The organism is Streptomyces sp. cg35, assembly GCF_050410835.1.
Taxonomy (GTDB): Bacteria; Actinomycetota; Actinomycetes; order Streptomycetales; family Streptomycetaceae; genus Streptomyces.
Genome location: NZ_CP191268.1, coordinates 8,841,856 through 8,957,198, shown reverse-complemented (window position 1 = coordinate 8,957,198; position 115,343 = coordinate 8,841,856). Strand labels below are relative to the sequence as shown.

The 115,343-nt window shown below is 69.4% G+C and carries 77 protein-coding genes and 2 pseudogenes (1 of these 79 running past the window's edge); 42 read left to right on the top strand and 37 right to left on the bottom strand.

Translation table 11 applies throughout. From position 1 onward, the window contains the following. The 3 genes from ACQUQD_RS41060 to ACQUQD_RS41050 form a co-directional block, all read left to right on the top strand. On the top strand, window positions 1-1,829 hold the 3' portion of the coding sequence (locus tag ACQUQD_RS41060; RefSeq protein WP_428957339.1) for a glycoside hydrolase family 15 protein. It extends 85 nt beyond the left edge of the window; the window shows 1,829 of its 1,914 coding nt (coding positions 86-1,914); the start codon falls outside the window, past its left edge; it ends in the stop codon at window positions 1,827-1,829. A 303-nt stretch (window positions 1,830-2,132) separates the two neighbouring features. After that, a complete protein-coding gene (locus tag ACQUQD_RS41055) occupies window positions 2,133-2,522 on the top strand; it encodes a hypothetical protein (protein ID WP_428957338.1) in 390 nt (129 codons plus the stop codon). Window positions 2,523-3,041: 519 nt separating this feature from the next. Next, window positions 3,042-3,140: a hypothetical protein gene (locus tag ACQUQD_RS41050; protein ID WP_428957337.1), complete on the top strand. Its 99-nt coding sequence runs from the start codon at window positions 3,042-3,044 to the stop codon at window positions 3,138-3,140. A gap of 26 nt (window positions 3,141-3,166) precedes the next feature. On the opposite strand, the gene ACQUQD_RS41045 is transcribed toward ACQUQD_RS41050, so the two are convergent. Beyond that, on the bottom strand, window positions 3,167-4,657 hold the full coding sequence (locus tag ACQUQD_RS41045; RefSeq protein WP_428957336.1) for a hypothetical protein: 1,491 nt from the start codon (window positions 4,655-4,657) through the stop codon (window positions 3,167-3,169). Window positions 4,658-5,078: 421 nt separating this feature from the next. Here ACQUQD_RS41045 and ACQUQD_RS41040 point away from each other — a divergent pair, with 421 nt between their 5' ends. Next, window positions 5,079-9,293: a GH92 family glycosyl hydrolase gene (locus ACQUQD_RS41040; protein WP_428957335.1), complete on the top strand. Its 4,215-nt coding sequence runs from the start codon at window positions 5,079-5,081 to the stop codon at window positions 9,291-9,293. Between the two features lie 108 nt (window positions 9,294-9,401). Beyond that, window positions 9,402-13,091, top strand: a complete 3,690-nt coding sequence (locus ACQUQD_RS41035; protein ID WP_428957334.1) for a discoidin domain-containing protein — start codon at window positions 9,402-9,404, stop codon at window positions 13,089-13,091. A gap of 1,365 nt (window positions 13,092-14,456) precedes the next feature. Here ACQUQD_RS41035 and ACQUQD_RS41030 read toward each other — a convergent pair. Next, the gene (locus ACQUQD_RS41030; protein WP_428957333.1) at window positions 14,457-14,819 is read right to left on the bottom strand and encodes a hypothetical protein; all 363 of its coding nucleotides are present in this window, start codon (window positions 14,817-14,819) and stop codon (window positions 14,457-14,459) included. A gap of 323 nt (window positions 14,820-15,142) precedes the next feature. Here ACQUQD_RS41030 and ACQUQD_RS41025 point away from each other — a divergent pair, with 323 nt between their 5' ends. Beyond that, the gene (locus ACQUQD_RS41025; protein WP_428957332.1) at window positions 15,143-16,777 is read left to right on the top strand and encodes a CocE/NonD family hydrolase; all 1,635 of its coding nucleotides are present in this window, start codon (window positions 15,143-15,145) and stop codon (window positions 16,775-16,777) included. Between the two features lie 290 nt (window positions 16,778-17,067). On the opposite strand, the gene ACQUQD_RS41020 is transcribed toward ACQUQD_RS41025, so the two are convergent. Further along, window positions 17,068-18,435, bottom strand: a complete 1,368-nt coding sequence (locus tag ACQUQD_RS41020) for a hypothetical protein (RefSeq protein ID WP_428957331.1) — start codon at window positions 18,433-18,435, stop codon at window positions 17,068-17,070. A 659-nt stretch (window positions 18,436-19,094) separates the two neighbouring features. Here ACQUQD_RS41020 and ACQUQD_RS41015 point away from each other — a divergent pair. The 9 genes and pseudogenes from ACQUQD_RS41015 to ACQUQD_RS40975 form a co-directional block, all read left to right on the top strand. Further along, window positions 19,095-20,249 (top strand): acyltransferase domain-containing protein, encoded by a 1,155-nt coding sequence (locus ACQUQD_RS41015; protein WP_428957330.1) that lies wholly within the window; start codon window positions 19,095-19,097, stop codon window positions 20,247-20,249. A 37-nt stretch (window positions 20,250-20,286) separates the two neighbouring features. After that, the gene (locus ACQUQD_RS41010; protein ID WP_428957329.1) at window positions 20,287-21,507 is read left to right on the top strand and encodes an SDR family oxidoreductase; all 1,221 of its coding nucleotides are present in this window, start codon (window positions 20,287-20,289) and stop codon (window positions 21,505-21,507) included. After that, window positions 21,477-25,085 (top strand): SDR family NAD(P)-dependent oxidoreductase, encoded by a 3,609-nt coding sequence (locus tag ACQUQD_RS41005; RefSeq protein ID WP_428957328.1) that lies wholly within the window; start codon window positions 21,477-21,479, stop codon window positions 25,083-25,085. The genes ACQUQD_RS41010 and ACQUQD_RS41005 overlap by 31 nt, the downstream gene beginning before the upstream one ends. A gap of 2 nt (window positions 25,086-25,087) precedes the next feature. Next, window positions 25,088-28,009, top strand: coding sequence for an acyl-CoA dehydrogenase (locus tag ACQUQD_RS41000; RefSeq protein WP_428957327.1), 2,922 nt, complete (start codon window positions 25,088-25,090; stop codon window positions 28,007-28,009). A gap of 1,030 nt (window positions 28,010-29,039) precedes the next feature. Next, window positions 29,040-30,446 (top strand): sulfatase family protein, encoded by a 1,407-nt coding sequence (locus tag ACQUQD_RS40995; protein ID WP_428957326.1) that lies wholly within the window; start codon window positions 29,040-29,042, stop codon window positions 30,444-30,446. Between the two features lie 101 nt (window positions 30,447-30,547). Continuing rightward, window positions 30,548-31,654, top strand: a complete 1,107-nt coding sequence (locus ACQUQD_RS40990; RefSeq protein ID WP_428957325.1) for a formylglycine-generating enzyme family protein — start codon at window positions 30,548-30,550, stop codon at window positions 31,652-31,654. Window positions 31,655-33,468: 1,814 nt separating this feature from the next. Then, window positions 33,469-33,909 (top strand): hypothetical protein, encoded by a 441-nt coding sequence (locus ACQUQD_RS40985; RefSeq protein ID WP_428957324.1) that lies wholly within the window; start codon window positions 33,469-33,471, stop codon window positions 33,907-33,909. A gap of 497 nt (window positions 33,910-34,406) precedes the next feature. After that, window positions 34,407-34,988: a hypothetical protein gene (locus ACQUQD_RS40980; RefSeq protein ID WP_428957323.1), complete on the top strand. Its 582-nt coding sequence runs from the start codon at window positions 34,407-34,409 to the stop codon at window positions 34,986-34,988. Window positions 34,989-35,069: 81 nt separating this feature from the next. Next, a pseudogene (locus ACQUQD_RS40975) lies at window positions 35,070-35,785 on the top strand (IS5 family transposase); the annotation flags it as partial. Window positions 35,786-35,804: 19 nt separating this feature from the next. On the opposite strand, the gene ACQUQD_RS40970 reads toward ACQUQD_RS40975, so the two are convergent. After that, entirely contained in the window at window positions 35,805-37,466 is a 1,662-nt protein-coding gene (locus ACQUQD_RS40970) for an alpha-L-fucosidase (RefSeq protein ID WP_428957322.1), read from the bottom strand. A 374-nt stretch (window positions 37,467-37,840) separates the two neighbouring features. Between ACQUQD_RS40970 and ACQUQD_RS40965 the strand changes: the two genes are divergently transcribed. The 4 genes from ACQUQD_RS40965 (at window position 37,841) to ACQUQD_RS40950 (ending at window position 42,395) form a co-directional block, all read left to right on the top strand. Next, on the top strand, window positions 37,841-39,337 hold the full coding sequence (locus ACQUQD_RS40965) for an MFS transporter (protein ID WP_428957321.1): 1,497 nt from the start codon (window positions 37,841-37,843) through the stop codon (window positions 39,335-39,337). Window positions 39,338-39,414: 77 nt separating this feature from the next. Next, a complete protein-coding gene (locus ACQUQD_RS40960) occupies window positions 39,415-40,623 on the top strand; it encodes an FAD-dependent monooxygenase (RefSeq protein WP_428957320.1) in 1,209 nt (402 codons plus the stop codon). A gap of 57 nt (window positions 40,624-40,680) precedes the next feature. Next, the gene (locus ACQUQD_RS40955) at window positions 40,681-41,151 is read left to right on the top strand and encodes a MarR family winged helix-turn-helix transcriptional regulator (protein ID WP_428957319.1); all 471 of its coding nucleotides are present in this window, start codon (window positions 40,681-40,683) and stop codon (window positions 41,149-41,151) included. 341 nt (window positions 41,152-41,492) lie between these two features. Then, complete coding sequence (locus ACQUQD_RS40950; RefSeq protein WP_428957318.1) at window positions 41,493-42,395, top strand: NAD(P)H-binding protein; 903 nt, start codon at window positions 41,493-41,495, stop codon at window positions 42,393-42,395. 160 nt (window positions 42,396-42,555) lie between these two features. On the opposite strand, the gene ACQUQD_RS40945 is transcribed toward ACQUQD_RS40950, so the two are convergent. From ACQUQD_RS40945 to ACQUQD_RS40925, 5 genes are all read right to left on the bottom strand, one after another. Beyond that, the gene (locus ACQUQD_RS40945; RefSeq protein ID WP_428957317.1) at window positions 42,556-43,284 is read right to left on the bottom strand and encodes a DUF2625 family protein; all 729 of its coding nucleotides are present in this window, start codon (window positions 43,282-43,284) and stop codon (window positions 42,556-42,558) included. Between the two features lie 278 nt (window positions 43,285-43,562). Then, window positions 43,563-44,810 carry a hypothetical protein gene (locus tag ACQUQD_RS40940; protein ID WP_428957316.1) on the bottom strand — a complete coding sequence of 416 codons (1,248 nt, stop codon included), beginning with the start codon at window positions 44,808-44,810 and terminating at the stop codon, window positions 43,563-43,565. 302 nt (window positions 44,811-45,112) lie between these two features. Next, window positions 45,113-45,991 carry a PLAT/LH2 domain-containing protein gene (locus tag ACQUQD_RS40935; protein ID WP_428957315.1) on the bottom strand — a complete coding sequence of 293 codons (879 nt, stop codon included), beginning with the start codon at window positions 45,989-45,991 and terminating at the stop codon, window positions 45,113-45,115. 719 nt (window positions 45,992-46,710) lie between these two features. Then, entirely contained in the window at window positions 46,711-47,583 is an 873-nt protein-coding gene (locus ACQUQD_RS40930; RefSeq protein WP_428957314.1) for a SigB/SigF/SigG family RNA polymerase sigma factor, read from the bottom strand. A gap of 136 nt (window positions 47,584-47,719) precedes the next feature. Further along, on the bottom strand, window positions 47,720-48,109 hold the full coding sequence (locus tag ACQUQD_RS40925; protein ID WP_428957313.1) for an ATP-binding protein: 390 nt from the start codon (window positions 48,107-48,109) through the stop codon (window positions 47,720-47,722). Window positions 48,110-48,349: 240 nt separating this feature from the next. On the opposite strand from ACQUQD_RS40925, the gene ACQUQD_RS40920 reads away from it, so the two are divergent. Continuing rightward, window positions 48,350-48,730: an STAS domain-containing protein gene (locus tag ACQUQD_RS40920; RefSeq protein WP_428957312.1), complete on the top strand. Its 381-nt coding sequence runs from the start codon at window positions 48,350-48,352 to the stop codon at window positions 48,728-48,730. 313 nt (window positions 48,731-49,043) lie between these two features. Here ACQUQD_RS40920 and ACQUQD_RS40915 read toward each other — a convergent pair whose 3' ends face one another. The 3 genes from ACQUQD_RS40915 to ACQUQD_RS40905 all read right to left on the bottom strand — a co-directional run bounded on the left by ACQUQD_RS40915 (window position 49,044) and on the right by ACQUQD_RS40905 (window position 52,197). Further along, window positions 49,044-50,510 (bottom strand): WGR domain-containing protein, encoded by a 1,467-nt coding sequence (locus tag ACQUQD_RS40915; protein WP_428957311.1) that lies wholly within the window; start codon window positions 50,508-50,510, stop codon window positions 49,044-49,046. 170 nt (window positions 50,511-50,680) lie between these two features. Continuing rightward, window positions 50,681-51,439, bottom strand: a complete 759-nt coding sequence (locus tag ACQUQD_RS40910; protein ID WP_428957310.1) for a DUF1838 family protein — start codon at window positions 51,437-51,439, stop codon at window positions 50,681-50,683. Between the two features lie 131 nt (window positions 51,440-51,570). Continuing rightward, a complete protein-coding gene (locus ACQUQD_RS40905) occupies window positions 51,571-52,197 on the bottom strand; it encodes a maleylpyruvate isomerase family mycothiol-dependent enzyme (protein WP_428957309.1) in 627 nt (208 codons plus the stop codon). 334 nt (window positions 52,198-52,531) lie between these two features. Between ACQUQD_RS40905 and ACQUQD_RS40900 the strand changes: the two genes are divergently transcribed. Both ACQUQD_RS40900 and ACQUQD_RS40895 read left to right on the top strand, forming a co-directional pair. Then, window positions 52,532-52,951, top strand: a complete 420-nt coding sequence (locus tag ACQUQD_RS40900; protein ID WP_428957308.1) for a hypothetical protein — start codon at window positions 52,532-52,534, stop codon at window positions 52,949-52,951. Then, window positions 52,948-55,161 carry a tetratricopeptide repeat protein gene (locus tag ACQUQD_RS40895; protein WP_428957307.1) on the top strand — a complete coding sequence of 738 codons (2,214 nt, stop codon included), beginning with the start codon at window positions 52,948-52,950 and terminating at the stop codon, window positions 55,159-55,161. The genes ACQUQD_RS40900 and ACQUQD_RS40895 overlap by 4 nt, the downstream gene beginning before the upstream one ends. Window positions 55,162-55,237: 76 nt before the next feature. Here the strand turns inward: ACQUQD_RS40895 and ACQUQD_RS40890 are convergent, their stop codons facing one another. From ACQUQD_RS40890 to ACQUQD_RS40880, 3 genes are all read right to left on the bottom strand, one after another. Beyond that, window positions 55,238-58,225: a family 78 glycoside hydrolase catalytic domain gene (locus ACQUQD_RS40890; protein ID WP_428957306.1), complete on the bottom strand. Its 2,988-nt coding sequence runs from the start codon at window positions 58,223-58,225 to the stop codon at window positions 55,238-55,240. Window positions 58,226-59,077: 852 nt separating this feature from the next. Further along, window positions 59,078-60,688, bottom strand: a complete 1,611-nt coding sequence (locus tag ACQUQD_RS40885) for a DUF885 domain-containing protein (RefSeq protein WP_428957305.1) — start codon at window positions 60,686-60,688, stop codon at window positions 59,078-59,080. Between the two features lie 243 nt (window positions 60,689-60,931). Next, window positions 60,932-61,576 (bottom strand): dihydrofolate reductase family protein, encoded by a 645-nt coding sequence (locus tag ACQUQD_RS40880; RefSeq protein WP_428957304.1) that lies wholly within the window; start codon window positions 61,574-61,576, stop codon window positions 60,932-60,934. Between the two features lie 231 nt (window positions 61,577-61,807). On the opposite strand from ACQUQD_RS40880, the gene ACQUQD_RS40875 reads away from it, so the two are divergent. Further along, window positions 61,808-62,539, top strand: a complete 732-nt coding sequence (locus ACQUQD_RS40875) for a class I SAM-dependent methyltransferase (protein WP_428957303.1) — start codon at window positions 61,808-61,810, stop codon at window positions 62,537-62,539. A gap of 91 nt (window positions 62,540-62,630) precedes the next feature. Here the strand turns inward: ACQUQD_RS40875 and ACQUQD_RS40870 are convergent, their stop codons facing one another. After that, window positions 62,631-64,025, bottom strand: a complete 1,395-nt coding sequence (locus ACQUQD_RS40870; RefSeq protein WP_428957782.1) for an arabinose isomerase — start codon at window positions 64,023-64,025, stop codon at window positions 62,631-62,633. 247 nt (window positions 64,026-64,272) lie between these two features. Here ACQUQD_RS40870 and ACQUQD_RS40865 point away from each other — a divergent pair, with 247 nt between their 5' ends. After that, a complete protein-coding gene (locus ACQUQD_RS40865; protein ID WP_428957302.1) occupies window positions 64,273-64,410 on the top strand; it encodes a hypothetical protein in 138 nt (45 codons plus the stop codon). Between the two features lie 112 nt (window positions 64,411-64,522). On the opposite strand, the gene ACQUQD_RS40860 is transcribed toward ACQUQD_RS40865, so the two are convergent. The 4 genes from ACQUQD_RS40860 to ACQUQD_RS40845 form a co-directional block, all read right to left on the bottom strand. Further along, window positions 64,523-65,248 (bottom strand): dienelactone hydrolase family protein, encoded by a 726-nt coding sequence (locus ACQUQD_RS40860; RefSeq protein ID WP_428957301.1) that lies wholly within the window; start codon window positions 65,246-65,248, stop codon window positions 64,523-64,525. A 340-nt stretch (window positions 65,249-65,588) separates the two neighbouring features. Continuing rightward, a complete protein-coding gene (locus ACQUQD_RS40855; protein ID WP_428957300.1) occupies window positions 65,589-66,617 on the bottom strand; it encodes a LacI family DNA-binding transcriptional regulator in 1,029 nt (342 codons plus the stop codon). A gap of 54 nt (window positions 66,618-66,671) precedes the next feature. Beyond that, a complete protein-coding gene (locus ACQUQD_RS40850) occupies window positions 66,672-68,006 on the bottom strand; it encodes an MFS transporter (protein WP_428957299.1) in 1,335 nt (444 codons plus the stop codon). 445 nt (window positions 68,007-68,451) lie between these two features. Next, window positions 68,452-69,483, bottom strand: a complete 1,032-nt coding sequence (locus ACQUQD_RS40845) for a LacI family DNA-binding transcriptional regulator (protein WP_428957298.1) — start codon at window positions 69,481-69,483, stop codon at window positions 68,452-68,454. A 354-nt stretch (window positions 69,484-69,837) separates the two neighbouring features. Between ACQUQD_RS40845 and ACQUQD_RS40840 the strand changes: the two genes are divergently transcribed. The 5 genes from ACQUQD_RS40840 (at window position 69,838) to ACQUQD_RS40820 (ending at window position 79,701) form a co-directional block, all read left to right on the top strand. Beyond that, window positions 69,838-73,227 carry a glycosylhydrolase-like jelly roll fold domain-containing protein gene (locus ACQUQD_RS40840; protein ID WP_428957297.1) on the top strand — a complete coding sequence of 1,130 codons (3,390 nt, stop codon included), beginning with the start codon at window positions 69,838-69,840 and terminating at the stop codon, window positions 73,225-73,227. A gap of 147 nt (window positions 73,228-73,374) precedes the next feature. Next, entirely contained in the window at window positions 73,375-76,086 is a 2,712-nt protein-coding gene (locus ACQUQD_RS40835; RefSeq protein ID WP_428957296.1) for a family 78 glycoside hydrolase catalytic domain, read from the top strand. Window positions 76,087-76,266: 180 nt separating this feature from the next. Then, a complete protein-coding gene (locus tag ACQUQD_RS40830) occupies window positions 76,267-76,962 on the top strand; it encodes an LmeA family phospholipid-binding protein (RefSeq protein WP_428957295.1) in 696 nt (231 codons plus the stop codon). A 127-nt stretch (window positions 76,963-77,089) separates the two neighbouring features. Further along, entirely contained in the window at window positions 77,090-77,890 is an 801-nt protein-coding gene (locus ACQUQD_RS40825; RefSeq protein WP_428957294.1) for an SAM-dependent methyltransferase, read from the top strand. 356 nt (window positions 77,891-78,246) lie between these two features. Next, the gene (locus tag ACQUQD_RS40820; protein ID WP_428957293.1) at window positions 78,247-79,701 is read left to right on the top strand and encodes an FG-GAP-like repeat-containing protein; all 1,455 of its coding nucleotides are present in this window, start codon (window positions 78,247-78,249) and stop codon (window positions 79,699-79,701) included. Between the two features lie 105 nt (window positions 79,702-79,806). On the opposite strand, the gene ACQUQD_RS40815 is transcribed toward ACQUQD_RS40820, so the two are convergent. Both ACQUQD_RS40815 and ACQUQD_RS40810 read right to left on the bottom strand, forming a co-directional pair. After that, on the bottom strand, window positions 79,807-80,805 hold the full coding sequence (locus ACQUQD_RS40815) for a D-alanyl-D-alanine carboxypeptidase family protein (RefSeq protein WP_428957781.1): 999 nt from the start codon (window positions 80,803-80,805) through the stop codon (window positions 79,807-79,809). A 312-nt stretch (window positions 80,806-81,117) separates the two neighbouring features. Beyond that, window positions 81,118-82,011 carry an NADP-dependent oxidoreductase gene (locus ACQUQD_RS40810; RefSeq protein ID WP_428957292.1) on the bottom strand — a complete coding sequence of 298 codons (894 nt, stop codon included), beginning with the start codon at window positions 82,009-82,011 and terminating at the stop codon, window positions 81,118-81,120. Between the two features lie 70 nt (window positions 82,012-82,081). On the opposite strand from ACQUQD_RS40810, the gene ACQUQD_RS40805 reads away from it, so the two are divergent. Further along, window positions 82,082-82,669 carry a TetR/AcrR family transcriptional regulator gene (locus ACQUQD_RS40805; protein ID WP_428957291.1) on the top strand — a complete coding sequence of 196 codons (588 nt, stop codon included), beginning with the start codon at window positions 82,082-82,084 and terminating at the stop codon, window positions 82,667-82,669. Between the two features lie 253 nt (window positions 82,670-82,922). Further along, the gene (locus tag ACQUQD_RS40800; protein ID WP_428957290.1) at window positions 82,923-83,204 is read left to right on the top strand and encodes a hypothetical protein; all 282 of its coding nucleotides are present in this window, start codon (window positions 82,923-82,925) and stop codon (window positions 83,202-83,204) included. Between the two features lie 144 nt (window positions 83,205-83,348). On the opposite strand, the gene ACQUQD_RS40795 is transcribed toward ACQUQD_RS40800, so the two are convergent. After that, on the bottom strand, window positions 83,349-83,984 hold the full coding sequence (locus ACQUQD_RS40795) for a class II aldolase/adducin family protein (RefSeq protein WP_428957289.1): 636 nt from the start codon (window positions 83,982-83,984) through the stop codon (window positions 83,349-83,351). Further along, window positions 83,981-85,267, bottom strand: coding sequence for a 3-oxo-tetronate kinase (gene otnK, locus ACQUQD_RS40790; RefSeq protein WP_428957288.1), 1,287 nt, complete (start codon window positions 85,265-85,267; stop codon window positions 83,981-83,983). The genes ACQUQD_RS40795 and otnK overlap by 4 nt, the downstream gene beginning before the upstream one ends. A gap of 204 nt (window positions 85,268-85,471) precedes the next feature. Between otnK and ACQUQD_RS40785 the strand changes: the two genes are divergently transcribed. From ACQUQD_RS40785 to ACQUQD_RS40775, 3 genes are all read left to right on the top strand, one after another. After that, window positions 85,472-86,872, top strand: a complete 1,401-nt coding sequence (locus ACQUQD_RS40785) for a homoserine dehydrogenase (protein ID WP_428957287.1) — start codon at window positions 85,472-85,474, stop codon at window positions 86,870-86,872. Then, complete coding sequence (locus ACQUQD_RS40780) at window positions 86,869-88,227, top strand: gluconate:H+ symporter (RefSeq protein WP_428957286.1); 1,359 nt, start codon at window positions 86,869-86,871, stop codon at window positions 88,225-88,227. The genes ACQUQD_RS40785 and ACQUQD_RS40780 overlap by 4 nt, the downstream gene beginning before the upstream one ends. Window positions 88,228-88,291: 64 nt before the next feature. Continuing rightward, window positions 88,292-89,083: a DeoR/GlpR family DNA-binding transcription regulator gene (locus tag ACQUQD_RS40775; RefSeq protein ID WP_428957285.1), complete on the top strand. Its 792-nt coding sequence runs from the start codon at window positions 88,292-88,294 to the stop codon at window positions 89,081-89,083. A 63-nt stretch (window positions 89,084-89,146) separates the two neighbouring features. Here ACQUQD_RS40775 and ACQUQD_RS40770 read toward each other — a convergent pair whose 3' ends face one another. Further along, window positions 89,147-89,488 (bottom strand): GNAT family N-acetyltransferase, encoded by a 342-nt coding sequence (locus ACQUQD_RS40770; RefSeq protein WP_428957284.1) that lies wholly within the window; start codon window positions 89,486-89,488, stop codon window positions 89,147-89,149. A gap of 10 nt (window positions 89,489-89,498) precedes the next feature. Beyond that, window positions 89,499-90,458 (bottom strand): pirin family protein, encoded by a 960-nt coding sequence (locus ACQUQD_RS40765; protein ID WP_428957283.1) that lies wholly within the window; start codon window positions 90,456-90,458, stop codon window positions 89,499-89,501. Window positions 90,459-90,567: 109 nt separating this feature from the next. Here ACQUQD_RS40765 and ACQUQD_RS40760 point away from each other — a divergent pair, with 109 nt between their 5' ends. The 6 genes from ACQUQD_RS40760 (at window position 90,568) to ACQUQD_RS40735 (ending at window position 95,868) form a co-directional block, all read left to right on the top strand. Next, the gene (locus ACQUQD_RS40760) at window positions 90,568-91,053 is read left to right on the top strand and encodes a carboxymuconolactone decarboxylase family protein (protein ID WP_428957282.1); all 486 of its coding nucleotides are present in this window, start codon (window positions 90,568-90,570) and stop codon (window positions 91,051-91,053) included. A gap of 162 nt (window positions 91,054-91,215) precedes the next feature. Beyond that, window positions 91,216-92,259, top strand: a complete 1,044-nt coding sequence (locus ACQUQD_RS40755; protein WP_428957281.1) for a LysR family transcriptional regulator — start codon at window positions 91,216-91,218, stop codon at window positions 92,257-92,259. After that, window positions 92,260-92,820, top strand: a complete 561-nt coding sequence (locus ACQUQD_RS40750) for a LysR substrate-binding domain-containing protein (RefSeq protein ID WP_428957780.1) — start codon at window positions 92,260-92,262, stop codon at window positions 92,818-92,820. 24 nt (window positions 92,821-92,844) lie between these two features. Next, window positions 92,845-93,540: a hypothetical protein gene (locus tag ACQUQD_RS40745; protein ID WP_428957280.1), complete on the top strand. Its 696-nt coding sequence runs from the start codon at window positions 92,845-92,847 to the stop codon at window positions 93,538-93,540. Beyond that, window positions 93,530-94,171 (top strand): Fic family protein, encoded by a 642-nt coding sequence (locus ACQUQD_RS40740; protein ID WP_428957279.1) that lies wholly within the window; start codon window positions 93,530-93,532, stop codon window positions 94,169-94,171. The genes ACQUQD_RS40745 and ACQUQD_RS40740 overlap by 11 nt, the downstream gene beginning before the upstream one ends. A gap of 221 nt (window positions 94,172-94,392) precedes the next feature. Further along, window positions 94,393-95,868: an FG-GAP and VCBS repeat-containing protein gene (locus ACQUQD_RS40735; RefSeq protein ID WP_428957278.1), complete on the top strand. Its 1,476-nt coding sequence runs from the start codon at window positions 94,393-94,395 to the stop codon at window positions 95,866-95,868. A gap of 71 nt (window positions 95,869-95,939) precedes the next feature. On the opposite strand, the gene ACQUQD_RS40730 is transcribed toward ACQUQD_RS40735, so the two are convergent. Together ACQUQD_RS40730 and gdhA are read right to left on the bottom strand one after the other, a co-directional pair. After that, window positions 95,940-99,533: an ABC transporter ATP-binding protein gene (locus ACQUQD_RS40730; RefSeq protein WP_428957779.1), complete on the bottom strand. Its 3,594-nt coding sequence runs from the start codon at window positions 99,531-99,533 to the stop codon at window positions 95,940-95,942. 705 nt (window positions 99,534-100,238) lie between these two features. Beyond that, a complete protein-coding gene (gene gdhA, locus ACQUQD_RS40725; RefSeq protein ID WP_428957277.1) occupies window positions 100,239-101,597 on the bottom strand; it encodes an NADP-specific glutamate dehydrogenase in 1,359 nt (452 codons plus the stop codon). A 256-nt stretch (window positions 101,598-101,853) separates the two neighbouring features. Here gdhA and ACQUQD_RS40720 point away from each other — a divergent pair. After that, a pseudogene (locus ACQUQD_RS40720) lies at window positions 101,854-102,954 on the top strand (pectate lyase family protein); the annotation flags it as partial. 75 nt (window positions 102,955-103,029) lie between these two features. Here the strand turns inward: ACQUQD_RS40720 and ACQUQD_RS40715 are convergent. Both ACQUQD_RS40715 and ACQUQD_RS40710 read right to left on the bottom strand, forming a co-directional pair. Continuing rightward, window positions 103,030-104,571 carry an N-acetylmuramoyl-L-alanine amidase gene (locus tag ACQUQD_RS40715; RefSeq protein ID WP_428957276.1) on the bottom strand — a complete coding sequence of 514 codons (1,542 nt, stop codon included), beginning with the start codon at window positions 104,569-104,571 and terminating at the stop codon, window positions 103,030-103,032. Between the two features lie 215 nt (window positions 104,572-104,786). Further along, complete coding sequence (locus tag ACQUQD_RS40710) at window positions 104,787-105,527, bottom strand: D-Ala-D-Ala carboxypeptidase family metallohydrolase (RefSeq protein ID WP_428957275.1); 741 nt, start codon at window positions 105,525-105,527, stop codon at window positions 104,787-104,789. Window positions 105,528-105,799: 272 nt separating this feature from the next. Between ACQUQD_RS40710 and ACQUQD_RS40705 the strand changes: the two genes are divergently transcribed. Next, window positions 105,800-106,816, top strand: a complete 1,017-nt coding sequence (locus tag ACQUQD_RS40705) for a helix-turn-helix domain-containing protein (protein ID WP_428957274.1) — start codon at window positions 105,800-105,802, stop codon at window positions 106,814-106,816. 47 nt (window positions 106,817-106,863) lie between these two features. Here the strand turns inward: ACQUQD_RS40705 and ACQUQD_RS40700 are convergent, their stop codons facing one another. The 7 genes from ACQUQD_RS40700 to ACQUQD_RS40670 all read right to left on the bottom strand — a co-directional run bounded on the left by ACQUQD_RS40700 (window position 106,864) and on the right by ACQUQD_RS40670 (window position 115,177). Continuing rightward, complete coding sequence (locus tag ACQUQD_RS40700) at window positions 106,864-107,526, bottom strand: spherulation-specific family 4 protein (RefSeq protein ID WP_428957273.1); 663 nt, start codon at window positions 107,524-107,526, stop codon at window positions 106,864-106,866. After that, on the bottom strand, window positions 107,523-108,434 hold the full coding sequence (locus ACQUQD_RS40695; protein ID WP_428957272.1) for an NAD-dependent epimerase/dehydratase family protein: 912 nt from the start codon (window positions 108,432-108,434) through the stop codon (window positions 107,523-107,525). The genes ACQUQD_RS40700 and ACQUQD_RS40695 overlap by 4 nt, the downstream gene beginning before the upstream one ends. A gap of 7 nt (window positions 108,435-108,441) precedes the next feature. Continuing rightward, window positions 108,442-109,155, bottom strand: coding sequence for a nucleotidyltransferase family protein (locus ACQUQD_RS40690; RefSeq protein ID WP_428957271.1), 714 nt, complete (start codon window positions 109,153-109,155; stop codon window positions 108,442-108,444). Between the two features lie 50 nt (window positions 109,156-109,205). Continuing rightward, the gene (locus tag ACQUQD_RS40685) at window positions 109,206-110,207 is read right to left on the bottom strand and encodes a GDP-mannose 4,6-dehydratase (RefSeq protein WP_428957270.1); all 1,002 of its coding nucleotides are present in this window, start codon (window positions 110,205-110,207) and stop codon (window positions 109,206-109,208) included. A gap of 63 nt (window positions 110,208-110,270) precedes the next feature. Next, window positions 110,271-111,632: a hypothetical protein gene (locus tag ACQUQD_RS40680; RefSeq protein WP_428957269.1), complete on the bottom strand. Its 1,362-nt coding sequence runs from the start codon at window positions 111,630-111,632 to the stop codon at window positions 110,271-110,273. Next, entirely contained in the window at window positions 111,629-113,074 is a 1,446-nt protein-coding gene (pelF, locus tag ACQUQD_RS40675; RefSeq protein WP_428957268.1) for a GT4 family glycosyltransferase PelF, read from the bottom strand. Before pelF ends, ACQUQD_RS40680 begins: the two co-directional genes overlap by 4 nt. Before the next feature lie 84 nt (window positions 113,075-113,158). Next, window positions 113,159-115,177: a hypothetical protein gene (locus ACQUQD_RS40670; protein WP_428957267.1), complete on the bottom strand. Its 2,019-nt coding sequence runs from the start codon at window positions 115,175-115,177 to the stop codon at window positions 113,159-113,161. Window positions 115,178-115,343: the final 166 nt, after the last annotated feature.

Genomic DNA, 115,343 nt, shown 5'->3' with positions numbered 1-115,343 from the left:
ACTGGTGGTGCACGCCCCGCTTCGACTCCCCCAGCATCTTCGCCTCACTCTTGGACAGCGAACGCGGAGGCCACTGCCGTCTCGCCGCGGATTTCCCGGACGAACAGGGAATGACAGTCCGGCAGCTGTATCTGTCCGACACAGCCATCCTGGTCACACGTTTCATGACACCCGGCGGAGTCGGTGAAGTGGCCGACTTCATGGCGCCTATCGACTCCTCCGCCCCGTCGGACGGACACACTTTGGTGAGGGTCGCACGTGTCGTCCGTGGCAGCCTGCCCTTCGCCCTCACGTGCCGGCCTCGCTTCGACTACGGTCGTGCCCCGCACACGCTTTCACAGATCGGTGATCACTCTGTGCGCTTCAACGGCCCTGGTAGGGACCTGCATCTGCAGTCCACGACCGGCGTCACGCTTGACCGTGACGGAAGCGACGTCACCGCGCGCTTCACCCTGTCCGCCGGGCAGGCGGCCGCAGTGGTGCTGACCAGCACTTCCGGCGGCGGTCCCGTCCCACCTCAGCCCACCCTCGAAGGGATCGTCGACGCACTCGAGACGTGTCGCGTCTTCTGGCAGTCGTGGCTGCGTTCCTGCACCTACCGAGGCCGCTGGCAGGACATGGTGAACCGCTCTGCGATCACGCTCAAGCTGCTCACGTACGCGCCCACCGGGGCTCCCATCGCCGCGGCCACCATGGGACTGCCCGAGCAGCCCGGCGGTGAGCGCAACTGGGACTACCGTTACACCTGGGTCCGTGACGCATCGTTGTCCGTCAGGGCATTGATCGATCTGGGTTTCAAGGAAGAGGCGCACGCCTTTCGCCGTTGGCTGCGTGAGCGCATCAACCCTGAAGGCTTCGCCTCGACAGGCCCCCTACAGATCATGTACCGCGTCGACGGCGATCCCCATCTGGTCGAAGAGCGCCTCGACCACCTGGAGGGCTACCTGGGGTCCCGCCCGGTGCGGGCGGGCAATGCGGCGGCCGACCAATTGCAACTCGACATCTACGGCGAGGCGTCGGACGCCCTGATCGTGGGCGGTGACATAGGTGCGATCCGCGGCTGGCAGGCACTGAGCGATGTTCTGGACTGGCTCGCCGACAACTGGGACCAGCCTGACGAAGGCATCTGGGAAACCCGTGGCGGCCGTCAGAACTTCACCTACAGCCGCCTGATGACGTGGGTGGCGTTCGACCGCGGCGTCCGCGCGGCCAGTGAGTTCTCCCGTCCCGCGGACGTCGCTCGGTGGACCGCTGTCCGGGACACGGTCTTCCGCCAGATCGTCGAACGGGGCTGGCACCACAAGCGGCAGGCATTCGTGCAGCACTACGACACCGACGTACTCGACGCCTCGCTGCTGCTCATGCCCAAGGTCGGCTTCGTCTCGCCTCATGATCCTGCCTGGATCAGCACCCTGGACGCCATGGAGGAGGAACTGGTCAGCGACAGCCTGGTCTATCGGTACGACCCGAAGGCATCCCCCGACGGCCTGCGCGGCTCGGAGGGGACCTTCAACCTGTGCAGCTTCTTCTACGTCGAGGCGCTCGCCCGCAGCGGCCGGCTCAACCAGGCCCGCCACGCCTTCGACAAGATGCTCACCTACGCCAATCACGTCGGACTCTTCGCCGAGGAGATCGGCCCCTCGGGCGAGCAACTCGGCAACTTTCCGCAGGCATTCACCCACCTCGCCCTGGTCACGGCGGCCATGGCGCTCGACGAAGAGATGCAGAAGGCGGAGACCGGCTCGCGGTACGTCGACTACGGGCGCCAGCCGACCCATGGCCTCACCGTGCCCGCGGAGAACTCGGGCAGTGACGACGCAGGCAGCTGAGGCATCCTGGCCCGCGCAGTCGAGAGGCCGGGACCCCGTCCTCTCGGATCGGAACGTCATCCACTCTGGGCGACCCGACATGGCGCCGCCCAGCCGTCCGCTTCTGCGGCCGGGAGCTTCGCATCGTCGCTGGTCTGGCGGTCTTGCCGGAAGGGATTGCAGGCGCAGGAACAACTCGACAGTGCGCTGCGGCAAGTGGCCTCGGCCGGCACCCGCGGGTGGGCGAATCGGAGGCGAGCCGAATGATCCGCGTGGCGTGATTCGATCTACTGAGCCGAGGCTTCCGCTCACATACTTCGAGCCATGACCCTCAAGATGCAGATCGCTGCCGTGGCAACTTCCGTCGCAGCGCTCACGGGCAGTGCGATCGCCTTGGCGCCCAGCGCCTCCGCGACTTCGTACAACGGCTGCACCTACCCTCAGGTCTGCTTCTACCAGACTGAAGCCAGATGGAACGCCGGGAACCCCAACGCCAGGTATCAGGACATCACGTCCGGCTACCAGAACCTCAGCAGTGCCGCTCGCGGTGCAAACCACGTGTACAACACCCGCAACGACGACATCGCGTGGCTGCGCTACATCGACTCTGATGGCGAGACGACGTACACGTGTCTGAACCCCAACTCGGGGGACTACTTCGACGGCTTGGAAACACTCACCGGCATCAAGATCACCACAGCATCGCACTGCTGATCGGCTGGATCTGGTGGGACGACGCGCTGTTCCCCCCCCCCCCGTTATCGCTGGATGAGGCACAGGATGTGATCGAGGCGCTGGCCGGGGTGGCGGATGGCGGCGAGGTCGAGGACCACCTGGCGTGGTGACTGCTGTCGAACGGGCTGCCCGGGTGCCGTCGCGGGAGTTGTAGCGCGTCAGGGTTCTCGGCGGTGAGTTCGATGTTGCTCGCGCCGAGTCCGAGTTGCGCGCCGGCGAACACGCGGTTGATGTCGTCGGAGTGCGAGCTGTTCGCTCTGTTGACTGCAGTTCCCGCCTCTTGGTGGACCTTACCGGCATGGACCAATTCCCCCACTGCGACGCCCCACGTCCTCGATCGGCCACCGGTGAACGCAGTGAGATCGCCTACAAGCGGGTCGGAGTGATGCTCAGTGTGCCGTTCGGCGCGGCGGCCGCTGTCGTCGTCCCGATGGCAAGAAGCGGCACGAGGACGACGCGCCCGATGCCCAGGTCGAGGCCCGTATTTGGCAGGAGATCGTGTTCACGGCCGCTCTACAGAGTGCCGTCGCCGCGGTGGTGCGGGCGGCCGTCGAACGCGGCAGCGCGCACACCACGAGTCGGCCGACCGGCAGCTGACCGGACTGAGCCGTCCGCCGGCCGCTCTACCTCTGCGCCGCCAGCCACAGCAGCCGCCCCACCTGGGGATGGAAGACGTGGTGATGTCCCCCCATGGGCACGTCATCGGACCGGATGACCTCGGAGCCGTCCACGCTCAGGTACGCCCCCGGCTGTGACTCCTGGGTCAGTGACTCCTGCTCCGTCGTGTCGCGCAAGGACATCGGCGCGGGACCGTCGACACCCTGGACGCCGTCGAAACCGAGCGCGCCCCATTTCCGCGAGGTGGTGACGAGTTCTGGCGAGTCGCCGATCATCTGGGCGGACAGCGGGTACATCACGCCCAGGTGAAAGTCGCGATGGGAGAACGTACAGATCAGTGGTCCCCGTACCAGCCGTTGCAGACCCCACAGCGCCCCATGACCCGCGACCTGCTGAGGCAGGCTGCCCGCGAACGAGAAATGGGACATCTCCCCTTGGAGCAGGGTGAGGGAATCCAGCAGCACCGGTTCCGAGCGGCTCGCCTCGAGACCGCGCAGAGCGAACCCCGCGAGGCGACCGCCCAGACCGTGACCGATCACGTGAAGGCGTACGTCGGAGCCCTCCACGAGCATCGGCAGGCAGGGGCCGAAGCCCTCCTGCCCCACCAACCCCGCCCGGCGGCGCAGCACATGACGCACCACCTGACGGAAGAGTTCGTAGGCCCCGTTCCACAGTTCGGCGTGGTCCTGCGCGGCGCGCCCGTACCCCGCCGTATGCGCGCCGTCGGTGGTTCCGACTTTACGCACTCGGTCACTGGGCGGTTGTGCCGGGTGCGGGCCGGTCACCTGGCTCTCCAGGAGCGTGCCCTCGTCCGATACGGCGGATTCGCCGATGCCGGACTCGTGCCGTGCGGGTTTCCCGGCCTCCTCCCCCAGTGAGCGGCGCACGTCGTGCAGCGCGCTCGCGAATTCGGCGCACATCGTCCGCGTGTCCTCGAACAGCATCAACGGATCGGTCTGGGGCACCACTTCGGCGTTGGTGTCCGACGCGAACCCGGTCAGCGGGTCCTGCAGCGGGATCTCCGCCAGACGCCGCAGGGCGGAGCCCAGGCTGTCGAACGCCGACTCGCGGGCCGGACGCTCGTCGAGCAGGGCAAGAATCTCGGTCAACTGGTCCTCGCTGTCGGGCAGTATGCGGAAGAGGTCGTCCCTCAACGCCGGCGTGACGCCCGCCCCCTCGGCACGAGACCCCGTCGCGCCTGCCTCGGCGACGGGCAGCCCTTCGTCCCTGAAGCACAACGACGGCCAGTGCACGCCGAGCACCCCCGCCTGGTCCGCGGACCGCCCCCACGCGTCCGCGAGCAGCCTCCCGAACGCCGCGTCGACGGAGCGCGTCACCGTTTCGTCGTTGTGTGCTCCGTGGATCACGACGTAGAGGTCGCGTACGTCGCTCCCGCGTAGGGCATCACGGACGCTTTCCATGGCGTCGCGCCGGATCTCGGCATGGTGTCCGAAGCGCAGGGCGCCGAAGTCATGCAATCCGTTGGTCTGCGGCATGGCCGGCCTCCGTAGGGCGCCGCGTGTGCCGCGGCTCGGGCGCGACAACGGGAGTCGTGCCGCAAGGGACTCCACGTTCCCGGTGCCGTGCGCCGCACTCGGGCAGCAGCGCGGATGTACGGCGTATCTACGTCACACCGAGGACCCACTGTCCGGGACGCTTCGCTCGGGATCCTGCGGACTTAACAGCGGGCCCGAGCGGACCCACCGCGTCGGCCCTCCGACTCGTCAGGGTTACGGGGCATGCGTCACCACACCCGTACAACTCCAACTCGGCGCTATCTGCACGCCCCTTGACTCCTCTCCTGCACCGCGTCAAGACTGATGCGTCCAAACATTGACAACGTTGTCAGGTGTGCTGTGAGGGCGCACCGGTGGGGGCCTCATGTCATCGCGAGTCCTGCGGCGAAACAGACGCCGCATGCGTTCCAGATTTATGGTCGGCCTTCTGGGGCTGGCCCTCGTCGCAGGTCCGGCCGCGGGCAGTGCGGCCGCCGCCTCGTTGCCCTCGGTGGCATCGGTGGCATCGGGGACGAAGACCACCGACTGGCGCACGTCCTTCGAGGCGGGTGACTCCGTAGTGGACGGTAGACCGGCCACCGGCCCCGACGGCGAACCCGACGTCTCCGGTGTCGTCCGTCCCGGGGCCGACTCGGACGATCCGGGCCTGCGCACCGTCGTGGACGACGGACCGGACCGGGCCTACGCGGCCAAGACCAACGTTGGATTCACCGGGCAGAAGGCCCTGCACTACACGGCCAGGCACACCGCCGACGGCGCCGCCCACGCGAGTGTCGTGGTGGCCGATGTGAACGTACGGCTCGGACCGCAGAGCCAGTTGTCGTACCTGTTGTTCCCTGACTTCGATGAGAAGAAGGTCGACTACGCGGGCACGTACGTTGCCGTGGACCTGGAGTTCACCGACGGCTGGCGCCTGAACAGGCTCGATGCCGTTGACCAGAACGGAGATCATCTGAGCGCGCGCGCCCAGGGCGACGCCAAGACCGTCTCGCCGCTGCAGTGGAACCGCCGTGCGGTAGACCTGGGCAAGGTCGCTGCCGGGCGGACGGTGGACCGGATTCTGCTCACGTACGACGGGCCGAAGGGGACGGCAGATGTCGGGGGTTGGGTCGACGACATCTCTCTTGACGGTCGTCCCGCAGCAGCGCACCGTTCCTCTCCCGCCGACCGGGTCGTGACGACGCGCGGCACTCAGTCCAGCGGTGACTACTCGCGCGGCAACAACTTCCCCGCCACTGCCGTTCCCAACGGTTTCAACTTCTGGACCCCGATGACCGATGCGGGGTCTCTGGGCACGTTGTACAGCTACCACCAGCAGAACAACGCGGAGAACCTGCCGGAGATCCAGGCATTTGCCGCCAGCCACGAGACCAGCATCTGGATGGGCGATCGCCAGACCTTCCAGGTGATGCCCTCGACGGCCGAGGGCACGCCGGACGCGGGGCGGAAGGCGCGGGCGCTGGCGTTCCGGCACGAGGACGAGACGGCGCTTCCGCACCACTACGGTGTCACGTTCACCAATGGCCTGCGTGCCGACATGGCGCCCACCGACCACGCGGCGATCCTGCGTTTCACGTTCCCGGACAAGGGTGGGCGGAAGCTGGTCCTGGACAACGTCGACGACCGCGCCGGGCTGACGATCGACGCCGAGGCGGGCACGGTCTCGGGCTGGTCGGAGACCCGTACGATCTCGGCGGGCATGAGTCGCATGTACATGTACGGCACGTTCGACCGTGCGGTGACCGGCAGCGGCATGCTGGCCGACGGCAACCGGCCCTCGACCGGCTACGTCGCCTTCGACGAGGGCAAGAGCCGCACCGTCACCCTGCGCATCGCCACTTCCCTCATCGGCGTCGAACAGGCCAAGAAGAATCTTGAGCTGGAGATCGGAAGCACGGACTCCCTGGAGAAGGTCGCCGCGCGCGCCAAGGCCGTCTGGAACGAGCGGCTGGGTGTCGTGGACGTCAGGGACGGTACCGAGGACCAGCTGACGACGCTGTACTCCAATCTGTACCGGATGAGCCTGTATCCCAATTCTGGGTACGAGAACACCGGCACGAGGGGCAAGCCTCGCTACCGGCATGCCGTGCAGTCCTCCGGTTCCTGGACACCGCCCGAGAGCAGCCCGACACAGACCGGCGCGAGGATCGCCGAGGGCAAGGTGTTCGTCAACACGGGCTTCTGGGACACGTTCCGGGCTGCCTGGCCCGCGTATTCCCTGCTGTGGCCGAAGGCGGCGGGCGAGCTGGTGGACGGCTTCGTCCAGCAGTACCGGGACGGCGGGTGGATCTCTCCCTGGTCTTCGCCCGGCTATGCGCGGGTGATGACCGGCACCAACTCCGATGCGGCGTTCGCCGACGCCTACAGCAAGGGTGTGCCGGGCATCGACGCCGAGGACACCTACTCTGCCGCTCTGAAGAACGCCACGGTCCGGCCGCCGGACAGCAGTGTCGGGCGCGACAGTCTGGACCGTTCCACGTTCCTGGGCTATGTCCCCAACGATGTCGGCGCCGGTTTCTCGTGGTCGCTGGACGGCTACGTGAACGACTTCGCGATCGCTGCGATGGCCGAGAAGATGGCGAAGGACCGCAAGATGTCGGCGAAGGAGCGAGAGCGTCTGCGCGAGGAGGCCGCCTACTTCCGCGCCCGCTCGGCCGGCTACGCCGACCTGTACGACCCGGCAACCGGCTTCTTCCAAGGCAAGTCGGCCGACGGTGAATGGACTTCGTCCAAGGCGGACTACGACCCCCTCACCTGGGGCAACGACCACGACTACACCGAGGCCGACGGCTGGAACGAGGCCTTCCCGGCGCCGGAGGACGGCCAGGGCCTGGCCGAGCTCTACGGCGGGCGCAAAGGCCTCGCCGACAAGCTGGACACGTTCTTCTCCACTCCGGAGAAGGCCGACCGTCCGGGTTCGTACGGCTCTGCCATCCACGAGATGCGCGAGACCCGGGACTTGCGTCTGGGGCAGTGGAGCATCCCCAATCAGGTGTCCCACCACATCCCGTGGATGTACACCTACACCCAACAGCCCTGGAAGGGGCAGAGGTTGGTGCGGCAGGCCCTTGACCGCGGCTGGCTCGGCTCCGACATCGGACAGGGCTATCCCGGTGACGAGGACAACGGCGCCACCTCGGCATGGTGGGTGTTCGGCGCGCTGGGCCTGTATCCGCTGCAGACGTCGAGCGGCGAGTACGTCCTTGGCTCCCCGCTGTTCGAGAGGGTGACCCTGCACCTGCCCGGCGGTGACCTCGCGATCGAAGCTCCGGGCACAGGCGAAGGCATCTACGTGCAGGATCTCACCGTCGACGGCAAGCGCCACACCTCGACGACGATCACGCACCAGGACATCGCCGACGGCGGCCGGCTGCGCTTCGCCATGGGCGCGAAGCCGTCCGCGTGGGGCACCGGCAAGAACGACGTACCGCGCTCGCCCACGGCGGCCGGCCAGACACCGCGTCCGCTGCACGATGTCACGGGCCAGGACCGCGGCACTGCTTCAGCGCCCGAGGGCGTGGATGTCGGCGCCCTGTTCGACGACACCTCGGCGACGTCCGCCGTCCTGACGGGCGCGGAGGCCGAGGTCGGCTATCGCGTCAACGGCGGCGGCGACACCCGCGTCACCTCCTACACGTTGACCTCGTCCGAGGGGAGCGCCGAGCAGGATCCGCGCGCATGGGTCGTGGAGGGCTCCGACGACGGGAAGCACTGGAAGGAACTGGACCATCGCAGCGGTGAGGAGTTCCGCTGGCGGAATCAGACCCGGCCCTTCCGCGTCGCGCACCCGGACTCGATGCGCGAGTACCGTGTCCGGGTCGTGCCCGGAGACGGGCAGGAGAAGGTGTCGCTCGCCGAGATGGAACTGCTCACGCCGGACTCCATCCCGAAGACTCCCGTCAAGGTGAGTGTCGGTGACGTCGCGCTGCGGCCCGGGGCGACGGCGTCCGTGGACGTGAAGCTCACCAACAGCGGTGACACACCGGCGTCCCCCGCCCTCGGCGTCACCGTGCCGGCCGGCTGGACGGCTGATCCCGAACGCGCCGATGTCGGCGACCTGGCCGCAGGCGACTCGGCCACCGTCACCGTGAAGATCACCGCGGCCGACGACGCCGCCCCGGGCACACAGAAGATCCGTGCCACCGCGCGCTGGGACGACTGGACCGTGACCGGGCAGGGCGTCGCCCGCGTCGTCGGTGACGTCACCGAGATCGAACCGGGGACCGAGTCCGAGAAGGACGTCCTGACCGGCGACGAAGGATCCCAGCTCACCGGGGACGGCGCCGACGGGCAGGCCCGCTACGCCGACGAGAAGCACACGTTCACGTACCGCCTCCCCGTTCCCGACGCAAGCCGGGGCACCGTCACGCTCGATCTCGCCAACCAGTTCCTCGTCGAGGTCTACGCCAACGGCGAGCAGTGGACGAGCGTGCTGCGCGAGCCGGACCCGGTGATCTTCCAGTCCAACCGCGCGCAGCGCAGCCTGGACCTGACCGATCTGCGCAAACAGGCGGGCGGCGACGGCAACGCCCTGTTCCTCCGGTTCTCCGACAGCCGTCCCGAGGACGGTTGGGGCGCCTGGCTGGCCGGTGTCCGGGTGGAGACCTCCAGCTGAACCGCACGGTGGCCGGCCCGTGCGCCGAGGCCGGCCACCCCGCTCCGCAAACGCTCCACCTCTGCCCCACTCAGCACCCGCAACTGAACGACCACTCAGGGAGTAGCCATGCGTGACGACCACGCAGACGCCGCCAGACCGCAAGCGGAGCACTCGCGCCGCTCCTTCCTCACCACCTCTGCCACCGTGCTCGCCAGCGTGAGTCTGACGGCGGCCCTGCCAGGGCGGGCCGCGGCAACGCCCACGGGGCCCGTCACGGACACAAAGGCGGCCGGTTCCGACCTCGCGCGCTACCGCCCCGTCGAGGTCTCCTCAACCGCGTACGCGCCCACGCCCGCGCACTTCGTCACCGACCGCATGGGGCGGGCCGGTGTCACCGGCAGCGGCTGGCGGGCTGCCGACACCAAGAGCCCGCAGTGGGTCGCGGTCGATCTGGAGGCCGTCTGCCGGGTCACGTCCGTCGTGCTCGTCTTCGAGGCGAGTGAGGGCGACACCGTGTTCAAGCCCTCCGGCGGCGACAACCCCCGTACCGACACCACCGGTTGGGAGGTCCTGTCGAGCTACGCCACCAGCTTCCGTATCGAGGTGTCGTCCGACGGCGATACCTGGGCGAAGGTGAAGGAGGGCACCACGAACACGGGCGGCACCGTCAAGGTGGCCCTGGACAAGGCGGTGGACACCCGCTGGGTCCGGATGGTCGGCACTGCTCTGTCCAACGACAACCCGCTCGGCCTCAACGCGCTTGAGGTCCACGGCACCGCCCTGCACAAGCGACCGAAGGCGACCGGGTGGACGGAGTGGACCAGCGGCGCCCGCCCGGTACCCGCCCTGAGGTTCGCCGCCGACGGTACGGTGCCGATCGAATCGGGTTGGAACGTCACGCTCGAGGAGTTCGCCGCCCCGGGCGACGGAGCCACGTTGTCCTCACCCGGTGTGGACACCGACCGTTGGCTGCGCGCCCAGGTCCCGGGCACGATCCTCGCCTCGCTCGTGGCCGAGGGACACCTGCCCGACCCGGTCAAGGGCATGAACAACCTCGAGATACCGGAGGCGCTCGGCAAGTCGGCCTGGTGGTACCGGCGTCCATTCTCTGTGCCGCACGGGCTCACCGCGCACGGCCGGGAACGTGTCTGGCTCGAGCTGGACGGCATCAACCACACGGCCGACATCTGGCTCGACGGCACCAAGGTGGGCGAGATGTCCCACCCCACCGCCCGGGGCACCTTCGACGTGACCGAGCAGGTCGCAGGCGGCGGCGAGCATGTGCTGGCCGTCCGCATCAACCACATGCCCTACCCCGGCAGCCCCGGCGACCGCGGCTCCAACGGCGTGTCCTACGCCGATGCGGGCTCAGCCATGATGATGCGCAACGGCCCCTCCTATCTCGCGGTGTCCGGCTGGGACTGGATGCCGGCCGTGCGCGACCGGGTGATGGGCATCTGGAACCACGTCCGGCTGCGCGCCACCGCCGACGCCGTCATCGGCGACCCGCGCGTGGACACCGTCCTGCCCGATCTGCCGAGCCTTGCCCGCGCAGAGGTCACGATCACGGTCCCGGTCCGCAACGCCTCCGCGCAGGCCCGCACGATCACGGTCCGCGCCGAGCTCGGCACCCTGCGCGTCACACAGGACGTGCGCATCGACGCCGGCAAGACCGCTGACGTGGTCTTCACGCCGAAGGACCACGTGGTGCTGCGCCTGAAGAATCCGGCCCTGTGGTGGCCCAACGGTTACGGCGAACCGACCCTGCACGACCTACGGATCACGGCGTCCGTCGGCAGAGAGGTCAGCGACACGCGCGACATCCGTGTCGGACTGCGCCAGTTCGACTACGCCTCCGAAAACCCGGTCGTCTTCGAACCCGGCGCCGACCGTTTCGAGCAGACGGTGACTCTCGATGGGCAGCAGGCCCGATGGGTCCGCATCCTCGCCGGCCGCCGTGCCACCGGCTACGGTGCCTCCCTGTGGCGTCTGTCCGTCACCGACAGCAGTGCCCCGGACACCGACCTCGCCCTGCGTGCCGTCGTCTCCTCGTCGTCCAACGACAACGCGACCAACACCGCGGACAAGGCCGTCGACGGCGACGACAGAACCCGCTGGTCCTCCGCGTACTCCGACGACCAGTGGATCCGCGTCGACCTCGGCGGAGCCAAAGCCTTCGACCGGATCACGCTTCTGTGGGAGTCCGCCTACGCACTGACCTTCACCGTGCAGATCTCCGAAGACGGCGAGCAGTGGACGGACGTGAAAGCCGTCGACAACCGGCCGCATCAGCTCCAGATCAGCGTCAACGGCATCAAGGTGATGTGCCGGGGCGGCAACTGGGGCTGGGACGAACTGCTGCGCCGCATGGGCGAGGGCCGTATGGAAGCCGCCGTCGGCATGCACCGCGACATGAACTTCACGATGATCCGCAACTGGCTGGGCAGCAGCAACCGCGAGGAGTTCTTCGCGGCGTGCGACGAGAACGGGCTGCTGGTGTGGAACGACTTCTGGAACGCCTGGTTCCTCGACCCGCCGAACCACGCCCTCTACCTCGACCACGTGCGCGACACGGTCCGCCGCTACCGCTCGCACCCGTGCATCGTGGTGTGGTGCGGCGCCAACGAGGGCACACCGTCCGGCGAGATCGACCAGGGAGCACGTCAGGCCGTGACCGACGAGCACCCCGGCGTCAGCTACGTCAGCAACTCGGCGTCAGGTGTGGTCAGCGGCAGCGGACCCTACGCCTGGGTCGACCCGAAGCGGTACTACTCCCCCGACTTGTACGCGCAGGGCACCTTCGGCTTCCACACGGAGATCGGCATCCCCACGGTCTCGGTGGCCGAGAGCATGCGCAACCTCGTGGACGGCGAGAAGGAATGGCCGATCGGCCTGGTGTGGAACCACCACGACTGGCTGACCCGCGGCGGGCAGAATCCGCAGAGCTACCAGGCCGCCATCGACGAACGCCTGGGCGGCTCATCGTCGTTGGAGGAGTTCTGCGCGAAGGCCCAGTTCATCAACTTCGAGTCGATGCGCGCCATCTTCGAGGCGTGGAACGCCAACATCTGGAGCGACGCCAGCGGGCTGCTGCTGTGGATGTCCAACCCGGCGTGGCACAGCACGGTGTGGCAGACCTACGATTACGACCTTGACGTGAACGGAACCTACTACGGCGCCCGTTCGGGCTGCGAGCCCCACCACGTGCAGGCCGACCCGACGGACTGGAAGGTCCTCGCGATCAACCACACGGGGCAGGCCCTGCACGGTACCGAGGTCCGCGCGGATCTCTTCGACCTGTCCGGACGCCGACTGGCGAACACACAGCGCCAGAGCCTGGACGTCGACGCCTCGTCGGCAGCGTCGGCGTTCACGGTGCGCACACCCGACAGCGACCACCCCCTGCACCTCGTGCGGCTCACTCTCACCGGCAGCGACGGGCGGACACTGTCGCGGAACACGTACTGGCGCTACGACCAGCCGAAGGACATGCAGGCCCTCAACAAGCTCGCCGGCGCCAAGCTGGCGGTCTCCGGCGGCCGGACGTCACAGCGCGACGGCCGGATCAGCCTGACCGTCACGGTCCGCAACAACGGGCGCGCCGTCGCTCCCATGGTCCGCCTCGCGCTGCGCGACCACCGCACGGGGCACCGGGTACTGCCTGCCCGCTACTCCGACAACTACCTGTGGCTGCTGCCGGGAGAGGAACAGGAGGTGACGCTCTCCTGCCCGCAGGGCGGGCACGACCGAGGCGACCTGGAAGTGACCGCACAGGGTTACGGCACCTCCCTGGCGTCCAGTCGCGGCCGTCGCTGAGCCTGACTCCGTAAGGCGCCGGTGGTCAGGCGCCGCATCCGCTGATGCCTGACCACGGGCGGACAACGGCCGCAAGTTGGCGGCAGGTTGCGCGGTAGGCCGAGAAGAAGCCCTCGCGCCTCCAGTGCCTCCGTGGCAGCACACCTCACGGGTATCGGTGGCGGGCCAACTGCCCGTCGGGGCACCACGTCGAGTCCGTGGGCAGGCCGAAGGAGCGGTCGTCGATGCCGTCCCGCGCGATCAGCAGCGACCAATGCGACGCCCTGTTCGAGTAAGCCGAGGATGCCGTTTTCGAGGATCGCGGGCCGGAGCGTCATCGGGTCGTGTGTGTCGGCGGCGGTGAGCATACGGAAGGTCGACCTCGCTGGATCCCTGCATCTGAGGCCGTCTGCTGCAACGTGCGGAGTCTGTGTTCCTGGCCCTCAAGCAGTGCCCGACTTTGTTCAACCAGTGCTCGAGCATCGCGCCGCAGCTCGCAAGCGATCCGCTGCAGCTCGCGAGCCCGGCTGCCAAGGATGCGGGCGCCCTCCACAGCGTGGTCCCGGGATGCGCTCAGACCCTGGAATCGAATGTCCGCTGACATGCACAGCAGTCTTCCGGAGCGCCGCCGCACGAAGCAAAGGCATACACCAACTCTTCACGGGAAACCGTTGGTCGGGGACGGCCGCCGCCGGCTTGTTCAGTCGGCGGCGGCCGTCGGGCGCAAGGAGAAGACGGCTCCCCCATCGTCTCCTCGCGCGGGTGCCCTCTGCGGCAGCGGGGCGTGAAAGCTACCCGCAGTCACGCAGATGGGCGGGGAAGCTGGAGCCGCGCTAAGTCGGCGTCGCGTGGCTCCAGCGGGCCCAAGGGGACTAACGCCGACATCGGGGTCTGGGAGCCGACAGGCGACAACGCCGCCTCGCACGGACAGTACCCCTAGGCTCGGGAGGCCCAACAGGGCGCACAGGAGCGCACGCCGCGCTTGTCAAAGCCTTCCCCCGATCAACCTCACCCGCGCGACGCGGTCGGAGAGCACCCCTGACCAGGTGTGCAGAATGGGCCGCAGCGGAGGTCAGACCGCTTCGTAGTGGTGCGCCCGGCCGCGTACCCACTTCACCCACGCCGGATCGTCGAGCAGCCCCTCGGCGTCTTCCCGGCCCGCCCGGCGCCGGTCGGACAGCGCGGACCGGCGTCGACACCGCCCGTGAGGGCCTGTCCGGCTCGGGTGGCTGTTGCCGCTCGCCTTGTTACCCCTTGGCGCTTACTGATCGGCTCGGGCGATGGCGTCACCGAGGTGCTCGCCCCACAGCGCGTGCCGGATCCGCCAGAACCCGGAGCGTAGTTGTCCATGCCGTCGAGCCGTGCTCATCGAACGCGCTACGGGCACTACAAGTCCAGACGGTAGTAGCGGTAGCCGTCATCGTCATCCAGCGCCTGTGCTTGCAGGAGGCTGGCAAGATCTTCGGCAAAGCCAGGTTCTGCGGGGAACCATTCGAGCTGGGTGTACCCCGCTTCATGGGCCTGCTTGGCCGCTTCCCTCGCAAGCGGCTCCAGCATCTGCAGTTCCGCGCGGGTACCCGGATGTTCGGTGTTATGGCCCTGAGCGATCCGCTCTCGTTCCCGCTCGACCATGATCCACTGGAGAATAGCGACGCCCTGCTCGTTCGGATGAGCGAAGAACACCACCCAAGCCAGCAGCGATTCCCCTTCGCGTGCCGCGATTGTTCCCGTTGGCGCAGGCCAGGCCACCGTCCAACGGCGGGCGGGATGTGACTTCGCTGATCGCGCTGCATGATCCGGTGGACGACGTTGGACACGCGCCGCTTGAGCGCCCGACGCGCTTCAGCCGGGCCACCGCGTGGGGACTGGTACGGCTCGTACGCACGGCGCAAGGGGCCTTCCTGGGCTGGGCTGACGGGCACGGCAGGATGCCCTGTTTCAGTATCTACTACCCCGAATGACGGCTTCCCGGCCATTCTTCCGCAAACGTTCGGCCGCCCGCTCCTTCCGACCGCGCCGCCGTAGCACGCTCGACGCATCGGAACTCGGCCCGCGACAAAGGGAGTTCAGGGATGACAGCGCAACGGAACGTGCCGGTGAGCCTGTACCCGCAGCTCGACGAGGCGGCGCTCACCCGGTTCGTGCAAGCCCTCGAAAGCGGTGACACCGCCGGACTCTCCACCGAGCGGGCGGCGCAGGCCACCGACGCCCGGGCACTGGCCGAGGTGCGGCGGGTGCAGGTGCCCGGGGCTCAGGGGGACGAGCTGGCAGGGTTCCTGTGGAAGCACGGGGGCTCCCAGGAGAGGCCCGTCGTCGTCATGCCGTCCCCGTGGACCGACCTGGGCTGGCTCGCGTACGCAGTACAGGGCACCCTCTTCGCACTGAACGGCTACCACGTACTGGCGTACACCGCCCGCGGCTTCGGCCGGTCCGGCGGCGAGGTCGACGTCGCGGGTCCCCTGGACGTCGCCGACGCCGGCCACGCGCTCGACTTCCTCCTGGAGCGGCTCGGCCGGCCGGCGACCAGGGTCGGGTTCGTCGGGGACTCGTACGGATCCGGCATCAGCCAGCTCGCCGCGGCGCACGACACCAGGGTGGACGCGGTGGCGGCCCTGAGCACCTGGGGCGACCTCGGACAGGCGTTCTACGAGAACGACACCCGCCACATCGCCTCGGTGACCGTGCTGCGCGACGCCGCCGCGAACGCCCGCCTCAGCGCACGAACCGAGCAGGCCTTCGAGGACGTACTGCACGGGCGGAACATCGAAGAGACGCTGCAGTGGGCGCAGGAGCGCTCCCCACTCACGTTCGTGGACCGGCTCAACGAGCGCAGCGTCCCCGTGTTCTTCGCGCACGCCTGGCACGAGACGCTGTTCCCCAACAACCAGACGCTGCAGATGTTCACCTCCCTGACCGGACCCAAGCGGCTCGACTTCTCCATCGGCGACCACTCGTGCCCCGAGATGAGCGGCATCATCGGACTGCCCAACCGCATCTGGCAGGACGCGCACCGCTGGATGGACCACCACCTCAAGGGCGAGAGCAACGGCATCGACAAGGAGGGGCAGTTGCTCAGCCAGATCATGTGGAGCACCGCCTTGGAGGCGTCGGCCACCTGGCAGGCGTCCCTCGGCGAACCCCAGCGCTTCTACCTCGGCGGGGGCAGCGGCGACGGCGCCCTCCTCGACAAGCCCGAGAACGGCTGGACCCGCACCATCGGGGTGGGCACCGACACCCCGGCCACCGTCGCCGACTCGATCATCAAGTCCGGGTACGCCGAGCTGGCGGGAGATCCCAAGGTGTACCCGACCGCCGACATCAGCCGCTCCGACGCGGGCGTGTGGGTGACCGCCCCGCTCGGCAGGACCACCCGGCTGCGCGGCATCCCCGAGCTGCATCTCAACTATGCGTCGAGCAGCACCGGTTCCCTGTTCATCGCCTACCTTTTCGACGTCGCCCCGGACAACAGCGCCCACATCGTCACGCAGGCTCCCTTCACCCGGCTCGACAGCACTCCCGACGACCGGTCCGGCGCCCGCGTCCTCCTCCAGGCGACCGGCTACGACGTCGCGGCGGGGCACCGCCTGATGCTGGTCGTGGACACCGTGGACCCGTTCTACGCGAAGGCCGCCGACAAGGGGAACAGCCTCACCGTCACCTCGCCGGAAGCGGACCCGTCCTATCTGGACATCCCGATCGTCGCCTGACGCCCGTCATCCGTCCGTCCACAGCCCGGCGCGGGCACGAACGCGCCGGGCACCCTACGGTGCCAGCACCCGCGCCTCCATCGCCGACAGCCCCTTCTCCCACCAGAGCCCCGCGCCTCCGCCTCAGGACCCGCCCAGCTCTTCTCGCCTCGCACCCACACTCACCTCGCAAACTCTGCAGGACGGCCGATGCGGGCGTTGCGGACTCTGCGCCGCACCCACATGGTTGTCAACGCGACTGGAGACGAGTCGACGTGCTGAGTGCGCTCTTCACAAGCGGAGAGGCTGCGTCATGTGGAGGGTGGGGCAAGACGGATCAGGTTGCGGACTTGCTCGCGCAGGGCGATGGCCTGCGGCTGGCCTGGGTACTGGGCGAGGGCGTAGTCGAGGTGCTGGTGGGCGGTGTCGACATGCGCGGAGTGCAGGTGGGGGTAGGCACTCAGAAAGCTGCGTGCGTGGGGAAGGGCTTCGTCGAGACGGCCCTGGGCGAGGTGGGTCTCGGCGAGGCGGGCCTGGGTGAGGGCGGTTGCTCTTCGTTCGGCGACGGGGCGGTGGTGTGCGGAGACTTCCAGCGCGGTGAGTGCCTGGGAGTCGTCCCGCAGTGCGATCAGGGTCTGGTAGCGCTGATAGTCGAGTGCGGCCCGGGGGTAGGCGTCGAAGGGGCCGGGGGTGCTGGAGGCGCGTTCGTGGTGGCGTTCTGCCGCGTGCAGGTCGGCGCGGGCTTCCTGGGCCCGGCCAGTGCTGGCATTGGCGTGGGCACGCTGGGTGAGCAGGAACGCCTGAGCCGCTCCGTCATCACCGGAGCCCAGGACGGCCACGGCTGTCTCGGCCAGGTGCAGGGCCTGCTGCGGCAGTCGCAGCCGCAGCGCGTGCGCGCTCATCGCCCGCAGCGTGATCGCGTATTGACGGGCGTCGTCCACCGCGCGGGTGAGATGGAGTGCGGACAGGTAGTACCGCTGGGCCAGACCGTGGTGACCGCTGTCGTCGGCCATTCCGGCAAGCAGGTGGGTGAGTTGAGCGGTGGCGGTGAACAAGTCTCGCTGTCCGGTCTCCCCGGGAGCGGGCTGCATGAGGGTCGGGGCGGCACTGTCGGCCAGGTAGGCGGCGAGCAGGGGGCGGATGGTCCGGCTCCCGTGCCGTTCGGCGAGGCCGGCGAACGTGTGGGTCATCTCGTGATGGGTCTGCAGGCGGGCCGCAACGTCCGGGGCATCCGTGGCCTTCAGTTGCGCCGACTGCGGGGCGGCAGCCCACGGGGAAAGGTCTAGGGCGGCAAGGCTGTAGGAGGTGCGGGTGAGGAAAACGCGCTGGTGGGGGTCGGCGTCCTGACGCCACAGGTCGAGTAGCTGCTGCACGAGGTGTTCTCTCCTGGCGGGGATGTGGGTCACCAGTGGAGGGGCGTGCGTGGTCTGGGCCAGCCCGGTGGAGTGCGGGGTGATCAGTCGTCCGGTGCGTCGGGTCAGGGCGGCGGCTGCCAGGTCGGGTACGGGCCGTCGCGGCCGGGAGCCGGCCAGCCAGTGCGCCACGGAGGAACGGTCGTAGCGTAGGCGCAGTCCTTGGGCCGTGCCCAGGGTGTTGACGGCCCGGGCCAGCTCGGCCGCGCTCCAGCGTGCCTCGGCCAGCAGCGCTGCCAGTGCCTCGTTACCCCGGCGCTCCGACATCCCGCCCTCGCTTCTGCGACAGCACGAGCCACGGTCGGACTCACATGCTGGTGCGCGCTCGTGTGTGACGCGTCCCGGTGACCTGAAGGGACCTGTGGGTGCTGCCTGTTGCCTCGTTCCCCGTAAAAATGCCAATGGCACACACTCTTTCTGCCAATGACCAGCTTCTTCGCGCCAACAACACTGCCCGGAGGCACGCCCGCTTTCACACACGCACAAGCGCTCAGCGCGTGCACGGTTTTGCAGTTCGAGAGGTGTTTGGTTCGCCGGGTAAAGGCAGTTCCCTTCGCCATGCGACAGGCGGAGTTTCACGAGCGCGCAAGCTTTCAGCGCGTGCATGCACCGCAGGGTGTGAGTGCCGTTCGCCGGTGAAGTGAGGTGTAGACGTTGGGAGATGATCCAGTGCCCACAGTCGCTTCCTACATGGCTCGCAGAACCAGGTCATGAGGAATCGAAGGTAGAGCTGTGGGCTGCGTGAATTCATGAGGCATCTACCTCGATCAATTTCCGCAATTTGCATCGCACACCGAGAAGGGGATGAGCATGCCCGAAGGTTCGGTTCGCCTGTATCCAGGACAGGGAAGTCGCGGAGTCAAGTCGCTGGCGGGGTTGGCAGAGCACCCCGACGTGCGTGAACTGCTGGTCGACATCGGTCGCAGGTGCGCCGAGTCGGCTCGGAGACGTTCCTGTCCTCGGAAGCATCCTCAGATCCTGACTGGTCCCTGGCCGCCGCCTTCGCGGTGGCTGTGGCTTCGGACCGCCTTCTCGGCTCGCCGAAGCCGGGAGATGTGCTCGTCGGCCACAGCGGCGGTGAGATCGCAGCGCTGGTCGCCGCGGGCGTGTTCGATCTCGCTACGGGAGTCCGCGTGGTGTGCAGCCGCGCGCAGGCATTGCGTGAGAATGCCGCCGAGAGCGGCGGGATGCGCGCTTTCGACGTGGGACTGCGGCGCGCCCAGGCCATGATCGATACGCTGGGTGATCCGATGGTCGCTGTCGCCGCAGTAAATGCCCCGCGGTCGACCGTGGTCTCCGGGCCGCTCGCCTCACTGGAACGGCTGGCAGATGCAGCCTCCGCGCTGGACATCCACTCCGCCCGCGTGAACGCCCCCTATCCGTTCCACAGTCCGTTGCTTCGCGAAGCCGCGGCACAGTTCGCTTCCAAGATCGAGGGGATCCCGGTCGGTCGTCCCAGCGCGCTTCTCTACTCGCCGACCGAGAGCCGCTTCTACCAGGACGGCGACGACTATGTGTCGCTGCTGTCCACGCATCTGTTCCGACCGGTTCGTTTCATGGACGCGATCCGGGAGCTGTATGCCTCGGGCTACGACGAATTCACCGAGTGTTCTCCCGAGGCGATGCTGTCGCACCTGGCAGAGCGCACGATTCCCAACGTCATCACCGGCGTGGTGGCAGCCGATGCGACGCGTGTCGAGGCCAGTCCCCCACAGATTTCCGACAGGGTTCCGGAGCCGCGGGAGGACAGCCAGGAGAGGCCTGCGAAGGCGACGCCGGAGCCGGGTGCGAGCGCCGACGGTCAGGCGGCCGGCGGACGAGCGGCGATACTGGCGGAGCTTCGGAAGTTCTATGCCGGCGAACTGGGCTATCCCGAGGACGTCGTCAGTGAGGATGCCGACCTCGAAGCCGAGCTCGGTGTGGACTCCATTCAGCAGACAGAGCTGTTCGTCCGCATCGCCGCGCGGTATCGGCTGGGCGAAGCGGGCAAGGGCGTCAACATCTCGGAATACCCCACTCTGGGAGCGCTGGTCGACTTCATTGTGCGGAAGTCGGACCGCGCGGAAGCGGGCGCCGAATGAGTCTGTCTGGAGCCTCACAGAATCTGGATGGACAGGTGTGCTTGGTGACCGGCGGCACCAAGCAGGGGGCGCCGCAATCGCCAGGAAGCTTGCGGAGCAGGGTGCGCATGTCGTCCTGAACTATTTCCACGACAACAAGGCGGCAGCAAGGACACTGGCCGCGTTCCAGGATGCCGGTCTCTCGGCCGAGATCATCCGGGCGTCCGTCGCACGCCCGGACGATGTCGATCGGATGTTCAAACAGATCGAGGACACGCACGGCCGGCTCGACATCCTGGTGAACAGCGCCGTCTACGGCGTGTTCAAACCGTTCACCGAGATTACCGAGCGGGAGTGGAAGCGCACGGTCGAGACCTGCTTCGACGGTGCCCGGTTGTGCTCGCGCGGCGCCCTTCCGCTGATGCACCGTAGCGGCGGCACGATCGTCAACATCTCGTCGCTCGGGGCCGGCATGGTGGTGGGGTACTACGCCAGCGTGGGCCCGGTGAAAGCGGCGATCGAGGCTCTGACACGGTATCTGGCCGTGGAGTACGCTCCGCACGACATCCGGGTCAACGCCGTGTCCTGCGGCATGTTCGACGGGGCGTGGACAGAGCGTTTCCCCGACTCGGCAGACACGCTGCGGGTTGCGCGGCAGGCGACACCACTGGGCAGGCTCTCCAGCCCCGAGGATCAGGCTGAGGCGGTCGCTTACCTCGTGTCGGACGCAGCCCGGTGGATAACCGGCCAGACGCTGACCATGGATGGAGGCGCGAGCACTGGCTTCTACTCCCTGTCTCCGCCCAGCTATCCGCTCGACAATCGCTCCGCATCGCAAACGGCCCGTGAGGCCGAGAGGACGGCGGAACCCTCGCCGGGTACTTCGGAGACGACACACCAGGTTGCGTCGCTGTCCGCCAACGACAGGCCCGCTTCGGATCGGCACGAGGAAGTAGCCATCGTCGGAATGGGCGTGTTGGCGCCCGGTGTCGGCTCCGCCGAGGGTCTGTGGGACTGCTCGGGAAGGGCGAACCGCAGTACTGCGACAACCCGCCAGGACTTGACCTGGCGAACTTCACAGGGGCCGACGGTGAAGACAAGACCGGAGCACGGGCTTCGGGACTGCTGCACGGCAGCGCGCTGCCCGTCTCGCCGCGCACCGACGGAAAAGAGCCCCGGCTGGAATCTCCCGACTGGGACATCCGCACATGGGTCCGGCACGCGATCGGACAAGCCCTCACCACCTGCGTGGTCAATGCGGACGACCGTGCCTACCTGAGCCTGGGTCTCGTACCCGAGGCAGGCCGTCAACTGGAGGAATCCCTGGTGCGCGACCAGGTGGTCCACCACCTCGGCGGGAAAGCGACCAGCACGCTGGCCGAACAACTGGACCGCGCACTCCCCCGGGCGAAGGGCATTCGAGGCGCTCTGCCACATCACGTCGCGCGTGACGCCAGTCAGGGCTTGTTGCCGGCGAATACCAGGATCGAAGCGATCGACGCCGCCTGCGCCTCTGCCCTGTACACCATCGACGCCGGCGCCGACGCGATCCTGCACGGGGAAGCCGATATCGCCTTGTGCGGCGGGGCGTTCGCGACCTCGCCGCGCTACATGGTGCTCTTCGACGCCATGCGCGGTCTGAGCCGCTCCGGACAGCTCAAGGCATTCGACACCGACGCGGACGGCACCGTGATCAGTGACGGTTCGGTGGTCCTGGCCTTGAAGAGTCACCGGCGCGCTCAGCGCGACGGCGACACCGTGTTCGGTCTCGTCCTGGGGTTCGGGGGTGCCTGTGACGGACGAGGGAAAGCGATCAACGCCTCCGATCCGCGCAGCCAGCGCCTGGCCCTGGACCGCGCTCTGGCCAGGAGTGCATCGAAGCCGGAGGACATCGACTGGGTTCTGGCCCATGCCACGGGGACACGGGCAGGCGACCGGTCCGAGATCGCGATGCTGCGCGAGGCCGCGCCGGACGCCGGTTGGGCGGTGTCGGCGAACAAGGGCCTGGTGGGGCACACCGGACCGCCCTCCGGAGGTATCTCCATCGTGCAGGCCCTCATGGGCCTGAGGCGCGGCGTCATCCCCGCTCAGCGCCCCGCGACGACACCTCCTGGCGAGACGGCGCCGCTCGCCATTCCCCAGACCGACATTCCCTGGCCGGCGAACCCGGATCGCCCGCGCAGGGCAGCGGTCGCCGCCTACGGCATTGGCGGAGCCAACGCGTTCACAGTGCTGGGAGAGCCCCATCCCAAGTCCCCGCCGCCTGAACCGCGCAGTATCGCCGACGATCCGACCGTCGTCGTGGCCTGGAGCGCGGATCTGCCCGGCGAACCGAGCCCCTCCGACACGGCCGAATGGCTGCGGTCCGGAACCTATCCGTGGCCCCTGTCCTACGGCGACCGGTACCAGTTCAGCGGCGCGGCGTTCCGGATGACCAAACGCGCGGTGCAGACCATGGACCGTACCCAGCCGATGACACTTCGGTGCGTCGACCGGCTCGCCCACCAGCTCGGCTCGACGCTGGCGGACCTACGCAGGAAAACGGGCGTCATCTACGCGTCCACCGGCCCCACGCGTGCGTACGTCGAGAACACGGTGCGGTGCTATCTGGACCAGCTGGCGACAGCCGTCGACGCGGACATCATCGATCCGCTGGCCCGGAACGTCCGCCGGTCGGTCGCGCCCACGAACGAGGACTCCCTCACCGGAGGCATGGCGAATATCCCCGGCGGGCGTGCCGCCAACCACCTCGACCTGCAGGGGCTCAGCGTGCGCTGCGACGCCGGTCGTGACTCGGCGCTGGCCGCGTTGGCCGCCGCCCGCCGCTGCCTGCGCGCCGGAGACTTGGACCTGGTGCTGCTTCTGAGTGCCAACGGCGTCACCACGCCGGCGCTTGCCGAAGCCATCTGCTCCGGCGAAGCCCCGGCAGCCATCGCCGAGGGCGCTTTCGGGCTGGCGCTGACTCGCCAGTCCGTCGCCCGGGAGAACAACCTCACGGTGCTGGCGACGCTGGCCTGGCCCGACCTCGAGGGGACACAGGCCCCCTCGGCCACCCCGTGCCAGCCGGCCCGCGAGCGTTCCTGGCTGGGCGCCGATGCCGCGGTCGACGTGCTCAGCGCCGTGGTTCGCGGGCGGCAGCAACTCGTCACGCCGGTGGAAGGCATCGGACAGCCCGCCGTCCTCGTGAAGCCCCCCGGACATGCCTCCGCCGATGCAGACGAGGCGGAGCATGGTGAACAGACCACTGCTGCAGTGCCTTCAGCGCCGCCCCGGATCAAGCGACATGCGCTGGCCTGGACGCCCGATCAGGGCAGCAAAGTCAGCACAGCCCCCGTCGACTCCCTGCCCGACGCCTGCACGGTCATCACGAATGTGCGAGCCCTCGAGACGACCGGCTCCGGACGGTGCACCCTGATTCCTCCGGAATCGGACGGGCCGACATCCCCGTCCATGGCAAGCGTCGCCGCAGCCGACTTCGAGAGTCTGACGCGCAGCAGGCAGCAGAAACGCCACGTGCGCGTACTCATCGACCTCGCAGCTCCCACCGATCAGGTACTGGCCGCACATGAGCTGGTCTTCGCAGCTGTGCGCGCCTCCGTCGACGACCTCCGTGACAACGGATCATGCGTCATCGTGGTGTTCAACGCGCACGACCGGGCTCCCTCGGCAGCGTGCGAGGGCCTGTTCACCGCCATGGTGAAGAGCCTGGCCCTCGAACTCCCCGAGTGCCTGACCGTATGCATCGCCACCGACCACGACCGTCCGGCAGAGGCGCTCGCACTCATCGAACGCGAAACGTCTGTTGCGCGCGTCCTGCCCGCGGTGCGCTACATCGGTGGCGTCCGCCAGACAGAGCGATGGCTGCCAACCGCCTCGGAGACAACAGAAGGTCTCGACCTCGACAACGACTCGGTGGTCCTCGCCGTGGGAGGCGCTCGCGGCATCACCCGGGTCCTGACCGAGGCCATCGCGGAACGCTGGCGACCGCATCTGTGGATCATCGGATCCACGAGGCCGGACGACTTCTCCGCGGCCGAGCTGAGCGGCCCCCTGCCGAGCAAGCGCCAGTACATAGCGGATCAAGTGGCCGAGCAACCCGGCGCTCCCGTCAAAACCATCACTGCCCACTACGACGCGCTCCTACGTGCCCGCGAGGTCCACGAGACGCTGGAGTCCTTCCGCCGGCTCTGCGGCGAGGACCGACTTCACTACCTTCCCTGCGACATTACGGACCGCCCGGCAGTGACAGACGCGGTGAATCGCCTGATCAGCTGGCACGGGCACGTCGACCTGGTCCTGCAGGGCGCCGGGATCAGCCGGTCGGGCCGGCTGGCGAACAAGGCGCTTTCAGAATTCACCCGTGTCCGTGACGTCGTCGTACAAGGACATCGCAACCTCGTCGACGCATTGGCCTCCACACGCCCCCGGCGATGGCTGAATGTCGGGTCCTTCGTCGGCCTGGGTGGCGCCCCCGGGGAGATCGACTACGCCAGCGCGCACGGCTACCTGCTGACGTCGGCCGAGCACATACGCGCTCAGCGGGGTTGGTCCATGACCACCATTGCCTGGCCGTTCTGGACCGACGTCGGCATCGCAGCGTCGCCGATCCACCGGAAGGCCCAGGAACGACGCGGAATATTCACCGGAATCGACAACAGGGAGGGGGCCGCCCTCCTCATGGCAGAGTTGCGGACCTCAGGCGACGACCCCATCGCGGTCCTCGCTGGCGATGCCGAGCTGCAATCCTCCCGCACAGGCTGGCGACCGTCAGCGGAGCGCAGCCAGCGATGCGCAGCGCCTCGCACCATGCAAGATCAGGAAACCGACCGCGCACGCGACAACGCGAAGGCTTCATGACCATGGCCGAGACCGATCAAACAAGCACGGCTGTCGAGGATTTGACGCGGCTGTTTCACGGCGAACGAAGCGACACCATCCACCGTCAGCTCACCGGTGCTCTCTCGGACCCCCTGTTCGAGCCACGAGACGGCCTCACGAGCAACGAACGAGCCGAGCTGGCCTACGCCCGGCTTCGCCTGCTGAGCGGCCGGCTGCCGTCTGCAGTCGCCATCACTAAGAACCCCCGAAGCCTCTTCGCGCTTCTGGACGCGACAGCGGTGGTCGACACCACACTCGCCGCGGTAGCCGCCATCCACTACAACCTCTGCCTGGGAACTCTGCTCGACTATGTCGGGGGCCAACCCAGCCTGCAGCCCTACATCGACGAACTCGACACACTCGGCTCGATCGGCGTGTTCATGGCCACCGAGCTCGGCTACGGCAACAACGTCAAGGCGCTGGAGACAGAGGCCGTGTTCGACCCTGCCACCAACACCTTCACGCTCCACACGCGCACACCGCAGGCACAGAAGTACATGCCCAACACGGCTGTCGCACTTCCCAAGATCGCCATAGTCATGGCACGGCTGAAGGTAGGCGACCGCGATCACGGGGTGTTCCCTTTCGTAGCGCGCATACGTGACGCCGAGGGCCCCTGCACAGGCGTCCGGATCGTGCCGCTCCCAGAAAAGCCGGGTCTTGATCTGGACAACGCGATCACTATTTTCGAAGGCCTCCGGTTGCCTCGCGAGGCCATCATGCTGGGCAGCCACTCGCACCTGGAACAGGACGGGACCTTCCGAAGCAGTGTGGGGGCGCACCAGCGGTTCCTGGAGGCCATGAAGCGAGTGATACCGGGAAAGCTCGGCCTCACCGGAGCCCATCTCGCCTGCGCCAGGGCCTCCGTCGCCATCACCGCGCGATACAGCAAACAACGCCTTACATTCGCACCCGGGAAAGCGCCGGTGCCGATCATCGAATACCAGAACCACCAACGCGCAGTGATCGGGGCGCTGGCCCGAACGTACGGCATGTCGTTTCTGGTCAGCAGGGCCCGCAGAGAACTGGACTCCTCGTCGGGCGGCGCCGACCTGGCGCTGGAGCGTCTGATCGCCGTGACGAAGGTCAGCGCCAGCCAAGCTGCTGAACACGTGGTGCTGACCTGCAGGGAACGCTGTGGTGCCCAGGGGATGTTCGGCCGCAACCGCATCGCCGACTACATCGCACTCGGCCACCTCGTCATCACCTCCGAAGGCGACAATGATGTGATCGCCCTCAAAGCGGCACAGCAGATGGTGCTGGGCTCGCAGTATGCACCGCCCCTCGCCGGCCCGCGCCCCGAAAGCCGCCTGGCGGAACCCGAGTTCTGGATCTGGTGCCTTCGTACCCACGAGGCACGGCTGTACCAGCAGCTGACCCAGCACGCCACAACCGAGTTCGAGAAAGACACGGGCAGCTTCAGCCTGTGGAACGCCGTCGCCACCGATCTCCTGGCACTCGCCCGCGTGCACGGCCTGCGCATGGCTGCAGAGGAACTGCAGTGCGTACTTCAAGAAGCCGCTCCGCGCACTCGCCGCATGCTGCAGTCGGTGGGAGCAGTTTTCGCTCTTCAGGAAATCTCTGGCGACACCGGCTGGTACCTCACCGAGAACATCCTCTCGGCGGAAGAAGTGCGCGGCATCCCGCCGCTCATCGACGATCTGTGCGGCGAACTGATGGCCTCCCTGGACTCCTTGGTGGACGGATACAACTTGCCGCCCCACCACCTGCGCGCGCCGATCGCCGACGACTACCTCCATGCCTACGACTACCTGCACAGCTCCCTGCACGGTGCCTCGACGGCAGCAAGCGGAGCGTCGGGGTCACGCGAGAGCAGTTCGCAACCGGAACCCCAGGGGCAGGACGATCACCCCCCGCAGAAGTCAACCGCTCGCGCCTCGACACCGGCCCTTCCTCGCGGCAGCTTCTACGTCGATGTCCATGCCCCAAAGGACCGGTGGGGCCGCGAACTCGACCCACTGCGTGACGCCAACCTCCTTGACCACTGTGTCAAGGGCAAACCCACCTTGCCCGGCTCGCACATGCTCGAAATCGCCGCAGAAGCGGCCATGGGCATTGCTCCAGACCTCGTCCCGATCCGCTTCAGCAAGGTCCGGTTCCACGCCTTCCTGCGCATGAACCCAGATCGGCCTGTCCGGTTCCGAGCCACAGTCCGAGAAGTGACAGGGCAGCCGGACGACCGGCAGGTCACGGTGCACGTCCTGTCCGACGTCGTGCATCCCTCCGGCCGCGTACTGCGCCGAGACCGCCTGCACGCCGAAGCCACCGTTCACTTGGCAGCCGAGGCGACCCGCCCCGCACCCCCGCCCTGCCCCCTGGACCTCTCCTCACGTGGCACCCTCGTAGCCGATCCGTACTTCCTGCCCGCCGTACCGATGACGTTGCGCGGCGCCTACGACAGCACCCGGGGATGTTGGCTCGGCCCCACAGGCAGCGCCACCGAACTCGATCTGCGTCATGCAGCACGCGACAGCGCCTTCACCCGCTTCACCATCCCCTGTCTGACCATCGACGCCCTGACGCGCGTCCCCTATCCCGACCCGGACGACACCTCGCGCATAGGCGTAGCCGTTCCCCTCGGATACGAACAGCTCGACCTCTACACGTCACTCAACGACATCGACCTGTTCCAGTCCTGCGGCAACAAACTGACCCTCATACGAGAGCCGGCCGACAACCCGCACCCCGCCTTCTACCTGGTCTCCGCGGACGGTGACGTACTGATCCGCATGGCAGATCCGAACCTCCAAGCCGTGGCCTGGGTTCCCGCCTCGGCACTGCGCGGAGAGCCTGTTACCCCAGATCAAGTGGTCACGAGTGCGGCCGATTCCCGCGAGAGCGCATCTTCCGGCCGGAACTTCGCCGGAGGAAGCCACCAATGAAGGCGGCAGCTCGCAGCGCTCTGGAACCGGACGACATAAGCAGCCGGGACTTGTCATGGGCGGCACTTGGGGAGAGAGCCCTCAGCCCGGCCAGAAGGCAGACAGCCCATCGCGAGGAGGCCAGCCCAATGAACGAACCCCCCGAAACCGTGGCCCAACTCATCGCCAGCATCTTCAGCTCGGCAGCTCACTCGGCATGCGCCACGACTGCCCCGGAGAACGCGCACGGCCCCAAGGGGCGCGGCGAGCTGAAAGACTGCACCCGATGCTGCCAGTCCTGCTGCCAGCCACAGCCCGAGATGCTGAGGCTGTAAGGAAACGGGCCTCTGTGGTGTGAATCGACAATAGGTCGGCCATCCCGGGCCCGCGGCTCAACTCCGGCGCCTTACCTGAATGCGGCAGCCGTTCCAGGACGGTGAGAGCGAAGCGCGCTCTCACGTCAGAACAACTGATGACCGCGTGAAGAGCGAGGCAGGCCTTGTCGTGGCCCAGGCCCCGCCGAGGGAGCGTGCTCGCTCCGGCGTGCCGGTGTCCGGGGGGGGCACAGTCCCACTGGCGGTCACCCGTCGATCGGTTGGGCAGGGATCAACCTCTGAAGAAACCTCTGCGTATCGGCAGCAATTGAGTACAGGCGCGCGCCTCGGCGGCCCCTGGTAGCCAGTACGGCAGATGTTGAACGCGTACTGCAGATAGCGGTGCGGCGGGAGATCGCGGACGTGGGAGTCCTGGCTGGCTCCGGATGGGCTGCCCATCAGTCGCCGCGTCGGACGAGGTCCCCGCCGCCCCGACCACCGGCACCGCCTTGCGCCCTTTCCTGGCGTCCTCGCGCCGTGTCCGCCGAATTGCTGCGCGCACATGAATTGGCTGTGTCAGCCCACCCGCCTCCATTGCCCTGCTTCCCCGCACGCTCCTAGGTTCACTCCGGCAGACCCCGGTGTGGACGCGCCCCGGGAGCACCGCTCGTTCCTCCCTCCCTGTCGTACTTCGCGCACGCCCAGCCGGGCGCACCTTCAGAAGGGCTTCCTCCACCATGAGCCGGAACGACCAGCCGGACCTCGGCAGACGCGGATTCCTCGCCGGCGCCAGCGCCGTCGCCGCAGCCACCGCCGTTCCTTCCCTCGCCACCCGCGCCGCCGCCGCGGCGCCGGACGCGGCGGCGAACCGCCCCAACATCCTGGTGATCCTCACCGACGACCAGCCCCTGCACACCGAGTGGGCGACTCCGAACACGCTGAGCTGGCTGGTGGACGGCGGTGTCGAATTCAGGCAGGGCCATGTGGCCACCCCGCTCTGCGCTCCGTCGCGCTCGTCGATCTTCAGTGGTCAGCACGCACGCCACCACGGGGTGCGCGACAACAGCAGCCCGCACAACCTCGACCAGTCCACCACCGTCCAGCGGCACCTCCAACAGGCGGGCTACCGGACCGGGTTGTTCGGCAAGTACCTGAACGCCTGGAGCAACAAGGACATCCCGCCGTACTTCGAAGAGTGGCTGCTCTCCGCGCCGGTCACCTACAACGACGGTACGTACAACGACAACGGCACGGTGCGCACCATTGATGGTTACAGCACCAGCGTCATCCGCGACCGCGCCCTCAAGTTCCTCGACAAGTCCACCACCGACCACCGCCCCTGGTTCGCCTTCGTCGCGCCGAAAGCCCCGCACGGGCCGAACACGCCAGAGCCGAAGTACGCGAACACTCCCGTGCCCGCCTGGAACGGTCGTCCCTCGGTCACCGAGGACGACCGCAGCGACAAGCCGGAGTACATCCAGAACGCCAACCGCACTCTCGCCGACGGCCGTACCGTGCGCCGCAACCAGCTGCGCACCCTCCTGTCCGTGGACGACGCGGTGAAGGCACTGCACGACAAGCTGGCCGCCCTGGGGCAGCTCGACAACACGCTGGTCTTCTACCTCGGCGACAACGGCTACAGCTGGAGCGACCATGGCTGGGGCGCCAAGTCGGTGCCCTACCGTCCGGCCGTCGAGGTGCCGTTCTACGTGTCGTGGCCGGCCGGCGGCCTCGGCTCGGGCACCGTCGACGACCGGCTGGCCGCGAACATCGACATCGCTCCGACCATCCTCGACGCGGCCGGCATCGCCCCGAGTCCGCTGCACGACGGGCAGTCGCTCCTCGGCACCGCGCGCCGCGACCACCTGCTGATCGAATGGTGGCACCGCAACCCCGGCGACAATTCGCACACCTGGTCCTCCTACAAGAGCGCCACAGAGCAGTACATCGAGTACTACGCCCTGTACACGGACAGCACCGGGCAGGAGGTCGGCACCGGTGAGCTGCAGTTCCGGGAGTACTACGACCTGGTGAACGACCCCTACCAGCTCACCAACCTTCTGCACGGGGCCACGCCCGCGGACGAGCGGCGGCTCGGCATCCCGGCGCTGGCCGCGCAGTTGGCCGCGGACCGGGCGGCCTGATCCGGGTGTGCCGGTGCGGGAAGCCCCTCCCGTACCGGCACACGCCGCAGCCTCCCCCTCATCTCCCCTGAATCCGTCGCCCTGCCCGAGAGGCCCCTTCCATGACCAGCGCCCCTCGTTCATGCTGCGCCCCGGCGCACAGCATCCAGCAGCTGCGGCCCGCCCCACCGCGGCCGGAGCCGAGCGATCCCGCGGCCCGGCGCGCCGGCCGAGGTCTGACCACGCTCCCGGGCGGGGCGTTTTCGATGGGGTGCGACGATGCCGACGGCGTAGTGGCCGACGGCGAGGGGCCAGTACGGGACGTGGAGATCGACGTATTCTCGATCGCCGCGACGGCCGTCAGCAACGCCGAGTTCGCATCCTTCGTGAAGGCCACCGGTCACGTCACGCAGGCAGAGAGCTTCGGCTTCTCGTATGTCTTTGCCGGTTTCCTGACTCCGGGCCTGCGGGCCTCGTCCCCGGCGGTGCCCGGCACCCCGTGGTGGCGCGCCGTCGAGGGGGCGAGCTGGCGCGCGCCCAGCGGGTCCGGCTCGCGTTTCCAGGACATCCAGCAGCACCCGGTGGTGCACGTCTCCTGGCACGACGCGATGGCGTACTGCGCTTGGTCGGGCACCCGGCTGCCCACCGAGGCGGAGTGGGAGTACGCCGCCAGGGGTGGACTGGCGCGCAAGCGCTACCCCTGGGGTGACGAACTGGCCCCGAACGGACGGGACATGCTCACCATCTGGCAAGGCGACTTCCCGAACGCGGCCCCGGGCGCCCGCAACGGCACAGCGCCGGTCCGCTCCCACCGGCCAAACGGTTTCGGCCTCTACAACACGGTGGGCAACGTGTGGGAGTGGTGCGCCGACTGGTTCAGCGCGGACTATCGCCGCACGGGCCCCCGGACCGCGCCACAGGGTCCGCCTGACGGCACGGCGCGCGTCATGCGCGGAGGCTCCCATTTGTGCCACGTGTCGTACTGCAACCGCTACCGCGTCGGTGCGCGCAGCTCCAACACCCCGGACAGTTCGACGGGCAACATCGGCTTCCGGGTGGCGCGTAGCTCAGTGCGAGCCGATCCAGCTCGCGCCAGGCAGGGTCACCTATCGCATCACCCGGAGTCCACGATCGCGGGTGGGGCGGATGGACCGGCAGGCGAGGCCGGTCCGGTGCCGCCCGCGGAGCCGAGACACTCCGGGACAACAGGGCCAGTCCGGACGATCTGAAGCGGCTTGCCGCTCACGGGTCGTGAGTGGTGTTTCGAGGTAGGCCGCGGTGTCGATCACACGTATGAGAGCACCACGGACGATGCCCTCACGTTCAGCTTCGACTGCCTCATCAAGACAGCCACCAAAGTCGGCCCTGATCAATAGCATGATCGGTGGCAGCAACGATCGTCGAAGCCGTCGGCACAGCACAGATGAAGTCGTCGCGGCGCCGGCACACACTTACTGGTGGTTTCAGAATGAGCTGTGATGGCTCGGGGGTCGACGCGGGCTGGAGTGCGCCATCCACGGGGTCGCGCCACCGCCGAACACGGGCGCACTGGCTCTGTTCACGAGACCGGACAGCACATGTGCACCACTTCGGACGGCGGTGGCGCTAGTCCTTGAAGCGAACACTGGGGTGCCAACGTGATCTCTGGGACGCCCTGGCAAACCCTTTACGAGCGGCCGAACCTGCCCTTCTTGACGGGCCGTTCAGGCCTCAGAGCCTCATGCTCGTACTCCAGATCGGCGATCGAGATCCGCATGAGAGCCGTCCAGGTGGTGGGGAATCGGGAGCTGTCAGGCCATTCCCTCACGGTGAACTCCACGATCCAGCTCCTGTCTGTGGTTCGGAACACTCGCCGACCGCATGCCTCAGCGTTCAGGTCTCCGTAGCTGGAAGGAATGTAGGTGCGAGCCACCACAGCAGCCTGAGCGACCGTCTGGTCCAAGTCACCGTCGCACGGGATGGCCTGGAGCAGGAGCGAACGGGAATCGTCCCCGAGAAGCTTTGCGGGGCCCTCCACGAGAATCCACCAGCCTCCACTACTACTCATCGCAGGTGCCGTGCTGAACAGCCGTCACAGACATCGCGAAATGCTGCCGCCCAGCCGCAGATGGATGCCTGTCCGGTCGCACCAACATCGACTGCTGGCGTCGGGGTGAGCTCGCCTGTCTCTCCATGAGGTGCTTCACGGTGATGACCGTCGCAGGTCCGGGCTTCCCTGACAACAGTCGAACAGCCGCCGCCCGAGTGCCGTCCGAAGTGGTGTACATGTGCTGTCCGTTCTCGGTTCTGGCACAGATCTGGGGGCCAGTCGCAGAGGGTGACAGTGTCGTTCGATTGAAAGGGCGGTCACGAGCCCGGCTGTCCCACTCGAGCACTCACCTCGTAGCCTCCGCGTATAACTGCTGATCCGTTCCAATTCCGCTGCGTCCTCTGCCATGACTACGATTTTCGGTGTGAGCTCGCTGAGCGCGCTCTTCAGCTCGTTCAGCAGTTCGGTGGCGAGGCCTCGGGGGTTGATGGAAACGGCGTTCTTTGATTCCACTTCGGCGCGAGTCTGCTGCACCGGCACGCCCTTGTCGCCGATGGTTCAGATTTTGCCTGTGATCCGTTCCCAGATCAGATTCAGGATGGTGGCGAAATTGAGGACCTTGTCCTTGATGAGGGCGACGCCGGCGGCCAGTGCGAGGATCACGATGCTCCAGCCGCCGACTTGCTTGAACGCGCCTATCAGCCCTTTGAGACCGATAGATTCAAAGAATGCTTGCTAACCCGACTTCTGCTCGTCGGGGCCCGACTTGGTTGCATTCAGAATGTCGTTCTTGTCTGCCGTGTCGAGATCATCCGCTTTATTAACGTGCGCGTCCAGTGTGGTGTTTACTGCGCTGATACCCTTCTTTAGGTATGCGATTTTCTCCCGAACCTGCGTGTCTGAATTGCTGGACACTTGAGCCTCGTTTCCGGGTGGTAGCGGGTAGTAGACCTTTTCGGTAGGGTGCTGTTGATTTTCTTATTTGGCCAAACTGGCTCTTCTGGAGGGGGTTCGGTGGCAAAGCCCGGCGGGGTGATTGATCTTCTGGGGATATTCTTCGTTTTTCTGGGAACGTGCGGGCTGCTTATGCAGGTCGGCAGTCTCGGTATTTATCGAAAGCTGCGGAAGCTGGAGCGCCGTGGCGTGGAGGGCGAGGCGACGGTCACTCGCTCGTGGCCCGTGCGCGGATCGGTGCGCGTCATCTTCCGGATCCACCTGCCCGAGGGCCGAGCCGTGGCCGAGTTCAACGAAGTGCAGTTGGATCCGGTCGGTTCGCCGGGGGACGTGGTCGCCGTCATCTATGACCCGAAGAAACCGACGCGGGCCAAGACCGGCGGCCGCAAGGACATCAACTACAGGGCGGAGCGCCTGGCGGTTCAGCTGCTCGGTGGCGGGGGCTTGGCTCTCTTCGTCGCCGGAATCGTGATGGTGGCTCTGGCTCGGCCCTTCTTCTGACGATCGCGCCACGGCCGCTCATGACGACAGCCGCCGGCTTGCCGACGGCTGTCGTCATGGTTCGGAGGGAGTCGCGGGCTCTACGCTTCCTGCTCCGCTCCGCCCCGCCGCACCTCCGCCAACGCGTCCGTCCAGCCCGCCGCGTAGGCCCGCGACTCCCGGTTCAGCAGTTCCTCGTACAGCCGGTCCAGCAGTGCCTCACCGTCGGGAGCGGGGGAGCGCAGGAGATGGGCGAGGTGGGTGTATGTGCGATCGAGACGAAGCGGGCCGCACCCCAGCAGTCGCCGACAGATACCTGAGGGATCGTCAATTCCGATCGTCGGACGACAAGGCGTACGCGGTCTCACGCGAACCGGTCTCCTCGCAATCGAACACTGAGGTAACGCTCTGCGACGACTTCTCAAGATCTGTGCCAAAGCCCCGTTCTCGTGAACAAAGCCAGGCGCCCTGTTCGCCCTGACGGTGACACATCAGCGGCACTCGCTATCGTCCAGGCCATGACCTCAAGTGATCGTCTGCTCGACCTGATCCAGACCACCCCAGAGATCGATCTGCTGCTGCGGTCATCGTTCGGCTTCGACATCCACCGGAAGCACTATGGCGATGGATTCAGACTTGCCTCGGGTGCACCGCTGGAGGTGATCGCCGGGGAGTCCGCTGGCGGGGCGTACTTCCTGAGCGGTGAGCACAACGGTCGCCGGCCGGTGGTGTTCGCAAGTTCCGAAGGGGAAGGCGGGCTGCTCGCCGAAGATCTGGCGGACGCGCTGGAGATCATCATCGGGCTGGAATGGCGGAACTGCCTCTCATTCTCGGGCGGTGGCGATGTGGAGATCATGCAGATCACCGCTCAACACCTTGAACGGTCCCGTGACAAGCACAACCCGGACATCGACAGCGAAGCCGTCCAGGTGGCCGCAGCCCTTTCTCTGCGGATCCTGCCTGTCACTGATCTGGTCATCCAGCTGCAGGCAGCCGTCTCGAAGACCGAACCGGACTACGTCGTGACCGACGATGACGGGCAGGAGTTCGACCCGCTCTTCGGCGAGCACGTGGAGCCTCTCCACGGTGGCTGGCACTGAGTCCGACCGCCCGCTGCCGCCAGTCGCATCAACACCGGTATCTCGGCCAGTATCTGAGGCGTGTCGGGCAGACTCTCCGACGTGTCTGCTGACCTTGTTCCCGACGATCTCTGGGAGCGCATAGCTCCCTTCCTCCCGGCCCGGCCCGCCAGGCGCCATCCTCGCCCCCGGGCGACTGCCGGTATCGGACCGCGTCGCACTGGCCGGCATCATCCTTGTGCTGCGCAAAGGAGTGGCCTGGCGCGATGTGCCCCTTCAGGTCGTCGGCTGTTCAGGGGTGACCGCTTGGCGTCGGCTCCGGGACTGGACTGAGGCCGGCGTCCGGCACCGCTTGCACGAGGACCTTCTCGCTGAGCTGCGCGCGGAGGGTCTGCTGGAGACGAATGACTCGGCCATCGACGGCTCGCACGTCAGGGCGCTCAAAGGGGGGATCACACCGGGCCTTCGCCGGTCGACCGGGGCCGGCCGGGCAGCAAGCACCACCTGATCGTCGACCGGGACGGAAACCCGCTTGCCGTCACGCTGACCGGCGGCAACCGACACGATGTCACCCAGCTCCTGCCGCTCCTCGATGCGATCCCACCGGTCCGGGCCTGCGCGGACGCCCGCGAACACGGCCGCGCAGGCTGTTCGCCGACCGGGGCTACAACTTCGACAAGGACCGCCGCCTGCTCTGGAAGCGTGGGATCAAGCCGCTCATCGCCCGACGCGGCGTCGCCCACGGCTCGGGCCTGGGCAAGACCCGCTGGGTGGTCGCGCGGACCTTCGCCTGGCTCCACCAGTTCAAGCGCCTTCGCATCCACCCGATGCCGCGGCTCAGTCGGCCGCCCGGTGGAGCGTGGTGCGTCCCAGGCGGGGCTCCGCGCGGGAGGCGAGGACCTTGATGCGGACGCGGCGCGCGGTGACGGGTGCGGCGAGCGGCAGGATCCGCTGGTGACCGATGGTCGTACCGGTGGCGATCTGCTGCCAGGCCCCGCCGATCTCGGCCTCCACAGCGAATTCCTCCACCCGCTGCCCGTGCTCGATGTCCTCGCGCACCGCGACCCGGTCGAAGGTGGTGGTTCCGTCGGCGTTCTTCGCCACCGGCCGGCCGTACACCTTCCGCACCCGCTGCCCGAACGCGGTCAGTTCGGCGACATCCGCCGCGTCGATCGTCCCCGCCTTCGACGGCGGCACGTTGAGCAGGAGTGTCGCGTTGCGCCCGACGCTCTTCTCGTACAGGTCGAAGAGCTGGGCCGCCGTCTTCGGCTTCTGGTCCGGGTGGTGGAACCAGCCTGGTCGATTGGAGACGTCGGCCTCCGCGGGGAACCAGGACAGATGAGTCACGCCGGTCTCGGTGAGCCGGGCCCGGGACCCGATGTCGGCGGCAGTCGGGCCGTGCGGCAGCAGCCATTCTCCGTGGTAGGTCCACGGGTCGGCGGTGGTCGGCACCACACTCCACTCGGTCTCGCGGCCGATCCCGCTCTCGTTGCCGACCCAGCGGATGCCGGTCGGGCCGCCGAAGATGACGGTGTCCGGCGACAGCGCCTTGATCACCCGGAACCATTCGTCGAAGCGGTACTCCTGGGTGATCCCGGCGTCGGACCACGGGTTGGCGCCGTCCAGCCAGAACTCGTCCAGCGGTCCGTACTCGGTGAACAGCTCGTAGACGAGGTTCAGGTAGTAGGCGTCGTAGTCGTTGACGTGCACGGTGAACGTCGGCAGCTTCCCCGACCGCACGTCGTCGGCCCGGTCGTCGCCCTCCACGAGGGTGGGGATGGTGTGTTTCTTGACCGTGCTGCCGTTGCCGAACCGGCCGAGGCCGCCGGGGGAACGGTCGCCGTCGGCGAGCGCGGTCAGCTCCACCGAGGTCAGCGTCCCGCCCTCGGCCTGCTTCTTGCGCAGCGACTCGATCCACGTGGTGTGCCAGGCGTGCGGGAGCTCGGAGCCGTCCGAGGGCGAGAGATAGATCCCTACGCGCAGTTGGTGGGCGCGCGCTGAATCCACGTATCTGCGGACGATGTTCGGCTGCCCCGGGCTCTTGAGGATCGAGTGCGGCGTGTAGCGGCTGGGGAAGAGCGTGAACCCGTCGTGGTGCTTGGCGGTGATCATCGCCAGCTCGGCGCCCATCGCCTTGTACGTGCGGATCCACTGGTCGGCATCGACCGCGGACGGCGCGAACGTCGCCTCGTCCTCGGCGCCCGACCCCCACTCTCGGTTGGTGAAGGTGTTCATCCCGAAGTGCGTGAACGCCGTGATCTCCCGCCGCTGCCACCCCACCTGCCCTTTCCTGGGGACGACGTTCGCGGCCTTGGCGATGATCTGCTCCGGGGTGTCCTCCGCAGTGATCGGAATGATCGAGGCGGGACGGACGCGGGCCTGACCGGCCGTTGGTGCGGCCGTCGGCGCGGCGGTGGTGGCGTACGCGCCGGTGCTGCCGAGGGCGGCGATCACGGGGGCGGCTCCCAGGGCGCCGAGGATCTGGCGGCGAGACGTCATTGTTCCCTCCTGCAAGGCACATTGCTCGGATCTCTTCGCTGAACTCCAGGGCATCATGTCGCACGAAGAGACTGGCGATAAGAGATACGACAGCAGAGATCCCATGTATGCCTGTGGCGGGTGGGACCGGCCAGCGCGCATCCGCATCCGCACCTCAGTCTCCAGCGCGATCGCCCCCGCCACGGAAGGCGGATGCCGCCATTACCTCTTCCTCGCGCCGGTCCTGAGCCTCTCGGCCAGTCAGTCGCCGTAAGGCGCGTAACGGATGTCCGTCATGCCGGCGTGAGGCCGCGGCGGGGTGCGGTTGACATCCACAGGGCGCTGACTACTCTCATTATTGCTAAGAATATTGGTAATCAATGAAGTGAGGCAAAATGGATGCCACGCCGACCACCGCGCCGTACCGGTGGCGATGGCTGATCCTGGTGGTGATGATCGTCGCGGAGGTCATGGATCTCCTGGATGCGTCCATCGTCAACGTCGCAGGTCCCGCGCTGGAGGAGTCCCTCGGCGCCAGCTCCGTCGGCCTGCAGTGGGTGATCGGCGGCTACGCCCTCACCTTGGGGGCCGGCCTGGTTGTGGGCGGCCGGCTCGGTGACCGCTATGGACGCCGCCGGATGTTCCTGACCGGTCTGGCGGCCTTCACACTGAGCTCTCTGCTGTGCGCGCTGGCGCCGAACATCGAGTCGCTGATCGTCTTCCGGCTGCTCCAGGGCACCGCGGGGGCGATCCTGCTCCCGCAGGGCTTGGGCCTGCTGCGCGAGAACTTCTCCGGGCCCGAACTCACCAAGGTCTTCGCGATCTTCGGTCCTGTGCTCGGCCTGGGCGGCATCATCGGCCCGGTTCTGGGCGGCTTTCTCATCGAGGGCGACATCCTCGGCCTCGGGTGGCGGTCGGTGTTCCTGGTCAACCTGCCCATCGGGCTCGCGGCCCTGGCCATCGCGGCGAAGTTCGTCCCGAAGAAGCCGGGCGACCGCACCGTGCGGGTCGACATGGGCGGCGCGGGCCTGGTCGTGGCGTCCTGCGCGCTCCTCGTGCTGCCGCTGAACCAGGGGCAGGAGGACGGCTGGCCGCTGTGGACCTGGCTGTGCATGGCCGCCTCCGTCGTCGGGTTCGGCCTGTTCGCGCTCCAGCAGCGCCGGCCCGCCGCGGCGGGCCGTGAGCCCCTGGTGACCCCGGCCCTGCTGCGCAAGCCCGCCTTCACCGTCGGGCTCGGCGGTATCGCCCTGTTCTTCGGCGGGCTGATCGGCACGCAGCTCGTACTCACCCTGTTCCTGCAGATCGGCCAGCACTTCAACGCCGGGGACGCGGGCCTGGGGAACCTGCCGCTCGCCGTGGGTACGGCGATCGGCGGCGCGGTCAGCGGCGCCTTCCTCGCCGACAGGATCGGCCGCAAGGTCCTTCAGGTCGGGCCGGTGGTACAGCTCGCCGGTGCGGCGCTGCTCTGGTTCGAACTCGATGCTCTGAGCACGGGGTCGTTCTCGATCTGGGACATCGCCCCGGGGGTGGCGGTGGCCGGTGTCGGAGCGGGCATGGTCATCGCCGCCCTGTTCAGCTTCATCCTCGCCGCGGTCGACGACGACGAGATCGGCTCCGCCTCCGGCGTCCTGTCCGCGGTGCAGGCCATCGGCGGCTCCATCGGAGTGGCGATCTTCGGCTCGGTGTTCTTCGCGCAGGCCGAGACCGGCGACTTCACTGCCGGCTTCCACCATGCGCTGATCGTCCAGGCATGTCTTCTTACGGCGTTCTTGGCCATCACCTTCCTGCTGCCGAAGAAGGGCCGGCCCGAGGACGAGCAGCACGGCATCATCCCCTCTGCCTCCGACGGCAGTTCTGCCGGCTGCGGTGCGAAGCAGGACGTCACTGTTTGATCCCCGGTCCGGTGCCGTCCCAGCCGCGGCACCGGACCGGCCCGCGTGGAGCTCACGTGAGGAAGGAAGGAAACGTCATGGCCCATCGACATGTCCTGGTCGCGGGAGCGGGCATCGCCGGCCCGGCCCTGGCCTACTGGCTGCACCGCCACGGCCTCGCGGCCACGGTGGTCGAGCGTGCTCCCGCTGTGAGGGAGGGCGGGCAGACGGTGGACCTGCGGGGAGCCGGACGCACCGTGGCCCGCAGGATGGGACTGGAACGGGCGCTGCAGGACCACGCCACCCGCGAGGAAGGCATCCGGTTCGTCGACCGGGCGGGCCGCGTGAAGGCCGCGTTCTCCTCAGCGTCCTTCGGCGGACAGGGGCCGGTCGCCGAACTGGAGATCCTCCGCGCCGACCTGTCCCGCCTCCTGTACGAGGAGACGCGGCCCTATACCGAATACCTGTTCTCCAATGAGATCACCGAGCTGTCGCAGAGCGGCGAGGGGGTACGGGTCACGTTCCGCAGCGGTGCCGAGCGGGCCTTCGATCTCGTCGTCGCCGCCGACGGTGCCCGCTCCCGCACCCGTGACCTTGTGTTCGGCGGTCTCGGCGACGCGGTGGACATCAGGCCCTTGGGCCTGACGACCGCCTACTTCACCATCCCGGGTGAGCCCCGTGACGGGCGCTGGGCCCGCTGGTACAACGCTCCGGAGGGACGTGTGGTGACCCTGCGCCCCGACCCCCGTGGCACCACCCGCGCCGCGCTGTCCTTCCTCTCCCCGCCCCACACAGGCGAGCAGCACGAGAAGCTGGTGCCACAAGCGCAGAAGCAGCTCCTGCACCGCGTCTTCCGCGAGGCCGGCTGGGAAACGGCCCGCGTCCTGGCGGCCATGGACACCGCGCCGGACTTCTACCTCGACCACGTCAGCCAGGTCCGCATGCCCCGCTGGTCCCACGGCCGTGTCGCCGTGCTCGGGGACGCCGGGTACTGCCCTTCGCCCCTGAGCGGCATGGGCACCAGCCTCGCCTTCGCCGGCGCCTACGTCCTGGCCGGTGAACTCGCCCGCCACGCCCACCACGAGCAGGCGTTCACCCACTACGAGAAGGTCCTGCGCCCCTACACCGAGCGGGCCCAGGACCTGCCGCCCGGCGTGCCGCGCGTCGCCCTACCGCGGACCTTGACGGGTATCCGCACCCTCCACGTGGTCCTACGGGCGGCTGCGCGGCCCCGCGTGGCCGCGCAGCTGAACCGCTTCCTCGTCCCTCCCGCCGACACCTTCGCCCTGCCCTCCTACAGCCTGTAGATCTCACGCATGATTGGTTGCCAACGCCTTCAGTGACCCAGGAGCAGCTTCCACGCCATGACTGCCAACCAGCCCACCGGTCCCCAGCCCGCAGCCCCGGCGGAGGGTCCCATCCGCGACCAGTTGCGGAACCTGACCCGCCGCCAGCAGCGGTTCGAGCGGTACCTGGGCCGTCAGATGCACGTCGACCCCGCAGGGCTCGCGGTGATGGACCGTCTCGTCAGCACCGGGCCGGCGACGCCGAGCGAACTGGCTCGCGAACTCAGTACATCGACAGCGGCGATGACCCTGGTCATCGACCGCCTGGCGGACGGCGGACACGTCAGCCGCCAGCCGCACCCCAGCGACCGGCGCAAGGTACTCGTGACACCGGCGAAGCACTGGGAGAAAGCCGCGTTCGAGCATCTCGAGCCCCTCGTCGCGGGTATCGGCGAGATCACCGAGTCCATGACGCCCCAGGAGCAGGCCATAGTGGCTGCGTTCCTCGAGCGGGCGGTGGCCGCGTACGACCGGGCGACCAAAGCGTAGGCGGCCTGACCCGATAGCGGCGTCCGGGCCCCGTGCGAATCCGGCGGTGCAGCAGCCGGTCGACGGGGGACAGCCGTCCGTACTTCAGGGCGTCCGCGGCACTGATGAGGGGGATGCAGCCGACGTTGCAACTGTGCGCGACCAGCAGCGCGGCGATCGTCACCTGCAGGTCCTTCGCGGATGTCTGTCAACCAGGACGCCTGGGGGCCGGTCGTCCTTCGGGGATGCCGGGAAAAGCCTTTGACGGGGTGGGCGTTGTTGTCCGATGGTGTGCCCGCCATCCCGGTCACCAGAGCCAGTCCTGCGGTGGCACCGACGGCCACATGGCAAGGGGGTTCCGCATGATTGTTGTGTCCGCTGCGTCGGGTGCCTTCGGCAGACTGGTCGTTGATCACCTGCTGGCCCGGCACCCTGCCGAGCACGTGGTACTTGCGGTGCGCACTCCGGATCGTGTCGCGGATCTCGCCGCGCGAGGGGTTCAGGTTCGCCCAGGCGACTACGACATCCCCAACACGCTGCTCACGGCGTTCAAGAACGCCGATCGGCTGCTCCTGATCTCCTCCCCGGAACTCGACCCGGCCCGCCGCATCCGCCAGCACCGGGCCGCCATCGACGCGGCCCGCGCCGTCGGCATCGGTGCCATCGTCTACACGAGTTTCCTGGACGCCGACACTCGGGCCGACGGCGTCACCGAGGCGCACTACGCCACCGAACACGCGTTGGAAGCCAGCGGCCTGCCGTACACGCTGCTGCGCCACCCCTTCTACAGCGAAGCCTTCCTCAACTCCAACCTGCACGCAGCCGTCGCCTCCGGCGCACTGGACGACGCAACCGGCGGACGCGGCATCAACACCGCCTCCCGCGCCGACCTGGCCGAAGCCGCCGCACGCGTCCTCGCCGAGGATGAGCACCTGGGCCGCGCCTACGACTTCACCGGCGCCCTGTGGACCTATCCCCAGCTCGCACAAGCCCTCACCCGCGTCTCCGGTACACCCGTCGTCCACCGCGTAAGGAACAGCCTCACTCCCGGTCCCCAGGGCTGGTTGGAGAGCCAGGTCCGATCCGGCGTCCTGGAACGGCAGACCGACGACCTCCACAGCGTCCTCGGACACCCGCCCACCACGCTGGACCAGGCAGTCGCCACGCTCCTCCCCCGCCCCGTGCCGCCGAGCGACACCACCGAAGGGGCCAGCGGCTCCAAGACCCGCGCCCCACTACCGCAGGAGAGGCGAGAGCCTGCCTGAGCGCACCGAAGCGATTCTCGCCCTCGCGGCCATCACGTTGATGACGCGCCGCCCTACTCGCCGGGCAGCGCGCCCCGATGCCGCTGCCACCGCAAGCAACGACGACACTTCGAGCTGCCTGACATCCCGCAAAGGACCGGCAAGCACACCCGGCCGTTCGTCAGGCAACGCCCAGAAATCCTGGCGCAGGCAACCCCATCTGCTGGCAGAAGTCCTGGCTCATCGTGAGGATCTCACTCATAGGAGCCGGCGCCCGGGTGGTTGCTGCCAGTTCCTCCTGTGCTTCCTTCGACCAGAGAAAGGGATAGACCGTGATCCCCTGAGCACCCGAGAGGTCAGCGGTCTCCCCCTGCCAGCCGGGCCACCGCAACCCTTCATAGAACTGGGCCAGCCGGCCGGAGAGAGTCCAGGTCAGCCACGTGCCATAGCCCATGTCCATGGCTTCCCACTCCAGGGAGTCCGGAGCAAAGTACGTCATCCGGCCAGGCGCACCGGGCCGACCGGACGCCACCGGATCATGACCGTTGAGTGCGAAGACGCCCCCGAGCACGTCCTGCCCGACCACCAGCCCGTCCGTCGGGCGCCATGCCAGATCAACAATGTCCGGGAACTGGTTAACCTCAGCAAGACTCGGCAGGTGGGTCTGCGGGCCCGAAGACCTGCCTCCGAAGATCCGGAGCCAGCCTCCATCAAGCACCAGCCCACCACAGTGAAGGACCATCGCACCGAGTGCCGATCCGGCACTGACCTGCAGCTGCAATAGCGAAGCGCCATCGCCTCCCTCGGTGCCCGTCAGCACCTCCAGCTCGACCGCAGCGCTGTTGAACGCCTCTTGCAGTTCCGGCCATGCCGGAACATCCACGTTGACCAGTTCTTCGAGCGCTCGCATCCGCACATGGTCGCACCGGGTCGGTGGTACCTCCTCACCGGGTGATCGGCTCCCGCTACCTACCGGCTCAGGGGTTCAAGGATGAGTTCTCCATGGGCCGGGATCCGCCGAACGCCGCGACGCAGATCCCCACGAGGACACTCTGCGCTTTCTCGTTCCCAGGCACAGATATGTGACAACAACCCGGCGAACGAGGCCGCACAGGGCTGCCGACCCGACGGCAGCGTCACGGGAATGCCGTGCGCGGAGAGTCGGCCCGCCGGGGCAGTGGGCGCGGGTCAGGCGACGTGGAAGTCCTTGGCGTCCGGGAACGTCACCTGGGTGCAGCCTCGCCGGGTGGTGATGTCATCGACGTAGGCGCGGAACAGGGCAGAGATCGTCCGGCTGCCGAGCACACCGTCGTAGGTGTAGCTGGAGGTGAGCGTGTGCAGGGCAGGCTTACCGTCACAGACCGAGGATGCCCACCAGATGCCCTTCAGTTTGCCGCCCGCTGTGCCCGGCTTGATGAACGTATCGCGGTCCGCGTCTGAGTCCTTGTAGCCGACCGTGCCCGCCTCAACTCCGAAGTAGGAGGCGGTGCGCAGCCACCACGGCGAGTGGGTGAGCGCGCTGCGGGCATAGGTGCGTCCGCTGCGGTCCAGGCCGGGCGTGATGCGGCGGACCTGGTCGGGGCTGGCTGCCATCAGGCAGGTCTCCTGAGGATTTGCTGCGCCCACCGGTGAGTCCAGCACCCGATCGGGCAGCCGATCTTGGCCGTGCGCCGTGAGGTGGCCGACAAGCCACTGGCATGCGCCGGTGGCCGTCTTGGCAGGGCGCAGCGCAGTGGGCGCGGGCGGCAGGCGGTCGGGAAGGGCTGGCAGGTGCGTTGCGCAGCCGGTGCGGTCGGCCAGCGTGCGCACCGCCGTTCGGGCGAGGGTGGCCAGGCGTTCGCGGTCCGCCGCGGAGACGTCGTCAAAGAGGACGCGCGCGGTGGCAGTGAGCCGGGCCGGCGCCGAGGAGCGGCTGGAGGGGCCGCACTCGGCGCGGGCGGTGGCGAATGAGTCCCCGTACCAGCCGAGCGTGCCGTCGCCGAGCGGACGCGGCTCCGCACGATCGGCGATGGCGGTGGCATCGCGGCGGCGGTCATCGGTGCGGTGGAAGTAGTCGAAGGGTTCTTCCGAGCTCGTCGCGTCGTCGCCGATGATGTGGGTCGGCACCGCGGACGCGTCACGCGCCACCGTGTAGCTGCCTCTGGACTCCAGGGTGAACAGAGCCTTGGTGTCGTGCGGACCGTTCACCCGGTACACGGTGCACGAGCCGGGATGATTGGGGACGAGACCGCCTTCGTAGGCCTTGGCGCGGACCACGCCGCCTTGCAGGTCCATCACCGCGGCGCCCGGCACCAGCCCGCCGCACGCCGCGGCGATGTCGTGCTCGCTCGAAGCCCGGTCCCGGAAGTCATCGACGGTCAGCCATCCCGCGTACAGGCTCAGCCCCATCCCGCCCACGGCCATCGTCTGCAACAGCCGACGCCAGCCCACGCCCATCGCGTCTCCCCCTCGCTCCCGTTCACGGCGGCCGACGCGCCGATCACCGAGCATAGGGGGGCCGTGGTCACGCCGGAGCGGCCCGGAGCCAGGGCCCGCAAGGAGTGCGGCCCCGCCACTGTCCTGCTCGCCCCGCTCGATGAGAACACGGTCGAGGAGGAGTAGCCCCAGCATCACAACAGCGGTGCGGTGGCATGAAGGGTGGGGCGCCGGTGAGGGTGCTGCAGTGTCTGTCGATGGCCAAGCTGGATGACTTCTACGCGCCGCCACGAAGATGACCAGGCGGGCGGCGCAGGCTCACATCAGGATTTGATCAGCTCGCGGTCGATAGCCTTGTCGTCCTCGTCCCAGGCAAGCCATCGGCCGCACTCGAAGGGCCACTCCTGCTTGGTGTCGTCCCGGCGGACGACAATCTTGTCGAGGAACCAGCCGGATCCGCCTCCCGAGTTGTCGTGCCGGATCTGCAAGCGCTGGATTTCGTCAAGTTCCGGGAGTTGGACCGAGAAGCTGTCCATCTTCCCGCGTTCGAAGTTGTCCTCACCGTCGTTGTCGAGTTGCAGTTCGGTGCTGCTGCCCTTGGATCCGTGCAAGGTGATGTAGACGTTGGCGTCGGTTCCGGCACCGCTCCGAGAGCCGGTGAAGACGTCGATGGTGTACCCCACCCGCGGTATGTGCGCCACAGACGCCCGGTAGAAATCCACGTCCGTCCAGGGCCAGCCGGCCTGAGGCCAACTGATGGTGTCGTCTCCGCCGGTATCCCCGCCGCCCTTGCCCTCGCTCTCGAACCATTCCTTGACGGCATTCCAGACTCTTCCTGTCCAAGCGATCGTGTTGTTGATCGAACTCAGCCACTGGGGGTCCCAGGTGTGCAGGACTCCCAAGGCCGTGGCCTGCCGAACCGTGTCCGGGTCGAACGAATGGCTCCATACCTCGGTGCGATCGTTGGTGCCGATCCAGACACCGTCCACCCCCCAGGTGTGCATGTCCGAGCGGGCCAGGACCTCTTGATGCGCGTTGAGCAGGACCACTTGAGCGGCCCCATGGAATCCAGCCAGCTTGACGACCGACTGGATGCGCGTCTTGGCCAGTAGAAAGCCGGTGTCGCGCTCTAGCCGGGCGTCCGTCCACATCAGGTGACCCTCGCTCAGTGGGAGGAACACATCGGCTCGCAGGTTGTCCATGTCTCCCCGTTCCCTTGGTAGCTGGACGGTGGACTCCCCATCAGAGCAGCGGAACTTATGGACGTGTATCGGCATATAGGCGTAGTCGGAGTTGCTCCGTCAGTCGACCACCGCGCCGGCGCAAGCGCACCGGCGTGCGCTCGGGCCGATGCGGTGAGAGCGTCAACACGGTGCAGCAACGCCTGCCTGACGGGGCGTACGGGTCTTGTGAGTCATCGCTGTGGACCGACCGATGAGCAATGGGAGTTGTTACTGCCCTCTCCGAGGTGTTGACGGGCCTGGAGAGAGGGCAGTTCCTTCTCGAACGGCTTGAGGTCGCCGTCGATCTCCTGGTGCGCTGAGCAGGCCCAGCGGCCTACCGCATCGATACCGCTGGTGACGACAGGACGCTACCCGGCCGCGAGGGCAGAGTCCCGGGCGGCCCGTGGTCCGCGGCTGTGAGCCGTGGTGGCGTGATGCACCGTCACAGCTTCACGGAGTGCCAGTGCGAATGACTCGCTGCACACCACGGCACGTATAGCTTTGTGCTGGCCATCGGCGCCCCGGTCGGCTCCACGCGGCACCATCTGGCGGGTATCGGAACCTGTCACAGGCGTTGAAGGCGCAGGTGGCTCCGCGACACTGCGGACTTGCTCGGAACCCTCACCATGACGCCGCGCCACCGCCATCGTCGCCCAGCGCCCCCTGCCGCCCTGCGCAGTCGAGCGTGCGCAGCCCGGTCAGTCGTCCTCGGCCATCAGCCCCGCGCGGAGCTTGCTCACCGCGCGGGTGATCAGGCGCGAGACATGCATCTGCGAACAGCCCAGCTCTTCACCGATGTCGGCCTGCGTGCGTTCCTCGACGAAGCGCAGGTGGAGCAGACGCCGGTCCCGCTCGTCCAGGTCCGCGATGAGCGGCGCAAGCGAGTGGAAGTTCTCGACGAGTTCGAAGCGGTCCTCGTCGATGCCGATGAAGTCGGCGAGCATCGTCTCGGACTCGTCATCGGAACCGTTGACGGCCGCGTCGAGAGAGACGCTGTTGTAGCCGTTGGACGCCTTCTGCGCCTCCGCGACCTCGGAGGGCTCCAACTGCATCAACTCGGCGAGCTCGGCCGTGGAAGGGGAGCGCCCGAGCCGGGTACGCAGCTCCTCGGTGGCCTTGGACAGTTCGATGCGTGCTTCCTGAAGCCGGCGCGGCACGTGCACGGCCCACGAGGTGTCGCGGAAGAAGCGCTTGATCTCCCCCACGATGTAGGGGATCGCGAAGGAGGTGAACTCGACCTCGCGGGACAGTTCGAACCGGTCGATCGCCTTGATCAGGCCGATCGTCCCGACCTGGACGATGTCCTCCATCTCCTCCGCGCCGCGGTGCTTGAAGCGGGAGGCCGCGTACTTGACCAGGGAGAGGTTCATCTCGATGAGCACGTTGCGCACGTCGCTGTACTCGTGCGTGCCCTCTTCGAGTTGGGCGAGCCGGTCGAAGAGGAAACGGCCTATTTCTCGGGCATCACGCGGAGCGATCGAAGCCGGGTTCGCGTAGGCGCGGTCGACCAGACTCTTCTCCACCGCCCGGGTCGTGGTGTGCGTCTGCTGGTGAACCGCCGTGGTGCTCATTGCGTCCCGTCCCTGCCTCGCCGTTTGGTTCCTGATCTCCCCGTATGCCTGCGGCTACCCGCACCCAGGGTGGGCATACATACTTTCCATCAGGCAACTTTCTCGGCTGAGCCCACGAGTTCGACGCAGAAATGCGTCAGGGCAGTGCCAGCGCGGCGGTGATCGTCTTGCCGTCCGGCTCCACCTCGACGTGCACGCGCGAGCACAGGCGCTGGACCACCCTCCACCCGTAGCCCCCTGGCCGACCGTGGACGGTCGCCAGGCGACGCGGCTCAGCGCGGCTGGAATCGCTGACGTGCAGCTGAAGCTCATCATCCGTCAGGCAAGCCTTGAAGCGGGTCACCCCGCCGGCGTGCAGGAGGGCATTGGCCGTCAACTCGCTCACCACGAGCAGCGCGTCGTCACGCAGGCGTTGCGCTCGAGCCAGTGGCAGGCCAGGGCACACCTCCATCAGCACCGCCCGGACCGCGGACCGGGCGTCAGCGCAACTGATGTCCTGTGCTTCCAAGGTCTCGGTACCACTCATCGTGCGTTGATCCTTTCCCCGCGCACGTGCTGTCACCGCGCTCGTATCGTCGGTTCTTCTGCGCATGCCCGACACTCCCCGCCCCACACTCCCGCCCACCTCGCCATGGCCTGCCCGGGTCGCGTCGGAACAGGTGCTGAAGCAATAAGAGGGCGTCCGAGCTGCCTTCTTCTCCAAGGAGGAGGGTTCGAAACAGGACCTCCTCGTCACACCATCAGGAACCTGTGGGAGGGTCGGAGGATGGATCCCGACAGACAGAACATCGACGTCACCCACCAGGAACGGGTGGCCGTTGTCTCGTTTCGCAACGACCTCGACCTCACCGACGAGGCCGAGGCCGCGCTGGCACTGAACACTGCGCGCACTGACACCAGCAGTGTGGGCACGGTGGTTGATCTGGCCGACCTCGACTTCGCCGACAGCTCGTTGCTCAACCTGATCCTGCGCGAGCATGCCGCGCACCAGAGCGTGCTACGCCCCTTCGTACTCGCCGGCCCGTACCACAGCGGCATACAGCGACTCCTCGAAATAACCGGCGTCAACGACGTCCTGGTCCTCACCGGCACCCGCAGTGACGGGATACGGCACGTGCACGAACTCCGAGGCCGCTCCACTGCTTGAGTCGGTTCAAGCACCGGCGCCGATCATCGCCACGTCGCCCGCACACACATCGCACTCCACGGGCGGATCCTCACATGTCTCCGGGCATGGCCCCAATCCGCCACAATGCGCGACTCGCCTCTTGCAACCCGTCAACGCAGCGCTCTAGACGTGGCGCCTGGCCCTGGCCACCGACACTCCACAGCCAGGCGCCGCCACGGTGGCGCCGGGCCACGCGGCGCGCGTCGTCTTGAGGGCGCGGGGGCCGCATGCCCGGCGGTGATCCCGTCCTCGCCACCCGCCGCGCACCACACCCGCGCTCCCCATCGCTCTCTCACACCAAGCGCCGGATTTCACCCCGCACCCTGTAGAAGCCGTTCGACGACGTGTGCAGCGCGTCCACCACATACCGCGCACCTGGCTGGCGGATGGTGCGGGGGAACTGAACGTTCCAGCTCGGCTCGTAGCCTTCGGACACCACATGCACCCGCAGGCGCCCGCCTTCCTGGACGCACTCCACCACGACTCCCGTGCCCGGCGCGGGGGCAGCCGCGATCGTGGCGACGGCCGCGGGGGTCGCCGGGGGCGTGTACGTCGGCAGGGCGGCGGCCAGCTTGATGTCCTGCGCGACCGGCACGGTGCCGGACTGGGCGGCGGAGATCGCGGCGTCGCTCGCGTCCACGCACGCGAGCGAACCGTCGGTGGAGACCAGGTACAGCTTTTCGCTGTGGTACTGCATGGAGAGCGCCGATCCTCCGCCGGTGCCCAGCTTCCACAGCCGGGTACCGTCGGCGGCGAAGCAGTAGACCGAGGAGGACGAGTCCCCCGCGAAGACGTACTGCCCGTTCGGCGAGGTGGCGCAGGAGTACACGGCGGCGTCGCAGCTGTACGTGGCCTCGACGCGGCCTGTGCTCTTGGCGAGACGCTGGACGACGCGGCGGCCCGTGCCCGCGTATACCGCGTCGTGCTCCTGCCAGCCGAAGAGAACGTTCCCCGAGGTGGCCGTGTGCCACAACTGACCGGTGCCGTCGGTCGCGTAGGCCGTGACACCCTGGGAGTGACCGTGGTAGACCGCGCGGTCGTCGGCGCGGACCATCCAGGCGTTGTCACCGGCTGAGGAGCGCGACCACTGGAATTCGTCCTCGTGGTCGATGACGGTCAGCCCACCGTCGCGGTCCGAGACGTCGAGCACACCCTCGTGAATGTCCAACCAGAAGATGTCGACGTCATCGGAGATGGTGTAGGCGGCGAACGGCACCTTTGCGGACAGGTCGTACACCTGGCCGTCGTCACAGCCCGCGTAGATCCAGAAGTCGTCGGCCACCAGGCACTTCACCCCGTCCGGCAGGGAGTAGTGCGCGAGCACCTCGCCGTTGTGCCCCAGGGTATAGACGTCTCCGCGCTGGTTGCCCACCCAGCAGCGGTCCTCGTCCACATGGATACCGAACGCCGAGGCTCCGGTGCGGAAGCGCCACAGCACGGGTGCGGTGGAGCGGGCCGTGGAGGGGGCGGACGTCACCTGACGGCGCGTCACCGCGCGGGCCGCGCGCTGGCCGCGCACCGCTGGGGCGTACCCCTTCCGGACCTTCTCGCCTATCTTCTTGGCCGCCGCGGCCCGCGCCTTTTCCGGGGTGGGGAACGTCGAGTTCTGTCTCTGACCGTCCGCTCCGATGCGTCCGTACCGTACGAAGACGTCCGTGCCGGAGACGGTCACCTCGTAGAACTTGTGTGCGCCGGAGCCCTCCTGGGACAGCTCCAGGTACGTCGTGTCCTCTGTCTGTGGTGCCTGCGCAGCGGCCACGGCACACCTCTCCCCCACTAAGCCGGACCCGCCCCTGCGGCTGGCCCTTGGTGATCCCACATTAGGGACCGCCACTGACAATCGATCACGCGACCGCCCACGCCCCAAGGAGGGCCCACGCCCGCCCCCTCAGCAGGTGCTGGTGACAGCGCTCGGGCCCGTCCATTCACTCAAGCCGACGACCGGTTCGGCGGGTTGAGGCGGCGGAAGTAGGTCCAGCTGGTCTCGTTCGGCTCGGTCCACTGCTCGGGGGCGTGAGCGAACTCCGGGTGATGGTCGGCTATGTAAGCGCGCGTCCGCTCGGGTACCTCTGCATACGAGCCGAGCTTGCGCCCCCGGCAGTGGTAGGCCAGGCCGCCGGGCCTCTGGCCGCGAGCCATCCACGGCAGCCAGGGGGACATCCGGCTCCACGACATGGTGGCGGGGACGCTGGGAGCGGGTCCCGCCAGGTCGGCACGGTCGGCGAAGAACTGGAACCGTTCCAAGGCCCTGTACGTGTCGCCGGCCGAGTGGACCGGATACTCGGTGACGGGCAGCGGTGAGGGGTAGCTGAGCGGGATGTCCAGGCTGAAGCAGACCTGCCCGCCGAGCTCCGTCGTCGGGACCGGGAAGGGCCGCCACGACTGATTCGCCGGGTCGTTCCATACGTGCACCACGGGCAGTTCCCGCCACGTCTCGAGGATCTCCCGGGTGGCGGGGTCCAGATAGAAGGCCGCCTCGCGAGTGAGGAGCCGATAGGCACCCGGACCCGCGTCGAGGTTCGGAACCAGACGGGCGACATTGACGCCTTCGAAACCGAAGACCCGCTCGTAGGGCTCGTCGGGCGACCAGGAGTACACGTCTCCGGTCCACCAGAACGTGACCTCCTCCCCGTCCAGCGAAGCACGAGTACGAGCGAAGGAGCGGAACTGTTCTTCGGAGGTCGTCATACGAGCAGCCTGCCCGACCAAGCGGCTTCCCGCCCAACCGGCCCCGCCCGACGGCGGCGCAGACCAAGATCCCCCGACCCAGGAGCAGGTCAGCGCCAGGCGGACTGCGCCTTCGACTCCATCTCCATGATTCAGCGACGCGCCGCCAGTTCTCCCACGCCCCGCCCACCGAGCTCGTCCAGCGCCACCCGGCGTCCACAGACAGCGAGGAGCAGGCTGAGTACGGGACCGGTCGCCTCAGGTCCCGTACCCACCGTCAGGTCGGCGTCCGTCGCCGTGAGCCGGATGCTCCCCAGCAACTCCTTGGCCCCGCCGAACGACGCCGGAGTACGTGCCTGGAGGCGCAGCGCCCTCACGACCGCTTCCAGAGGGTAGGCGCGGGTGGTTCCGAGGGGGCGGCGGATGTCCTCTCCATGGATCACTTCCTCCACGAGCCGGCTGTCGAGAGGTGCCGGAGGCCTCGACGTCCGTGTTGCCGCGCGACGGTAACGGTCCAAGGTCTCCTGTGGTGCGCCCTTGCGTTCACGCGCCAGGCCCAGGGTGTTGTGACGGTCGAAGTCGAAGCGTGCCCGGGCCAGACGGAACACGAACCCCAGTCGCGTCGTGCGAGCCGAGTCGGAGAGGTGGGCGACCACGTCGTGGACGGTCCACCCGTCACACAGCGAGGGCGTTTCCCACTGCTCGTCGCTCAGTCCGGCGAGGTCGTCGATCAACGCCGCACGCTCCGCATGCACCAGCGGCCAGACATCACCCGTCACGGCATCTCCTTCATGGGCCCGGTGTCCGTATCTAAAAGAAGTGACCGCGTGGACAGCCGGAACTCATCGCGTATGTGCGCCTGATCTGAGACCAGTGGCAGTCTGTTCGCTTGCCGGGCGCCGCTCACTTGCCACAACTGCCGGAGCCGAAGGCCGAGTTGCCCGGAGGACCAGGCGGGGCGACGTCTGGGGGCGACGTCTGCCTGAAGCGTCGTCGCTCCGTGCCCTGTCCCCCGACCTCACGGACCTCTTGCCGCCCGGCTCCGAGGGCGCAAGTTGTTGCGTCATGCGTGGCTCGGGGACCTAAGATCGGATGTCGGCTTTAGGGGGGACCATGGATCCGGAGATTGCCGCGCTGGCGGGAACAGCAGGCACGACCGTCATCACGCTGATGGCCACGAATGCCTGGGAATCGGCGCGGGAGGGTGTGGTCGCTCTCTGGCGCCGATTTCAGCCCGCCAGAGCCGAGAGTATTCGTGAGGAACTGGAGGCCGGCCGGGAGGATCTCCTCCTCGCGCGCGAGGCGGGTGACGCCGAGTCCGAGACCGAGTTGACCGCCGAATGGCAGAGCCGCCTGCGCCGATTTCTGCTCGCGCAGCCCGAGGCCGCCGACGCACTGCGCCAGGTCCTCGACGAGCTGAACCCGTCGCCCTCGGAAGAGCCCGGTACGCAGCAGATCCGTCTGCAGGCCCAGGCGTCGGGCAGCGCACGCGTCTATCAGGCCGGACGCGATCAGCACATCACCGAACGATGACGCCACCGGAGCCGATGCAGGGACGCGCCTCGGGGCAGGCCCGCATCTACCAGACCGGTGGCAGTCAGTACATCGAGGAACACATCCACCACTACGCCCCCGGCTCGGCCCCGCTGTTCGGGACCCAGCCGGTGGTCCCGGCCGCACCGCAGCGGCTCGCTCCCGACTCCGTCCGCCTGCCGCTGGTCGGGCGCGCGCCCGGCATTCTGCGGGACCGCACCGAGGTCATGGGCCTACTGCGGGCCGCTGTCGCCGGCCCTGGTGGCGATGTACAGGTTCTGCACGGCATGGGCGGCTGCGGGAAGACAGCGGTCGCTCGCGCGCTGTTCACCGAGGCGGTACGGGAACACGGCCGTGTCGGTCTGTGGGTCAACGCGTCCGAGCATGTGTCCCTGCGTGCCGGCATGCTGGCTGTCGCCGGCGACCGGGGCGCCACCAGCGGCGAACTGGCTGCCGCGGCCAGCGGTCAGCGCGCCGCGGCCGACCTGGTCTGGCACTACCTGGACCACTCGGCGACGAAGTGGTTGCTGGTCTTGGACAACGCCGATGATCCCGCGGTACTGGAGGAGGGCGCCTGGTTGCGCACGAGCCCGCTGGGCACCGTGCTGGTCACCAGCCGTCATGCCACCTCTGCGCTGTGGCGGAGCCCGGGCGTGAGCAGCCACCGGCTCGGTGTGCTTCCCTTGGACGACGCGGCGCTGGTCCTGCGGGATCTGGCCCCCAACGTGGGTGCCCAGGAGTCCGCACGGAAGGTCGCCGAGCGCCTGGGCTGCCTGCCCCTGGCCCTGACCTTGGCCGGGGCTCATCTGGCGCACCAGATACTGGAGTCGTGGTCGATGGACGAGTACGACCGGAAGCTGACCGAGGAGTCGACGGCACTGGTCGACGGCGGCGCCACCAGCGGCGAGCACTCCCGCCACCTGGTGGGCCGCACGTGGCAATTGTCGCTGGACACCCTGGCGGAAGGCGGTCTGCCGGAGACGACCAGCCTGTTGCGGCTGCTTTCGTTCTGGACTGCGGATCCGGTGCCGCTGTCGCTGCTGATGCCGGCAGCGCAGGGCCGCATCAGTCTTGAGCACCTCGATCCGCCGCTGCCCGCCGCGCAGGTGGAGCCGGCCTTGCGTGCGCTCCTGGATCATTCTCTGGTCGACCTCGTCGAAGCGGACGGGCACCGTTGCGTGCGCGCCCACGGCGTGCTGCTGGACAGCGTCGCGGCGCGCGTATCCGCCGCGGAGCGCGTCCGTCTCGCTGAAGCGGCCGGCCAATTGCTGCAAGCAGCGCTGACGCAGGACGGTGCCGCGCAGCCCGAGCTTCGCTCCCTCTCCCGGCTGCTGGCGCCCCACGTGGCCGGCCTGTTGCAGCAGTCGCACCGGCACGGACTGGTGACCGAGGTATCCGTGCGGGTCGCGGTGCGGGTCGCACGGCTGGTGTACGAGGCGGGTGACTGGACCGCCGCGCTGGCCCTGGCATCCACCGCAGCCACGAAGGCCACGGAACACCTGGGAGCCGAACACCCGGCAGCCGTCGAGGCAAGATCGGGCCAGGGCCCCATTCTGTTCCGGCTCGGCCGGTACGCGGAAGCAGCCGACCTCTTGGGCGCGGTCCACCAGGACGCGTTGCGCACGCTCGGTCCCCACGACACCCGCACGCTGGACGCGGCGTATGAATTGCAGCGAGTTCTGCACCGCCTGGGCGAGCTGGCGCAGGCCCGTACCCTGTTGGATGCGGTTCTGGACGGCCGTCGACGAGCGCTCGGCGAAGGCAGCGTGGCCACCCTGAAGACCCGTTGCGAGATGATGGAACTGCGCTTTGCGCAGGGCGAGTTCGATGACTACATGCAAGCGGCCGGCGAGCTGGTCGCGGACTGTGAACGGCACCTCGGCGACTCTCACCTTGTGACCGTCTGGGCGCGCGACTCACTTGCGCGGGGAGCCCTGCACTTCGGTCGGGGCGCCGAGGCAGAGGACCTTTTCCGGCAGGTGCTCGCCGGGCAGAAGGCCGGGTACGGAGACGACCATCCACTGGTCCTCGGGGTGCTCATCCAACTCAGCCGTGCCCAGCACGCGGCGGGCAAACGGCAGGAGGCCGTCGACAGCGCGCGCGAGGTGGCCGAGGGGCGGGCCAGGATCCTTGGAGAAGATCACCCCGAGACCGTCGCGGCACGCGCGTGGTGCGCTGAGATCCAGGCGGCCCCACCTGCGGCAGGGTGACCGTCCAGCAAGCGACAGTGATACTTCGGAACTGCGGCGCGGCTGGACGGTCGTGCCCGAAATCCAGTTCCCCCCGTCAGCTGTTCACGATGATGGAGTGTTCGCCTGACGCGGCCCGGAACCTGGCGACGCCCTCGGCTGCGGTCAAGGGTGTGACGCCGTCGGTGGCTCGGACCCGGGCGCCGTGCGGACAGGGCACGGTGACTGTCGCGGTGGTGTTCGGCGGCACAGCGACGTCGATCGTGAAGGTCCGCCCCTTGGTGCGCCAGTCGACGGAGACTCTGCCGTAGGGGGTGTCCCGGTGCGCCGAGACGGAGGTGAGGCCTCTGGGGACGTACGGGCGGATCGCGATCTCTTTGTAGCCGGGGGCCGCCGGGCGGATGCCGGCGAGGTATTTGTAGAACCAGTCGTCGACCGAGCCGAACATCGCGTGGTCGCGGGAGCGGGGGCCGGCGATCCACTGCTCCCACAGCGTGGTCGCGCCCAAGGAGACCCAGTAGCCGTAGCTCGGGTAGGTCTTCTGCGTGACCACTTGGTAGGCCAGGTCCACGTGCCCGTGCTCGGTGAGTGCCGGGAACAGGGCCATGGTGCCGACGATGCCGGTGTCGAGGTGGTTGCCGTTGGCGGTGATCTGCCGCACGAGGTTGGCGACGACCGCGTCCCGGTGTGCTTCGGGGACCATTCCGAGGAACAGCGGGTAGGCGTTGGACGTCTGCCGGTACGGCGTGTCGCCGGTGCGGTAGATCCCTGCCTCGGTGTCGAGGAATTCCGCGTTGAACGCGTCGCGAATGTCCGCCGCCAGCTTCTCGTACGTCTTGTGGTCCGCGCTCTTGCCGAGGACTTCAGCGGTACGCGACAGCAGCCTGGCGCAACGGTAGTACGAACCGGTGGAGACGAGCTTCGCGCCTTCGGGCGGGGCGACGTTTCCCGGTGAGCACCAGTCCCCGTAGGTTCCGTCGAGGAGCGAGCCGGTGGCCCGGCCCTTGAGGTGGTCGACGAAGCGGACCATGCGGTCGTAGTAGGCCTCCAGAATTCCGGTGTCGCCGTACTCCTCGTACAGCATCCAGGGCAGGACCAGCCCGGCGGTGCTCCACGTCGGGTCCGCTCCCGCACCAGGGCTGATGGCCGGTGCCAGGTCGCCGAAGTTGCCGTCTCCTCCCTGGTCGTCGCCCATCACGTGGAGGAAGTTGGTCCAGAACGTCTGCGCGTCGAAGTTGTCCAGGCTGGGCGCGCAGAACAGTGCGGCGTCGCCGAGCCAGCCGCGCTTCTCGTACATGGGGGTGTCGGTGGGTATGCCCGTGAGGTTGTTCGCGAGGGTGTCGCGCGTCATCCGGTGCACGGTGTTGACCAGGTCGTCGGAGCAGCGGAAGTCGCCTGCCGCAGGCAGGTCGCTGGTCATCACCCGGGCCGTCAGCGCGTCGCGGGGCGGGGTGCCCGGATAGCCGTCGACCTGGACGTAGAGGAAGCTGCCGTAAGTGAAGGACGGCTCCCATGTCTCCAGGCCCCTGCCGGACGTGGTGTATGTGCTGTGCTGGATCTCGCCGGGTGTGATGCCAGGGTCGCCCTCGTTGTTGACGGTGCCGTCGTCGTTGAGGGTCTCGCCGTATCGCAGGTGCACGGTCGTGCCGGCCGGTGCTCGGACCTGGAGCCGGGGGCGGCCGGTGATCATCCGCGGGAAGCGGAAGACGTGAGCGCCGGAGTCCGTCCGGGTCACGGCAGAGGCCTGGAGTGTCTGTGTCACTCGCACCGGCGGCATCAGTTGGGGGCGTACTGCCGGCGGGAACTTCGCTCCCGTTCCGACCGTGACCGGGGTCCAGCCTTCCTGTGACGCGCCTGGACGGTCCCAGCCGGGCAGTTCGGCGCGTGCGTCGAACTCGTCGCCGTTGTAGACCGAGTCCTTGAGTGTCGGCCCCGGATGCGCGTACCAGCTTCGGTCGCTGACCACGGTGGTGGTGCCGTCGGCGTGTGTCACCTGAAGCAGGGCCCGGAGTGCGGGACGCTCGGCGATCCAAGTCGCCTGGTTCCAGTAGATGTTCGGACTGTCGATCGCGTAGAACGAGCGGCCGAGAACGGCACCGAGGACGTTGCGGCCTTGCCGTAGGTGGTCGGTGATGTCGTAGGCGCTGTACTGGCCTGCGGTGTCGTAGACGCTGGGTGCCGGGTCGAGTTCACGGTCGCCGATTCGAACGCCGTTGAGCGACGCCACGTAGTAGCCCAGGCCGCAGACATACAGGCGGGCGGAGACGACGGGCGCGCCGATCTCGAACTCCTTGCGCAGGTACGGTGCCGGGGCACTGCTGTCCACCGAGACACCGCTCCCCCACGGGCCCGCCCCGAACTCGCCCTGGTCGAGCGGCTCTTTCCATGCCGAGTCGTCGAAGTCGGGCGTCTGCCACCCGTCCGGCGCCGAGGTGGACGTGCGCCAGGACGTGTCGGTGGGCAGGAGGTCCTCGGTTCTGCCCGTGGTGACACGCATGACCGAGAGGAGACCGGCCGGCGTCTTGCCCTCATTGGTGACGGCCACGGCGATGACGTTCGCGCCCGCGCGCAGCAGCGGACGAACATCGTGGACCTGGGCGCGCTGCCAGCCGTTCGTCTGCTGCGGGCGGGAGGCGGCGAGGGTTCCGTTGATGTACAGGTCGTAGCGGTCGTCGGCGGTGATCAGTGAGATCGCCCCGGTCACGGCCGAGGTGTCGGCCACCGTGAACGTCTTCCGGAAGAAGCGGACTCCATCCGGGAAGGAGTCCCCGGCCGCGCCCTCCGGGTACCAGATCCAGTGCGCGTGCTCCAGCGTCGGCAGGTCAGGGGCCTGCTGCTGTATCCAGTGCGCACCGTGCCAGTCGGCCTCGTCCAGCGGGCCGACCTCGAACCATGACGGTGCACTCCAGGCCGATACCGTTCCGCGCGCGTCCCAGGTCCGCACGGCCCAGTAGTAGCGCCGGCCGCTCTGCAGCGCCGTTCCGGCATAGGTGATGTCGACGCATTGGTCGGAGGCGACCCTGCCGCTGTCCCACGCGTCGCCGTGCCCGGCCCGGACCTGCTTCTCCTCGTGTCCGACCACCACCTGGTACGCCTTCTGGCTTCGGTCGGTGGAGTGGCTGGACCCGGTGGAGCGCCAACTCAGGCGTGGCCGCGCCGTGTTCAGCGCGAGTGACTTCTCTGCATGCTCGGCCCGTAGTCCGACCGGTAGCTGGCTTCCGCCTGACGCGGAGCCCTTCATCGTGGAGCCCTTCGCAGCCTCGTATGCCGAGGCGGGGCTCGGCGCGAGGAGTGGACTCGCCAGCGTTGACGCGCCGATCAGGCCGGACACCCCGAGGAGCCGCCGCCGAGGCCATCGTGTGGGTGACGCGTCGTCCGGCGTGTGCGGCTTATCTGGTGAACCTGACTCAGCGGCAGGGTTGTCCGGCACGAGCACCTCCATGCTGCTCTTAAACGTTTCAGAGCGATCGGCGCCCAAGTCTGGCCACTTGAGGCGTTGCCAGCAAGGAGTCGGACACGACGAATTCAGGCACGGTCAGCACGTGCACCATTTTTCAACTCCGGCCATCCACAGCGGGGTTGACGCCGTGACGGTTGGCACCTAGGTTGCACTTCGCTGAAACGATCCACCAATCGTCGATCTGGGCTTCCACCGTCAGACCTGCCGTGTTGGTGAACCTCTTCGTTGCAGTCGGCCACCCTGCACGGGCCCACGGGAGGAATCCAGGCCGCAAGCGCCTGATTACCGCGTAATGAAGCAGGACGCGCGGCGGCCCGAAAGGACGCGGCACCTGCCTGGAGGACAAGGACGGATGCCCGGCACCCCGAACTCCCGGCTGGAAGCGCTGGGAGTTCGGGGTGCCGGTCACGGCGCCGGCCGGCGACCGTGTGCGCTGAAGGGCAGGTGACAATGTCGCGCCATCCGTGCCGATGGACCTCAGCCGAGTTCGGCCGCCAGGCGGTCCAGGCCCATCGGACCGAGGTCCAGCGCCTTGGTGTGCCAGCGTTTCAGGTCGAAGCCGGGCTTGCGGGCTGCCGAGGCGCGGGCGGCGAGCCAAGCGCGTTCGCCGAGCTTGTAGGAGCTTGCCTGGGCGGGCCAGCCGAAGTAGCGCAGGACCTCGGGGGTGAGCCGGTGCTCCGCGGTGCGGGCGCGGTCCCGTAGCACCGCACGGGCGGTGTCGAAGTCCCAGCGCGAGCCGTTCGGCAGGGGCAGGTCGAGGTGCACGCCGATGTCGATCACCACCCTGGCGGCGCGTCGTGCGGCACCGATCAGCATGCCGAGGCGGGAGCCGGGTTCGGTGAACCAGCCGAGTTCGTCGGCGAGGCGCTCGGCGTAGAGGCCCCAGCCCTCGGTGTAGCCGTCGACGGCGTTCAATCTGGTGAAGCGGGACACCCGGTCGCCTGCCAGTCGCATCGCGCCGATCTGCAGGTGGTGGCCGGGGATGCCTTCGTGGAACACCGCGGTCAACTCGTTCCAGACGCCGAAGCGTTGCCGCCCGGCCACCGGCCACCAGGTACTGCCGGCCCTGCTCAGGTCTTCGCTCGGTTCGGTGTAATACGGCGAACCGAAAGAGGCATCGCGGGCCAACTGCACTGCGAGGGTGCGCAGTTGTGGCGGGATGTCGAAGTGGGTGCCGTCGAGATCGTCCATGGTCTGCTCGTGCTTCGCGCGCAGCCACGCCAGATACGCGTCCTCGCCTTCGACGCAGCCGGTCGTGTCGAGGATGTCGATGGCTTCGTCGATGGTCGCGCCCGCCTTGATCCGGTTGGCTTCCGCGGCCATCTCGGCTTCGATCCTGGCCAGTTCCGCCCAGCCCCAGTGGTAGGCCTCCTCGGCGTCCAGGTCCATGCCGAGGCTGAGTCTGGCTTCCACCCGGTAGCGCTCGACGCCGACACCGTCCGCTTCGGCGGCCTTCGGCGTGTACTCCTCGCGCAGGTAGCGGGCCAGATCCTGGTAGCCCTGGTACGCGGCGGCGGCGGCCGAGGCCAGTTCGCCGGCCAGCGGGCCGTCGCCGTGCTCGTCGATCAGGTGGTCGTGCGCGCCGACGTAGCCCTCCGCCTGGTCGGCCATCGCGAGGACCTGACGGCGGGCTGCTGCCATGTCACGGTGGAGGCCGAGGGCGAGGCTCTGCCGCAGGCCGGTCAGCATCGCGGGGACCGCGGCGAGCCGGGCGGCAAGGTAACGCCAGTCGGATTCGTCCTTGCGAGGCAGCAACTCCAAACTCACGCGCAGCTTGTTCACCAGGCCGAACGGCACCCGGACCATGCGCAGGGGTTCGCCGATCTCGTGCCAGGCGCGCTGAGCGTCGAGGCGTTCGCGCAGGTGCTCTGCGGCCAGCCGGTCGTCCGGCGACTGCGGGGTCAGCTCGGCAAGGCGTGCGAGAGTCGCGGTGATCAGCTCGTGGCGGGCGGCGTGGCCGTCCGGGCTGAAGTCGGTCGCCGGTTCGCCCGACTCGGGCAGGCTCACGCCGAGGAACCCGGCGTCAACCGGGTCGAGCTCGGCGGCCCGACGCACGTACTCGTCGCAAAGGTCGAAGATCTGCGTCATTCCGAGAGGCTATGGGGCCGCCCTCGACTGCCGGTCGACTCGGGGCGGCCGTACGAGGGGATTGAGGTTCGCGTCCCCGGCGACCTGCTTCTTCACCGCGGATGGACGGCTCCGATGCCCGGATTCCGGTCGACCTCACCGTGCCCCCGGGTCCTCAGGCCCAGGACAGGACGGTCGGCTGATGCACCGTCACCCGCCCGCCCACAGCGAGACTTTCGCAACGGGCGCAGGCGCCGAGGGGCCTCAGTCGCTCGTTCCGACACCCCTGTCGGGTGCGCTCATGTCGCCCGTGGCGGGAGTGCCGTCGGCCAGTCCGTAGCGCAGGAATACGGTGCCCTTGGGGCTGGCTGCCGGGGGTGCGAGGAGCCTGATGTTGGTGGGTACCGCGCCGTCCTCGAACACCTTCTTCCCTACGCCGAGCACGATCGGGTGCAGCCAGAGATCGAGGCGGTCGAAGAGCTTCTCGCGCAGGAGGCTCTGCACGAGGTTCAGGCTGCCGACGACCTTCACGTGCTCGTGCCGGTCGCGGATCTCTCGCACCGCGTCGGCCAGGTCGGGGCCGAGCTGCGTGGACCCGGCCCACGGGAGGTCGGGCTTGCCGCGAGAGGCCACGTACTTGGGGACGCTGTTGAACAGCGTGGCGATCTCGTTGTCCTCGCCGCCCTTCTGGTGGGGCCAGTAGGCAGCGAAGATGTCGTACGTCCGCCGCCCGAGCAGCAGGGCGTCCGTGCCTTCGTACGCGGCACCGATCTGAGCGCCGGCGACCTCGTCGATCAGGGGTGCCTGCCACCCGCCGAACGGGAAGCCCGTCGGATCCTCCTCGGGCCCTCCGGGAGCCTGACCGACGAGATCGAGGGTCGCGAACATCTCGATGTGGATCAGGCCCATGGCTTACTCCCGATGAGTTGGTTGTCTCCGTCCATAGATAGACCCGCGGACGCCCGCAGACTCATCGCCGCGCCGGTGTCCGGCTTGCCCCGGCCGATCGGCACGGCCTGAGCCCGCCTCCTGGCAGTCGTTCCGCCGGGCCCTGCCGACCGAGTTCGGGAGGGCGTACCTTGTCAGATCGTTGACCACATCGAGCAGAGGCGGCTGGTAGCACGTCCCACCACCGTGGTCATGACCGAGTTCGGTGGTGGCGCCGCCAGGGAGGCAACCGCCATGTCACACCTCGACAGCCAGATTCCCTACTGGGATGCTGCCGCGGCCACGAAGACGTTCACACACCCGCTCCACCTGCCATGGCTCGACGGGATCGACCGGCACGCCGCGATTCTCGACTACGGATGCGGCTACGGCCGCACCCTGCAAGACCTCGAACAGCAGGGCTTCGACAACCTCACGGGCGTGGACACCTCACCGGGAATGATCGAACGGGCGCGCCTCCTTCATCCCACCATGCGCTTCACAGTGCTGGACGCGCCGCCGCTCTCGCCGTACCCAGATGCGGCCTTCGACGCGGCCGTGCTGTTCGCCGTGCTGACCTGTATCCCTGGCGAAGGCGCGCAGCACCGATTGATCGCTGAGCTCATGCGGGTTCTCAAGCCTGGCGGGACCTTGTACGTCAGTGACTTTCTGTTGCAGGAGGACGAGCGCAATCGCCGTCGCTACGACCGGTGTGCCGCCCGCTATGACAATTACGGCGTCTTCGAAACCGACGACGGCGCGGTCTTCCGCCACCATCCCCGCTCGTGGTTCGACTCCCTGCTGTCCGGGTTCGAAGGCCTCGCCACCCGGGACATCACGGTGAACACCATGAGCGGCCATGAGTCGACGGGGATCCAGATCCTCGCCCGTAAGCCCGGGCCGGCGTCAGCTGAGCCGCTGTCCGGCCGGAGCTCGCTCTCCTGACGCGCTCGTGGGGCGGGGTGCGGCTCAGCCGTTTTCTACGGTCTCAGTTGGCATCTCGCCGTCGGGCCCGGCAGGCGCCGCGCCGTATCGGTCACACCTTCACCTCGACGAACGGCAGCCCGAGCAGGTCCGCGACCGCCCGCAGATCCTTGGACCGGTGACCGACGCACAGCGCCCAGTGGTGGCCGATGCCCGACGCGCTCCACTCATCGGTCCATTCGCCGGGATCGCAGCCGAAGTCGACGCGGGAGGTGGTGTTGCCGATCTGCAGCAGCGGGCCGGGGACCACCTCGCCCTCGGAGGCGATGACGGTGTACGTGCCGTTCTCGTCCTGGCCGAGGCCGAACGTGGTGACCGGCCCGTGCTGCACGTCGAACTCCACGCTGACGCCCCAGCCGCGCTTCCCGTGGTACACGCCGAGGCCCCGCAGCAGGGGGTCCGTGCTGCTGATGGCGAGGTGGGCGGGGCCGTCGTGGCCCATCTCCACGACGTTGTCGTCGAAGTTCAGTGCTTGCAGTTCGGTGAAGGATCCGCCCGCTCCGATGCGGTCGGCGATCAGCATGGCCAGACTGGTGCGCAGCTCGTACTCGCCGGCCGCGGGGATCCCGCGCGCCGTGAGCAGCGATGCGCCGAGGATCATGCCCGCGCCGAGCCGCTCGTGCAGTTCTCCCTCAAGTCCGCGGTGGTAGTAGGCGAGAGAATCGAGGGCGAAATCGTCGACCAGGCGGTCCAGGCCGACCGACACCTGTGCGCCCCAGCGCAGGTCCTCGTCGACGACGGACTCGTCGAAGGTGAACACCTTGCGGGCCACGGCCACCCGCTCGTCGACCTCCCGCTCCGTCACCTTCGCGACCCGCACCCGCAGGTCGTCCACCTCGAGGACCTCCACGTGTGACCCGAACTGGGCGGAGACCAGTGTGAGGTCGGTGGACACGTCGAGCATGCCCGGATAGAGGTGCCCCATCAGGCCGTGTCGGGCGTGGCGCATGGCAGCGCGCACGTCGGCCGCGCGGATCCATCGCTCGATGCGCGTCCACGCGTTCTCGTCGTGCAGGTGGCCCGACACGGACCGGAAGGGGATCCGCGCGCGGCGGAAGACATTGGCGATCTCCGGGAGCGGGCACTGACCGCAGTAGGCGAGCCACTTGCCCGTGTCGAAGGCCGAGTGGTCCATGGCGGCGGTCGGCTGTAGATCGATGACCAGCACCGGGGCCTGGCTGCGCTGCGCCACCGGCAGGATCATCGAGGAGATCAGATAGGTCGTCAGGAACGTGACGATGAGGTCGCAGTCGGCCTGACGCAGCCGGTCCGCCGCCCGCGCGGCCTCCGGCGGATCGGAGATGAAGCCGACGTCGACGACCTCGCATCCCATACCGGTGATCCGCGCGGAGACCTCGCGGGCCGACTCCTGGAGCTGTTCCAGGAGCCCGGGAAACTGATCCCAGTAGGCGCCAAGCCCTCCGGCGACAAGGCCGATCCTCGTCATACGAGGGTGCACGCGGGACAGCCCCGCTGCGTCGAGCACATTGAGATCCGTGGGCACGTGCGGCTCCTTCGTGTGACTGCGAACGAGTCTTTAAAACGTTTTAAGACCGTCGTCGGGGAACCGTAGGACGCGGGTGAGGAGTCGTCAAGAGGCCTTCTATGCCCTCGTCCGCTCTCAGAATCATTCGCCGCAGATTGCGCAACGGCTAGACGAGGACAATGAGCGGCTTCGAGAACGACTCGCCTCCTTGCGCCTGGAGCACCGAGAGCTCAAGGGCCGCCTCGCCACCTTCGCCAGGGTGATCCACGTCCTGGAAGTCGAGAATGCCCAGTTGCGGCAAGCACAGCCGGGCGGCGTCGTCCGGGCCCTCGCCCAGAGCCTGTGAACAAACCCCCGTCTGCGCAGCGGGGTTCCAGCACGCACGCTCGCGGCGTTACCGAAAAGCCCCCGGGACGGCCGGCTTGGTTTGCGGTCCGGGATCGTGGTTGCCGACCAGATCACTCCGTGATGGGCAGGCACTCGGCGAGCAGGTCGAGGACGTCCCGCCAAGCTCGCCGCGCGTGCTGCGGGTGGTAGCCGACCCCGGGGCGCACGGTGTGGTCGACCGATGGGTGATGGAAGGCGTGCAAGGCGCCGCCGTAGACCACGAGGCGCCAGTCGACGCCCGCAGCCTGCATCTCGGCGGTGAACGCGTCCCGTTGCGCGGGCGGCATGATCGGGTCTTCCGACCCGACCCCGGCCCACACCGGGCAGTGAATGCGCGCCGTCTCGCCCGGTCGGCCCGTGGTCAGTGCGTTGACTGTCGCGATCGCGCGCAGGTCGACGCCGTCGCGCCCGAGTTCCAGCGCGATGGCGCCCCCGGTGCCGTAGCCGACGGCGGCGATCCGGCCGAGATCGGCCCGCGGCTCGGCGCGGAGCACGTCCAGCGCCGCGTGGCCGATGCCTCGCATCCGGTCGGGGTCGGCGAGCAGCGGCATGCAACGGGCCAGCATCTCCTCAGGATCGCCCAAATAACGCCCGCCGTGGAGATCGAAGGCCAGCGCCACGTACCCCAGCTCGGCAAGTGCATCGGCCCGGCGGCGCTCGACGTCGCTGAGCCCCACCCCCTCGGGCCCGACCAGGACCACGGGCCGGCGGTCGACACCGGCCGGGAGCGCGAGATGCCCGATCATCGTCAGGCCGTCGGCCGCGTATTCGACCGTGCGCGTTGTAACCGTCTTCATGAGCCTGGACTGTAGTGAGCGTCGAGTCCGGTCGGGATGGTGTTCTGCCGCCGGCAGAAGGCAGGTCTCCGGCGTGTTCCGGAACCACCCCGTCCGCGTCAGAACCAGGCGACACGAACCCTCGCCCAACACGCTGGGGCTGGACACGGAAGGTGAACAGACGGATCAGCAGGAACGCAGACGATGCCACGCCGCGCCGAGCCACGACCGACCAGGCACGCTCACCTCTACGACTGCAACTGCAACGCGGCTACGGCTACGGCAACGGCTACGGCTACGGCTACGGCTACGGCTACGGCTACGGCTACGGCTACGGCTACGGCTACGGCTACGGCTACGGCTACGGCACGATCACGTCCGCGACCGGCCCTGTGCGCACCGCTCGGCTGGAGGAACGGATCACCAGCTCGGGCTGGAACACTACGTTGGCCCGCTCGGCCTGGGGGTCGGCCACCTGCTGCAGGAGCAGCTCGGCGGCCCGTCTGCCGATGGCGCGGGCCGGCTGCCGCACGGTGGTGAGAGCGACTCCGGCGGTCTCGGCGAAGTCGATGTCGTCGTAGCCGACGATCGTCAGCTCCTCCGGCACGGACACGCCGCGCCGTGTGGCGGCGTTCACGGCCCCGATGGCGAGCAGGTCGTTGGCGCAGAACAGCGCCTGCGGGCGGCGGTCGGCCGGGCGGTCGAGGAGTTCGTTGAGCGCGCGCGCACCGGCCCGGATGGTCATCTCGTCGAGGTGGACGGCCTCGATGTCGTGGCCGCGGAAGGTCGACCGCAGTCCGTGCAGCCGGTCGGTGACCTGCCGCAACGCAGGGGGACCGCCGATGTAGGTGACGCGTCCGTGACCGGCCGCCGTGAGGAGTTCACCGACCAGCGCGCCGCCGCGCACGTCGTCCACGGCCACCGAGGCGAACCCCGGCCCGGTCGGCACGCGGTCGACGAACACGACCGGTGGCCGGCTGCGCTGGGCGGCCAGGAGCTGGGCCGCGGCCGTCTCCTGGATCGGTGACAGCAGGATGCCCAGCACTCTCTGCTGGCCTAGATGGCGCAGGTGGGCGGTCTCCCGCTCGGGGTCGCCCGCGCTGTTGCAGACGATGACCGCGGCGTCGTGCTCGACGGCCACGTCCTCGGCGCCGGCGATGAGCTCGGCGAAGAAGGGGTTGGCGATGTCCAGGACGACCACGGCGAACGTACGGCTGTGCCCTGCGCGCAACTGCCGGGCGGGCTCGTTGCGGACGAATCCGAGGTCGGCGATGGCGGTCTCGACGCGGGCCCTCAGTTCGGGACTGACCCGGTCAGGATGGTTGAGCACATTGCTGACCGTGCCCAGGGACACGCCGGCGAGCCGCGCCACATCCTTGATATTGGCCATGCTCTCCTCCGGTCCCGCCGACCGGCCCACCCTACCGGCAGGTTGCGCCGCGTCTCAGGGCGCGGCCCGTACGGAGCGGTCCTCCTCGGTGAGAGGTGTCGAGAGGATCTCGCCGTAGCGTTCGGCCTCGATCTCCTCCAGTGTCCTGCCTTGGGTGCGGGGCGCCCAGATCGCGCCGATGACGAGCGCGAGAACCAGGAGGCCGATCATGACGAGGCCGACGGCCGGCACGCCCTGCTCGTCGAGCATGGTCGGGAAGTAGTAGCTGAGCAGGCCGATCGCCACGCGTGCGGCGAAGAAGAGCACGCCCTGGGCGCCCGCCCTGTACTGCGTGGCGAACAGTTCGCTGGTCCACACCGCGTAGAAGGCCTGCGCCCCGATGCCGGCCGAGACACCCCAGCAGACGGCGAACAGGAGCAGCACGGGCAGGGTGGCGTGGACGAAGACCAGGAGCACCCAGGCGACGACGGCGAGCGCGGCGCCGATGGTGTAGAGCAGGCGGCGGTTGATCCTGTCGCCGTACTTCATGAAGCCGAAGTAGGTGGAGAGCACGGTGACCGTCCACATCAGTACCTGGAGCAGGTTCTGCTGGGCGGCGCTCTCCACGCCGGAGGACTCGTAGACCCGCGGCATGAAGATGCCCATCTGGCCCGCGACCACGCCCCAGAATCCGTAGATGCCGAAGAGGAACAGCAGCGCCCGCACGTTGGGCCGGCGCGAGAAGAGCTCCCGCAGGCCGTCGCGGGGTCCGGCGCTCGACTTCTCCTTGCTGGCCTTCCACAGGGTGGATTCACTCAGGCCCTGGCGTATGTACCAGACCACGAAGGCGACCACGAAGAGGTGGAGGAAGATGAGGCGGCTGCCCAGCAGTCCCAGCGGGCCGGTGAGCACGACCGCGAGCAGGAAGCCGACCACCGGGCCCATGGACCAGGCGAGTTGTGCCGCGCCGACGCGCTTCGCGCGCTGCTCCGGCGGTGCCTCCTCGGCGATGTACGTCCATGAGGCGGGGACTCCCGCCCCGACCGCGAGGCCGGTGACGAGGAAGCCGGCCAGCAGCATCCCGTAGCTGACGGCGCCCGCCGCGAGCAGCACCCCGAGCATGTAGAGGAGCAGGTCGTACGTGTAGATGAACTTGCGGCCGTAACGGTCGCAGAGGGGTCCGCCGACGACGGCTCCGATCGCCGCGCCGAACGCGTTGGCACTGAGCGCGGCCAGCAGGCCCACCGCGAAGTCGTCCACGCCGAATCGGTCCTGCCACAGGGAGAGGCTGGTGGCGATCGCGATGATCGACCCCGCCTCGATGTAGTTGGACATGGCGACCGACACGGTCGCCTTCCAACCTCGTGTGTCCTTGCTCCCGATGCGCATCGTTGCTGCCCTCTCGGCCATGGTCGAGCGAAGGTGGATCGGCCCGGCGGGTGCGGTCCGCCGGACGGTGTGAGTCGGTGGTTGCGGGTGGTCTCGCGGTGCGGGCGCGAGGTCTCCGGTGCGGCAGGCAGGCCCGTGCCACCGGCGGCTGGTCCACCGCCGGGCAGAGCTGTGCCCCAGGGTGTCCGGTGCCGCCGGGCCTATGCGGTCCGCTCGGCCCGTAACGCGGGGAGGCCGCGTCGGCGCGCGAGTTCCGGAACGGAGTGTCCCGCCCGTGCGGGGCGCCGTGAACGCACGCACACGTCACCTTTCACGGCTGCCTCCTTGCGGTGCACGTCATCACCCTCCGGGGGTGAAGCGTTTCAAATGTGCGACCCGGGGACGCTGTCACGCCCTCCACGGAAAAGCAAGGGGTTGTTCCGGAACGGCACTTGCCACGACGGCGCGCCCCTCGGGTGGGGCACCGTCATGGAGCACTCTCGCGCACGACCATCGTGGGCGTCAGGATGCGGGCCAGGTGCTGGTGGCCACCCCCCGACTCCACTTCGTCGAGCAGGAGTTCCACGGCGGTTCGCCCCAGTTCCTCCACCGGCTGGCGGACGGTGGAGAGTGGAACCGTGGAGAAGGCCGCAACATCCAGGTCGCCGAAGCCGACGACGCGGACGTCCTCGGGTACCCGTACTCCCTTCACCACCAGCCCGCGGACGAGACCGGCGGCCAGGAAGTCGTTGGCGCAGAACACCGCGTCGGGCAGGCGGGGCCCGGTGACGAGGGTGTGGGCCGCCGCTCTGCCCGCGGCCACCGTCATCTCGTCCACCGCGATGTGCGTCAGCTCGACCGAGGGGTGTCGTCCGGCGGCGATCTCGGCGCCTGTGGCCCGGTCGGCGCACTGCTGGATGTCCGGATCGCCGTTCACGACCACGATCGACATCGCATCCGTCGAGGTGGCGGGCCTGCCGGCGATGAGGTGCTCAACGGCCTCCGCACCGCCCTGCACGTCGTCGACACTGACCGAGCAACCGTCCCCGTCGGGGTCCGCGCGGTCCGCGGTCACCAACGGCAGCCCACGTCGGCGCAGTCGGGCGAGCCGCGTGCGATCGGCGCCGAGGGGCACCACGACCGCGCCGACGGCGCGCTGGTCGGCCAGCATGTCGAAGTAGCCGCGCTCCCGTTCCGCGTCGTCGCCGCTGTGGCACAGCGTCAGGGCGTAGCCGCGCTCGTACGCGGCGTCGGCGGCGCCCGCCGCGATCCGCGCATAGAAGGAATTCACCACGTCCGGCAGCACCAGGCCCACGGCCGAGCCACGGCCGCTGCGCAGGTTGGAGGCACCCGAGTGCGGCACGTAGTCGAGTGCGGCGACCGCGGCCATGACGCGTTCGGTGGTGGCCGCGGTGACCCGTTCGGGCCGGTTGAGCACGTTGGACACCGTGGCGACGGAGACTCCCGCGGCCGCGGCGACTTCTTGGATACGGGCCGTTCGCCGCGCTCGGTCCTTCATGCCTGCGTCTCGTCGCCTCCTCGTTGCGGCGGCCCACTTTAATGCTTCGTCCGTCGGTGTCGCCGAGGCGAGCGAGTGAACCTCTTGGCGCGAACAGAGGGGCTGTTCGACGCGTGCGGAAGGGCTCCTCGTCGCGCGCGAAGTGGCTTCTCTTCGTCGGCAGTTGACAGCGACGTAACCGTTGACGGCCCTCGCAGGTAACCCCTAGGGTGCCGTGAAACGTTTCATGGCGTTCCGTGAACTGCCCCTGCGTCCCGCCTCGTTCGACCGTTGCCGACACCGAAGGCACACGGTCCGGCCGACGGACGCGACCAGGACCGCCCGCCTTCCACCCCCCACCTCCGTGGAGCAACGTTGAACGACAGACCGAACGTCGAGATCGTGACGACCCACGACGCTCCGCTGCCCTCGCGCCGTGCGGTGCTCGCTCTGGCCGGGGCCGCCGGGCTGGCCGCGGGCCTCTCCCTCACCGGCGCCGACCGCGCGGCCGCCGCGTCGCCCGAGGACGGGTTCGACTCCGGCCGTTTCGCCGATCCCCGTGCCGACAGCATGCCGACCGTCCTGTGGTTCTGGAACGGGGCCGTCACCCCTGATCTGGTCCGTGAACAGCTCGCCGACCTACGGGACAAGGGCGTTCACGAAGTGCTGGTCTTCCCTTTCCAGACCGAGGCGCTCGAACCGGCCTTCTTCACCGAGGACTGGTTCTCCGTCATCGAGTTCACCCTGCGCGAGGCCCAGCGCCACGCCATGCATCTGTGGCTCTTCAACGACGACTACTTCCCCAGCGGCCGTGCGGCCGGGCTGGTCGTCGGCGGCGGAACGGTGGGCGGACGCACGCTGCCGCCACGGCCCGAGCACGGGCTCAAGGGGGTGGGACACACCTATGCCGACGTGTCCGGCGGCACCACCGTGCCCCTCGTCGCGGCCGCCCTGTCGGTCGACGACGGGCGCCTCCTGGTGGACGCCGGCCTGCACGACGGCGTGGTGCTGCTGCGCGACGGTTCCCGGTGGACCGACTACACGGTCCACGCCACCGTCCGGCCGGAGCGCTCCACCGCCGGACTCATGCTGCGCTGTACGGACGAGGCCAACGGGCTGCTGGTCGAGCTGCGCACCGACGGTGGGGTTGACGTGTGGCGACAGCGCGACGGGCGGTTCGAGAACCTGCGCCGCGGCGATGCGGTCGACGGATTCGACGCGTCGCACGACCACGAGCTGACCGTCGCCCTCGACACCGACCACATGAAGGTGTCGCTCGACGGGACCGCGCTGCCCTCGGTCGCGGACCTGGACGCCACCGACGGGCGCATCGGTGTCCGCGCCACCGCTGACCAACGCTCCTCATGGGCCGCCCTGTCGGTGTCCGATCCCCAGGGCAAGGATCTGTATCGCCAGGACTTCGGGACACAGGCCGCCCTGGACGACTTCGACCTGCCGGATCCCCCGGCCCTCGCCGCGGCCGCGGCATGGCCTCAAGGGGCCTCCAGCACCGACGAGTTGGTCGATCTCACCTCGCAGGCCCGGGCCGGCAAGAGCTGGACGGCGCCGTCCGGTCAGTGGCGCCTGGCCCTGTTCCCGGTACGCGAACTGGCCCAAGCGAGCGGCGAGGCCCACAACTATCTCGACCTGATGGACGACACAGCGGTCGACCTCTTCCTGGACACCGTGGCGGGAGAGTACGTCCGCCGCTTCCCCTGGGCCGTCGGCACCGTGCTGCGCGGCTTCGCCGACGACGAACCGTTCCTCGCGTCGTCCACCGGGCACGGGTTGAACGCGCTCCCCTGGTCACCGACGCTGGACGACGAACTCGCACGCCTGGGCACACGTCCCGGCGCCGCGCTCGCCGCCGCCCACACCGACGGCCTCGGCGCCTCCGGCGAACGCCTGCGCGGAGTGTTCTGGCGCGCGGTGTCCAACCGTTACGCGGACGCCTACTACCGGCGGCAGGGCGCATGGATGGCGGCGCGCAATCTGCGCTTCATCTCCAACCCGCTGTGGGACGAGTACGGCCCGGCGGAGCAACTGGGCAGTTCCGGCAACCTCCACACCACCGATCAGTGGGCCCAGGTCCCCGGGACCGACCTGATCTTCGATCACTACCAGCGCGGCTACCACCGCACCCTGTCCCGCTGGCCGGCCTCCGCCGCGCACCAACTGGGCAAGGAACGCGTCTACTTGGAGGCCATGGGCGGTACGGGATGGCCCGTCACACCCGCGCTCACTCGCGAGGTGATCGGTGCGTTCGCCGTGCGCGGTGTCAATCACACGTTGCTGCACGCCCGGTTCAGCAACGACAAGGACATCGTGTACCCGCCTCCGTTCCAGTCCGTGAACCCGTGGTGGGAGTTGTCCCGGCCGCTCAACGACTGGATCGGCCGTCTGATGGAGGCGTGCCGCGCTCCGGCGCGCCCCCGTACGGCACTGCTCCAGCCTCAGCGTGCGGTCGAGTGTGTCCAGGACACGGCGGACGCCGACCGGCTCGACGAGGACTTCGTCGCCGCCGTCCACGCTCTGGAGGACGCCCAGATCGACTTCGATCTGCTCGACGAAGGGGCCCTGGGGAACGACCCGGCGCTGCGCGCCACGGCCGAACCGAAGGGTGACGGGCTGGTCGTGGGGCGGCAGGAGTACCGGACCGTGGTCCTGCCCACCACACCCGTCCTGGCCTTGGCGACCGTGCGCACGCTGGAGCGATTCGTGCGCGGTGGCGGCGCCGTGGTCGCCGTCGGAGACCTCCCCGTCCGCGAGGCCGGCGGCAACGACGCCGACCTGGAAAGCGCCCTGCACCGCCTGTTCGCCGACGGCCGCGGCGCCCATCAGGCGGCCACCACGGCCGAGGCGGCGACAGCCGTGGTCGCCTCCGGCACAGCGGCGGCCACCGTCATCCCGCACACCTCCGACGTACGGGTGATGCGCCTGGCGCGCGGCCGCGACGCGGCGTTCGTCGTCACCAGCGAACGCGCGACGCCACTGGACCTGACCCTCACCCTGCCCGCGGCGGGGGTCCCGGAGGTCTGGGACCCCGACACCGGGCGCGTGACGGCGACCGTCCCGTGGCGTTCCGCTCCGTTCCCGGGGCAGAGCGGCGCCGGGACCGCCGTCGACCTGCGGATCGAGGCGAAGGCGACGCTCGTCGTGGTGGTACGCGCGTCCGGCCGCGCTCCCCTGCACGTGACGTCGGCCTCCGCGCAGGTCCTCGCCGTGCGGGCCTCCGGACAGGGCGCGGTGGCCACCGTCCGCGCGGACAAGGCGGGCACGATCGAGGTGAGCGCGGCGCACGGATCGCGACGCTTCAAGGGGAGCGCAGAGGCGGCCGGTTCGCTCGATCCCCTCCCTCTCGACGGCCCCTGGACGTTCCGTTTCGACCGGGACGGGTCCGCCGAGCAGTCCCGCGAGCTCGGCGACTGGACCGCACTGGATCCCCGGTACTCGGGATCCGCCTCCTACGAGAAGACGGTGGAGCTGAAGCCGGACACCCTGTCCGGGCGGGTGTGGGCCCTGGATCTCGGTGACGTGCGGGACGTCGCCGAGATCACGGTCAACGGCACCCCGGTGGGCCCACGTTTGTGGGCGCCCTACCGGGCGGACGTGACGGAGCTCCTGCGGCCCGGCAGCAACGACATCCGCGTCCGTGTGACGAACACCGGCGCCAATGAACGGGGCGAGACCGTGCCGTCGGGGCTGATCGGACCGGTGCGTCTGTACCCGTCCCGCTCCGTGGAGGTGCGTCTGTCCGCTGTGTGACCGGCCGTCACAGGCGCGGCTCGCACCACATGTCGCGCGGCACCCGTCGAGGACAGGCAGCCGCGGCACGCGCGTCCGGTCCGGCGAGAGCCGCGCCGGACCGGACGCTCCCTTCCTTCCTGCCCTGCCCTGCGAAAGGTCCTCACCGTGTTCCGACGCAGCCGTCCCACTCCTCGTCTGCGCGCCCTCACTCTGTCGTGCGCCACCACGCTGCTGGCCATGGGGCTCATCACCGGAGCCCCGTCCGCCTCTGCCCAAGGCGCCCTCGCCGTCCGCAGCACCACCGCCGACGGCCGCCCCGACCCGCTCGCCGTCGAGGCTCCCCGCCCACTGCTCAGCTGGAAACTCGCCGCCCACCAACGCGACACGGTGCAGGAGGCGTATCAGATACGTGTGGCCACGTCCTCCGGCGCACTGGCCGACGACCGTGCCGACATCTGGGACAGCGGCAGGCAGCGCTCCGCCGAGTCCGTCGGTGTTCCGTACGGAGGTCCACAGCTCGAGCCGGGAGCACGCTACTACTGGCAGGTCCGCGTCTGGGACGCGCAGGGCCGTCCGTCCGCCTGGAGTTCGCCCTCCCACTGGGAGACGGCGCTGCGCACGAGCGGCGACTGGAAAGGGGCACGATGGATCGGCCCCTCCAAGACCGACACGGGCTCACCGCTCTTGCGCAAGGACTTCTCCCTGGGCAAGAAGGTGGCCAGAGCCCGGGCCTACGTAGCAGGTCTCGGCTTCCACGAACTCCGCCTCAACGGCGCCAAGGTGGGCGACCACGAACTCGCCCCGGCGAACACCCCCTACGACCGCCGGGTGCTGTACGACACGTACGACGTGACCAGGACGCTGCGCGAGGGCGACAACACGGTCGGCCTGTGGCTCGGCCATGGCTACGGTGACAACTTCAGTCCGTACGGCTTCCGTTGGCGCGGCGGGCGGCAGGCCATGATGCTGCTCGACGTCACCTTCACGGACGGCAGTCGCCGCACTCTCACCACGGACTCGTCCTGGAAGTGGTCCGACAGCCCGATCACCGCGGACGATCTGTACGACGGCGAGTCCTACGACGCCCGCAAGGAGCAGCAGGGCTGGGACCGTCCCGGCTTCGACGAGGCGGGCTGGCAGCAGGTGGCGCCGGCCGACGCGCCCAAGGGCGAGCTCCACGCGAACACCATGCCGCCGGTCCGCGTCACGGACACCCTCACGCCGGTACGCGTGACCGAGCCCCGCCCGGGGACCCGCGTCTACGACTTCGGGCAGAACATCGCCGGCTGGCCGCGGCTACGCGCGAAGGGCGCGGCAGGGACGCACATCGTCATGCGCACCGCCGAGGAGCTCAAGGCCGACGGCACGCTGGACACCGCAACGAACCGGGAAGCCGCGGCGACCGACACCTTCACCCTCGCGGGCACGGGTGGCGAGGAGACGTACGAACCGCGCTTCACCTACCACGGCTTCCGGTATCTCGAGGTCAGCGGCTCCACCACCGAACCGGAACCGGGGGACGTACGGGCTCGCGTGGTGCACGCGGACGTGCCCTCGACCGGATCGTTCGACTCCTCGAGCGATGTGCTCGACGGTATCTGGCGGAACAACCGCTGGAGCATCCTCAACAACTCCATGAGCACGCCCACGGACACACCCGTTCGTGACGAGCGCACACCGCCGGCCATGGACGTGCAGGCCTATCGGGACGCGGCGACGCGCGAGTTCGGCATGGACGGCTTCTACGCGAAGTATCTGCAGGACATGCCTCCGGGCACGGCACTGCCCTCGGACGATGTGAAGGCCCAGTACCCGGACATGGCGGGGGGCCAGGTCTCCCTGGCGTGGACGTTGTACGAGCAGTACCAGGACCGCGACGCGCTCGCGGCCGCCTATCCGGACATGAAGCGGTTCGTGGACCGCAATGCCGCCGAGGCGCCCGGGCTGATCTGGCCCGACGACAAGGGCTTCGGCGACTGGTGCCCGCCCGATCACGGGCCGGAGGCCAACGACGGCATGGGCAGTCCGACGGCGGGTGACTGCACCAGCGAGGTGTCGCTCGTCAACACGGCACTGTCGTATCAGCAGGCGCAAGCGGTGGCGAAGGCCGCGGCAGCCCTCGGACACGACGAGGACGCCAGGCGATTCGCCGTCCTGGCCGGCCGGATCAAGGACGCCTTCAATGACCACTTCCTCAACGACGCCGGGGACACGTACGGCAGCGGACGTCAGGTGACCAGCATCCTGCCCCTGGCCCTCGGACTGGTTCCCGCGGACCGGGCGGACGCCGTCGGCGACCAGTTCGTGCGCACCGTCGTCGAGCACGACGACAGCCACTTGGACACCGGCATCTTCGGCACGCGCTACCTCGTCGACGCCCTGGCCCGCATCGGCCGCACCGACCTGGCCATCACCATGCTGCAGCAGCGCACCTACCCCGGATTCGGGTTCCAGCTCTCGCACGGGGCCACCACCACGTGGGAGCAGTGGCTCTACAGCTCCTCGATGGAGACGCACGACCACGCCATGTTCGCCGGCGTCAACACGTCCCTCTACACCGTCCTCGCAGGTATCCGTCCCACCTCCCCCGGCTACCGGACCATCGCCGTCGCCCCCGCCGTGCCCGATGCGCTGGACCACGTGACGGCGTCGCAGGAGACGGTGCGCGGGCGTGTCAGCAGCAGCTGGCGCAGGATTCACGGCGCGCTGCGGCTGACCGTCACCATCCCGCCGAACAGCCGGGCCGTGGTCACCGTGCCGCGCAAGAACGGCAAGGAACGCGTCCAGGCCCCGTCCGAGGCCCGGCAGACGCACAGCGCCGAGCGTTCCGTCACGTACCGCGTCGGGTCCGGGACTTGGACGTTCGTCGCAGGGTGACAGCCATTCCGGCCATCGTGAGTTAGGAGATGCAGCCCAGGAGGAGCGGGCCGGGTCCGCCGCGGCGCCCACGGATCGAACTCCGCGGTGCGGTGGGGCCGGTCGGTCCGTGACGATAACGTTGCCAACGGCGTGACGTGCGTCACTGCCGTGGGCAAAAGCGCCTGCTGAGGTGTGCGCATGCGTACTCTCCGAAGATCCCTGATCGTCATCGCCGTCCTGGCCGCCATATTCGTCGGCGTCGACCGGCTCGCCGTCCATCTCGCCGAAGGACAGGCCGTGGACAAACTTCGCGCCTCGAACGGGTTCGGCGAGTCCACCCAGGTCTCCATCAAGGGCTTCCCGTTCCTCACGCAGGCCGTGGCTGGGGACCTGGACGAACTCGACGCGAGCGTGGACCATTACGAGTCGGCCATGCCGGGCGGCGCGACCGGCCGCGTGGAGAACCTCGAACTCCATCTCAACGGGGTCGAGTTCACCAACGGATACTCCAGCGCCGTCGCGCGCACGGCGACGGGAACCGCACTGGTCCCCTACGCCGAACTGCTCCACGCCGCACCGGCACAGGACAACGGGGTGCGCATCGCCGGCCTCTCGGACGGCGGCAAGGGCCGGATCAAGGTCGAGCTCGAGACTCCCGACGGAGGCACGTCCTCGATCTACAGCACGGTTTCCGTCAAGGACGACACCTTGCGCCTGCACGCGGAGACATCGCCCTCCACCACCACCGGACTGTCAGAGGACGAACTCCGCAAGGCCACCGACATCCAGCAGTCCATCACCCGGCTGCCCGGCGGCATCCGGCTCACGGCCGCCGAACCGCGCACCGACGGCCTACGGCTCACCGTGGGCGGCTCACACGTCCCCCTCACCTGACACACTCGCGCCACCCTCAACGCGCGGATGAGCGGCCTCTGCCCCCGACCCAACGGGGGCTGTTGGGCACCGAGTTACGGACGATAACCTCTGATGTACGCAACAGCTACATGGAACGGAGCGTTGAATGAGCAGCCCCGAGGCCCGGATTGACACCTCCAAGGCGCACTCCGCGCGGGTGTACGACTACATCCTCGGGGGCAAGGATCACTACCTCGTCGACGCCGAGGCGGGCGACGCGATGTGCCGGCACTGGCCTGCCCTGCCGGTGCACATGCGTGAGAACCGACGGTTCATGCATCGCGCGGGACACTACCTCGCCAAGGAACAGGGCATCCGGCAGTTCCTCGACATCGGCACGGGCCTGCCGACGGCTCCCAACCTCCACGAGATCGTGCAGGACGTGGCGCCGGAGTCGCGCGTGGTGTACGTCGACAACGACCCCATCGTCCTGGCCCACGCACGCGCCCTGCTGCAGAGTTCCCCTGAAGGCGCGACCACTTATGTGGACGCCGACATGAACGATCCGGAAGCGATCCTGGGCAGCGCCGAGTTCCGCCAACTCCTGGATCTGGAACAGCCGGTGGGCCTCATGCTCATCGGCATCCTGCACTTCATCATGCCGCCGGAGGACCGCCGCCTGGTGCAGCGGCTCCTCGAGCCGCTGCCCTCGGGAAGCTTCCTGGCCATGACCATCGGAACCGGCGATTTCGCCCCCGAAGAGGTCGGGCGGGTGGCCCGCGAGTACGCGCAGCAGGGGATGCCCATGGAACTGCGGGACCTGGACGTCGCCACCTCGTTCTTCGACGGCATGGAACTCGTGGAGCCCGGTGTCACGCAGGTCCACAAGTGGCGCCCCGGCGCCGAGCAGCAGGGCATCGACGACCGGACCATCGCCATGTACGGAGCCGTGGCCCGCAAGGTGTGACGCGGGAGCAGGGCCGCCCTCTCATGTACGGGGCGGCCGTGCTCGGAGCGTGAACGTGCGCGCTGAAGACGTCTGACCGGGCGTCTGGCCCGGAGGTTTGCGTTCGGTCCCAGGTCAGGTTCCGCGCCAGTTCAGGACGGCTTCGCCGGTGAGGCGGCGGGCCATGCTCCCGCGGTCGCGAGCCGAGATCGACGCCGGCCCGGCGCAGCGCTGCACACCCGAAAGTTGGGGGTCCAACTCCGGCTGACGTGAACCGCGTTCACTTTCAAGCCGCTTTCGCACAACCCTTCGTGCGCCTCACACGTCACACAGCCCGGAAAGCTACCCCCTCATTCTCGATTTCCGGGAGAACCGCCGTGCGTGTACGAACCCTGGGTGCCACCGCGACCGTTGCGGCACTCACCGCCGCCGGGCTGACCCTGCCCCTCGCCGGAACCGCAGCCGCCGCGACCCCGCTGCACGCCGACTTCAACGGGGACGGCTTCACCGACCTCGCGGTCGGCGTGCCCTCGGCGACCGTGAACGGCAAGGCGAAGGCCGGTTACGTCAATGTGGTCTGGGGCGGCGTCAACGGGCTCGGCCCGGACGGCTCCACCGGCATCATCAGCCAGTCCTACCGCGCCGTGCCCGGCACCCCGGAGGCCGGGGACCGCTTCGGTTCCGCGGTGGCCTCGGGCGACCTCGACGGGGACGGCATATCCGACCTCGTCATCGGCGCCAGCGGCGAGGCCCTCACCGATGCGGGCCACGGCCACGAAGGCAGCGTCACCGTGCTGTACGGCTCCCCGAGAGGCTTCGGCAACCACGACAGCGTCGGCTTCACCGCCGCCAAGGGCGAGGGCGAGTTCACCCAGCTCGGCGACCGCATCTCCGTGGGCGACTACGACCACGACGGCGACCAGGACCTCGCGCTCGGCGCGGCCGACGAGGAGAGCGGCTCGCTGCGGCTGCGGCCCGGCCCGCTCGCCCCCGGTACGCCCACCACGACCGAGGTCATCGAGCGGTACAGCATGGGCGGCCGCACCCGCGACCTCGCGACCGGCGACTTCGACGGGGACGGCAAGGACGACCTCGCGGTGACGTACAAGGAGTTGGAGGGATCGGGCACCTTCATCCTGCGCTGGGACGCCGCGGGCCAGCCCGCCCGGTACTGGAACAGCTGGGACTACGGCCAGTCGCTGGCCGCCGCGGACTTCGACCGGGACGGCAAGGACGACCTGGCCATCGGATACGACCAGCCCAACCCCGAGTCCGAACAGGCACCGCTCTGCGCGGACGAGCGGGCCGGCGGCGCGGTCGCTGTCGTGTACGGCAAGGGCGCGTTCGGGTCCGCGCACGACTGCTTCACCCAGGACAGCCCCGACGTCGCCGGGGCCTCCGAGGCAGGCGACTGGTTCGGCTTCTCGGTCGCCGCGGGCGACGTGAACGACGACGACCTCCCGGAGCTCGTGGTCGGCGTGCCCGGTGAGGACGTCGGCACCGTCAAGGACGCGGGCGCCTATGTCGTCCTGCGCGGCACCACCACTGGTCTGTCCAGCGGTGTCGCGCGCAACCAGAACACCCCCGACATGCCCGGCACCGCGGAGGCCGGCGACCAGTTCGGCGCGCAGGTGACCACCGGCCGGTACAACCCCGACCAGCTGGGCGACGTCGCCGCGAGCGCCCCTACGGAGAACGCGGGTGAGGCCCGCTCGGGGGGTGTCTGGTACGCGCAGACCACGGAGACCGCCTATCCTCTCGGGCGCTCGCTGACGCCGTACGGGCTCGCGCTGTCCACCGGCACGAAGTACGGCGAGGCCCTCGGCAAGTAGGCACCGGTGCCCGGGCGCACGTCCTCCGGGCACCGCCCCCCGTGCGTGCGCCTCACCACATCTCGAGCATGGGTTCTGAGGCTGCCCGGGGGGCGGGCCGTCTACTCAGTGGGCGAAGCCCCAGTCGAGCATCTTGGTGGCGTCGTCGAAGACCTCTTGGTCGGACCCGATGATCGCGCCGACCAGGGTGCGGTTGTCCCGCTCGGCGGCGAAGACGAGGGAGTAGCCGGCCTCCGTGCCGCTGCCGGTCTTGATGCCCAGAGCGCCGTCGTAGCTGCCCAGCAGCTCATTGGTGTTGTTCCAGGTGTAGTACCTGGTGTGGCCGTTGGCCGCCGGGGCCTCGGTCTTGAACTGCTTGTTCTTCACGACGTCGGCGAACACCGGCTGCAGCATCGCGCGTTGGCCGAGCTTGGCGAGATCGCGGGCGGTGCTGTGGTTGTTGCCGTGCGAGATGCCGTCGAAGGAGTCGAAGTGCGTGCCGCTCAGGTTCAGCTGCTGCGCTTCGGCGTTCATCTGGGCCTCGAAGTCGGCGATCCGGGCGTCCATGGTGTCCCCGGAGCCGAAGTTGTCGGCCAGGGCCATGGCGGCGTCTCCTCCGGACGGGATCAGCATGGCGTGGAGCAACTGCCTGACGGTCAGCTTGTCGCCGGTCTGGAGGTCGGCCGTACTGGCGCCGTTCTCCGACACGTAGTCCCGGTACTCCTGTTGCACCGTGATCTGCCGGTCCAGCCACTCCGGGTGCTTGAGCACCACCAAGGCGGTCATGATCTTGGTGGTGCTGGCCATCGACACGCTCTCGTCGGCCTTGGCTCCGGCCCACAACTCGCGTTCCTGGCTGCCGTCTCGGGCGTCCAGGAGGAAGGCGTGGTCGGCGTTGATGTCGGGGTCGGCCTGGTCCCTGGTGTCCAGCGCCCCCTGTCTCTGGTCCGCGGGGTGGGTGGCCGCGCCGCTCTGGCCGTCGTCGTCGGCGGAGTGTGTGGCACTGGGGGTGGCCGCCTCGGCGAGGCCACCGGCGGTGATCGGCAGGACGGCCCCGACGAGCGCGACGGTCGCGATCCGGGCCCCGGTGCGGTGCAGCCGGTTGGGGCGGGCGTGGGAACCCATAGGCATACCTTTCTCCCAGCGCGGGCACGCCGGCCGGTAACGGAAACTCGGTGCATAGCGAACCTACTTCCGCGATGGCAGCCGATGTCAAGATCGCCATGTCATGGCCGGGTAACAGGACCGGCCGGCATGAAGATGCCGTGCAGACAACGGGTGGTTTCTCTGTGGCGACTTGCGCGCTGCGGCCATCCGGCCTCGCTGGAGCGGTCGGCCTGCCAGGTCAACCGAGGGGTTGCGACCGCCGGCGGGGATCGACTGCGATGTCACGCCGTTCCGGCCGGGGTTCGGGCCACCGTGGATTCCGTAGCGGCCTCAGATGATCAGGACCCGACGCCCGCGCGTGTGACCGGCCTGGCTGTCGATGTGCGCCGCCGCGGCCTCGGCGAGTGCGTACGACTTCTCGACAGGGATGTGCAATTTCCCCTGCGCGATGAGGTCGACGGCCTCGGCGAGCGCATCCGACACGCTTCCGGCCGCACCCGAGAACCTGACACCGAACTCCGGCGCGTCCAGATCAGCGATGGACAGCACCGTCCGCGGGTCCCCGGTCAGCCCGACGAGCTCGCGCACCACGCCCGAGCCCGCCAGATCGAGGGCCGCGTCGACCTGGCCGAGCTGTCGCACGCGCTCGACCCAGCCCTCGCCGTACGTCGTCGCGAGGGCGCCCAGGCTCCGTACGTAGTCCTGATTCGCGGCCCCGGCGGTGCCGATCACCGTGATGCCGCGGGCGCGGGCGATCTGCAGCACCGCTGACCCCACTCCCCCGGACGCACCGCTGACCAGCAGCGTCTCCCCGCTCCGCACACCGACCTCACGCAGAACACGAAGCGCCGTCTCGACCACCGAGGGGTACCCGGCAGCCTCTTCGAACGTCAGCCCCTCAGGCATACGGGCCCAGGCCGACAGCACGGCCAACTCGGCGTAGGTGCTGACCCCTTCGCCGAACACGCGGTCCCCGACCTCGAACCCTTCGACGCCCGCGCCGATCTCGTCGACCACTCCGGCGGCGTCCAGCCCGACGCCGGCGGGCAGTTCGATCGGATGGGCCCCCAGGACCTGGCCTTCCCGGAGCCTCCAGTCGACGGGGTTCACACCCGCCGCCCGCACGGCGATACGAACCTGGCCGGGGCCCGCATGGGGCTCCTCGGCGTCTATGAGATGCAGAACGTCGGGACCGCCGAACTCGGCGAAGCTCACCTTCTTCATGCGGCGGACCGTAGCACTAACAGTTAGTGTTTTGGAACTGTTACGAATTTGCACCTGATAGTGTCAGCGCATGACCGTGCCGCCCGGACGCCGGGAACGCAAGAAGGCCGCGACGCGCCAGAAGATCGCCGACACCGCACTGCGACTCTTCCTGGAGCGTGGGTACGACGCGGTGGGCATCCGCGAAGTAGCCGCCGAGGCCGACGTCGCCGTCACCACGCTCTTCTCCCACTTCGCCTCCAAAGAAGCCCTGGTGTTCGAGCAGGACGAGGACTTCGAGCAACGTCTCGTCCGGGCCGTCACCGACCGGTCGACGCACGAGTCGCTCATCCCCGCACTGCGCAGCGAGATCCATGCCCTGGTGCGGCACTGCACGGCGGACGGCGCAGTGCCGATCTGGCGCATGATCGACGCGTCACCCGCCTTGCGGAGGTACGACGAGTCGATGAGGCTCCGCCACGCGGAGGCACTCGCAGCGGCCATCGCCGCGGATCCGGACCTGTCACGAACCCCGCTCGCGAGCCGGACGGTCGCGAGGTTCGCCATCGACGCCTATTCACTGGCCCGCGAGGCGGCCGATCCGCAGGCCGCGGTGGACGAGATCTTCCGGATGATCGAGGCGGCCTGGGAGGCCATCTCCCCTTCACGGCAGGCGTGAGCGACCGACTCCGAGCGGCAGCCCGGAAGCCGGTCGGTAGCGAGGAGCCGTGTGCCCGACGTGCGAGCCGGCTCGGTCCACCACCCTCCCACTCTGGTCCAGACCTATTTTGGTCCAGACCATTGACCCGGCCCGGACCGGCCGTGCACTATCAGCCACGACCGGTGAGCACCGCGGCGAGAACCGCTCGCTCACCAGCTGCAACTCCTTGACCTACCTGTGCACTTGACGTACCGGAAGGACCAGACAAGCGATGCGCAATCTGATCAGAGTGGCCTCCACGGTGACCATCGGCGGCGCGCTCCTCTTCGGGGTGAGCGGGGTCGCGTCGGCCGCTGACGGCCCGGCCAACCTCACGGGCAAGGGCTGCCCGTCGAGCTACACCAACAGCGCCTCCTACGGCAGCTACAAGCAGACCCTGACCGGCACCTTCATCGCGGGCAACGGCTTCCGGTACGGCCGCTACAACGTCACCTTCATCAACCCCGCCACCGGCCCGCAGCCGGCGGGGACGAAGGAGTACCGCTGCTACTGAGCGGCGCTTCAAGGGAATGATCGACGGCCCCCTGCACCTCGCAGGGGGCCGTCGTTTCACACGTGGTGCGGCAGCAGGACGATCCGGTCGGGCGCATAGCGTCTGCGCGATCAGCGGGACATGACTTCACGCCAATTCACGGAGTCAACTGGTCCATGGCGTGCCGTACTTGTCGGCGAGCTCCTGCGCCTCCTGCGGCGTGAGCAGTCGGGCCGGGAGCTGACCGAGGGAGAGCAGGAGGGCTGCTGTTTCCTCCAGTTCCACGGCGGCGTCGATCGCTGCCGCGGCCGTGGTTCCGGAGACCACCGGGCCGTGGTTCTGCAGCAGCGCGGCGCGGAACGGGAACGTCAGTCGTTCCAGTTCGGCTGCCTGCCGGACGTCTCCCGGGGGCGCGTAGGGCAAGAGGGGTGTCTGGCCCACGCGCATCACGAAGTAGGGAGTCAGCGGGGGGAGCGAACTGTACGGGGACCAGGCCGGGCGGCAGGAGACCGCTGCGGCGTGGCGCGAGTGCAGGTGGACGACGGCCCGGGCGTCGGGGTCGCGCCGGTAGAACGCGATGTGCAGGGGGAACTCCTTCGACGGGCGGGGCCCGTCGAGGTGTGTGCCGTTCAGGTCCAGCGCGGTCAGGTTGTCGGGGTCGATCGAGGTGAGATTGGCACCGGTGGGCGTGATCAGGACACGGTCGCCGTCGCGGATGCTGAGGTTCCCAGAGGAGCCGGGGCTCAGGCCGAGGGCGGCCAAGTGGGCTCCGGCGGCTGCGAGTTCGTGGCGGAGGCTCATGCGAGGTGGCCCCAGGCCGTGGTGAAGATGTCCGTGCCGCCGAAGTTGCCGGACTTGAGGGCGAGGTCGATGCCGTCGGGTGCCCCTCCCGCTCCCGGCTGGGTGCGGGCCCACGCGACGCCCGGGGCGATCTGCTGCCCGATGCGCAGGGTCCGGCTGTCCAGCGCGGTGGTGACGGCCCCGGAGGTCTCCCCGCCGGCGATCAGCAGGCGCCTGGCTCCGGCGCGTACGAGAGCCGTGGCGCAGTCGGCCAGTGCCTGTTCGATGAGCTCGGAAGCGGGAGTCGCGCCAGGAGGCGTGTCGTGTTCGAGGTCGGCGGGCGAGGCGACCGCATAGAGGAGCGGGGGCAGCTTCGGGTCACGGCGCCAGCAGGCTCGGGCGAAGTCGACGAGGTCGGCCACCGTCGCCGCGGGATCCGCGCGCAGCGCCGCGATGTCGAGCTTGCGGTGCGGCAGGTGCTGCTGCGCGTGGGCGACCTGGGCACGGGTGGCGGCGGACGCGCTGCCGGCCAGGACGGCCCCCGGCGCGTCGGAGGCGGAGGCCGCGGTGGCGCGGGCGGTCCCCTGGTGCGGGCCGGTCAGGCCGAGGGCGAGGCCGGCCGCGCCGGTGACCAGGCGCATGTCGCTCGTCGCGGCGGCGATGGTGCGCAGGTCGTCGTCGCAGGTGGCGTCGACGACCGTGAGCGCGTCGGAGAATTCCGGGGCCGCCAGCGTCTCGCGCAGGGCCTGAACGCCGGAGCGGACGATGTCGAGGTCGATGGCGCGCACGGGTCGGCCGGTCTGCGGCGCGAGGAGCCGTCCGACGTGGGAGTCGCGCATGGGCGTGAGGGGATGGTTGCGCATCGGGCTCTCGTCGAGCAGCTCGTCGTGGACGAACAGGCGCGACTTGTAGACGGTGCGGCCGGTGGCCGGGAAGGCCGGGACGACGACGCTCGCGCTCTCGTCCAGGGCGTCGAGGAGGGCGTCGGCGACCGGGCCGATGTTGCCCTGGGACGTCGAGTCGAAGGTCGAGCAGTACTTGAAGTAGAACCGCTGACAGCCCGCGTCCCGCAGCGCCCGCAGAGCGGCCATGGACGCGCGGACCGCCTCGTCGACCGGGACCGTACGGGTCTTGAGTGCGACCACCACGGCGTCCGCCTGGTCGACCTCGACAGCGGCGGACCCGCCGTCGGTCAGCCCGTCGGAGCCGACGGCCACCACCGTCCGGAACCCGCGGGCGACGAGCATGGTGGCGAGATCGGTGGCTCCGGTGAAGTCGTCGGCGATGGCTCCGAGCAGTGGCATCGGACCTCCATGGTGCGGTGGGCGTGGCGTCGGCGTGTGCGTCCGACCCTCTTGCATGTGAAGTTATGTTAACAACCTTTACTCCAATGGGAATGCCTGATACATGTTGTTAACCGGTGGGAGGAGTTCCAGCCACCGTCTGTCGACCCCAGGCCCATGGCGCCGAGGTCACGTCTGCCTTTGAGCACTCATCGAGGAGGGCCCATGAACCTGCACCACCTGTTCGCCGCCACCCAGGGCCGGAGCGTGCGCTACGCACTGTCCGGCGCCGGCGGCGGATTCGCCCGCACCCTCCTCGCGCAGACCCTTCGCACCGAGGCCCTTCAGCCGTCCGTGCTGTGCGACCGCGATCTGGCCAGCCTGCGCGCCATGCTCGGCGAACTCGGCTACGACACGACCGACCTGGTCGATTGCGCGGACGCATCCGACGTCGCCCGCGCTCGGAGCGAGGGGCGGATCGCCCTGGTCGCCGACGGAGCCCTGCTCGGCGCGGGCGACTGGGACATCCTCGTGGAAGCCACCGGGAGCCCGGTACACGGCTGTGCCATGGCCGAGGAGGCGCTGCGCACCGGCCGTCACGTGGCGATGGTCAGCAAGGAGGTCGACTCCGTCGCGGGACTGCACCTCGCCGAACTCGCAGAGCGGGAAGGTCTCGTCTACACGACCGCCGACGGTGACCAGCCCGCCAACCTCATCGGGCTGGTCACCTGGGCCCAGCTCCTCGGCCTCGACATCGTGGCCGTCGGCAAGTCGAGCGAGTACGACCTCGTGTTCGACCCGGAGCAGGGCACCGTGACCCAGCTCGACACCACGGTTCCCGCCCCGGAACTCGGCGCGCTGCTCACCCTCGGCGACGATGTGCCGGGCACCCTGAAGGCCCGCGCCGAAGCTGTGTCCGCGCTGCCTCAGGGCGCCACAGCCGACTACTGCGAAATGGCCGTCGTCGCCACCAACACCGGCTTCAAGCCCGATACCGAGCGACTGCACTACCCCGTGGCCCGCATCGCCGAACTGGCCGACATCTACCGGCTGCGCGAGGACGGCGGTGTGCTGCGCCGCGACGGCGCGGTGGATGTCTTCAGCGCCCTGCGGCTGCCCGGCGAGGCCTCCTTCGCCGGCGGCGTCTTCGTGATCGTGCGCACCGGAGACACCGTGACCTGGGAAACGCTGCGCGGCAAGGGCCACGTCGTCAGCCGCGACGGCGGATACGCGGCCGTCTATCTTCCCTACCACCTGATGGGCGTCGAAACGCCACTGTCCCTGCTGTCGGCCGTGCTGCACCACCGTCCCTCCGGCGGCACCGATCCGCGCGGCCACGCCGTCCTCGCGGGCCGCGCCCGCCTGGACCTGCCCGCGGGCACCGTCCTCGGCATGGGCGGGCACCATCACGACGTCACCGGCGTCCAGGCCGTGCTGCTGCGCGACGAGGACTCCCCCGACGACGTCGCCCCGCTCTACCTCGCCGCGCACACGACGCTGGCCCGCCCCGTCGCCGCCGGCGAACTCCTCCGCCTCGGCGACCTCGCCGACGCCGATCCCGACCTCACCCGGGCCTGGACCGCCGGCCGCGCCGCCCGCCCCGTCACCCCGGCGGTGCAGTCGTGAGCACCGACGTCCAGCACCTGCTGCTCGGCGCCGCGGCCGTCGCCGTGCTCGTCGTGCTCATCACCAAGTTCAAGCTCCACCCCTTCCTCGCCCTCACGCTCTCGGCCCTGGGGCTGGGTCTCGCCGCGGGCATCTCGCCGGGCGCCACCGTCGAGCACTACCAGGACGGCTTCGGCGACGCCCTGGCCGGCAGCGGTCCCACGATCGGTCTGGGCACCCTGCTCGGCGGCATCCTGCTCGGCTCGGGCGGCGCCGACCGCATCGCCACGGTCTTCATCGGCGCCCGCCCCGTGAAGTGGATCCCCACCGCGATCACCGCGGCGGCCCTGCTCATCGGCATGCCGCACCTGTTCGACGTCAGCTTCGTCATGCTCGTCCCGCTGGTCTACGCCGTCGCCAAGCGCACCGGCTCCCACCTGCTCTACATCGGCCTGCCCATGGCCGCCGGCCTGTACGTCTCGCACGGCCTGCTGCCCCCGCACCCCTCGCCGACCCTCGCCGTGTCCGCGTACGACGCGAACACCGGCCTGACCATCCTGTACGGCCTCATCATCGGCATCCCCCTGGCCGTCATCACCGGCCCCCTGCTGACCAAGTTCGCCGCCCGCTGGTTCGGGCCCGCCCCCGACCTCGACAAGGGCCCCGTGCCCCAGCCCGACCCCGCCCCGGACAACCAGCGCCGCCCGGTCTCCTTCACCCTGGCCCTGATCACGGTGCTGCTGCCGCCCGGCCTCATGCTGATCGGCACCCTGGGCACCTCCAACACGAGCGAGGGCACCCTGCCGTACGCCTTCTTCGAGGCCTGTGACTCCTCGGTGCTCTCACTCCTCGCGGCGGTCGTCTTCGCGTTCTTCGCCCTCGGCCTGCGTTCAGGCTTCGGCCTGTCGCAGTTGCAGAAGATGGCGGGCAAGGGGCTCGGTCCCGTCGGCGCGATCGTGCTGATCCTGGGTGCGGGCGGCGGCCTGAAGGCCATGCTCACCGCCACCGGCATCGACAAGATCATCTCGGACTATGCCGTGGACTGGTCCGTCCCCCCGCTGCTGCTGGCCTGGCTCGTCGCCGCGCTGCTGCGCATCTGCCTCGGCTCCGCCACGGTCGCCACCGCCGCCGCGACCGGTATCGTCGCTCCGCTGCTGGCCGCCTATCCCGGCGTCTCCCCGGAACTGATGGTGCTCGCCACCGCCTCCGGCGCCGTGATGCTCTCCCACGTCAACGACTCCGGATTCTGGCTCTTCAAGGAGTACTTCCAGCTCTCCGTCTCCCAGACCTTCCGGACCTGGACCCTGATGCTCTCGCTGCAGTCCCTGCTCAGCCTCGGCGGCGTCCTGCTGCTGAGCACGTTCGTCGGGAGCTGAGTCATCGGCCGCATCAGGATGATCATCGGCTAACGTCACGTACGAATCACAGAGGAGAGTGACGATGACCGCTCAGGAGCACCTGCCGCTCATCCCGGACCAGCGGCGCGAGCAACTCCTGCGCCACCTGCGCAGGGAAGGCGTGCTGAGCGTCCAGCAGATCACGCAGCTGTTCGGCGTCTCCCACATGACCGTGCGCCGGGACATCGCCGAACTCGAGCGGCAAGGGCTCGTCTTCTCGGTCCCCGGCGGTGTCAGGATCGCCAGCCACGTCAGCACGGAGCCGAGCTTCCAGGACAAGACCCGCGTCGAGCAGCCCGCGAAGGGGGCCATGGCGGCGGAGGCCGCGCGCCTCGTCACCGAAGGGATGACCGTCTACCTCGACGCGGGCACCACCCTCCTCGCCATGGTCCCGGCCCTGGCCCGGCTGAGCGATCTGACCGTGGTGACCAACGACTTCGCCACGGCCGAACAGCTCATGACCGCGCCGCACCTCGACGTCGTCCACACCGGCGGCCGCATCGACATGGCGAACCGCTCCAGCGTCGGCCGGCTCGGCGCCGCGACGCTGCGCCAACTCGCCCTGGACATCGCCTTCATCAGCACCAGTTCCTGGGACCTGCTGCGCGGGGTCACCACGCCGTCGGAACCCAAGGTCGACGTCAAGCAGGCGGCCATGGAATCCGCGGCCAGCTCGGTACTGGTGGCGGGCTCGTCGAAGTTCGGCACCTTCGGCAAGTACCGGGTGGCTCCGCTCACGGCGTTCGACACGGTGATCACCGACACGGCCCTGGCGGAGGGCGCCGCCACGGGAGTCCGTGACAGCGGCTGCGAACTCCGCTTGGCCCGGCCCTGAGCCGGGACCGCCGCGCCCCGTCCGTGCAGTCGGCGGATCACCCCCTGCCGCAGGTGGACGGAGTCAGTGCTTGAGCTGCGTCTCCAGCCACTCCAGGACCTCGGGAGTGACGGGGTCGGTGATGTCGGCGTACTCCTCGTGCTTCTTCAGGAACTTCGCCACGTACGGGCAGACGGGCACGATCCGCCGTCCGGCACCGCGTACGTCGTCCAGGGCTTCCCGTACGAGGATCGAGGCCAGGCCCTGCCCGGCATAGGCGTCGTCGATCTCGGTGTGGAAGAACACGCGCTGCCCGTCACGGTCGCGGTACGCGGTGAAGCCGGCGGTGCTGCCGTCGACCTGGATCACGTAGCGGTGGCGGGCGTCGAGGCGTTCGACGGCGGGCGTGGAGGCGGGCTGGGTCATGACGGGCCTTTCAGTGCCGTGGCGGGTTCTTGCGCGGGGTGATCGTGGCGTGCGGGAGTGCGGGGGCGGGGAGGCGGTCGCCGGGGTAGCCCTCGACCGCGCCGAAGCGGTCGGAGGCGTCCTGCCAGGCCTGTCGGGCTTCGACGATGTCCTGGTGGCTGCGGCCGATGAAGTTCCACCACATCACGACCTCCTCGTCGAAGGGCGGCCCGCCGAGCAGGACCGTGCGCGCGGCCGTGTCCGTCTCATTGGTGATCGTGACGGTGTCGCTGCCCGGTGCGAGGTAACCCAACTCGGCCTGCTTCAAGGGGGTGTCGCCCAGCGTGACCGCGCCTCGGTCGACGAGGAGACCGTGCTCGAAACCGCTGTCCACGGCGAGCGTGAGGCTCGCGCGCGGGGCGAGGAGGAGTTCCGCGCCGAGCAGCGGGGTGAAGGTCCGCACCGGCGAGGTCGCTCCGGCCAGCGAGCCCAGGAAGACGCTGACCTCCGCGCCGTCGTCGGTCCGGACGGGCTCGGGCACGTAGTGCTGGAAGTCCCGGCCGGTGTCCCGGTGCCGTTCCGGCAGCGCGACCCACAGTTGGACGCCGTGGAGCACGGTCGTGGCCGGGGTGGAGACCTCCGAGTGGCTGATGCCGTGGCCGCTGGTCATGAGGTTCAACTCGCCGGGCCGGACCATGGCGTGGCTGCCCAGGCTGTCCCGGTGCTCGATCTCTCCGCTGAACAGCCAGCTGACCGTCTGCAGCCCGATGTGCGGGTGCGGAGCGACGTCCATGCCGCCGCTGTCGGCCACGTCGTCGGGGCCGTAGTGGTCGATGAAGCACCAGGCCCCGATCAGCGTCCGGGCCCGCTGCGGCAGCGTGCGCCGCACCGTCATCGCGCGCGGGCCGCCCAGTGGCACGTCCCGAGCGGTGAGCACCTCGGCCCCGGGTCCGGACGCACCGTGCACCGGACCCGTCCCGGTGTCGCTCATCCCTGCCCCTCCACCCATGTAATTTGAAGTTCAACAATGATGGTGATCATAAACCCGGGCGCACCGCGCCTCGCACCGACCACCACAACCGTCCGCGAAGGAGACAAAGTTGAGCGACACGGCACCGACCCCGAACCACCGGCGCGTCTTCGTCGACAAGCAGAGCCCCAAGGCCTACCACGCCCTGGTGCAGACGTCGGAGGCGGTCAGGGCGACGGCCGCGGACGCCGGACTCGACCGCGTCCTCGTCGAACTGATCAATCTGCGGGTGTCCCAGATCAACGGCTGCGCGTTCTGCCTCGACGTGCACACCCGTGCCGCGCTCCGCGCCGGTGAATCCACCCAGCGCCTCGGCACGCTCGCCGCATGGCGCGACACCGAGCTCTTCACTCAGCGGGAGCGCGCGGCACTCGCCCTCGCGGAGGCGACGACCGTCCCCGCGGACGGCACCGCCCAGGAGAGTGCGTACGTGACTGCCCGCCGCTTCCTCAGCGACGACGAGATATCCGCGGTGATCTGGGTGGCGATCACCATCAACGCGTTCAACCGGGTCTCGATCCTCAGCAAGCACCCCGTGCGCGCAGTGACCGCCTGACCGGCCCGTTCGGCGAACCGGCCGCGGCGGCGCGTCCGTCGGGCGCGCGCGACAGTGATCGGGAACGCTCTGGACGACCGGACCTGCGAGCGCCTTTACTGTCGGCGGTGGAGCTGCGGCCCGGCGAGGAGGCGGCGCGGCTGCGGAGGGTACGGGGGCCTGGTGGAGCGGTATGAGATCGAGACGTTCCTGACCCTGGCCGAGAAGCTCCACTTCGCACGCACCGCTGAACGTCTGCTCGTCTCGCCGGGGCGGGTCAGCCAGACGATCAAGCAGCTGGAACGTCGTATCGGCGGCGCGTTGTTCGAACGCAGCAGCCGCCACGTCGCTCTCACCCCGGTCGGACAGCACCTGCACGCCGAACTACTGCCGGCGCACCAGCAGATCCAACGTGCCCTGGCGAACGCGTCGGCGGCGTGTGCCGGGTTCAGCGGTGCGATGCGGATCGGATTCACCGCCCCATGGTCCGGGACCCTCATCGTGCGGGCGGCCGAGGCCTTCACCTCGCGTCATCCCCGGTGCACCGTCGAGTTGCAGGAGGTGACGTACAACGCGGCCATCGCCGCGCTGCAGGGCGAGGACGCCGACCTGGTGGTCGCCGAGCCGCCGGTCGAGGATCCGGCCATCACCGTGGGGCCCGTCGTGTTCTCCGAACCCCGCGCTCTCCTGGTCCCCGCCGGCCATCCCTTGGCCTCACGGGAGACGGTGTCGCTGGAGGACCTCGCCGCCCTGTCTCTGATCACGGCGGTCGGGGTGTCCCGCGTCTGGCGCGATGCCTTCTTCCCCCCGCCGCACCCCCCCCAGGGGCGGCCGATCCGGCACGGTCCGGCCGGAGCCGGTTGGCAGGAGATCCTCTCTCTGGTCGGAGCGGGTCAAGGTGCCACGGTGGCGGCCGCGCGGGCCGGCCGGTACCACGGACGGCCCGACATCGTCTATGTCCGCCCAATGACTCACGGCACGTTGAGCGCAGCTAACGCATCGCCGATCCAGGCAGCCGAAGCGCTCGCCCGCGCCGAAGCGGCCGGGCACGGCACCGGCTGGCCCCTGCGGCTGGGCGTCTTCGGACACGTCGGACACGAACTGGGGCCGCTCCCGGCCGAGTTCCGCTCCCGCTACCCCGGGAGCGAGGTCCAGCTCAGCGAGATCAACGGCTGCGACGCGTTCACCGCCCTGCGCGCCGGCACCACCGACGTCAACGTCCTGTGACTGCCGGTCGCCGAGCCCGATCTCACCACCGGCCCCGTCGGGTACACGGGCGGCCGCGTACTGGCCGTCGCCTCGGACCACTCGCTGGCACGACAGGGCTCCGCTTCCCTGGAAGACCTCGCCGATCATCACGTCGCCGACCTGGGACCCGATGCCCCGGAATACTGGGGCGCCGCCATGGTGCCCCTGCGCACTCCCCTCGGCCGTCGCATTCCGCGCGGCCCGACCGCACGCACCTTCCACGCGATCCTCTTCCTGGTCGCCACCGGCGCATGCGTCCACCCACTCGACGCGATCGCCGCTCGCTACAACAACCCTCCGGGCGTCACCTTCCTCCCCCTCCACGACGCCCCCACCCTCCAATGGGCCCTCACCTGGCGCTCCACCATCGACAACCCCGCCATCCGCGCCTTCGCCCAGACCGCGACCAGCCTCGGCCCGGCTCTCTGCGCGGGCTGGTGCCGGACGCACCTGCGTTTGCTCGTGCCCGTTGGGGTCGCCTCGACGGGCAGGGAAAGTCCCATGACAAGGGGGCGTATCCGCAGCAGACTTGCCCGGTAGCCCTGCCCGCACTTGATCTGGAGGATGTCCACGGCCATCAACTACGAGCTCGCCCCGGCGTGGCTGCCGTGGTCCGCCGTCACCGTCGGACTGGCAGGCTTCACATGGGACGACGAACGAGGCTCCGAACTCGCCACGGTGATAGGCCAGTTGGTACCTGCCGCAGACTCCGGGTGGGACGCCAGGCACCGCTTCATCACCGAGGTCACGTCCCTTCTTGCCGCCCGCTACGGCCGTTGGACGTGCGGATGGCATTGGGCGGTCGGCGAAGGCGGCGGCGGTGGCGTGGTCACCAGCTGGTGCTGCGCTTCGCATTCCATCGGTGAGCCCGCAGCGACTGCGGCCAAGGTGATCGCTTCGCTGCTGGAATGGCGCGACTGGCTGGAGGAGCTGGCCGAGCGGTTCGCGCGACTGGCACCGCCCGCCGGAGCGGATGCCGCGGATCGGAGCTGGCACGTGGAGCGCGCCGCCACCCGCCTGGTGACGGTGGTCGTCGACCGCACGGGAGCCGAGTGCGGGTGGTACGGGCTGTGCCACACGGTGCTCACCTGGTTCCTCTCCTCCACGGGCATGGGACCGGAAGCGGCGAAGGAGGCCGTGGAAGCGGCAATCGGCGGGCGGTTCGCCAGCTGGACCGAACCGCCCCGGACCCTGGTCGATGCCGTCGGAGAGGATCTCGCCGTCGGCCTGACCGGAGAGCGGCCCTTCCGTGACCGCTGACTCCTTGGCCGCCTGGCGCAGAGTCAGGCAGCAGGTCGACTGGGCCTGCGCCGTCGACGAGACACCGGGTCCCGTGCGGCCGGCCGTGGACGGTCTCGCCGCTTGGTGCGTCGCGGGTGGTCGCGCGTCCGACCCGGATCGAGGCGGACGACTGCTCGTGGCGCTGGCCTCGTCGCGCACGGCCGCTTCCCGCCAGCGCTCCCTCGACTACACGCTGCTGGCCGAGTGGCAGCGGCACGTCCTCGGTCTGCCCGAGGTGTCGTTCCGGCAGGGCGAGGCCTTCGCGAAAAGCGGCCGGGAACGCTACGGGCTCACCCCACACACCCAGCAGGACTTCGAGCACTGCCTGTATGACAGCGCTGACGCGCGAATTCCGCTGGCGTCCCGCGCCGCCAGGGCCTACCTGGACGTGGCGTTCTTCCATCCGTTCCCGGACGGCAATGCCCGCCTCGCCATGCTCGCCCTCGCCCACGTCCTGGAACTGGGCGGAGTCCGACTCGATCAGGTCCACCCCTTGCAGACCACGCGCCACGCGGACGACGCTGCCGGCGCAGCGGACCTGGCCGTCCTGGTCGCCGTACTGATCCGCTCGTCCCGGCGCCGTGCCGAAGGACGGACGGAGAGCGGCTGACCCGGCGCCCGCCGTCCCGCCCCGCGCCCGCCGTCCGGCCCCGCGGCCGGTCGAGGCCCTGCCGGGCGCACGCCTCGTGCCGCGTGGGCCGGGTCCGCAGACGGACTGCTTCCGTTCTCGTGCCGTTCAGCGCACAACCATCGGCCGTTTCCAGATGTCTCGCAGGTGAATCACATCTGCGCGCACGCGTCTCGACATCGCTCGCGCTCTAAGGAGGAACCGTGGGCATCCGCCGACCCGCCCTGTCGACCGCCGTGGCCGCCGCCCTGATCGGGTCGCTCGGCGTACCGATCGTCGCAGGGACCGCGTCCGCGAAGGACGGCGCCACCACCGTGCGCGAGGACTTCGACGGCGACGGCTACCAGGACGTCGCCGTCGCCGCCCCCGGCGCGAAGGTCGGCGGCCATACGTGGGCCGGCTACATCACGATCAGCTACGGCTCGGCACACGGCCTCGACCCCGCGCGCACCACGGTCATCACCCAGGACACCCCCGGAGTGCCGGGCGTCTCCGGTGACAACCAGGTCTTCGGCTACGCGATGATCTCCCGCGACCTGGACGGCGACGGCCTGACCGACCTGGCGGTGGTCGCCCGCGACTACCGGCCGGAGGAGAACGTCAGCGGCTCGGTGATCGTTCTCTGGGGCCGCAAGACCGGCATCTCGGGTCAGGACGCCGTCCGTATCGGCGCACCGGCCAACGCCGAGGTCGGCGACGACATCACCGCGGGCGACTTCGACGACGACGGCCATGTGGACCTGTTCCTGCGCAACGGCGAGGACTACGACTTCCACGACGTGCTCTACGGCCCCTTCGGCCGGGACGGTCTTCCCGCCCGCGAGCAGCAGGTGCAGGTGTACAGCACCGACAACTCCATCAACAACACCGCCACGGGCGACTTCAACGGCGACGGCATCGAGGATCTCGCGACCTTCTACGTCTACGAGAACCACGCCGAGGGCGGCAAGCTGTGGCTCGGCACCAAGACCGGCCTGTCCACCGTCCCTCAGAGGCTGAACTCCGCGGCCGGCACCGCCGTCGCCGACTTCGACCGGGACGGCTACGCCGACCTCGCCACCCGGATCTTCCCGAACGGCGACACCGAGGCCACCGAGGAGGACCCGGGCACCGTCAAGATCTACTACGGTTCGGCGTCCGGCCCCAGCCAGACCCGTACGCAGACGATCACGCAGAACACGGCGGGTGTGCCCGGGGTGAGCGAGAAGGGCGACCAGTTCGGCGGGCGGCTGAGCGCGGGCGACGCGAACGGCGACGGATACCCCGACCTGGCGGTGGGCGTCCCCGGCGAGGCGATCGGCACGAAGGCGAAGGCCGGCGCCGTGGTGCTGCTCAAGGGTGGCAAGGGCGGGCTCAGCGGCACGGGCGCGCAGGCCTTCCACCAGGACACCGCGGGCGTGCCGGGTGTCGCGGAGTCCGGCGACGTGTTCGGCGCGTCGGTACGCCTGCTCGACGTGACGGGTGACGGCAAGGCGGACCTGGTCGCGGGTGCGCCGGGCGAGAACCTGGGCAGCGTCGTGAACGGCGGCGCGGTGTGGCAGCTGCGCGGCGCCGCGTCCGGCCTGACGGCCTCGAAGTCGGTCGCGGAGAACCCGACGGACATCGGGGCACCGGCGACGCGGGCACTGTTCGGCGAGAACCTGAGCAGTGACAACGGCTCCGGAACAGTGATCCCCTAGCGCTCGGAGCACGTTCGCGGGCGGGCCTGTGACAGCCTCGCGACGGCGACAGGCCCGTCACGCAGGACGCTTCAGGCCGGGATCACCCCGTCGTCGTACGCGGACCACAGCGCCGCATAGGGTCCGCCCGCGGCGACGAGGGAGTCGTGCGGGCCGTCCTCCACGAGGCGGCCACCGTCCAGGACGAGGACCCGGTCCGCCCGGGCGGCCGTCGTGAGCCGGTGCGCGATGACGATCGTGGTGGGCGCGGTGGCGGCGGCCGCCACCGCGCGGCCGACCGCCGCCTCCGTGGCCAGGTCTAGCGCGGCCGTCGCCTCGTCGAGCAGCAGCAGGTCGGGCCGGACCAGGCAGGCCCGGGCCAGCGCGATCAACTGCCGCTGGCCCGCGGAGAGGTTGCGGCCGCGCTCGCCGAGCCGGTAGCCGTAGCCGCCGGGCAGGCCCGCGATCATCGGCTCCGCGCCGACCTGCGAGGCCGCCGCGCGGACCTCGTCGTCCGAGGCGCCGGGGCGGCCGTACGCGATGGCATCGCGTACCGTCGCGCCGAACAGGTAGGCCTCCTGCGGAACAAGGCCGATGCGGCTGCGGTACGCAGCGCCGTCCAGGTGGCGCAGGTCGACCGAGTCGACCTCGACGGCGCCCCGGGTCGGCAGATACATCCGCGCCACCAGTTTCAGCAGGGTCGACTTGCCCGCCCCGGTCTCCCCGACGACGGCGACCGTCTGGCCCGGCTCGATCCGCGCGGTGACGCCGTCGATGGCCCGCTTCCCGCCGCCCGCGTACGCGTAGTGCAGATCGCGCAGCACCACTTCGCCGCGCATGCGTCCGCCGGTGCCGAAGGCGGGCAGTGGCGCCGGGCTGGGCGGCTCGGTGACGGTCGGCCGTTCGCGGAGCAGTTCGTGGCAGCGGCCGAGGCCGACGCGGGCCCGCTGATAGCTGTCCAGGAGCTGCGAGGCGTTGCGGATCGGGCCGAAGACCAGGCCGGCGTAGAGGAGGAAGGCGACGACGGTCCCGGTGCTGGCCTCGTGGTGGGCCACGCGCCAGGCGCCGACGCCGAGGATGAGCGCGGTGGTGGCGTCGGAGAGGAACTCCACGGTGGAGAAGAACAGCGCCATGTGATGCTGCGAGCGCAGTTGCAGGGTCCGCTGTTCCTCGGCGAGGCGGTGGAAGCGGGCGGCGCTGTGCCGCTGCCTGCGGTGGGCCTGTGTCACCCGGACCCCGTCGACGGCTTCCTGGAACGCGCTGTTGAGGCTGCCGAGTTGGGTGCGGTTGATGTCGTACTGCCGCTTGGAGATCCGCGCGTACCGCCGGCAGGCGAGGGCGAGGACGGGGGCGATCGCGAGGACGGCGAGGGACAGGCCGGGGTCGAGCGCGATCATCATGGCGAGGACACCGGCGATGAGCAGGGCGCTCACCACGGAGTCGAGCAGCCCGTGCTGCAGGAAGTCCCCGATCGAGGCGACGTCGTTGACCATGCGCGTGACGGCGGCGCCGCCGGACTCCCGCTCGAAGTAGTCGAGGCCGAGCCGCTGCAGATGGGCGAACATCTTGACCCGCAGCTCGTACAGGATCCGCTCGCCGGTCCGGGCGATCGCCCTCATCTCCCCTGCGAAGACGAGCCAGTTGGCGACGGCGGTGACCAGCAGCGCGCAGGAGACGACGGTGAGCGCGCGGCCGTCGTGGCGTCGTACGCCCATGTCGATGGCGGCGCTCACCAGGCGAGGCGCGAGCATCAGCAGGGCGGTGTCGGCGAGGAGCATCGCGCCGATGGCGAGGAGCCGGGCGCGGTGCGGGCGCAGCAGGCGGCGCAGGGTGAAGCCGGGGTCTGCGGCGCGGGCGCGGGTCTCGTCGACGCCGGGGTCGAGGTCGGGCACTGGTGACACGGCCGGTGGTTCCCCGGCCGGGGCCGTCATCGGCGCGGGACCGACGGTCGGCCCCTCCGCGGGCTCGCCGAGGATCAGCTGCCGGTAGCGCGGACAGCGGGCGGTCAGCTCCTCGTGGGTGCCGGTGTCGAGGACGCGGCCGGCCTCCGGGACGGCGATGCGGTCGGCGAGGCGGAGCGTGGAGCGGCGGTGGGCGACGAGCAGCACGGTACGGCCCGCCAGTTCGTCGCGCAGGGAGGCGTGGATGGCCGCCTCGACCTTGGGGTCCACGGCGGAGGTGGCGTCGTCGAGGACGAGGATCCGCGGGTCGGCGAGCAGGGCCCGGGCGAGCGCGAGCCGCTGCCGCTGGCCGCCGGAAAGGGTCAGGCCCTGGGCGCCGAGCACGGTGTCATACCCCTCGGGCAGGGCCCGGACGAACCCGTCGGCGTGCGCGGTCTCGGCGGCGGCGCGCACCTCGGCGTCGGTGGCGTCGGGCCGGCCGAACCGGATGGTGTCCCGCACGCTCTCGGAGAACAACAGGCTCTCCTCGAAGGCGATGCCGACGGCGCCGCGCAACGAGTCGAGCGTCAGGTCTCGTACGTCGGTGAGTGCGCCCGGTGGGCCGACGCGGACGGCGCCGGCGTCGACGTCGTACAGCCGCGCCAGCAGGGCGGCCACCGTGGACTTGCCGGATCCGGAGGCGCCGACCAGGGCGAGGGTCTCGCCGGGCGCGACGGCGAGGTCGAGGCCGTCGAGGGCGGGCACGGCGTCGGGGTCGTGCCCGAACCGCACGCCTTCGAACGAGATGCCGAGTGCCCCGGACGACTCCATCGGGCTGGCATCTGGACGGACCGTCACCTCTGGTGCGGCGTCGGCGAGTTCGAAGATGCGGACGAGACCGGAGCGGGCTTCCTGCGCCTCGCCGACCAGGTTGGAGAGCATCCGGACCGGCCCCATCATGGCGGCCAGGTAGGTGGTGAAGGCGACGAAGGTGCCCAGGGTGATGTCGCCGCGGACGGCGAGCCAGCCGCCGAGCAGCACGATCCCGAACCGCGCGGTACCGGGGAACAGCTCACCGAGCAGACCGGCGTAGCGGGCGGCGAGCAGGCGACGGTGGACACGGGCGGCGAACAGGGAGCGGGCCAGCCGCGCATAGCGGTCGGTCTCCGTGTCCTCCTGCGCAAAGCCTTTGACGACGCGGACACCGGCGATGTTGGACTCGACGGCCTCGGACGTCTCGCCGGCCCGCTCCTGCACGGCCCGGTCGGCGGGATAGATACGGTCCCGGGAGCGGCGGGCGACGATCGCCATGGGCGGTACGGCCACCAGTGCGACGCAGGCCAGCAGCGGTGACAGGACGAACATCACGCCGAGGGCGAGCAGCAGCGTCAGGCCGTTCTGGGCCAGCACCGGGAGCGAGCCGGTGAGTTCCCGCACCACGGTGACGTCGTTGACGGCGCGACTGAGCACGTCCCCCGCGCGCACGCGCTCGAGACGGCGCCCGTCGATCCGCTGGACGGCGTCGTGCAGCAGCAGGCGCAGATCCCGCTCGACGCCCCACTGCACCTGCCCCGCCCACCACCGCCGTGTCCAGGAGGCGCCGAACTGCGCGACGGCCACGGCCAGGAGCAGCGCGATCCAGGGCCCGGCATCGGCGCTGCCCGTGTCGATCACGTCATCGACGACCTGCCGGATGATCAGCGGCGTGGCCGTGATGAGCACCACCCCGGCAGCGGCACCGAGGCAGGCGAGGACCACGGCCCGGGGGCGAGCCCAGCACATCGCGACGAACCGCCGCAGCCACATCCCGCCGTCCTCCTCCGCGCGCCGGCCCAAACCGCAGCAATGTCCCAGCGCACGAGGTCAGGGGGCAACCGGTTTTCAGTGCCGCTGGGCGCGACGGGCGGCCGAGGCGGCCAGGGGTCGGTGGCGCGGGTGATGGCGCTCCCGACGGCGCCGACCCGGTCGGCGAGCAGCCCGAGGGCGGCGACCGCGCGGGCCACGGGGTCGCTCTCGGGTCCGCCAGCCCGGCTCACCACCCGCGGTTGAAGCCGACCGGGCGCCAGGGCTGTGCTGGGGAGATCCGGTGAGGCCGGATCGCTCCGCATCCGGGACGACGCGCGAAGGTGCCCCGGATTCTTCAGGGGCCGGCCTTTCCAGGTGCCCCACGGATTGCGCGGTTCCGGCAGTGTCGACCCGCCAGGGCCGGCACACCGGCGGGCCGCTCGACGGGCTTCACCCGTGGTGCCACCGCGCTCGACTCAGCCCCGGAATCCCGACGGCGACAGCGAGGAGATCCCCCATGTCCCAGCCCCGCCTTCACTGCCCCGCCGGCTCCGCCCCGGCGCCGAGCCGCGCGTACGCAACCCGGCGCCGGAACGCTCCCCTGTTTCTGCGACGCCCATCCTGACACCTCGTTACCACCCGGCACATTGCCGTGTTCGGGCAATCTTCTCGCCTTCTTGATGCCGGGCGTCGACGTGCCTGTCCTCCGCCACTGACCGTGCGGCGTCAGATGATGCCCTGCGCCAGCATCGCGTCGGCGACCCGCTCGAAGCCGGCGATGTTCGCGCCTGTCACGTAGTCGCCGGGGACGCCGTAGCGTTCGGCGGTCTCGTGGCAGGTGGCGTGGATGTCGTTCATGATCCGCGTCAGCTCGTCCTCGACCCGCTGGGCGGGCCACGACAGACGGGCGTGGTTCTGCGCCATCTCCAGCGCGCTCACCGCCACGCCGCCCGCGTTCGCCGCCTTGCCGGGACCGAAGGCGACGCCCGCATCCCGGAACAGGCGGACGGCCGCGGGTGTCGAGGGCATGTTCGCGCCCTCGGAGACCGCCTTCACGCCGTTGCGGATCAGCGCGGCGGCATCGTTCTCGTCCAGCTCGTTCTGCGTGGCCGACGGCAGCGCGACGTCGGCGGGGACGTCCCAGACGCGGCCACCGGGCACGAAGCGGGCGGAGGCGCCCCGGCGCTCGGCGTACGTGTCGACGCGGCCCCGCTCGACCTCCTTGACCTGCCTGAGCAGTTCGAGGTCGATGCCCTTCTCGTCCACGACGTATCCGGAGGAGTCCGAGCAGGTCACCGGGTTCGCACCGAGGGAGCGCAGTTTCTCGATGGTGTGGACCGCGACGTTGCCGGCGCCCGACACCACCGCCGTCTGCCCTTCCAGGTCCTCGCCACGCGCGCTGAGCATCGCTTCAAGGAACAGCACGTTGCCGTACCCGGTAGCCTCCGGGCGGATCAGCGAGCCGCCCCAGCCCTGCCCCTTACCTGTGAGGACACCGGCCTCCCAGCGGTTGGTGATGCGCCGGTACTGGCCGAAGAGGTAGCCGATCTCCCGTCCGCCGACGCCGATGTCGCCCGCCGGCACGTCGGTGTGCTCGCCGATGTGCCGGTACAGCTCCGTCATGAAGGACTGGCAGAAGCGCATGACCTCGGCGTCGCTGCGCCCGTGCGGGTCGAAGTCGCTGCCGCCCTTGCCGCCGCCGATGCCGAGACCGGTCAGCGCGTTCTTGAAGATCTGCTCGAAGCCCAGGAACTTGATGACTCCGAGGTTGACCGACGCGTGGAAGCGCAGCCCGCCCTTGTACGGACCCAGCGCGCTGTTGAACTCGACGCGGAAACCGCGGTTGACCTGTACCCGCCCGCGGTCGTCCTGCCAGGGCACTCGGAACATGACCTGCCGCTCGGGCTCGCACAGCCGCTCCACGAGCCCCGCCTCGGTGTACTCGGGGCGGACCGCGAGCACCGGGGCCAGGGTCTCCAGGACCTCGTGCACGGCCTGGTGGAACTCCGGCTGGGCGGGGTTGCGTTGTTCGATCTCGCCGAGGACCTTGCCGAGGGTGTTCTGCAGGTCGGATCGCGTCGTCACAAAAGGCCTTTCTGACACGTCTGCCACCGGATTCCGTGCGGGTGCGGTCCGCTCGGGCCCGGTCCATCGATGAGCGCTCGGCACCGTTGCCGCGCGCAGGGCAGGGCCAGTGTTACGCGCCTGTAAAGTTCTTGACCAGTGCCCACAGCCCGGACGGTTCATCTCCAGCCGCGACCCGGCAACCCATCGCGCCGCCGCGACGACAAGAGGCAGAACCGGCAGAAGCCGGTACGCGACGACGAACCGGGAGACCAGGATGAGACGACCCATAGCACTGCGACTCTCCGCGACACTGGCCGCGGCAGCCCTCGCCGGCGGGATCGGGACGGCGCTCTCGATGCCCGAGGCCTCAGCGGCCGCCGACGGCGCCACCGGCTACGCGAGCCAGAACGGCGGGACGACGGGCGGCGCGGGCGGGCAGACCGTACGCGCGACCACGGGCACCGCGATCCACCAGGCCCTGTGCGGTCGTGCGGCCAGTGACACCCCGATCACCATCGAGGTCGAGGGCACCATCAACCACGGCAACACCGGCAAGGTCTCCGGCGACAGCTGCAACACCGCCGACGGCGTGATCGAGCTCAAGCAGATCAGCAACGTCACGCTGATCGGCGTCGGCAACGGCGCCGTCTTCGACCAGCTGGGCATCCACATCCGCGAGTCGAGCAACATCATCATCCGTAACGTGACGGTCAAGAACGTCAAGAAGTCCGGATCTCCCACGTCCAACGGCGGCGACGCCATCGGCATGGAGAAGAACGTCCGCAACGTGTGGGTGGACCACGTCTCCCTGGAGGCGTCCGGCGGGGAGTCCGAGGGCTACGACGGCCTCTTCGACATGAAGAACAACACCCAGTACGTGACCCTGTCCTACAGCACGCTGCGCAACTCGGGCCGCGGCGGCCTGATCGGCTCCAGCGAGAGCGACCTCTCGAACGGCTTCGTCACGTTCCACCACAACCTGTACTCGAACCTCGACTCACGCGCCCCGCTGCTCCGCGGCGGCACGGCCCACATCTACAACAACTCCTACGTGAGCCTGAACGAGTCCGGCATCAACTCCCGCGCCGGGGCCAAGGCCAAGGTCGACAACAACTACTTCAAGAACTCCAAGGACGTGCTCGGCACCTTCTACACCGACGCCGTCGGCTACTGGCAGGTCAGCGGCAACGTCTTCGACAACGTGACGTGGTCCGCGCCCGGGGACGAGAACAACCCGGCCGGGCCCGACCCGAAATCCACCACCACCGTCTCCGTCCCGTACGCGTACACCCTCGACAAGGCGAGCTGCGTACCGGACATCGTCGGCCGGACGGCGGGCGCCGGGAAGGGCCTGAAGGTGTCGGACGGCACCTGCTGACCACGGAGCAGAGCCGCATGCGCGGGCGTGGCCGGGCGCCATGGGGCCCGGCCACGCCGACTGCACGAGCCGTCAGCGTCCGGCTTGCAGGGCACTCCAGGTCGCGGGTCCGACCTGGCCGTCGACGCCCAGGGATCGACTGCTCTGGAAGTCCCGGACGGCCTGGGCGGTACCCGCTCCGAAGGCGCCGTCGGCGGAGACGGTGCGTCCCAGGGCCGCCGTGAGTGCCCGTTGCAGTCGCTCGACGGCTGCGCCCGTGCTGCCCTGGCCGAGCACCGGCGTGTCACCGGCCGAGAGCAGCGCGGTCCAGGTGCGGGCGCCCACGATTCCGTCGGTGCCGAGGTCACGGGCCTTCTGGAAGGCGGTCACGGCGGCGGCTGTCGTCGTGCCGAAGCTGCCGTCCACGGTGCCCGCGTCGAATCCCAGCTGATCGAGGAGCGACTGCACGGCGGACACCTGCGCGCCGGAGGAGCCGGACCGCAGAGCGTCGTAGGACGTGAAGGTCAGCTGGGCGGCGCCGCCTCCGGTGCTGCCGCCCACCAGTCGCATGTAGTAGGTCCAGTTCCAGTACCGCCCGGGGTCGGTGTGGTTGTTGCCGGGGACCTCGGAGTGCCCGACGACGTGGGCGCGGTTCTTGGGGATCCCGTACCGGTTGCAGAGGTACGCGGTCAGCGCCGCCGAGGAGCGGTACATCGCGTCGGTGAACCAGGTGGGGTTGTCGATGTATCCCTCGTGCTCGATGCCGATGCCGGACGCGTTGCCCGAGCGGGCGTGCCAGGCGGTGTTCTTGTCGCGCACCATCTGGGTGATCTGGCCGTCGGAGGAGCGCACCACATAGTGGGCGCTGGCCTTGGCCGAGGGGTTCCGGAACCAGTTGACGGTCCCCGCGTACGAGCCCTGCGTGACGTGGATGACGATCTTCCTGATCGAGGCCGAGCGGCCGACGGAGTAGTTGGCTGAGCTGGCCGGGACCCAGAGGGCCGACGGGTAGTCCGGGCTCTGGGCCGCCGGTGCCGCGGCGGTCTCGTAACGGCCGCGTTCGGGGGCGACGGAGCGGGCGCGGACGGTCAGCGTCTCACCGTCGGGGGTGCGGGCCGTGAGTCCTTCGGCCAGGAAGGTGTAGACGGTGTCGGCGTAGAGCCGCGCGCCGGAGGGATCGGCGGCGCCCCCGTACCGGGCGACGAGGGGGTACCAGGCGTCGGTGTCGCGCCGTTCGGCCCGGCCGAGTCCGGCGTCGTCGGCGTAGGCGCGCAGCACGGCCGCGCCGCCGCGGATGTTCGCGGTGGTGTCGGTGCGCAGCTCGCGTGCCGACTCGCCGGTGAGCCGGGAGGCGAGTTCGAGGGTGTGCCGGTCGGGGTTGCTGACCAGGTGCATCACGCCGTAGCCGCCTGCCTGGCTCGGCTGTCCGGCGTGGTCGTCGAGGTGGGTCTCGCCGTATCCGAGCGCGATCAGGAGGTCGCGCGGCACCCCGAACTCGGCGGCCGCGGCGCTGAAGGCATGACGGACGGGGCCGGGGTCCGGGGAATCGCCGGTGGGGGGCGCGGCGAGGGCGGGCTGTACGGCGGTGACCAGCGCGGCCAGGGAGCCCAGGCCGGACAGGGTTGCGCGTCTCATGGGTGTGCGGGCAAGGTTGCGGAACATCGTGGGGCCTCCGGTGGGGACTGGGCCGTGGCTTCGGCTTTCGGGTTGTCGGGTGATGGGTTTCGGATTTCGGGCGTGAGGTGGCCCGGGCCGGGCCATGTGGGAAGGGCCGATCGACGGATGCCGGGCGACGAGGGCCGAGGCCTCGCCGCCCGACTCCGGATACGGACCCGAGGGATGACGATCTGTCAGATGGTGCCGCTCTCCCACCACCAGGCGCGGCCGAGGTCGGCTCGGCTGTCGACGTGCTGGTGGTCGACGGTGTACCGCTCCAGGCCGGAGAACCCGCAGGTCTCCGCCTTCTGGTAGACCGTGCGGTTGCTGACGCCGGGCACGGTGAGGTCGGCCGCGGTGCCGTAGAGGTGCATGCTGTCGCTCGCCCCGCCGATCTCGGCGTTGTGGGCGATGCTGCGGAATCCCGAGTTGACGGTGATGGCGGTGTTGCCGAGCTTCTTGCGCAGGGCTTCCAGCTTGTACATGGCCCGGCGGGCGTTCTCCTTGGTGGCTGCGGCGCTCACCTTGCCGCCGCTGAAGGTGCCGCTGGACCGGTCGGTGAACTCGCTCCAGTTGAAGTGCGCCGTCGAACCGTCCGACTGCTCGAGGGCGTTGAGCTGTGCCTGGGTCGCGGGCCCGGCGCTGCCGTCGGCCGACAGTCCGTAGGCGGCCTGGAATCTGCGGACCGCGGCCGCCGTTCCGGGGCCGAAGTCACCGTCGATGCCCACCCGCGCGTGGGAGGCCGAGTCCGCCGCCCAGCCCGCGACCCGTATCTGAAGCTCCGTCACATCGGCGCCGGTCGCGCCCTGGTTCATGGTGCGCGTCCAGTTGTAGGCGTGCGCGGTGCCCGACAGCAGGACGGGGCCGACGAAGGCACCCGCCGTCACGGCGAGGCTTCCACGCAGGATCGCGCGGCGGTTCGGGGAAAAGATCACGGTGGCTCCTTGAGGGGGGCGGACGAGTCTGCGTGTACACGCCTACGACACCGATGCCCAGATCACCCCTCCGGCTCGCCTCCTGACGACATCCAGCCGGAACGGCGACGGCCCTCCACAGGAAGCGTCGCTGTAGTGCCGTACGTGGTCCTTGGGAGCGGAGATGCTGCAGGGGCCGGTGCGGCTGGCCGAGTTCATGCTCCGGTGCGCGCCCATTGCTGTCATGCTCATTCGAACAGCGTGAAATATCGCAGGTGGAAAGGGTGTTGGCCGTGCTTCGCTTCCACTTCTCGGCTGAGGACCTGGCCAGGACGCGGGTGGCTGCCGCGCCGCATCCGCTGTGGGAGATCGCCGGCAGCCTGCACCGCTTCCAGACGCCAGCCGGTCGCTGGGCGTACGCGTACTGGTATCGCACCGCACGTGAGCGACTGCGTGCAGCGGGTCTCGAAAGCGCAGTGCGCCAACTTCTGCTGCCCCTCTTCCCGCGCGCTTCCTACTGGCCCGACTTCCTTACCCCCCTGCAGGGAGCGGCCGGGCTGGAAGCCGGACTGGAGGCGATCATGGCCACGCCCGCGGAACAGGTGACGGCCGAACTCACCATCCTGGCCCGGTTCGTGCGGGTACCGGCGCCGCTCGGCCGGCTGCCGGAGAAGGAGGCGCGCAGCGAACTGGTGGACCTTCTGCGCGCCTACCACCGGACCGCGATCGCACCCCACGAGGAGTGGGTGCACGAGAGTGTGCACGCCGAACGGATCCGCCTGGCCCGGCACCTCCTCAACGGAGGCACCGAGGGCCTGTTCGAGGAGCTCGGGCCGACCGTCCAGTGGCGGTATCCGCGCCTGGAGATCGCGAGGTACCCCAGGGAACACGACATCCATCTGGAGGGCCGCGGACTGCTGCTCATTCCGTCGTACTTCTGCTGGAAGGGACCGGTCTCCCTCGCGGATCCGGGCTTACCCCCCGTCCTCAGCTACTCGCTGCACCGCGAACTGCCCATCGGGCAGTCCCGATCCACCGCGGAGGCCACCGGCGCGCCGTCCCTGGACATCCTGCTCGGCCGGGCCAGGGCCGCCGTTCTGCGGGCTGCGGCCGCCGGAGCGACCACCACCGAAGCCGCCCGCCGGGCCGGGGTCACCCCGGCGACCGCGACCCACCACACCACGGCTCTGCGCGATGCCGGCCTGATCACCAGCCGACGCCACGGCAACACCGTCATCCACACCCTGACGCTGCTGGGAGCGACGATGCTGAACAGGAATCTGGGACAGGCCACCCCGGGAATCGGCTAGGAGACTCCCGGCGAGGTGTGCGGAGAGCCGGGCTCGGTCCGCCCCGGTCAGGCCCCGTCGTCCCCCGCCAGTCCGGGCGGCCGCGTCCAGGGGTTGGCACCCACGCCCGGGACCGCGCAGTGCACCCCCGCGCCGCGCCGCAGCGCCGTGCGGGCCGCGAGCGACGCCAGTGTGGGCGGCACCCCGTACACCAGATGGCAGAAGTGCTCGGGAGCATGCCGGGAGGTCCACGACGGCGCATCGAACGAACGCAGATACGTCGACCAGTGCCCCTCGAACGTGACCAGCAGATCGGCGACGCGGACGTACCCGGGCGCCGGATGCACACCCGGGTTGAGGACCACGGTCGCCGCGCCGCTGTCCCGGGCGGCGTGGACCAGGCGCCGGGTGCCGCGCAGATCGTGACGGCCGGGGGCGACCTGGTCGAAGAAGCAGCCGTCGACGCCGTACCAGTCGCGGTGCCGCTGCACGTCGGTGACGACGGCCCGCGCCGCGCGCGCCCCGTAGGCCGTGTCGACGTAGCCGAGCACCCGCACCCCGGCCGCACGCAGCGCCCGGGAGGCGTCGGCGAAGGCCGGGTCGGGGGCCGTACCGGGGCCGTCCGCCGCGTTCAGGACCACCCCGTACAGCTGCGGCGCGGCCCGCACCAGTGCCTGCCAGGCAGCCGGGTTCTCGGCCGGGTGGACGTAGAGCGGCACGAGTACGCTCATCGCCGCTCCCCCACGCTGCCGTCCGCAGCCCATAGTGCGTCCAGGGAGGCGACCAGAGCGTGCTGCGGCTGCCACCCCAACTCCGAGGTCGCGAGGGCGACTTCGGCGCACTGCCAGGGGACCGCGGCGGACCGGCCGACGGCGCCCAGCGACTCCTCCACCCGGCCGCGGAAGCCGGACGCGCGGACCAGTCCGTGCACGAGCTCGCGGACCCGGACGGCCCGGCCGCTGCCGATGTTCAGGACCGGCGGCAGCGGTCGTGATGCGGTCAGGGCGAGCGCGGCGGCCTGCGCCACGTCCCGGACGTCGACGAAGTCGCGGTGCGCGGACAGGTCGCCGACCTGCACCGACGCGTCCTGCCGTGGGCGGGTGAGTGCCGCGGACAGCTCCGCGGTCAGGCGGCCGGGCAGGCCCGCGCGCGGGGCGCCCGGGCCGACGGGGTTGGTCACGCGCAGCACCACCGCGTCCAGGCCGGAGCCGGTGACCGCGAGGGTGCCCGCGAGCTTGCTCGCCCCGTACAGGGCGACCGGCCGGGCCGGCGCGTCCTCCCCGGTCCGCGCGCCGAGCGCCGTCGGGCCGTACTCGGCGGCGGAGCCGAGATGGACGAGCCGGGCCGTCGGCACCGCGTGGTTCATCGCCTCGCACAACACCGCCGGGCCGCGTGAGTTGACCTCGGTCAGGGTGAGTGCGCCGCCGCCGACGGCGCCCGCGCAGTTGACCACGGCGTCCGGCGCGGCCCGCTCCAGCACGCCCGCCAGAACACCGGGCTCCACTGTCGCGAGGTCGACCGGCAGATCGTCGGCGGGACGGCGGCCGCCGGTGAGCAGCCGCACGCCCGGCAGGGCGCGCAGCCGTTCGGCGATGTGCCCGCCCAGGTATCCCGAGGAGCCCAGGACGAGGATGCGCACGATCCGCTCACGCCCCCTTCAGGAGCAGGGAACGATGGGTGGTGAACTCGGCGTTGGCCCGGTCGTAGTCGTCGGGCCGGCCGATGTCGAGCCAGTAGCCGTCGAACTCGTGGGCGCGCGGTGGCGTCCCGCCCTGGAGCAGGTCGAGCACCAGCTCGTCGAAGCCGAGCGGCAGCCCCGGGGTGTAGCCGGTCAGGGTCTCGCGTGAGACGCCGTACACACCCATCGAGACGCGATAGTCCACCTTGGGCTTCTCGGTGAAGGCCACCACGTTCGCATCGTTCGTGGTCAGCACCCCGAAGTCGATGTGCACCTCACGGGCGTACGTCGCGATCGTCAGCGGCGCCCCCGACATCTGGTGACCGCGGAGCACCTCGGCGAAGTCCAGGTCGGTGAGGATGTCGCCGTTCATGACGAGGAAGTGCTCGGGCAGCCGGTCCATCATCGTCAGGAGCGGGCCCATGGTGCCCAGCGGACTCTCCTCCGTGGAGTAGCCGACGCGCAGGCCCCAGCGGGCCCCGTTGCCGACGTAGGCACGGATGATGTGGCCCAGGTGGCCGATGGCGATGGTGACCGTGGTGAAGCCGGACGCGGCGAGCTGACGCAGCACGATCTCCAGGATCGCGTGCTGATCGCCGATCGGGACGAGCGGTTTGGGCAGAGCGGTGGTGTACGGCCGCAGCCGTACGCCTTTTCCTCCGGCGAGGATGACGGCATGCATGGTCGGCTCCCTTGGGTGTGTGCGGCGCGGTCCTGCGTGGCGGCGCCGGGTCAGATGTTGTAGATGTCCGTCTTGTAGCGGGCCAGGTTGCCCGGGTCGCGGAAGAACGCGACCGTCTTCGCCAGGCCCTGTTCCAGGTCGTGGGCCGGGGACCAGCCGGTCGCCGCGTGCAGCCGGGAGGCGTCGGCCACCAGACGCATCACCTCGGAGTTCGCCGGACGGACGCGCCGCTCGTCCTCGCGGACGTCCAGGTCGGCGTCCATGACCTTGCCGATGAACCGGACCAGGTCGCCGACCGAGATCTCGCCCCCCGTACCGGCGTTGAACGTGAGGCCGGCCACCTGCTCCAGCGGCGCCGTACCCACTGCGAGGAAGGCGCGGGCGGTGTCCTCGACGTAGGTGAAGTCGCGCGTCGGACGCAGATCGCCGATCGTGATCTCCCGTGAGCCTGCGGCTACTTGGCCGATCACGGTGGGGATCACGGCCCGCATCGACTGACGCGGACCGAACGTGTTGAAGGGGCGCAGCGTGACGACCGGCGTGCCGAAGGACGCATGGTAGCTGTCCGCGAGCCGGTCACCGCCCGCCTTCGAAGCGGCGTACGGGGACTGGGTGTTGATGGGGTGGTCCTCGGTGATCGGGACCGTCCGCGCGGTGCCGTACGTCTCGCTCGTCGAGGTGTGGACGAGGCGCGGCGTGCCCAACTGACGTACTGCTTCGAGGACGTTGAGGGTGCCGGTGACGTTCGTGTCGACGTAGCTGTGCGGCGCCTGGTACGAGTACGGGATCGCGATCAGGGCCGCCAAGTGGTACGCCGCCTCGGCGCCCTCCAGAAGGCCGCGCACCGAGCCGGGGTCACGAACGTCGCCGAGGACGATCTCCACCTCCGCGAGGACGTCGGCCGGCAGGGTCTCCAGCCATCCGTAGCTGGAGAAGGAGTTGTACTGGGCCATCGCGCGGACGCGGTGCCCGGTGGCGACGAGCGCCTCGGTGAGGTGCGAGCCGATGAAGCCCTCGGCTCCGGTCACGGCGACAAGGGGTGCCGATGTCATGGGTGCTCCCAGGAAGTGGCGGTAACGAGTGGGACACGTGTGCCGTCGGTCCGCGGCGCGGACTCAGGCGTGTGCGATCGGGCTGCTCAGCCGGAGTACGGCGAGGACGAGCAGGAGGCCGGCCGCGACGGCGGTGCAGAGCGCGGCGGGCAGGACGAGCGTGGTGGTGGCGGCGACAAGGGTGATCACGGCCGGCAGCCAGGCGGTGCCGAACGCCTGCAGGAGCAGGGCGGTCCACAACACCGCACCGACGCCGAGGAGTTCGGCCGGAGGGCCGGACACGGCGAGCGCGCCGCCGGCCAGCAGGGCCAGATACACCGCCGCGCACACCACCAGCGCACGCGTGGCCCGCAGCAGGAACCCTCCGGGGGTGGTGGAGGCGTGCAGTGCGGTGACGGCGAGCCCGCGGAAGCGGTACAGCAGCCACTCGGCCAGCCCCATGCTGAGGGTCAGGGCCACGACCGAGTACGGGTGCTGCCGGCCGAGGTAGAACGTCATCGCGCCCGCGGCAAAGCCGAAGAGCGCGTACGGGAGTGAGTGCAGCAGGGACGGTTTCGGCCCGGGCGAGGGCTCGGCGCGCAGGGCCCTGACCAGGACCAGCGCCGCGGCGGCCACCGCGAGTTCGAGGCTGACCACCAGCACGCCCACCCGCACGGCGGACGGCGGCTGCCACCAGAGCAGGGTCGCCGCAACCGCCGTCATGGGTGTCAGGGCCGCGGCAAGCAGCCACTCCCGGCCGAGGATCAGCAGCACTCCGCCCGCGGCAAGGTATGCCGACTGTCCGACGGCGAAGGACGCGCCCGGGCCCGGTCCGGCCACCATCACCCCGGCACCGGCCGCCACGAGGGCTCCCAGCGGCGCCCCCACGGCCAGCGTCCGCGCCGCCTCCCGCCGTCCGACGGCGAGGCGCACGTAGGCCCGGTGGCTCAGGCCCTGCATCCACGCCCAGGACACCAGCGCCGCCACGACCAGGCCGCGCAGCCCGGACGCGCCGCCCCACATCCCCGCCGCCAGCAGATAGGCCGTGCCCGGCAGCGCGAACAGCAGTCCGCGCAGCGCGCACCGCGCGTGGTCGGGCCGCCAGGGGTTGGCCGGCACGGGCGGATCCGGATAGAGCCGGGGCACCCGCCGGTAGACGGCCTCGGCCAGCGAGAACAGATCGGGATGCAGATACGTCTCCCGGATCCGCTCGCCGCTCATGCCCTGTGCCTCCAGGAGCGCCGCGACCTCGTACGGATGCACGGCGGCACCCACGTCGTCGGCGAGCTCGGCGGCCAGGGTGTCGACCGGGTCATCGGCGCGGGCCGGGCGCAAGGCGGCTGTGCGGGCCTCCCGCTCCGACCGCATCCGCACCGGACGTCCGCGGCGAGCGGCGAGCGCGTCACCCGTGGAACCGCGCGGCGGCACGGCGATCGGGCCGCTCATCCGGCCACCTCGACCGGCTCGCGCCCGACGGCCGTGACGCCGCCCAGCTCGCGGTAGATGGCGCAGAACGCGTCCACGGTCTGCCGCAGCGTGAACTGCTCGATCACCCGCAGCCGTGCCGCCTCGCCCATCGCCGCCCGCCGCCCGGGATCGGACAGCAGGTCGAGGGCGGCCCGCGCCATCGCCTCGGGGGAGCGCGGCGGCACCACCAAGCCCGTCGGGCCGACGGCCTCGCGCACCCCGCCGACGTCCGTGGACACCGTGGCCCGGCCGCACGACATCGCCTCGATCAAAGTGAACGGGAAGCCCTCGCTGATGCTCGACAGCATCACGACATTCCCTGCCGCGTACGCGTCCTTGATGTGCTCGACCCGGCCCTCGAACCGCACCGCGTCCCCGACACCGAGCTGCGCGGCGAGTGCCTCACAGCGCTCCCGGTAGGCCTCGCCACCACGCGGGGTACCCCCGAACAACCGCAACCGGGCGTCGGGGATCTCCTGTTGGACCTGGGCGAAGGCGCGGATCAGCGTCTCCAGGTCCTTGATCGGATCGACCCGGCCGGCCCAGCTGAGCGTGGGCCGCTCCGGCTCGGGCCCGGCCGACGGGAACGCCGCCGGGTCCACGCCGTTGTAGACGGTGCGGATCAGCTCCGGATCGGCGCCGCCGCGCTCCTCCCACATCCGGTTGTACCGGTTGCCCGGCGTGATCAGGGCGGCCCTGCGGTACGTCTCCTCGGCCAGCAGCCGGAAGAAGCCCAGCATCACCGCCTTCACCGGCCAGCTGTACGGACCGGTGCGGTAGCCGAGGTAGCGCTCGCGCAGATACACCCCGTGCTCCGTCAACAACAGCGGCACACCGTGCTCATGACGGGCCATCAGCCCCGGCAGCACCGCGATGCCGCCGCTCACCGCGTGGGCCACCCCGCGCTCGGGCGGCCGGGCCACGAGCGGCCGCAGCGCGTGCTCCAGCAGACTCGTCGCGGTCAGCGCGTCGTGCAGGCTCGGCCGGGCGGCGGCCACGTCCAGACCTGGCCGCCGCCACACGGAGGTGAGGACCCGCACGGCGCCGTTCCCCCGCAGCGCCGCCGAGAGCGCACCCGCGCGGGCGTGCCGGCCCAGCTCGTACAGCGCCGGACCGAAACCGTCCTCGGCCGCCGGGTCCAGCAGTGCGGTCACGAACGTTTCGAAGGCCGCCAGCAGGGCGCGAGCGGTGCGGCCGCGCGGGGCCCGACCGGCCGGAGCCGGCCCCCACATCGGCAGCGACACCGGTTCCGACACGTGCGGGGGCAGCTTCCAGGCGAGCGGCTCGCGCCCGGTGCCGGTGACCGCGAGGACGTCGAAGCGGACCTCCGGCATGCCGCGCACGAGCTGGTCGCACCAGACACTGACGCCGCCGTGACTGTGCGGATAGGTGCCCTCCGTCAGCAGGGTGACGTGCGGCACGGAACGTAGAGGAATAGGAGACACGGGAGAGTCCGAGACTTCCAACACTGTGAGGCTCCGGTTGACTCACTCGGTACGGGCGGTTCAGTTCGGCAGCTTCAGCGACACCTGGCTCTGGAGCGTGCCGGGGGACGCCCAGCCGGAGACTCTCCCGGCGTATGCGGTTCCGAACTTCTGCGTTCCGAGGACGAGTTGCTGCACAGTTCCGCTCGGCGCCGTAGCGGTGACCGCCACTCCCGAGGGGGCCTGGACCGTCACCGCCGTGCCGATGCGGTACGCCGTCACCTTGTTGGCGTCGATGGCCGCGCTCCAGGCAGCACGCTGCTTCATCTCCGTACCGAGCTGTGCCATCGGCAGGTTCACGATCGGCGCGGAGGAGGTGAAGAGCGAGGAGTACGTGTCGAGGACGTGGTCGAGCACCGGGTAGGCGATGCGGTCCTCGGCGAGGTTCGACTGGTGGATGTAGTGCGGGTCCGGGTCGTTGTTGAGCACGTGTCCGAACGCGGTGCGTGCCTCCTGCGGCACGATGTACGACGTGTAGCCGTCGGCCGGGAGCGGTGCGGACAGGCAGGTCGTGGTGGCGGAACCCTCACAGATGCCGCTGCCGCCGTCGGCCTTCGAGGTGTAGATCCAGTTGTACTCGTCGACCATCTCGGCGGCCCGGCCCGCGTTGTAGTACACGTTCATCGGGTGGCGCGGCACGGTCAGCGCCGGGCCGGCCTTGCGCTGGTCGGTCTCGCGGGAGGCGTCCGAGGCCAGCCAGGTGACCCCGTTCTGGCTCAGGGCGCCCGCCAGGTTCGGGTTGTCGTCGGGCTGCTGCGGCAGCACCTTCAGACCCGAGTGCTCACCGGTGACCAACTCGCCCTTGTTCAGGGACAGTCCGTTGCGCTGACCCCACGCGTGATTGTCGGAGACCTCCTGGGAGATCTTCGCCTGCGTCACGTACTGCGTCGTCCCGTTCGCATTCTTCGCGCACTTCCAGGGCACCGCGCTGACATCTTGCACACAGCCCAGGAACGGGTGGTCGTAGGTGTGGTTCACCCAGCGGTACGTGCTCTTGTCGGCGAGGAGCTGGGCGGCGAGGGCGTCGGTGCCGCCGTTGTCCGCCTTGAACATCTCGCTGCCGCCGCCGTTGAACACCATGTCGAGCGTGAAGCCGCGCTGCTTCGACCACTGCGCCGCGTACTGCGCGTCGGCCGCCGTCATCCGGATCTCGTCCGGGGTGCCGCCGCCGCCCGCGCAGTCGACGTCGCCCGGCGTGCAGTTGAGGTCGGAGTTCCACCGGTCGTCGGCGAGGAACACGTCGTCGACGTGGACCGAGAAGTAGTTCCGCGAGGCCCCCAGGTGCACCCCTTGCGTCATCCAGTCGACGATGCCGCGCACCAGCAGCCGGAACTGCTTCTGGTACTGGTTGTAGACGAAGTTCACGACCAGCTCACGGCGCCCGTCGTGCTTGTACTCGCCCACCAGCGAGCCCCGTTGGTCGGTGCCCGGGATCGGCGCCTCCACGTAGGGCGTGAAGTCGGCACCCTCGGCGGGCCGCGCGAGATAGCCATAACTCTCGGCCACGTCCGGGGAGTTGTTCTCGAACGGCAGCGAGCCGGACAGATACCCGAACGCGCCGGCCTTGCCCGCATCGGTCACCTGGGCCTCGATGCCGTCGAGGATTCCGGCGAACTGCGGCGGCTGCAGGCCCACCTCGGCGCGGGCATAGGTGTACGCGTCCACCTGAGGGATCGAGAACTTCTTCTCGTAGTCGGCGAGCGCGGTCGACTCCGCCGAGCCGGCACCGAACGGGTTGTCGTCCGGCAGCACGACCGCCTGGAACTTGGCTCGAGGCCGGCCGCTGACGGTGTCCGCGAGGAACGCGGCATCGATCTTGGGACGGTTGGACTGCCTGAGGTCGACGGTGGTGTACGGCGTGCCCTCGCTGTCGAGTTCGGCGGCGATGGCCGCGGTGGCCGGGCCGCCGTCGGTCACGACCAGGACACGCAGGTCGATCCTGGGCTGGGTCTCGGCGGCCGAGGCCGGCGCCGTGGGCAGTGCGAGCGCGAGGAACAGGGCGCCGGCGCCGACGGCCGCCGCTCCCGAAGAGCGATTCATGTGGTGGTGGTCCCCTCCCTGACCGAACGCAGGACGGCCCCCGCCGCCGTGCGTCCGCCCCCCAGCGACACGCCCCGGCTGTAGTCCGTGGCCGTGCCGCTCTGACGCGTCACATGGTGCGGCTTCGCTGGACTTGGTGTGCGGATTCTGTGAATCGCGACAGAGG

Coding starts and splice junctions, on each gene's coding strand:
- ACQUQD_RS40910 (WP_428957310.1), bottom strand. CDS start 51,439: ATGACGACCTCCGAAGAACAGTTCCGCTCCTTCGCTCGTACTCGTGCT.
- ACQUQD_RS40965 (WP_428957321.1), top strand. CDS start 37,841: ATGGATGCCACGCCGACCACCGCGCCGTACCGGTGGCGATGGCTGATC.
- ACQUQD_RS40690 (WP_428957271.1), bottom strand. CDS start 109,155: ATGCATGCCGTCATCCTCGCCGGAGGAAAAGGCGTACGGCTGCGGCCG.
- ACQUQD_RS40945 (WP_428957317.1), bottom strand. CDS start 43,284: ATGCGAGCGCTCGAAGAACTGGTCAACGTGGATGTTCCGGCATGGCCG.
- ACQUQD_RS40850 (WP_428957299.1), bottom strand. CDS start 68,006: ATGGCCGAGAGGGCAGCAACGATGCGCATCGGGAGCAAGGACACACGA.
- otnK (WP_428957288.1), bottom strand. CDS start 85,267: ATGCCACTGCTCGGAGCCATCGCCGACGACTTCACCGGAGCCACCGAT.
- ACQUQD_RS40670 (WP_428957267.1), bottom strand. CDS start 115,177: ATGAATCGCTCTTCGGGAGCGGCGGCCGTCGGCGCCGGCGCCCTGTTC.
- ACQUQD_RS40960 (WP_428957320.1), top strand. CDS start 39,415: ATGGCCCATCGACATGTCCTGGTCGCGGGAGCGGGCATCGCCGGCCCG.
- ACQUQD_RS40870 (WP_428957782.1), bottom strand. CDS start 64,025: ATGACGAGGATCGGCCTTGTCGCCGGAGGGCTTGGCGCCTACTGGGAT.
- ACQUQD_RS40880 (WP_428957304.1), bottom strand. CDS start 61,576: ATGGGCCTGATCCACATCGAGATGTTCGCGACCCTCGATCTCGTCGGT.
- ACQUQD_RS40885 (WP_428957305.1), bottom strand. CDS start 60,688: ATGACGCAGATCTTCGACCTTTGCGACGAGTACGTGCGTCGGGCCGCC.
- ACQUQD_RS41055 (WP_428957338.1), top strand. CDS start 2,133: ATGACCCTCAAGATGCAGATCGCTGCCGTGGCAACTTCCGTCGCAGCG.
- ACQUQD_RS40770 (WP_428957284.1), bottom strand. CDS start 89,488: ATGACCCAGCCCGCCTCCACGCCCGCCGTCGAACGCCTCGACGCCCGC.
- ACQUQD_RS40950 (WP_428957318.1), top strand. CDS start 41,493: ATGATTGTTGTGTCCGCTGCGTCGGGTGCCTTCGGCAGACTGGTCGTT.
- ACQUQD_RS40825 (WP_428957294.1), top strand. CDS start 77,090: ATGAGCAGCCCCGAGGCCCGGATTGACACCTCCAAGGCGCACTCCGCG.
- ACQUQD_RS40810 (WP_428957292.1), bottom strand. CDS start 82,011: ATGAAGAAGGTGAGCTTCGCCGAGTTCGGCGGTCCCGACGTTCTGCAT.
- ACQUQD_RS40855 (WP_428957300.1), bottom strand. CDS start 66,617: ATGGCCAATATCAAGGATGTGGCGCGGCTCGCCGGCGTGTCCCTGGGC.
- ACQUQD_RS40895 (WP_428957307.1), top strand. CDS start 52,948: ATGACGCCACCGGAGCCGATGCAGGGACGCGCCTCGGGGCAGGCCCGC.
- ACQUQD_RS40920 (WP_428957312.1), top strand. CDS start 48,350: ATGGATCCCGACAGACAGAACATCGACGTCACCCACCAGGAACGGGTG.
- ACQUQD_RS40925 (WP_428957313.1), bottom strand. CDS start 48,109: ATGAGTGGTACCGAGACCTTGGAAGCACAGGACATCAGTTGCGCTGAC.
- ACQUQD_RS40875 (WP_428957303.1), top strand. CDS start 61,808: ATGACCGAGTTCGGTGGTGGCGCCGCCAGGGAGGCAACCGCCATGTCA.
- ACQUQD_RS40940 (WP_428957316.1), bottom strand. CDS start 44,810: ATGGGCGTGGGCTGGCGTCGGCTGTTGCAGACGATGGCCGTGGGCGGG.
- ACQUQD_RS40995 (WP_428957326.1), top strand. CDS start 29,040: ATGAGCCGGAACGACCAGCCGGACCTCGGCAGACGCGGATTCCTCGCC.
- ACQUQD_RS40900 (WP_428957308.1), top strand. CDS start 52,532: ATGGATCCGGAGATTGCCGCGCTGGCGGGAACAGCAGGCACGACCGTC.
- ACQUQD_RS40990 (WP_428957325.1), top strand. CDS start 30,548: ATGACCAGCGCCCCTCGTTCATGCTGCGCCCCGGCGCACAGCATCCAG.
- ACQUQD_RS40745 (WP_428957280.1), top strand. CDS start 92,845: ATGTCCACGGCCATCAACTACGAGCTCGCCCCGGCGTGGCTGCCGTGG.
- ACQUQD_RS41020 (WP_428957331.1), bottom strand. CDS start 18,435: ATGTCGGAGCGCCGGGGTAACGAGGCACTGGCAGCGCTGCTGGCCGAG.
- ACQUQD_RS40765 (WP_428957283.1), bottom strand. CDS start 90,458: ATGAGCGACACCGGGACGGGTCCGGTGCACGGTGCGTCCGGACCCGGG.
- ACQUQD_RS41040 (WP_428957335.1), top strand. CDS start 5,079: ATGCGTTCCAGATTTATGGTCGGCCTTCTGGGGCTGGCCCTCGTCGCA.
- ACQUQD_RS41035 (WP_428957334.1), top strand. CDS start 9,402: ATGCGTGACGACCACGCAGACGCCGCCAGACCGCAAGCGGAGCACTCG.
- ACQUQD_RS41000 (WP_428957327.1), top strand. CDS start 25,088: ATGGCCGAGACCGATCAAACAAGCACGGCTGTCGAGGATTTGACGCGG.
- ACQUQD_RS40845 (WP_428957298.1), bottom strand. CDS start 69,483: ATGAAGGACCGAGCGCGGCGAACGGCCCGTATCCAAGAAGTCGCCGCG.
- ACQUQD_RS40800 (WP_428957290.1), top strand. CDS start 82,923: ATGCGCAATCTGATCAGAGTGGCCTCCACGGTGACCATCGGCGGCGCG.
- ACQUQD_RS40970 (WP_428957322.1), bottom strand. CDS start 37,466: ATGACGTCTCGCCGCCAGATCCTCGGCGCCCTGGGAGCCGCCCCCGTG.
- ACQUQD_RS40980 (WP_428957323.1), top strand. CDS start 34,407: ATGACCTCAAGTGATCGTCTGCTCGACCTGATCCAGACCACCCCAGAG.
- ACQUQD_RS41045 (WP_428957336.1), bottom strand. CDS start 4,657: ATGCCGCAGACCAACGGATTGCATGACTTCGGCGCCCTGCGCTTCGGA.
- ACQUQD_RS40815 (WP_428957781.1), bottom strand. CDS start 80,805: ATGGGTTCCCACGCCCGCCCCAACCGGCTGCACCGCACCGGGGCCCGG.
- ACQUQD_RS40730 (WP_428957779.1), bottom strand. CDS start 99,533: ATGTGGCTGCGGCGGTTCGTCGCGATGTGCTGGGCTCGCCCCCGGGCC.
- ACQUQD_RS40830 (WP_428957295.1), top strand. CDS start 76,267: ATGCGTACTCTCCGAAGATCCCTGATCGTCATCGCCGTCCTGGCCGCC.
- ACQUQD_RS41025 (WP_428957332.1), top strand. CDS start 15,143: ATGACAGCGCAACGGAACGTGCCGGTGAGCCTGTACCCGCAGCTCGAC.
- ACQUQD_RS40775 (WP_428957285.1), top strand. CDS start 88,292: ATGACCGCTCAGGAGCACCTGCCGCTCATCCCGGACCAGCGGCGCGAG.
- ACQUQD_RS40700 (WP_428957273.1), bottom strand. CDS start 107,526: ATGAGCGTACTCGTGCCGCTCTACGTCCACCCGGCCGAGAACCCGGCT.
- ACQUQD_RS40805 (WP_428957291.1), top strand. CDS start 82,082: ATGACCGTGCCGCCCGGACGCCGGGAACGCAAGAAGGCCGCGACGCGC.
- ACQUQD_RS40795 (WP_428957289.1), bottom strand. CDS start 83,984: ATGAGCCTCCGCCACGAACTCGCAGCCGCCGGAGCCCACTTGGCCGCC.
- ACQUQD_RS40955 (WP_428957319.1), top strand. CDS start 40,681: ATGACTGCCAACCAGCCCACCGGTCCCCAGCCCGCAGCCCCGGCGGAG.
- ACQUQD_RS40685 (WP_428957270.1), bottom strand. CDS start 110,207: ATGACATCGGCACCCCTTGTCGCCGTGACCGGAGCCGAGGGCTTCATC.
- ACQUQD_RS40785 (WP_428957287.1), top strand. CDS start 85,472: ATGAACCTGCACCACCTGTTCGCCGCCACCCAGGGCCGGAGCGTGCGC.
- ACQUQD_RS40680 (WP_428957269.1), bottom strand. CDS start 111,632: ATGAGCGGCCCGATCGCCGTGCCGCCGCGCGGTTCCACGGGTGACGCG.
- ACQUQD_RS40935 (WP_428957315.1), bottom strand. CDS start 45,991: ATGGACAACCTGCGAGCCGATGTGTTCCTCCCACTGAGCGAGGGTCAC.
- ACQUQD_RS40930 (WP_428957314.1), bottom strand. CDS start 47,583: ATGAGCACCACGGCGGTTCACCAGCAGACGCACACCACGACCCGGGCG.
- ACQUQD_RS40715 (WP_428957276.1), bottom strand. CDS start 104,571: ATGAGACGCGCAACCCTGTCCGGCCTGGGCTCCCTGGCCGCGCTGGTC.
- ACQUQD_RS40860 (WP_428957301.1), bottom strand. CDS start 65,248: ATGAAGACGGTTACAACGCGCACGGTCGAATACGCGGCCGACGGCCTG.